A 112,628-nucleotide genomic window follows, 5' to 3' on the forward strand; every position below is an offset into this window, starting at 1 on the left:
CGAAGCCGATGCGGCGGTTGCGCAGTGCCGCCAGCCGGTCCGCCGAGGCCGCACCGACCTCCTCCCCCTCGAAGCGGAGCCGCCCGGAATCCGGACGGTCCAACAGTCCCATCAGCGAGAGCAGCGTCGATTTTCCCGATCCCGAAGCCCCGACGATGGCGCAGACCTCGCCCTTCCGGATGTCCAGCGACACGTCGCGCAGCACCTGCACCGCGCCTGCCGCGCGGCCATGGCTCTTATGCACGCCGTCGAGAGCGAGGATGGTCATGCGGCGCCTCACGGACCGGCGGTGGGCGTGTTGGAGGGCGACACCAGCCGGAGGGAGACTCCCGCCTCGCCTGTGGGACGGGCGTAGGCCGCCAGCGGCAGGCCGTCAGCCGCCATGTCCGGCGCCGCGATGTCCGGCGCTGTGACGGGGGGAAGCGCTATCTCGGGCGGCGCGCAGCAGCCGGCCGCCAGCGTGCACAGCAGCGCCGGGAGCAGCGCCGGCCTGGGCCGGAGGGTGGGGATGGGGGAGCGCATCATGGTGGCGGATCGTTCAGCTGGATGCCCCAGGTGTCGATGGTGGTGCCGACCTGAAGGTCCAGCAGGACGAGCGCATCGAGATAGGCCACCAGCGCCGCCAGCTCGCCGCTTTCGGCGGAGCGCAGCTGGTCCTGGAACGACACGACCTGGAAATTGCTCGACCGTCCAGCGCGCAGCTTGGCCATCTCGCCGGCCAGCGTCCGTTCGCCCAGTTCCCGCACCTGCCGGCTGAGCGTGTATTGACGCCACATGGCGTCGACCGTCCGCACCCCGTCGCGCACCTGCTGATCGACCTGGGCGCGCAGCTGTTCCAGCACAACCTCGTTCTGCCGCAGGCCGACGCTGGCCTGGACCTCCTGCTGTTTCAGGGACAGGTCGTTGATGGGGATGTTGAGCTGAAGCCCGGCCCGCAGGTCGGTCTTGGTGGCGGGCAGCTTTTCCGACGCCCGCCAGCCGCTGCGCCCGGACCCCGGCACGCTCACCCCGGCGACCACCGAAACATCCCACAGCCGTTGATTGCGGGCGACATCCAGTCCGATGCGCGCGCTTTCGATGGCGATCAGCTGCGACAGGTAATCCGGCCGGTTGTCGAAGGCCAGCGCCCTCACCTCGTTCACGTCGATCCGCACCGGCTTCGCCGCCAGCCGGTCGGCGGGAACGACCCGCGTGTCGAGATCGAGCGCCAGCAGCGCCAGCAGTGCGAGCCGCGCGGCATCGAACGCGCTTTGCGCCTGCAACAGCGCCAGTTCCTGGGCCGCCGTCGTCGCCTGGGCCTGGAACAGTTCGACCGCGGCCATCCGTCCGGCGGCGATCAGGGCCCGGTTGGTCGCCTCCAGATCGCGGGCTCGTTGCAGGGCGCCGTCGGCGAGGGCGATCTGCTGGCGGGTTTGAACGAACTGGTGATAGGTGCGGGCGATGTCGGTCACGGTGTTGGCGACCGCGGTCTTCAGGCGAAGCTGGTTGTAGCGCTCCTGCAACCGCGCGATGCGCACCGGAGCCATTGTGGTGTCGTAGCCGGCCCCCTTCAGCAGCGGTTGGATGACCGACAGGGTGAGCGCCGACTCCCCCCGCGACAGTCCGCCGTCCAGTTGCCGCCGGCTGCTCTGCCGCAGATCCCAGCCGAACGCGATGATGGTGCCCAGCGGCGTCAGCGTTTGCACCGTCGGCGACAGGTCAATGGCGGTCCCCGGTTGCCGCCGGTGCGGTCGGCATCGACGGTGGACAGCAGATTTCCGCGGGGGGTGAAGGCGGATTCCGCGACATGCAGGTTGTAGGCGTCGAGAACCCGCTGCAGATAAGCTCCGCGGACTCCGCTATTCCGCCGCAGCCCGAGATAGACCGCTTCGGGCAGGGTCAGACGCAGTTCGGGACCGGTTGCCGGCGGCGTCGGCCCGGATCCCTCATGGGCATAGCGGGGGTGCGGAGCCATCTGTGCGTGCGAGATTTCCGCACCGCCAACGGCGGTTCCCAGAGCCAGGGCAACCGCCATGCAGCGTATGATCGCAGGACATGCGTTCAGAGCGCTCGGAACCGCCACGGAGACACCTTTGACACAACCATAACTGTCAATACCATACGCAATGCGCCATGGACAGGAAAAGACCGGACGGCACGGACGATGTTGCCGGTCCTCGCCCCCTGTGTCCGGTCTCGGATGCGGACAGTCGTCCGGCCGGCCGGCTTCTTCCCTCCGGGGGCAGCGTTCAGGTCTTCAGATCGACAGGCTTGTAGGAAGGCGGAGGCGACGCTTTGTCTGCGGTCTGGGCGGAGGACTTGTCGGCGGCGGGATCGGTGAGGGAGGAAGCCAGCCAGTGCGCAGTGCCGTTCGCCCCTGACTGGTCGCGCCCGGTCACGCCCTTCAGCAGCCGCTCGGCAAGCCGCGCCGCGTCCTCGCTCTGCGCCTTCATCCGGTCATGCCGCGTGCCGTCGCCAGACGCCGGAGAGGACGCATCGCCTTTCTCCCCCCGAAGCTCCCTTTGCTGGGCTTCGTAGGCCGCTTTGGATTCCTTTATGCCTTGAACAACCTTTTCATACTGATCTGGCGGAAAATTCTCTTTAACATATTGAAGCTCCTCCTCTTCCGTCATATTTGACGATTCTGTGCCAATGAGATCATTTGTTTCAGAAACTGCCGAAACAAATTCGTCAACATCCTTACTATCACCTGTTACGCCAATTATGCCTTGACTGCCAGCTACATGGACACCTTGATCATTTGTATCCAATCTATAAATCAAGCCGTATCCTGAGCGTCCATTGCCATCAACAATAGGCTTAGATGAAATATTTAAAGATATCTCGCCATTTGCAGATGTAAATCCCGCTTTGAATCCTTCGACGCTTCCGGTCTCTTCAATTTTCTTTTTGGCGGCAGCAGCGGCGACTTCCATAAATTTTTTTAAGGCCAAACCACCCGCAAGCGTGACGTTGGGACCGTTGTAATCCGTGATTGCTCCAGCCATTTTTCACGCTCCGTCATCGGGATGATCGACGTACATCACCATGTGAGGTGAGACCGATGTCTGTTGTCGAGGGGTAGAGGAAGAGCGTGGATGCGTTCAGGATCCAGATGCCGAACGCATCAGGCCGTTCCACAGTCAGGTCTTCAAATCGACGGGCTTGTAGGAGGGCGGGGGCAACGCTTCGTCCGAGGTCTGGGGGGAAGACTTGTCGGTGGTGGTATCGGTGAGGGAGGAAGCCAGCCAGTGCGCAGTGCCGTTCGCCCCTGACTGGTCTCGCCCGGTCACGCCCTTCAGCAACCGCTCGGCAAGCTGCGCTGCGTCCTCGCTTCGCGCCTTCATCCGGTCAAGCCGCGTACCGCCGCCGGATGCCGGAGAGGACGCATCACTTTTCTCCCCTCGCAACTCCCTCTGCTGAGCTTCGTAGGTCGCTTTGGATTCCTTTATGCCCTGAACGAATCTTTCGTATTGTTCTGGCGGAAAATTTTCTTTTACATATTTAAGCTCTTCTTCTTCTGTCATTTTCCCAGATTTTGTGCCAACTGAGTCATTCATCTTACCTACGGTCGATACAAATTCATCGATATCATCTCCACTGTCGGCGACGTTACTGCCACCTTCGCCGCCACCAACTTGAACGCCTTTGTCTGTTGTCTCCAGGCGATAGGATAAGGCATAGCCAGATTTTCCATTCAAGTCAGTTCCAAAGTCTGACGTGATATTCACGGAAATCTCGCCATCGGCAGATTTGAAATCTGCCTTGAATCCCGCGACGCTTCCGGTCTCTTCAATTTTCTTTTTGGCGGCAGCAGCGGTGCTTTCCATGAATTTCTTCAAGGCCGAACCACCCGCATGCGTGACGTTGGGGCCGTTATAATCCGTGATCGCTCCAGCCATTTTTCACGCTCCGTCATCGGGATGATCGACGTACATCACCATGTGAGGTGCGACCGATGCCTGTTGTGTCGAGGAGTAGGGGAAGAGCGTGGATGCGTTCAGGATCCAGATGTCGAACGCATCAGGCCGTCCCACAATCAGGTCTTCAGATCGACGGGCTTGTAGGAAGGCGGAGGCGACGCTTTGTCTGCGGTCTGGGCGGAGACTTTGTCGGTGGCGGGATCGGTGAGGGAGGAAGCCAGCCAGTGCGCAGTGCCGTTCGTCCCCGACTGGTCGCGCCCGGTCACGCCCTTCAGCAGCCTTTCGGCCAGTTGCGCCGCATCCTCGCTCTGCGCCTCCATCCGGTCAAGCCGCGTGCCGCCGCCAGACGCCGGAGAGGACGCATCGCCCTTCTCCCCCCGAAGCTCCCTCTGCTGAGCTTCGTAGGCCGCTTTGGATTCCTTTATGCCCTGAACTACCTTTTCGTATTGATCCGGTGTAAAATTCTCTTTCACAAAATTCAAATGTTCTTCTTCTGTCATTTTAACCGATTGTGCGGCCGATGCGTCATTCATATCAGCCATCATCGAATGGAATCGCTCTATATCTTCGTTACTGGCTGTAACTCCGGTTACTCCTTCTCCGTGAGCAATCCGAGTGCCATTTTCACTTGTATCCATTTCGTAAGATAGGCCATACCCTGATTGCCCATCAGACCCTACCATCAACTTCGACGTGATCTTGACCGATATATCCCCAGTTGCCGATGTAAAGCCTGCCTTGAATCCCTCAAGATTTCCATCGACAGCTATTTTTTTCTTTGCCTCAGAAACTGACTTCTCTATAAAGTTCTTAAGATCTTTCCCGCCAATCATAGTAAAATTGGGAGCATTGAAGTTTCCGATTCCAACCATTTTCAGCACTCCCTTATGTCAGGCGGTTGAGGGCGCTAATAAATGCTCATCAGTGCAACTTGTCTCAACAGATCATAGTAATTTATGATCTTGAACTTCGAGTATACACAATGAACGAGATTTATTAGCGCCGGGTGTTTTAGCGGATGCTGAACACAATCGCACCCGTGCAGGTCGGAGAAGGTTGCTGGCTGACACTCGGGGTCGGACATTGAGCGGTCACGCCAAGCGGTGTGGCGAAAGCCGTCAATGTCCCGCAGAGCGGGCCGTTCTTAACCTGCTGTCCCGGTCGCGACCACGAGAAGCTGCAAGTCTTGCCGCCCCCCGACACGGTCAAGACGCCGCTGTCCGGCTGGCCGGAGGAAAAGCTGGACGTGCCCGTTCCCGAGCTGCCGTTGTTGATCGAGCTCGGCAGGCCGATGCTGGTCCCCGACACCGTGACAGTTTGGCCGGACAGGTTCTGTACGACGACGCTGGTGGTTCCCGCCAGAACCGGCATGGCGAACAGCAGGGAGGCCGCAAAGCCCATCGCTCCGGCAAATTTGACCGACATTAAAAGTCCTCCAGTTTTTTGGTCTCAACGCCCGAGACCTCCCGGCATGGTGGTCTCATTGGCGGATGACAACACCTATATAGCGCAATTCTATCTCGGAAGACAATGAATGAAGGTGGAAAAATAGAATCCAATAAATCCTTAGATAGCAAATTTAGTGTTTCCACTCCTGTCTTTCACAGGCTCTGTTGCAAGGTTTGCCGACAGGCACGGGATGATGGCTACGGGCATCCCGTGAGGTCCGCCACCGATTGGCTTCCTTCAGCGTCCAGCCATTCCGCCGCCTGCCGGCAGACCTTGCAACAGAGCCGGAACGCGTCCCCGGACGTCGGTGTGGTGCTTGCGGGACGAAGGACGCTGCCCTCCCGGCACGGGCCCGGACGCCTCCGGCACGAACATGGTCTGACCGTTTCGTCGCCATGTCGCTTTGGGCCGCCATTGCCTATGCAGACTGCGACGCCGAATCCGGATAATGTCCGCCCAGCGTCTCCGACAGGCGGCTGCCGGCGGCCAGCAGCAGGGGCGCCATCACCGCCACCCGCTCCCCGGTGAAGCGGGTCAGCGGTCCCGACAGGGTCAATGCGCCGACCAGCCCGTCCCGTTGTGAAAAGACCGGCACGGCGGCGGCCCCGGTCTCGGACTTGCGCTCGCCGAAGGAGAGCAGAGGCAAGGCGGCGAAGTCAGCCGCCGATCCCTGCCCGGCGAAGCGGGTGAGCACATGGCCGGCGGCACCCCGGTCCAGAGGCAGGCGGTCGCCTTCATGAACGTGATCGCGGATCGCCTGCGTCGAATCCTCGCGGAAGGCGCAGATGCGCCACGCCCCTTCGCGCCGGAAGAAGGAGGCGCTTTCCCCGCTCTCCCGCATCAGCTGGCGCAGCACCGGCCGGACATGGTCCTCCAGCCGCAGGGAGCGCTGGTAGAGCCCCCCCAGCCGCATCAGCTCCGGGCCGAGCCGGTAGGACTTGTCCTGGTGGCGGACGAGATAGCCGGCCCTTTCCAGCGACACGGTCAGCCGCAGGATGGTGCTCTTGTAGAGCCCGGTGCGCACGGCGATCTCGGTCAGGCTCAACGCATGATCGCCCGCCTGAAAGCAGCCGACGATGCTCAATGCCCGGTCGACGGACTCAACTCCCCCGGCGGATGCGGCGGTCGTGGTCGGCTTCGCATCGGTCATGTCGCACCCTTCATTGGCAGCTTCGGCGTGCATTCTTCCTCGACACCGCCATCGGCCGTCAAGGACAGCCCGAACAAGTCCCAGCCGTGAGAAAAGTGCGGGGGCAAATGGTTCAGGCTTGACGCAATTTGCCTTCATATGTTCTCTTAGATGAAACACGGTTCTATCTAACAGAACTTTTGCGAGGCGAAGGGTGGAACGCTACAAGCTGTTCATCGATGGTGACTGGTGCGATCCGGTTTCCAACGAGTGGTTCGAGACGACGGAGCCCTTTTCGGGGCGGGCCTGGGTGGAATTCCGCGCGGCACGCAGGCCGATGCGGACCTTGCGGTGGAAGCGGCGCACCGCGCCTTCCTGTCGCCGGACTGGGCCGGGCTGACGGCGACCCAGCGCGGCGCGCTGCTGCGCCGGCTGGCCGGACTGATCGAGGACAATGTCGACCGGCTGGGCGCCATCGAGCAGCGCGACAACGGCAAGCTGATGGCCGAGGTCAGCGGGCAGGTGCGGAATGTCGCCCAATGGTTCCATTACTATGCCGGGCTGGCCGACAAGGTTCAGGGCGCGGTCGTGCCGATCAACAAGGCCGACGTCTTCAACTATGTGAAGTACGAGCCGCTCGGCGTCGTCGTCGCCATCACGCCGTGGAATTCGCCGCTGGCTCTGACCACCTGGAAGATGGCTCCGGCGCTGGCGGCCGGGAACACCCTCGTCATCAAGCCGTCGGAATACACCTCCGCCTCCATCCTGGAACTGGCGAAGCTGGCGCATGAGGCGGGTTTCCCGCGCGGCGTCGTCAACGTCGTCACCGGCTTCGGCGGGGAAGTGGGCGAGCCGCTGGTGCGCCATCCCCTGACCGCCAAGATCGCCTTCACCGGCGGCGACATCGGCGGTCAGCGCGTCAACGAGGCCGCGGCGCCCGGCCTGAAGAAGGTGACGCTGGAACTCGGCGGCAAGTCGCCGAACATCGTCTTCGACGACGCCGACCTCGACCAGGCGGTGAAGGGCGCCATATCCGGCGTGTTCGGCGCCTCGGGACAGACCTGCATGGCCGGTTCGCGCCTGCTGGTCCAGAAGACCATCCACGACGCCTTCGTCGCGAAGCTGGTCGCGGCGGCGGGCGAGGCGCGCATCGGCGACCCGTCCAGCATGGACACGCAGATCGGCCCCATCGCCACCCGTCCGCAATGGGAGAAGATCCTGCGGATGATCGACATGGCGAAGCAGGAGGGCGCGGTCTGCGCGCTCGGCGGCCATGCCCTGTCGGGACCGGAATACGGCCAGGGGCAGTTCGTGGCGCCGACAATCTTCACCCAGGTGCGCAACGACATGCGCATCGCCCAGGAGGAGGTGTTCGGCCCGGTCCTCTGCGTCATCCCCTTCGAGGACGAGGACGATGCGCTGCACATCGCCAACGACGTCGAGTTCGGCTTGGCGGCCGGCGTGTGGACCCGCGACCTGCACCGCGCGATGTACTGCGTCGACCGGCTGCGCGCGGGGACGGTGTGGGTGAACAATTACCGCTCGACCAGCTTCACCACGCCCTTCGGCGGCTACAAGCGCTCCGGCCTCGGCCGCGAAGGGGGCGTGGAGGCGATCAAGGAATATCTCCAGACCAAGTCTGTCTGGATCACCACGAAACCCAACCGCGCCAACCCCTTCGTGCTCGGCTGAGGCCGGGCCGGCGCGGCTTGTCCTCCGGGAGCATTCCCATGCCCGAAATTCCCTTCTCCGAAATTCCCATGTCCGAAGGGACCATCGACAGCGCCGCCGGCTGGTGGCGGACGTCGATCATCGACATCCATCCGGGTTCGATCCGGGTGCGCGGCTATGCCATAGAGGAGCTGATCGGCACGATCGGCTTCCCCGACATGGTCTGGCTGATGCTGCGCGGCGAATTGCCGACACCGGCGCAGGGCCGGTTGCTGGGGGCCGCGCTGGTGGCGGCGGTGGATCACGGGCCGCAGGCGCCATCCATCGCCACCGCCCGCATGGCCGCCACCTGCGGCGTCGGGCTGAACAACGCCATGGCGTCCGGCATCAACGCGCTGGGCGACGTCCATGGCGGTGCCGGCCAGCAATGCATGGACCTCTACGCCGCCGTTGCCGCCCGCATGACCGAAGGCATGTCCATGGCCGGGGCGGCAGAGAATGAAATCGCCGCCCGGCTGGAGCGGCGCGAGCATATCCCCGGCTTCGGCCACCGCTTCCATCCCGTCGATCCGCGCGCCGGCCGGCTGCTGGCCCTGGTGGAGGCGGCGAAGGGGGAGGGCGCCGTGACGGGAGAGGCCGCCGCCATCGGCCGCGCGGTGGAGGATGCGCTGACCGCGCGCAAGGGCAAGCGGCTTCCGATGAACATCGACGGCGCCACCGCCGTGGTGTTCGCCGAACTTGGCTTCCCGTCCGGGCTCGGGCGCGGGCTGTTCGTGCTGTCGCGCTCGGTCGGCATCATGGCGCACGCCTGGGAGCAGTCGCAGCAGGGCGGCCGCATCAAGGGGCCGATGCCGCCATCCATCCCCTACCGTTATGACGGGGCGTCGCCGCGTCCGGTTCCAGCAGAGTTTCCGGGAGACGGAGCATGATCGACCGATCCCCCGCCGACTCCCCGCCGAATTTTTTGCCAAGCCGCTCCCCCTGGCCGGCGTCAAGGTCGTCGATTTCGGCCATACGGTGATGGGGCCATCCTGCGCCATGATCCTCGCCGACCTCGGCGCCGACGTGGTGAAGGTCGAACCGGTGCCCAACGGCGAGCCGACCCGCCATCTGAAGGGCTTCGGCACCGGCTATTTCGGCTATTTCAACCGCAACAAACGCTCCATCGCCGTCGACCTGAAGACGCCGGAGGGCCGGGACATCGCGCATCGTCTCGTTGCCGAGGCCGACGTGCTGGTGGAGAATTTCGCCCCCGGCACGATGGAGCGGCTGGGGCTGGGCGCCGACGCGCTGGCCCGCGTCAATCCGCGCCTGATTTACGCCAGCCTGAAGGGGTTCCTCGACGGCCCCTATGCCGGCCGCCTCGCGCTCGACGAGGTGGTGCAGATGATGACCGGGCTCGCCTACATGACCGGGCCGAGCGGCCGGCCGCTGCGCGCCGGCACCTCGGTCGTGGACATCACCGGCGGCATGTTCGCCGTCATCGCCATCCTGGTGGCGCTGCGCGAGCGGGAACGGATCGGCAAGGGCCAGACCGTCGAGACCGCCCTGTTCGAAACCACGGTGTTCCTGATGGGGCAGCATCTTTGCTACGCCGCCCAGGCGGACGGGCCGATCCCGCCGATGCCGGAGCGCGTGTCGGCCTGGGCGGTTTACGAGACCTTCCGCACCGCCGACGGGCGGCCGATCTTCGTCGGCATCACCACCGACAGCCATTGGGAGCGGTTCTGCGCCGTCATCGACCGGCCGGACCTCCGCGACGATCCTACGTTCCGCACCAACAACGACCGCATCGCCGCCCGGCCGCGTCTGCTGCCGCTGCTGACGGCGCTGTTCGGCAGCCTGTCGATGGAGGAGGCGGTGTCGGTGTGCGAGCGCGCCCGCATTCCCTTCGCACCCATCGCCCGGCCGGAGGACCTGTTTGAGGATCCGCACCTGCGGGCCACCGGCGGGTTGATGCCGACCACCCTGCCGAACGGGGTCCGGACCGCCCTGCCGCGGCTGCCGATCCATGTGGCGGACACCGATCTCACGATCCGCCGCGACCCGCCGCGCGTCGGACAGGACACGCGCGCGGTGCTGGCCGAACTCGGCTACGGTCCGGCGGTGATCCAGCAGCTGGCGGGGGCCGGAATTGTCGTGGCCGATCACGAACCCGACGGCAACCGGCAGCGCCTTACGGGATGATGTGGGCGGGATGATGCGGGACAGGTCTGGAGACGAAAGAAATGACGGAGGAAACACGGATGTCTGAGCACCCCATCAGCGATCTGGTCATCGTCGGCTGCGGCATCGCCGGGCTTTCGGCGGCGGTGACGGCGCTGCAGGCCGGCCTGTCGGTCACCCTGCTGGAGCGGGCGCCCGAGGAGGATTTCGGCGGCAATTCGCGCTGGACCGAAGCCTATATGCGGATGAAGAACGATTCGGAGATCTCCGACGATTTCGAGGAGCATTTCGCCGCCAATGCGGGGCTGAACATCGACCCCAACGTGCTGGCCGCCGCCGCCGAACCGTACGAGCATTGGCCGGACTATGTGAAGGCCCACCCCTTCCCCGATCCGGAAGTGATCTCCCGCTTCGCCGAGCGGGTGCCGCCGACCATCGCCTGGCTGAAGGGCTTCGGCCTGCGGTTCGAGCCGCAGCCGATCTATCTGCTGACCCAGAACACCCAGCGCATCGCGGCGCAGGGCGGCGGTCTCGCCCTGATCGAACGCCTGATGGCGGAGGCGAAGGCGCTGGGCGCCCGCGTGCTCTACCGCACCACGGCGCTCGACCTGCTGCGCGACGACCGGGGCCGCATCGGCGGCGTTTATGCCACCGGGACGGACGGGCTGCGCGTCGCCATCCGCGGCCGGTCGACGATCCTGGCGTCGGGCGGCTATCAGGGCAACCCGGAGATGATGACCCGCTACATGGGCCAGCGCGCCAAACATGTGCGGCCGGTGGCGCGCGGCAGCTACTACAATCGTGGCGAGGGCATCCGCATGGCGCTCGACGCCGGGGCGGCGGCGGCCGGCGATTTCGGATCCTATCATGCCGAACCGGTCGACCCGCGGTCCCGCCAGCCGGAAGCGGTGATCTTCATCTGGCCCTATGGCGTGCTGGTCAACAAGCGCGGCGAACGCTTCCTCGACGAGGCTCCGGGCACCGCCGACGCCACCTACGACCACATCACCCGCATCGTCGCCGATCAGCCCGACGGGATCGCCTATGTGCTGTTCGACGATCAGGTGGAGGACATTCCGCGCTGGCGTACCAGCATCCGCAGCGACGTGCCGGCCATCGAGGCGCCGACGCTCGAAGCGCTGGTCGAAAAGCTGGGCCTGCCGCTGGACGCCGCGCTGGCGACGGTCGCCGCCTACAACGCCGCCTGCCCCGCCGACGCGACCCGTTTCGACCCGACGCGGGTGGACGGTCTGGCGACCACGGGCCTGTCCCCGGCCAAGACCAACTGGGCGCGCCCGCTGACCAAGGGTCCGTTCCGCGCCTTCCCCATCGTCTCGGCCAATTGCTTCACCTTCGGCGGATTGAAGGTGGATGCCGATGCCCGCGTGCTGGACGGCAACGGCCGGCCGATGCCGGGACTCTATGCGGCGGGCGAGACGGTCGGCCTCTATCACCAGGTCTATACCGGCTCGACCTCGGTCCTGCGCGGCGCGGTGTTCGGCCGTCTGGCCGCCCAGCATGCGGCGGCATCCGGGAACGCCGGCTGACCATCCACAAAGCCGACCATCGATAAAAAGCCCTAGGGAGGAACTGATGAACCGTTACGCCGTAACGGCGGCTGTCGCCGCCTGCCTGTTCGCCCACAGCCTGTCGCAGCCGGCGCTCGCGCAAAGTTCCGCCTACAGTGACGGCAAGATCAAGATCGGCATCCTGACCGATCTGTCGGGCCAGCTGTCCGACAGCACCGGGCAGGGGTCGATCACCGCGGCCCAGATGGCGGTGGAGGATTTCGGCGGCGCCGTCAACGGCACGCCCGTCGAGCTGATCTTCGCCGACCACCAGAACAAGGCCGACGTCGGCGCCTCGACGGCGCGGCGCTGGTACGACGTCGATCAGGTCGACGCCATCATGGACGTGCCGAACTCCGCCGTGGCGCTGGCGGTGCAGCAGATCACCAGGGAGAAGAACCGCGTCGCCATCTTCTCCTCGCCGGCCAGCTCCGACCTGACCGGCAAGGCCTGCACGCCGAATGGCATCCACTGGACCTACGACACCTATGCGCTGGCCCATGTGACCGGCGAAGCGGTGGTGGCCTCAGGTTTCGACAGCTGGTACTTCCTGACCTCCGACTATGCCTTCGGCCACGCGCTGGAGCGTGACACCGGCGCCGTCGTCGAAAGCCAGAAGGGCAAGGTGGTGGGAAGTGTCAGGATGCCGGCGAACAATGCCGACTTCTCCTCCTTCCTGCTCCAGGCCCAGGCGTCGCCGGCCAAGGTCGTGGCGCTCGCCACCGCCGGGGCCGACACCCAGAACGCCATCAAGCAGGCGGCGGAATTCGGGCTCGGCCAGTCGGGCAAGAACATCGTGGCGCTGCTGCTCGCCATCAGCGAGGTCCACGCGCTGGGCCTGCCGGCGACCCAGGGCATCATGCTGACGACGCCCTTCTACTGGGACATGGACGACGGGACGCGCGCCTTCTCCAAACGCTTCTTCGAGAAGCGCAAGGCGATGCCAACCTTCTACCAGGCCGGCGTCTACGGCGCGGTCAGCCATTACCTGAAGGCGATCAAGGCCGCCGGAACCGACGCCGCTCCCACCGTCATGAAGACGATGAAGGAAACGCCGGTGAACGACTTCATGACGAAGAACGGCACGGTGCGCGAGGACGGCCGGGTGCTGCGCGACATGTATCTCTTCCAGGTCAAGACCCTGGCCGAGTCCAAGTCGCCCTGGGACTATTACAAGCTGGTCCGCAGCGTTCCCGCCGACCGTGCCTTCCGGCCGCTGTCGGAAAGCGACTGCCCTCTGGTCAAGAAGATGTAGGCGTCGCCCACAGGGCTTCGCACCGGACGATGCATAACCGATGGTAATGCCCCGCTTACATATATGAAGTTGAGCCGGAGGGCTGATTGCTTAGGATTCGCACCGAGTTCGCCGCATCACTCCCGGCAGCGGCGCCTTCCACCCCTTACCGGACAGCATGACGATGGAGCGGATATCGGCCGCCGAAACCAGCCTGAGCGGGGGCGACCCGGCGACGGGTGAGATGGTGATGCGTGGGCATCGACTGCCCGATCTGATCGCCCGCTCCTATGAAGAGGTCGTGGCGATCCTGTGGGATGCGGAGATCCCGGCACGGATGAGCCTGGATGCTCTGGCTGTGGCGAGATGCGACGCCTTTGCGCGGTTCTCTCCCCGCTTCGCGGCGATGCCGTCCGATCTCACCGTAATCGAGTGTCAGCGCTTCCTGCTGGCCTCGCTGCCTGGGGCCGCGATGACGCCGCCGATGCTGGTGGCGGGCGCCGCCGTTGCCGCCGCTTCGGCCATCCGGCTGGTTCGTAGACAGGCCCCGGTGGCGCCGGATCGCTCCTTGCCGCATGCCGCCGATCTGCTGCGCATGATCCATGATGCCGCCGCCGGCGAGGCTGAGACGCGGGCGCTGGACCGTTATCTGGTCGCGATGGTCGATCATGGCGTGAACGCCTCGACCTTCACCGCCCGCGTGGTCGCCTCGACCGGGGGCGGTCTGTCGGCTGCCGCGCTGGCGGCGCTGGGCGCGCTGGAAGGGCCGCTGCATGGCGGTGCGCCGGGGTTGGTCCTCGACATGCTGGACGCCATCGGCGAGGCGGATCACGCGGAAGGCTGGGTGTCGGCGGCGCTCGACCGGGGGGAGCGGCTGATGGGCTTCGGATCGCGGGCCTACCACATCCGCGATCCTCGCGCCGACATCATGAAGGACAGCCTCCTGGCGCTCCAGCGGTCCGGCGCGGGCCGGGCACCGGAGGGGCGGCTTGCCTTTGCCGAAGCCGTCGAGCGGACGGTTCTTTCGGTGATGGCGGCGCGCCGTCCCGAGCGGACCCTGCACACCAATGTGGAATTTTACGCCGCCCTGCTGCTGGAAGCGCTCGGTGTGCCGCGCGCCGGCTTCACACCCCTCTTTGCCGCCAGCCGCGCGGCCGGATGGGCGGCGCATGTGCGTGAACAGGAACGGACCGGACGCATGTTGCGACCGGCGTCACGCTATGTCGGTCCGCTGCCGGACGGCCGACCCAAGACCGGAAGAGGACAGGAATGACCACCGGACCCACCGACGACATCATCCTGGAAGCGCGCGGACTGACGAAGGAGTTCAAGGGGTTCGTGGCGGTTCGGGATGTGAATCTTCAGGTTCGCCGCGGCACCATCCACGCGCTGATCGGCCCGAACGGCGCCGGCAAGAGCACGGTGTTCAACCTGCTGACCAAGTTCCTCACCCCCACGCGCGGCCAGATCCTCTACAAGGGCCGCGACATCACCCGCACCAAGCCGGCCGACATCGCATGCAAGGGGCTGGTCCGCTCCTTCCGAATCTCGGCCGTCTTCCCGCATCTGAGCGTGCTGGAGAATGTCCGCGTGGCGCTGCAACGGCCGCTCGGCACCAGCTTCCATTTCTGGAAATCCGAATCGTCGCTCCACGACCTGCACGACCGGGCGCTGGAACTGATCGAGGCGGTCAACCTCACCCCCTGGGCCAGCCATCTGGCGGCCGAGCTGCCCTATGGCCGCAAGCGCGCGCTGGAGATCGCCACCACCCTGGCGCTCGACCCGGAGGTGATGCTGCTCGACGAGCCGCTGGCCGGCATGGGCCATGAGGACATCGAGGGCACCGCGGCGCTGATCAAGCGCGTCGCCGCCGACCGCACCGTGCTGATGGTGGAGCACAATCTGTCGGTCGTCGCCCACCTGTCGGACACCATCACCGTGCTCCGCCGCGGCGAGATCCTGGCGGAGGGACCCTACGAGGTCGTCTCCAAGAACCCGCAGGTGATGGAAGCATATATGGGCACGGGGGGGACCGGACATGCCTGACGGGATGAACACCAAGACGGCCATGCTGGAGATCGCCGACCTGCACGGCTTCTATGGCGAGAGCCATGTGCTGCACGGTGTCAGCCTGGAGGTGCGGCAGGGCGAGGTGGTGACGCTGCTGGGCCGCAACGGCGCCGGCAAGACCTCCACCATGCGCGCCATCATGGGCATCATGGGCAAGCGCACCGGCTCGATCCGCTTCCAGGGCACCGAGCTGATCGGCATGGCCCAGCACAAAATCCCGCGGCTTGGCATCGGCTATGTGCCGGAGGAACGCGGCATCTTCTCGAGCCTCAGCGTGGACGAGAACCTGACGCTGCCGCCGGTGGTCAAGGAGGGCGGGATGACGGTCCCGCAGATCCACGACCTGTTCCCCAACCTGAAGGGCCGCGGCTCGACGCAGGGCACGCGTCTGTCGGGCGGCGAGCAGCAGATGCTGGCCATCGCCCGCATCCTGCGCACCGGCGCCACCCTGATCCTGCTGGACGAGCCGACCGAGGGTCTCGCCCCGGTCATCATCGAGCAGATCGGCGTCGCGGTGCGCGCCCTGAAACAGCGCGGCTTCACCATCGTGCTGGTGGAGCAGAACTTCCGCTTCGCCGCCACCATCGCCGACCGTCATTACGTGATGGAGGAAGGCCATGTGGTGGACATGATCCCCAACGACCGGCTCCACGCCAACATGGACAAGCTGCACACCTATCTCGGCGTGTGAGCGGGAGAGGACCGTCCGATGTCGCACCTGTTCGGCATTCCGCCGCAAGCCCTGTTCGGCCAGCTTCTGCTCGGCCTGATCAACGGCTCCTTCTATGCGCTGCTCAGCCTGGGGCTGGCGGTGATCTTCGGGATGCTCAATGTCGTTAACATGGCGCATGGCGCCTTGTACATGGTCGGCGCCTTCGTGGCGTGGCTGCTGCTGACCTACCTCGGCGTCGGTTATTGGGGGGCGCTGGTGCTGGCGCCGCTGGCGGTCGGGGGGGTCGGGCTGGTGCTGGAGCGCACCATGCTGCGCCGGCTCTACAAGGTCGACCATCTCTATGGGCTGCTGCTGACCTTCGGGCTGGCGCTGATCTTCGAGGGCGCCTTCCGCCACCAGTATGGCGTGTCGGGGCAGCCCTATCCGATCCCCGAGCTGCTGAAGGGTGGCACCAACCTGGGCTTCATGTATCTGCCGACCTACCGGGGCTGGGTGGTGGTGGCGTCGCTGCTGGTGTGCCTGGGCACCTGGTTCGCCATCGAGCGGACGAAGCTTGGCGCCTATCTGCGGGCGGCGACGGAGAACCCGACGCTGGTGCAGGCCTTCGGCATCAACGTGCCGGTGATGGTGTCGCTGACCTACGGTTTCGGCGTGGCGCTGGCCGGTCTGGCCGGGGTGCTGGCGGCGCCGATCTATCAGGTGTCGCCGCTGATGGGGTCGAACCTGATCATCGTGGTGTTCGCGGTGGTGGTGATCGGCGGCATGGGCTCGATCCTCGGCGCCATCGTCACCGGGCTCGGGCTGGGGCTGCTGGAGGGGCTGGCCAAGGTCTTCTACCCGGAGGCCTCCAACATCGTCGTGTTCGTGATCATGGCCGTGGTGCTGATGGTGAAGCCGGCCGGCCTGTTCGGACGGGAGAGATAAGCCATGACCATGCAAACCAGGGACACACTGCACGAAGGTATCGTCATGTATGGGGGCTCGCCGAAGATCCTGCTGGCCGGAGCCGGGCTGCTGCTGGCAGTCCTGGCGCCCTATGCGCTCTATCCCGTCTTTCTGATGAAGGTGCTGTGCTTTGCGCTGTTCGCCTGCGCCTTCAACCTGCTGATCGGCTTCGCCGGCCTCTTGAGCTTCGGCCATGCCGCCTTCTTCGGCGGGGCCGCCTACATCGCCGCGCATGTGGTGAAGGAATGGGGCTGGGCGCCGGAGTTCGGGCTGATCGCCGCCACCGCGGTCGCCGGCCTGATGGGTCTGGTCTTCGGGCTGATCGCCATCCGCCGTCAGGGCATCTATTTCGCCATGATCACCCTGGCGCTGAGCCAGATGGTGTTCTTCCTGGCGTTGCAGCTGCCCTTCACCCACGGCGAGGACGGCATCCAGGGCGTGCCGCGCGGCACCCTGTTCGGGCTGTTCGACCTCAACCAGCCGCTGACCATGTACTACACCGTACTGGCGATCTTCGTCGCCGGCTTCGCCCTGATCTGGCGCACGGTGCATTCGCCCTTCGGTCAGGTGCTGAAGGCGATCCGCGAGAACGAGCCGCGCGCGGTGTCGCTCGGCTACCGCACCGACCGCTACAAGCTGGTGGCCTTCGTGCTGTCGGCCTCTCTGGCAGGGCTTGCCGGTGGTACCAAGGCGCTGGTGTTCCAACTCGCCAGCCTGACCGACGTGACGTGGCAGATGTCGGGCGAGGTGGTGCTGATGACGCTCTTGGGCGGCATGGGCACTTTGTTCGGGCCGGTGGTCGGCGCCGCATTGGTGGTGACGCTGGAAAGCTACCTCGCCGCGACCAGCCTGCCGGTGCCGGTCGTCATCGGCTGCATCTTCGTCGTCTGCGTCCTGCTCTTCCGTCGCGGCATCGTCGGCGAGTTGCTGCACCGTCTGCCCGGAAAGGGGAATCGCTGATGTTCCTCCATCGGGAGATCGACCGCTTCCTCGCCGACATCAGAGCCGCATAAGGATACGATCCATGAAAATCCTCGTCCCCGTAAAGCGGGTCGTCGACTACAACGTGAAGATCCGCGTCAAGGCGGATGGCAGCGGCGTCGAGACCGCCAACGTGAAGATGAGCATGAACCCCTTCGACGAGATCGCCGTCGAAGAAGCCGTGCGGTGCAAGGAAGCCGGCAAGGCGACCGAGATCGTGGTGGTGTCCGTCGGCCCGACCCAGGCCCAGGAGACGCTGCGCACGGCGCTGGCCATGGGCGCCGACCGCGCCATCCTGGTGCAGACCGACGTGACGACCGAACCGCTGGCCGTCGCCAAGGTCCTCAAGGCGCTGGTCGGGAAGGAGGACCCCGGCCTCGTCATCCTCGGCAAGCAGGCCATCGACGACGACTGCAACCAGACCGGCCAGATGCTGGCCGCCCTGCTCGGCTGGGGCCAGGGCACCTTCGCCTCGAAGATCGCCGCCGGTGACGGCACGGTCGCGGTGACCCGCGAGATCGACGGCGGGCTGGAGACGGTGAATCTCAAGCTGCCGGCGGTGGTCACCGCCGATTTGCGCCTGAACGAGCCGCGCTATGCCTCGCTGCCCAACATCATGAAGGCGAAGAAGAAGCCGCTGGAGACCATCACGCCGGACAGCCTCGGCGTCGACGTCACGCCGCGTCTGAAGACGGTGAAGGTCGCCGAGCCGCCGAAGCGTCAGGCCGGCATCAAGGTGCCGGACGTCGCCACCCTGGTCGACAAGCTCAAGACCGAAGCCCGCGTGATCTGAGGGGAATGAACTGACCATGGCCAACATTCTCGTCATCGCCGACCACGACGGCGCCTCGCTGAAGCCCGCCACGCTGAACGCCGTCACCGCCGCCAGCAAGATCGCCAACGGAATTGGGGGCGATGTCCATATCCTGGTCGCCGGCAAGGGCGCGCAGGCTGCTGCCGATGCAGCATCGAAGGTGGCCGGCGTCGCCAAGGTGCTGCTGGCCGACGATGCCGCCTACGAGCATCAGCTGCCGGAAGACGTCGCCCCGCTGGTGGTGTCCATCACCAAAGGCGGCTACGGCCATGTCCTGGCCGGCGCCACCTCGGTCGGCAAGAACCTCCTGCCGCGCGTCGCAGCATTGCTGGACGTCGCCGCCATCTCCGACATCACCGCCGTGGTCTCCGCCGACACGTTCGAGCGGCCGATCTACGCCGGCAACGCGATTGCCACCGTGCAGTCGGCCGATGCGGTCAAGGTGATCACCGTCCGCACCACCGCCTTCGAGACCGCAGCATCCGAAGGCGGTTCGGCCGCCGTCGAGAGCGTGTCGGGCGCCGGCGCCGCCGGGCTGTCGAGCTTCGTCTCGGCCGAGCTGACCAAGTCGGAGCGTCCGGAACTCACATCCGCCCGCGTGGTGGTGTCGGGCGGGCGCGGCATGCAGTCGGGCGAGAATTTCCCGCTGCTGGAGGCCCTGGCCGACAAGCTGGGCGCCGCGGTCGGTGCGTCGCGCGCCGCCGTGGACGCGGGGTTCGTGCCGAACGACTATCAGGTCGGGCAAACCGGCAAGATCGTGGCGCCGGAGCTGTACATCGCCGTCGGCATCTCGGGTGCGATCCAGCATCTGGCCGGCATGAAGGACAGCAAGGTCATCGTCGCGATCAACAAGGATGAGGAAGCGCCCATCTTCCAGGTCGCCGATTACGGCCTCGTCGCGGACCTCTTCAAGGCCGTGCCGGAGCTGCAGCAGGCGCTCTGATCGCGCAGCAACCGTTCAAAGCATAAGGGCGGCCTCCATCGGAAGGCCGCCCTTTCGCTTGGGGGAAATGCCCCTCACACCCGTTCCAGCAGCATAGCGATGCCCTGGCCGACGCCGATGCACATGGTGCACAGGGCGTATCGGCCGCCGCGCAGCTCCAGTTCGATCAGTGCGGTGGTGGCCAGCCGGGCACCGGACATCCCCAGCGGATGGCCAAGCGCGATGGCGCCGCCGTTGGGGTTGACCCGCGGATCGTCATCCGCCAGTCCAAGCTCCCGTAGACAGGCAAGGCCCTGTGCGGCGAACGCTTCGTTCAACTCGATCACGTCGATGCGGTCGAGCGGCACGCCTGTGCGGTCGAGCAGGCGGCGAACCGCCGGGACCGGTCCGATCCCCATCGCGCGCGGCTCGACGCCGGCCACCGCCGCGCCGACGATGCGGGCACGCGGCGTCAGGCCGTGACGCCGGGCCGCCGCCTCTCCGGCGACGATCAGCGCCGCCGCGCCGTCGTTGATGCCGGACGCGTTGCCGGCGGTCACGGTGCCGCCGGGTCGCACCACCGGCTTCAGCGCCGCAAGCTGGTCGAGCGTGGTGTCGGACCGCGGATGCTCGTCGGCCGTCACCTCGGTGATCGCCTCCTTGCGGCCGGCGACCGGCACGGCGACGATCTCCCGGGCGAAGCGTCCGCTGCGCTGGGCGGCGCCGGCCCGCTGTTGCGAGCGCAGGGCGAAGGCGTCCTGGTCCTCGCGGGCGATGCCATACCGCTCCGCCACCGTCTCGGCGGTTTCCGGCATGGTGTCCACGCCGTGTGACGCCTTCAGGCGCGGGTTGACGAAGCGCCAGCCCATCGTGGTGTCCTCCAGCCGCATCGCGCGGGAGAAGGCGCCGTCGGCCTTGCCCATCACGAAGGGCGCGCGCGACATGCTCTCCGCCCCGCCGGCCAGGAGCAGGGATTGTTCGCCCGCGCGCACGCCGCGCGCCGCGAGCGCGATGGCGTCGAGCCCCGACCCGCACAGGCGGTTCACCGTGGTGCCGGGCACCGTTTCGGGCAGACCGGCCAGCAGGACCGCCATGCGTGCGATGTTGCGGTTGTCCTCTCCCGCCTGGTTCGCGCAGCCCAGGATCACGTCGTCGATTGCCGACGGATCGAGCGACGGGTTGCGGTCGAGCAAGGCCCGCAGGGGAATGGCGGCGAGATCGTCGACGCGCACCGGCGCCAGCGCGCCGGCGTAACGCCCAATCGGCGTGCGCACGGCGTCGCACAGGAATGCTTCGGTCATGGAGTTGGCCTTCCGCTACCCGCCGCCGATGGAGCAGGACGGGCACATTGTTGGGCAGGAGGATGGGTTGGGCAGGAGGATGGTGGCCGGTCGCGGCAGCGATGGATGGGCCGGCCGTGTCCCCGACTATCGGAAGTCCATTGGAAAGCGGCAACTGACATAAACTTGCCGGCGCATAACCTGTGGTAATGGACCGTTGCCGCGCCTCAGCCGGCCGCCACCTGCTCCAGCAGCCAGTTGCGCACCTTCGCGATGCGGGCGCGGTCCTGGTGGTTGGGCGGCACCACGAAATAATAGCCGAGGTCGCGGCGCAGGGGCCGGTCGATCGGACAGACCAGGCTGCCGCTGCGCAGTTCGGTTTCCAGCATGGCGGGTTGGCCCATGGCGATGCCCAGCCCGTCCAGGGCGGCCTGATAGGTCAGCAGCGAACTGGGGAACATCAGCGGCTCCTGCGTCTCCGCCATCGTCACGCCGGCCGCCTCCAGCCAGTCGGACCAGTCCCGCCGCCGGTAGTGGGAATGCAGCAGCGGGTAGCGCAGAAGATCGGCCGGCGCTTTCACCGGCGGGCCGCCGGCCAGCAGGGTGGGGCTGCACACCGGCAGGATTTCGTCGGAAAACAGGAAGACCGAGTCCATGCCCTGCCAGTCGCCGGTGCCGAGCTGGATCGCCGCGTCGACGTTGTCGCGGGCGAAATCGACCGGCGCCACCGCCGTCCGGGTGCGCAGCCGCAGATCGGGGTGGTTGGTCTGCAACTGCGGAAGGCGCCGCATCAGCCATTTCGCCATGAAGGTCGCATAGACCTGCAGCTTCAGGGGAGCGGCGGCACGGGCGGACACCAGTTCGGACGTCGCCTCCGCGATGCAGCGGAAGGCCGGTGCGATCTGCGCCGCGTAGCGCTTGCCCTCGCTGGTCAGGGTCAGGCCGCGGGTCTCGCGGTGGAACAGCCGGACCCCCAGGTAATCCTCCAGCAGGGCGACCTGCCGGCTGACCGCCGGCTGGGTGACGCTCAACTCCTCCGCCGCCTTTGTGAAGCTGCCGTGCCGTGCCGCGCATTCGAAGACGTGGAGCGGATTGAGCGGGGGAACCTGGCGCAACTCTCGTTCCATTACATAAGGTTATATGTGCCCAACAACTAGGAATTTGCCGCTTGTCCGTCAATGAGATTGATTGTCCGTAACGCAAATCGATAGCCCCGTCGGAGCCATGGACTTTCAACTCAACCAGGAACAGCGCGCCTTCGCCGACTCCGTGCGCCGCTTTGCCCGCGCCGAGCTGGCCGCCGACGCGCTGAAGCGCGCCCATTCCCCGGCCTTTCCCTGGGACGTGGCCGCGAAGCTATCGGAGATGGGCCTGCTGGGCATCACCATCCGCGAGGAGGATGGCGGCGTCGGCGGCACGCTGATGGACGCGGTGATCGCCATCCAGGAGTTGGCGCTGGTCTGCCCCAAGAGCGCCGACGTCGTCCAGGCGGGCAATTTCGGGCCGATCCGCACCTTCGCCGAATATGCCAGCCCCGAGCAGAAGGAGCGCTGGCTGGGCGACCTGCTCGGCGGGCGCACGCTGCTGGCGCTGGGCATGAGCGAACCGGACGCCGGATCGGCCGTCACCGATCTGAAGACCAGCGCCCGCGAGGACGGCGACCATTACGTCATCAACGGGTCGAAGGTCTTTTCCACCCACAGCCCGGAAGCGACGCTGTTCCTGATCTATGTCCGCTTCGCCCCCGGCGTCGGCGGCATCGGTTCGGTGCTGATCGAACGCGGCACCCCCGGCTTCGCCGTCGGCCAGCCCTCCGCCTTCATGAGCGGAGAGGAATGGTGCCAGCTCTATTTCGAGGACTGCCGAATTCCCAAGGCGAATGTCCTGCTGGGGCCGGGCGGTTTCAAGAAGCAGATTGCCGGCTTCAACGTGGAGCGCATCGGCAACGCATCGCGGGCGCTGGCGCTTGGTCGCCATGCCTTCAACCTTGCCAAGGCGCATGCGGAGACGCGGATCCAGTTCGGCCGCCCCTTGTGCGAATTCCAGGGGCTGCAATGGAAATTCGCCGACATGGCGCTGAAGCTGGAGGGTGCGCAGCTGCTGCTCTACCGTGCCGCCACCAATGCCGACAACGGCCTGCCGTCGGCCTATGAGACCTCCATCGCCAAGCTGGCCTGCAACCTCGCCGGCTTCGAGGTCGCCAACGAGGCCCTGCAGATCATGGGCGGCACCGGCTACAGCCAGGAGGCCCTGGTCGAATATTGCGTGAAGCGGACGCGCGGCTGGATGATCGCCGGCGGCTCCATCGAGATCCTGAAGAACCGCATCGCCGAAGAGCTGTTCGAGCGCCGCTTCGACCAGCGCCCGCCGCGGGAGAGCCGGTCGTGAGCGGCACCGCCCTCAAAGGCTGCACCGGCTCTGCCCTGGCCGAGGCCCTGCTGCGGCCGCGGACGGTGGCGCTGGTCGGGGTGTCGGACGACATCGCCAAGACCGCCGCGCGTCCGCTGCGCTTCCTGCGCCGCGCCGGCTATGGCGGCGCGGTCTACAGCGTCAACCCGACCCGCGCCACCGTGCAGGGCGAGCCGGCCTTCGCGTCGCTGTCGGCCCTGCCGGAACGGCCGGACCACGCCTTCATCCTGACCGGCACCGACGCGGCCATCGCAGCGCTGGAGGAGTGCGGGCGGCTGGGCGTCCCGGTCGCGACCATCCTGGCCGGCGGTTTCTCCGAAGCGGGCGGCGCCGGCATCGAACGCGAAAAGCGGCTGGCCGAGATCGGCCGGTCCTATGGCGTGCGTGTGCTCGGCCCGTCCAGCATCGGCGTTGTCAATGTGCATGAGCGGCTGGTGCTGACCGCCAACGCCGCCTTCGCCGAACCCGACCTGCCGGAAGGCGGGGTGTTCGTCGCCTCGCACAGCGGAAGCCTGATCGGTGCGATGCTGTCGCGCGGCAAGGCGCGCGGCGTCGGTTTCGCCGGGCTGGTGTCGGTCGGCGGCGAAGTGGATTTGTCGGTCGGCGAGATCTGCGAGGCGACGCTCGATGATCCGAAGATCGGCGGTTATCTGCTGTTTCTGGAATCGATGCGCAACGCCGACGCGCTCCGCCGCTTCGCTTTGGCGGCGGCGGAGCGCGGCAAGCCGGTGGCGGCCTACAAGCTGGGCCGTTCGGCGGAGGCGGCGGAACTGGCGGTCTCCCACACCGGCGCGCTGGCCGGGGAGGATGATGTCGCCGACACCTTCCTGCGCGATTGCGGAATCGCGCGGGTGGAATCCTTCGACGGGCTGCTGGAGATCATGCCGCTGCTCAACCGGATGCCGGTGAAATCGGTGCGGCATCCTGCTGTCGGCGTCGTCACCACCACCGGCGGCGGTGCCGCCATGGCCATCGACCAGCTTGCCATCCGCGGCGTGCGGGTCGCCGCCCCCAGCCCGGACACCGTACGCCGCCTTGCCGAGGTCGGGATCGTGGCAGGGGAGGGGCGCCTGGTCGATCTGACGCTGGCGGGCACCCGTTACGACGTGATGAAGGCCGCGCTGGGGGTGATGCAGACCGCGCCGGAATTCGATCTGGTGCTGGCGACGGTCGGTTCCTCCGCCCGCTTCCAGCCCGATCTGGCGGTGGCGCCGGTGATCGACAGCGCCCGCGAGCATGACAAGCCGCTGGCCGCCTTCATCGTGCCGGAGGCGCCGGAAGCGCTGCTGCGCCTGAGCGCCGCCGGGGTCCCCTGCTTCCGCGCACCGGAATCCGGCGCCGACGTGATCGCCGCCGCGTTCAACCGACGGGTTCCCCGTCCCGAACTGGCGACCCCGCCGCCGGCGGTTCCGCCGGATGCCGGATCGGGTGCCGGGCGGCCCATCGACGAGGCCGAGGCCTACCGTCTCTTCGCCCGCGTCGGCGTCCCCCATGCGCCGGTCGCGGTGCTGACGGTCGGCGAACCGGTGCCGGAGCTTCCCTTCGCCTATCCGGTGGTCGCCAAGGTCCTGCACCCGGACATCGCCCACAAGACCGACGTCGGCGGCGTGGTGCTGAACGTCGCCGATGCCGGCGCGCTGTCGGCCGCCATGGCGGCGATCCGCGACCGTGTCGAAGCCGCGCGGCCGGGGGTGGGCGTGCGCAGGATCCTGGTCCAGCCGATGACCCGAGGCGTGGGCGAGGTGCTGGTCGGTCTGCGCCGCGACCCCCAGGTCGGGCCGGTGGTGATGCTGGCCGCCGGTGGCGTGCTGACCGAGATCTACCGCGACCGTGCCCTGCGGCTGGCTCCGGTGGACCGGGCCACCGCGCTGGAGATGATCGGCGAGGTGAAGGCGCTCCAGGCCCTGGCCGGCTATCGTGGCCGGACCGCGGGCGACCTCGGCGCCGTCGCCGATGCGCTGGTCGCCGTCTCCCGTCTTGCCCTGCTGGACGACGTGACCGTGCTGGAGGCGGAGATCAACCCGCTGATGGTGATGGCTGACGGGCAGGGGGCGGTGGCGGTCGACGCGCTGGTCCAACTCGCAACGGCGGATGCGCCCGCGCATCCCCAAGAAGACGACACCGAAACCCGTTCCGGGAGGAACCGATGATGTCCAGGCCGGATGTGCTCTCACTGCCGGAGCTTGTGAACGCCAATGAACGGCTCGTCCATCGCGGCCGTTTCCTGACCGCGGTGATGCGGCTGGACATCGGCGCCGACGCCTATCTGATCTCCATCGACCGCGGGCGGATCGCCGAGGTTCGCAAGGGTCCGTTCGTCATGCCGTCCTGGACCTTCGGCCTGTCCTGCCCCGCCGATGCGCTGGCGCGCTTCTGGCAGCCGCTGCCGCCGCCGGGCTTCCACGACCTGTTCGCCCTGCTGCGGCGGGGCGACCTGACCCTGTCCGGCAACCTGCAACCCTTCATGGCCAACCTGCTCTACATCAAGGACGTGATGGCCAGCCTGCGCAGCCCGAAGGAAACCGCCTGATGCGTGCGACGATCGAATCCATCACCGGGCGTTACATGCGGCTGGATTACAAGGGCCGCGAGCACCGGATCTATTTCGAAGAGGCGGGGCAGGGCATTCCGCTGGTCTGCCTGCACACCGCCGGTTCGGACGGCCGCCAGTTCCGCGGCATCCTGAACGACCCGCGCATCACCCGCGATTTCCGCGTCATCGCCTTCGACCTGCCCTGGCACGGCAAATCCTCGCCGCCCGCCGGCTGGCAGGACGGCGACTACCAGCTGACCAGCGCCGACTACACCGACATCATCCTGACCGTCTGCCGGGCGCTGGAGCTGGACCGTCCGGTGGCGATGGGCTGTTCCATCGGCGGGCGCATCGCGCTGCATCTGGCGATGGAGCATGCCGAGGAGTTCCGCGCCATCATCGGGCTGCAATCCTCGGCCCACGTCCATCCCTATTACGACACGACCTGGCTGCATCATCCGGACGTGCATGGCGGGGAGGTCTGTGCCGCCATCGCCGCCGGGCTGGTCGGGCCGAACGCGCCCGACGCCCACCGCTGGGAAACGGTGTGGCACTACATGCAGGGCGGTCCGGGCATCTTCAAAGGCGACCTCTATTTCTACAAGGTGGACGGCGACATCCGCCATCGGCTGAGCGAGATCGACACCAGCCGCTGCCCGCTCTATCTGCTCACCGGCGAATACGACTACTCCTGCTCTCCGGCCGACACATTGGAGACCGCCGCCTGCATCCCCGGCGCCACCGTATCGATCATGCCGGGGCTGGGCCATTTCCCGATGAGCGAGGACCCGGAAGGCTTCGTCGTCCATCTGCTGCCGGTCCTGAGCGAGATCGCCCACCGCTGAGCCCCGTTCCGACGGCAGGCATTCCAACGGCAAGCGCTTCGACAACAACCGGCCGCCGCCCGCAACGAAGGCGGCGGCCACCAATTCCCTGGGGAGGGACCAATCATGCGTGCCATCACTGTTCGGGTGCCCGGTCTGCGGGCGCTGACCGCCACGGCCGTCGCGGCACTGACCATCGGTCTGGCCGGCAGCGCGGCGGCCGAGATTTCCGGCAAGACGGTGAAGATCGGCGTTCTGACCGACATGTCCGGTCCCTATTCCGACAATGTCGGCGCCGGAGCCGTGCTGGCCGCCCAGATGGCGGCGGAGGATTTCGGCGGCAAGGTCAATGGCGCCGCGATCGAGATCGTCTCGGCCGACCACCAGAACAAGGCGGACGTGGGCTCCGGCATCGCACGGCGCTGGTATGACGTCGAGGGGGTCGACGCGATCACCGAGGTGGTGTCGTCCGCCGTGGCCCTGTCGGTGCAGGGGCTCTCGCGCGAGAAGAACCGCATGTTCCTGGCGACCGGCCCCGGTACGCCGGACCTGACGGGCAAGGCCTGTTCGCCCGTCGGCGTGCATTGGGCCTACGACAACTATGCCCTGCCGACCGTCGCCACCACCGCGCTGGTCAAGCGCGGCCTGAAGGACTGGTATTTCCTGACCGCCGACTACAGCTTCGGCCACGCGCTGGAAGGCGAGGCGACCCGTGTGGTCAAGGCCAACGGCGGCACGGTCGTCGGGGCGGTGCGGGCGCCGCTCAACACCGCGGACTTCTCCTCCTACCTGCTGCAGGCGCAGGCATCGACGGCCACCGTGATCGGGCTGGCGAACGCCGGGGCCGACATGATCAATGCCGTCAAGCAGGCGAACGAGTTCGGCATCACCGCCGGCGGCAAGACGATGGCGGCGCTGCTGGTCAATTTGCCCGACATCCATGCCCTGGGGCTGGAGAGCGCACAGGGCCTGACCTTCGCCGAAAGCTTCTATTGGGACATGAACGACGAGACGCGGGCCTGGAGCAAGCGGTTCATGGACCGTTTCAACGGCCGGGCGCCCGGCGGTTTGCAGGCGGCGGTCTATGGCGCCGTCACCCATTATCTGAAGGCGATCCAGGCCATCGACAGCGACGACGCCACCAAGGTGGCCGAACAGATGCGCAAGACTCCGATCGACGACTTCTACACCAAAAACGGCTCCATCCGTCCCGACGGGCGGGTTATCCGCGACATGTACCTGATGCAGGTGAAGAAGCCGTCGGAGTCCAAGGGGCCGTGGGACTATTACAAGGTCCTGGAAACGGTGCCCGGCGACAAGGCCTTCCGCCCGATGGACCAGGGCGGCTGCCCGCTGGTGGCGAAGTGACCGGCAGGCAGGCCGAAGTGCTCGGCGACCGGGCCGGCGGAACGGTCCGGCTGGAGCGCGACGGCGGGGTGGCGGTGATCGTCATCGACAACCCGCCGGTCAATGCCGGGTCCGCCGCCGTGCGCCGCGGGCTGCTCGACGCCGTCGCGACGGTCGCGGCGGATCCCGATCTGGAAGCGGCGGTGCTGATCGGCGCCGGCAGGACCTTCATCGCCGGCTCCGATCTGCGCGAGTTCGGCCAGCCGCTGGAGGAGCCGCAGCTTCCCGCCGTCATCGCCGCCATCGAGGCCTGCGCGAAGCCGGTGGTCGCCGCCCTGCACGGGGCGGCGCTGGGCGGCGGGTTCGAGCTGGCGCTGGGCTGCGACGCCCGCGTCGCGGCCCCCGGCACGCGGGTGGGGCTGCCGGAGGTGACGCTGGGCATGATCCCCGGCGCCGGAGGCACGCAGCGCCTGCCGCGTCTGGTCGGCGTTTCCACCGCCATCGGCCTGATCTGCGAAGGCCGTCGGGTATCCGCCGCCGATGCGCTGGCGCTCGGGCTGGTCGATGCGGTGGCGGAGGGGGATGGAGCGCAGTCCTTGCGGGCATCCGCCGTCGCCCATGCGCGGGGTCTCGCCGGGGCCAAGAACCGGGTGGCCAACCGCGCCGTCCCGACAGAGCCGGCCGAGCGCATCGAGGCCGCGGCCAGCGCCGCCCTGCGCGCCGGTCGCGGGCGTCCTCCGGTGGTGGAGGCGATCCGTGCCGTCCGTGCCGCGGCCGGGCGGCCGCTGGACGAAGCGCTGGCGGATGAGCGTGCGGTTTTCCAACGGCTGCGCCTGGAGACGGAAGCCTTCGCCCGCCGCCACCTGTTCTTCGCCGAGCGGGATTCGGCCCGCCTTCCCGGGTTGGATGGCGTGGCGGCGCGGCGGCTGGAGCGGATCGGCGTGATCGGCGCCGGCACGATGGGGACAGGCATCGTCATCGACGCGCTGGACGCCGGTCTGCCGGTGACGCTGCTGGAACGCGACGCGCAAGCGCTGGAGTCCGGGATGGCCCGGCTGCGCGACCACTACGCCCGCCGGGTGGATGGCGGGAAGATGAGCGCCGGGGAGGCTGGGAAGCGGCTCGCGGCGCTCGATCCGACCACCGACATGGTGGCGCTCGCCACCGCCGATCTGGTGATCGAGGCGGTGTTCGAGGATATCCCGGTCAAGCAGGACCTGTTCCGCCGCCTGGATGCCGTGCTGGCGCCGGGGACGGTGCTGGCGTCGAACACCTCCTATCTGGATCTCGACGCCATCGCGGCGGCCACCGGACGGCCGCAGGATGTGGTGGGTCTGCATTTTTTCAGCCCGGCCAACGTCATGCGCCTGCTGGAGGTGGTCCGCGGGGCGAAAACCGCGCCCGACGCTCTGGCGACCGGACTCGCGCTGGCGAAGCGGCTCGGCAAGCTCCCGGTGGTGGCGGGCAACGCCTTCGGCTTCATCGGCAACCGCATCTATGCCGCCTACCGCCGCCAATGCGAATTCCTGATCGAGGAAGGGGCGCTTCCGGCGGATGTCGACGCGGCGCTGGAGCGGTTCGGTTTCGCCATGGGGCCGTTCGCGGTGGCCGACCTGTCCGGACTGGACATCGCCTGGCGGATGCGCCGGCAACAGGCCGCGACCCGTGATCCTGCGGCCCGCTACGTCGAGATTCCCGACCGGCTGTGCGAGGTTGGACGGTTCGGCCGCAAGACCGGCGCTGGCTATTACCGCTATCCGTCCGGCGCGAAGCGGGGCGAACCGGACCCGGAGGTCACCGCGCTGATCGAAGCGGCGTCGGCGGCCAAGGGCATCGCCCGCGCTGCGGTTTCCGACGAGGAGATCGTCACCCGTGTGCTGCTGACCATGGTCAACGAAGCCGCCTGCCTGCTGTCGGAGGGGGTTGCCGCCCGCGCGTCGGACATCGACCTCGTGCTGGTCAACGGCTATGGCTTTCCGGCCTGGGAGGGCGGGCCGCTGTTCTGGGCCGGCCGCCAGGACCCGGCATGGCTGGAAGCCGGGCTGGCGCGGCTGCGAGAGCTCAGCGGACCGGGTTTCCGGCTCTGCGATCCGGGCGTGCTTCGCGCCGCCTTGGGTCCATCGAACTTGGCTGTATAGAGGCGACGATGACGAACACCGCCTATCCTGACCTTTGCCTGTGGATCGGTGGGCGCTGGATCGAGGCCGGAGGCCGGACCGGCGAACCGGTGATCGACCCCGCGACCGGCGCGACGCTCGGACTGCTGCCCCACGCCGGTGCCGACGACGTGGATGCGGCGGTGGCGGCGGCAGCCGATGGCTTCCGGCTCTGGCGGCGGACCAGCGCGGTCGAGCGGTCGGCGCTGTTGCGCCGCACGGCCGACCTGATGCGGGCGGATGCCGGCAGCCTCGCCGCCCTGATCGCCCTGGAACTGGGCAAGCCGGTCGTCGAGGCCGTGCGCGAGGTCGAGACGGCGGCCGGCATGTTCGACTGGGCCGCGGAGGAATGCCGCCGGTCCTATGGCCGCATCATCCCGCCCCGCACGCCGGGCCATCGGCTGATGGCGCTGCGCGAGCCCGTCGGGCCGGTGGCGGCCTTCAGCGGCTGGAACGCCCCGGCGATCACGCCAGCGCGCAAGATCGCGGGCGCGCTGGGGGCGGGCTGCTCCATCGTCATCAAGCCATCGGAAGGGACGCCGGCGTCCGCCCTCTTCATCGCCCGGGCGCTGGCCGAAAGCGGTCTGCCCGCCGGTGTCGCCAACATGCTGTTCGGCAACCCCGGTGCGGTGGCCGAGCGGCTTCTGGAGGCGGAAGCCATCCGCATGGTGTCCTTCACCGGCTCGATCCCCGTCGGCAAGCATCTGGCCGCCCTGGCGACGCGGACGATGAAGCGCGGCGTCTTCGAGCTGGGCGGCCACGCCCCGGTGCTGGTCTTTCCCGACGTGGACGTCGACGCGGTGGCCCGCGGTGCGGCTGCCGCCAAGTTCCGCAGTTCCGGGCAAATCTGCACGTCGCCGACCCGCTTCTATGTGCATCACTCGATCCATGACCGTTTCGCCGCCGCTTTCGCCGAAGCGGCAACGGCCATCCGTGTCGGCGATCCCTTCGACAGCGCGACGCAGATGGGTCCGGTGCAGAACGCCCGCCGGCTGGCAGCGGTCGAAGCGCTGGTGGAGGATGCCCGGCGGAACGGCGCGACGGTGGCGGCCGGCGGCGCCCGCATCGACCGGCCCGGCTTCTTCTATCGGCCGACGGTGCTGACCGGCGTCACCGACGCCTGCCGGGCGGCCAGCGAAGAGCCGTTCGGGCCGCTGGCGCTGGTTGCCTCCTTCCGCGACGCGGACGAAGCGGTGGGATTGGCGAACCGCCTGTCGCTCGGGCTGGCGTCCTACGTCTTCACACGGGACCTCGCGCTCGCCGACCGGCTCTCGGCGGAGATCGAATGCGGCAATGTCGTGGTGAACCATTGGGTGGTGTCGCACCCGGAAACGCCCTTCGGCGGCATCAAGGACAGCGGCATCGGACTGGAAGGCGGCACCGAGGGGTTCCAGGCGTTCGAACAGGTGAAGTTCGTCAGCCAGGCCCCCCTTTGATCGGCCTGGAAACCCTGCATCGATCAACGGATCTTAGGCGAGGGGCTTTCCTCATCGCTTTTGGGGGCGTGCAAGGGTATCGGCCTTGTGCCTCCCCAGGTCCACGACGTCGCCGGGCTGATCTTGCAGCAGATGGCGCTGCACCTTCTGTGTGGCCGTCTTCGGGATTTCCGTCCGCATCTCGACGAAGCGCGGAATCATGAAGGCCGGGATGCGGCCGGTCAGGAAAGCCGGCAGGTCCCGTGGGTCGAAGCCGGGACGGGGAACGATCACCGCCTTGATCTCCTCGCCGAGGATGTCGTCGGCAACGCCGACGACGGCGCAGTCCTGAACGGCCGGATGCTTCAGCAGGGCTGTCTCGATCTCGACGGGGGCGATCATCTCCCCGGCGCGCCGGATCAATTCCTTCATCCGGCCATCGAAATGCAGGAAGCCGTCGGCGTCGATCATGCCGCGGTCGCCGGTGTGCAGCCACAGGTTCCGCGTTGCCGCCACCGTCGCTTCGGGCTTCTTCCAGTAGCCGTCGAACATCAGGCCGGGGCGGCGGGCACGGACGACGATCTCGCCCTTCGCGCCGGGAGGGAGCGGGGTGTCGTCGGCATCGACCACGCACAGTTCGGTGTCCGGCCGGGGCGCGCCGACGCTGCCGAACTTCGCGGCCCGGGCGGTGTTCATCGACACCCAGCCGCCGGTCTCGGTCATGCCGTACAGCTCGCGCACCGCAAGGCCCAGCCGCTCCTCGATCTCGCGCCAGACCCCGGGGGGCGCGCCGCCGCCGACCGCCCAGCGCAGGGAGTGGCCGCGCTCCGGCCCGGTCAGCCGCTTGGCGAGGATGCTCAGCACCGTGCCGACATAGGTGAAGCCGGTGGCGCCGTACCGCCGCGCATCCTCCAGCAGCCGCGAGGCCGAAAAGCGCGGCAGCAGCGCCAGCGCCGCCCCGGACCGCAGGCAGGACATCACGCCATACATCTGCGGATTGGCGTGAAACAGCGGCAGGAACAGCAGGATCCGATCCTCCTCCGTCAGCTCCAGCGCCGCCGCCATATGCTCGCCCGCCAACTCGTAGCAGGCGTTCGGAATGACCGCCCCCTTCGGCAGGCCGGTGGTGCCGGAGGTGTAGAGGATGGCGTTGGCCGTGCCGCCGGGCAGGGCGAGGCGGCGGCGCGGCGCCCGTCCGGGGCCGGCGGCCGTCTCGAAACGGTCGTCCATCGGCAGCAGCGCCGGGGCGGCGGCGGGCAGGGCGGGGAGGAACTCCTCCTCGGCGATCAGCACGGAGGCTTCGCTCTGCTTCAGCAGATAGCGCAGCCCCTCGCCGACCAGGGCGGTGTTGAGCGGAACCGTGATGGCGCCCAGCTCCGACAGCGCGAACCATGCGACGAGGAAGCCCGGCCGGTTGCCGACCATCATCGCCACGGTGCTGCCGGCCGTCACACCCTGCGCGGCCAGACGCTCGACGGCGTCGTCCACCAGCGCCGCCATGGCGCCATAGGTGATGCTGCGGTCGCCGAACAGCAGGAAGGGACGGCCGGGCGTGGCGGCGGCGCGGGCATAGAGCGGATCGGCGATCACGACAGCGCCTCCCGCCGCAGGGCCACATGCTGTTGCAGCCGTTTGGCGATGGTGTTCTTGAGGATTTCCGACGATCCGCCGGCGATCTCGTAAGCCTTGGCGTCGCGCAGGTATCGCCCGAAGCGCGCCGATTCCATGACGCCATAGGCGCCGAATCTGCACGGCGCGGGCGGCGGTGTCGGTGGCGACCCGGCTGGCCAGCAGCTTGGCCTCGCTGCCGAAACGGGCGATGTCGTCATGCGCGTCCAGCTTGCGCGCGGCTTCGTAGGTCAGCAGCCGGGCGGCGTCGATGTCCGCCAGCATGTCGGCGAAGTACCATTGGATTCCCTGGAAATCCAGGATCCTGCGGTCGAAGGCGCTGCGTCCGGCGGCGAAGTCCAGCGCACCGTCGAAGGCGGCCCGTGCGATGCCGAGGCTGATGGCGGCGGCCATGGTCCGCGAATAGTCCAGCGTCGTCACCGCCTGCCGGACGCCCTTGCCCTCCACCCCGATCAGGTGATCGGCGGGCAGCGCCACCCGGTCCAGCACCAGATCGACGTGCGGACCGTTGCGCAGGCCGAAGGTGGCGGCGTTCGGCCCTTCCTCCGTCGACACGCCATCCATGCCTTGGCGGACGAAGAAGGCCGACACGCCGACCGGCGTTTCCGCCAGGATCACATAGGCCTCCGCGGCCGAGCCGGAGGTGATGAAGGATTTGCGGCCGCTCAGAATCCAGCGGTCGCCGTCTCGCACCGCCTTGGTGTCGAGGCTGCGGATGTCGCTGCCGTGGTTGGCCTCGGTCAAGGCGTAGGAGGTGATCAGCCCGCGGCCGAACTCCGGCAGAACCGTGCTTTTCAGGCTGTCCGCGCCGAACAGGCGTATGATGGTCTGGGCCTGCAGGATGGTGATCAGGCTGATGCCGACGGCGGCGCTGGCATAGGAGGCCTCCTCGAACAGCGCCGCACAATGGGCGAAGCCGAGGCCACGTCCGCCGAACTCCTCCGGCAGCGTCAGGCTGGTATAGCCCTGGCGGGCCAGTTCCTTGATCGCGGCGACCGGATAGACGTCCTCCCGGTCGATGGCGTCGGCGTCAGGCTCCACATGGTCGGCGACTGCACGCCTCAGGGGCGCCAGAAATTCCGGTTCGACCGGGTCGGTCCACAACCCTATCGGCATTTGCATCGGCCGCATCCTCCCTTGGGATCCTGTCGGTATCGGCACCGGTCGCCGGCTTGACGCAGCCGGATGATCCGCTCTTTCCCCGGGCGATTTGTTCGATGGGCGGATCGTTGACGTTTTCCATTGAATCCGTTCGCATACGATAATAACCTACCGATATATCGGCTGTACATCAATCATATCTTCAAAGCGGAACCGAGGGAGGGTGCCATGAGACTGACCGACGCGCAGGTGGCCGAGTATGAGGAACGCGGCTATCTGGTGTTTCCCGGCCTCGTGTCGCGCGAGGAGGTGGAAATCCTGCGCCGCGATCTGCATCGCGTGACGGGGATCAAGGCCGAAGGTGTCATCCGTGAGAAAAGCGGTGCGGTCCGGTCGGTCTTCCGTGTGCATGACGGGACCAGCCCGACCGCATCGCCGCCGTTCCAGGCGCTGGCGACCCTGCCGCGGGTGATCGACCCGGCGCGTCAGGTGCTGGGCGACGAACCGGCCTACGTCTATCATACGAAGTGCAACCTGAAGGACGCCATCGACGGCGCCATCTGGCAGTGGCACCAGGATTACGGCTACTGGAAGACCGACGGCGTCGACCGGCCGGACATGACGACCTCGCTGCTGATGCTGGACGAGGCGACCGAGATCGGTGGCTGCCTCTACTTCATTCCCGGCAGCCACAAGCTGGGCCGGCTCGATCCGGAAATGGACGAGACCACGACATCCTACAAACTGTGGACGGTGCCCAAGGATCAGGTCATCGAGATCATGACGCGGTTCGGCGATCCGGTGCCGATCACCGGCAAGCCGGGCACCGTGGTCCTGTTCCATCCGAACATCGTTCACGGCTCCGGCCACAACATGTCGCGCCATGCGCGCTGGCACATCTACACCGTCTACAATCAGGTTTCGAACAGGCCGCATGGCATTGAGAATCCTCGGCCGGAATGGGTGGTGGCGCGGCGCTGCGACGCTTTGGAGACCGGCAGCGACGACGGCATCCTGCGTCTGGCCGATGCCGATGCAGATGCCGAGACCCGGCGGCCGGCGGCGGAGTAGGGGGATGGCGGGATCGACCTTCCAGGCGGCGGTGCTTCGCGAGACGGGAGCACCGCTGTCCATCGAACCGCTCACCCTGGCGCCGCTTGAGCCGGGCGATGTTCTGATCCGCATGCATGCGGCCGGCCTGTGCCACACCGACCGCGAGGCGATGACCGGCGCCTTCGCTGTGCCGCTGCCGGTCGTGCTCGGGCATGAGGGCGCCGGCGTGGTCGAGGCGGTCGGGTCGGCGGTTCAGCGGGTGAAGCCGGGCCAGCATGTGGTCTGCACCATCTATGCAGCCTGCGGCCAGTGCTATTACTGCCGCCACGACCAGCCGATGCTGTGCGACATGGTGGTGCCCAACCATCGCGCGGCGACCCTGTCGGCGGGACGCAGGCGGCTGCGCGACGCTTCCGGGGCGGAGGTCGGCCATTTCCTCAGCGTGTCGTCCTTCGCCGAATACGCGGTGGTTCCGGAGGCCGCGGCCATTCCGGTGCCGGACGAGATGCCCTTCGACCGCGCCTGCCTGCTGGGCTGCAGCGTCATCACCGGCGTCGGAGCGGCGCTGCGCGTCGCCCGTGTCGGGCTGGGCGACAGCGTGGTGGTGATCGGCTGCGGCCCGGTGGGGCTGAACGTGGTGCAGGGCGCAAGGCTGGCCGGGGCCGGGGCGATCGTCGCCGTCGACCGCCGCGCCGACAAGCTGGAGCGCGCCAGTGCCTTCGGCGCCACCCACACCATGTTCGGCGGCGAGGAATTGGGCAGCGAGGAATTGGGCAGCGAGGATCTGGCGGCCCGGGTGCGCGCGATCACCGGCGGCCGCGGAGCCGACCACGCCTTCGAGGCGGCGGGCGTCATCGGCTCGCTCCAGGAGTCGGTGGACTGTACCCGGCCGGGCGGCAGCGTCACCATCCTGGGCAAGACCGATCCCAACCGGCTGGTCGAACTGCGCTTCGGCTCGATCAGCGGCGAGCGGCGCATCCTGCGCTCCAGCCTGGGCGGAGCGAAGGCGGCCGACGATTTCCCGGCCTATGCGCAGGCCTATCTCGACGGCCGGCTGCGCCTGGATGAGATGATCGACCGGCGTTTGCCGCTGGCCGCCATCAACGATGCTTTCGAGGATGTGGAGCGCGGCGATGTCATCCGCGCCGTGGTGGTGATGCATGAGTGACGACACTGTCGAGAATACCGGCACCGCCCGGCTGGAGCGCCGGGGCGCCGTCGCCATCCTGACGCTGGACGCGCCGAAGACCCGCAACGCCGTCACCGATCCGCCGGTGTTGAACCCGCTTGTCGCGGCGCTGGAGGAGGTGCGGGACGACCGCTCGGTGCGGGTGCTGGTGGTGACCGGCGCCGGCAAGGCCTTCAGCGCCGGCGGCAACATCCACGACATCCGCGACCGGCGCGGCATGTTCGGCGGCCCGGCCGATCAGGTGCGCAACGCCTACCGCGCCGGGGTCCAGCGCATCCCCCGCGCCATGGCCGATCTCGAAATCCCGGTGATCGCGGCGGTGAACGGCCCTGCCTATGGCGCAGGCTGCGATCTGGTTTTCATGTGCGACCTGCGCATCGCCGGGGAGTCGGCGCGGATCAGTTCAAATTTCGTGAAGCTGGGGCTGATTTCCGGCGATGGCGGGCTGTGGTTCCTCACGCGCGTCGCCGGTCCGGCGGTGGCCGCTGAAATGGCTTTCACCGGACGGGCGGTCGGCGGCGCGGAAGCGGCGGCCCTGGGCCTGGTGTCCCGCGTGGTGCCGGACGCCGACCTGATGCCGACGGCTCTGGCCCTGGCGGAGGAGATCGCCGCCAATCCGCCGGAAGCGGTGCGCATGACCAAGCGCATGCTGCAGCAGGCGGGCCGGGTCGATCTGTCCACCATGCTCGACATGGCGGCGGCGTTGCAGGGCATCTGCCACGCGGGAGAGGAATCCCGCCTCGCCATCGCGGCGGCGACGAAGCCCGTCTCCTGATCCGCCGAGTTTCCAGCCGCTATAAGGGCCGGCGCCGAACGACCGGCCCATCATGACGGCTCCAGCCAACCAGACAATCATCTGAACAGGGAGGGACGACCCATGATGAAACTCATGTCGCACGGAATGCTGGCCGCCACGGCCGCAGGCATCGCGCTGACGTTCGGCACGCTGCCCTGGTCGGCCGCAGCCCAGACGACCACCGCTCAATCCGCGCCTGCCCAGAAGGCGACCGGCCCGATCCGCATCGGCGTTCTGACCGACCTGTCCGGGTCGCTTGCCGACCTCAGCGGCAGCGGCAGTGTCGAGGCGGTGAAAATGGCCGTGGAGGATTTCGGCGCCTCCGTGCTCGGCCGTCCGGTGGAGGTGTTGTCCGCCGACCACCAGAACAAGGCCGACATCGGCGTGCAGATCGCCGCCGACTGGTACGACAACAAGAATGTCGAGGTGGTGATCGACCTGCCCAACTCGGCGGTGATGCTGGCGATCCAGGAGCTGACCCGGCGCAAGAACAAGATCGTCTTCGGCACCGCCGGCGGCTCGTCGGACTTCACCGGCAAGAGCTGCTCGCCCAACGGCGTCCACTGGGTCTACGACACCTATGCGCTGGCCGCCGGCACCGGGCGGACCATGGTGAAGCAGGGCGGCGACAGCTGGTACTTCATCACGCTGGATTACTCCTTCGGCCTGTCGCTGGAGCGCGACACCGCCGCCTTCGTCACCGGTGCCGGCGGCAAGGTGCTGGGTTCGGCCCGCCATCCGCTGAACAGCGCCGACTTCTCCTCCTACCTTCTGCAGGCGCAGGCGAGCGGGGCCAAGGTCATCGGGCTTGCCAACGCGGGTGGCGACCTGATCAACACCGTCAAGCAGGCGGCGGAGTTCGGCATAACGAAGCAGGGCCAGAAGCTGGCCGGGCTTCTGATGTTCCTGTCGGACATCCATGCGCTCGGTCTGGAGACGGCGCAGGGACTGGTGTTGACCGAATCCTTCTACTGGGATCAGAACGAGGAGACCCGGGCCTTTTCCAAGCGGTTCTTCGAGCGGACCGGCCGCATGCCGACCATGGTGCAGGCCGGCGATTACGGCGCGATCACGCATTACCTGAAGGCCGTGAAGGCGGCCGGCAGCATCGAAGCGCCGACCGTCATGAAGACGATGCGCGACACGCCGATCGACGACTTCATGACCAGGAACGGCCGCATTCGCGAGGATGGCCGGGTGTTGCGCGACATGTACCTGTTCGAGGTGAAGACCCCGGCGGACTCCAAGGGCAAATGGGACTATTACAAGCAGCTCGGCGTCATCGCCGCCGCCGATGCCGCCCGCCCGCTGGCCGAGAGCGACTGCCCGCTGGTCCGCAAATCCGCCGATGCCGGCAAGCCGTAACCGGCGGATCGGTTTCGGGCGCCTCCGCCCGCTTGCGTCTCCGGTCCCGGCGCGCTAAAGCCAGGATAGGAAACGCGGGCGGGCGTTGGATCGGGCCGGGCTCGAACCGGTGCCAGGAGACGGGGGCGACAGGGTGACAGAGCCGGCCAGTCAGCAGATGGGACAGCAGGCGGGAGCCCAGATCGAAACCGGATCGATGGCCGATCAGGCCTATGCTGCCATCGAGGAACTGATCGTGTCGGGCACGCTGCCGCCGCGCAGCTTCGTGTCGGAGAAGCAGATCAGCGCGCAGCTCGGCATCGGCCGCACCCCGGTGCGCGAGGCGTTGAAGCGGCTGGAGATGGACGGCCTGGTGACCATCGTCCCGTCACGCGGGATCATGGTCACCGAAGTGGACGTGAAGCTTCAGCTCTACGTGCTGGACGTGAGGCGCGAGCTGGAACGCCTCATCGCCCGGCGCGCCGCCCGTTACGCGCTTGCCCCCGAACGGGAGCGGTGCCGTGCCATCGCCGGCGAGATGCTGGAGGCGGCCCGCAACGGCGACGGCATGCGTTTCATGCATCTCGACCAGGAGGTGAACCAGCTGCTGGACCAGAGCGCCCGCAACCCGGTGGCGGCCCAGACCATCCGGCCGCTGCGGTCGCTGTCCCGCCGATTCTGGTTCCAGAATTACCATGCCCATATCGGCAGCCTGGAGGATGGGGCCAAGACCCATGCCGACCTGATGCTGGCGATCCACCGCGGCGACGCGGAGGAAGCGGCCGCCGCCTCGGACCGGCTGATGGCGTATGTCGAGGCCTACGCGCGCGAAACCCTGCGTTACCCCTTCGACGGTCCCGCGCCTCAATAAGGCGGGACGGGGCGGGGACAATGCCCGCCCCGTCCCGCCATGCCGTCAGGAGGCGGGCGCCAGCGCCTTGGTGAACTGGGCCAGATTGTGGCGCATCATGTCGACGTAGGTCGCCGCCGGGCCGTCCGCCGCCGACAGCGCATCGGAATAGACCCGCCCGCCGATGCGCGCACCGGTCTCCCGCGTGATCTGCTCCAGCAGGCGCGGATCGGCGATGTTCTCGACGAAGACCGCCTTGATCTTCTCCGTCTTGATCTGGCGGATCAGCTTGGCGATGTCGCCGGCCGCCGCCTCGGATTCGGTGGACATGCCGACAGGGGCGAGGAAGGTGACGCCGTATGCCTTGCCGTAATAGCCGAAGGCATCGTGCGAAGTGACGATCTTGCGGTCCTTGCGCGGGATCGGCTTCAGCGCGGCCTTGATCTCCGACTCCACCGCGTCGAGCTTCGCTTTGAACGCGGCGTGGTTGGCGCGCAGGGTGGCGGCCTTGTCGGGAGCGGCGGCGACAAGGCCCTTGAGGATGTTGTCGGCATAGATCTTGGCGTTGGCGACCGACTGCCAGGCGTGCGGGTCGTGGGCGCCGTGATCGTGGCCGTGATCGTGGCCGTGGTCCTCATGGCCGGCTTCGTCATGCTCCACCTCGCCGGCAATGGGCTTGACGCCGGTGCTGGTGACGGTGACCGGGCCCTTGTAGCCGGACGCCTTGACCAGCCTGTCGATCCAGCCCTCCATGCCCAGGCCGTTGACGACGACAAGCTTGGCGGCGCCGAGTGCACGCGCATCGGCGGGGGTCGGTTCATAGACATGGGCGTCGCCGTCTGGGCCGACCAGCGTCGTCACCGCGACCTCGTCGCCGCCGATCTGGCGGACCATGTCGCCGAGAATGGTGAAGGTGGCGACCACCTTCACCGGTTCGGCCATGGCGGGAAGCGCGAAAAGCGCCATCGCCATCGCCAGGGAAGCGGCGAATGAACGTTTCATCGGGAAGTCTCCTTGGAAGGAAGCACGGACATCAGGCCTCCAGATGCCGGCCGGGAAACCAGCGCGTCCGCAGGCTGCCGACCGGCCCCAGCGCCAGCGACAGCAGGTAGCCGGCCCCGGCGACCAGGACGATGGACGGCCCGGACGGCAGATTGAGGTGGAAGGACAGCAGCAGGCCGCCGATGCCGGACGCGAAGGCGAGCGCCATGGCGGTCAGCGCCAGCGTGGCGATGCCCTCGGCCCAGAAGCGCGCCGAGGCGGCCGGCAGCATCATCAGCCCCACCGCCATCAGCGTGCCCAGCGCCTGGAAGCCGCCGACGAGGTTGAGGACCACCAGCACCAGGAAGACGAGGTGGCACAGCGCGCCCAGCCGCCCTCCCGTGCCGCCGGCCGCGCGCAGGAAGCCGGGATCGAAGCATTCCACGACGAGCGGGCGGTAGAGCAGGGCCAGCGTCAGCAGCGTGACGGTGGCGATGCCGGCGACCAGCAGCAGACCGGCATCGTCCACTGCCAGGATGGTGCCGAACAGCACATGCATCAGGTCGACGTTGCTGCCGCGCAGCGAGACGATCAGCACCCCGCCGGCCAGCGAGATCAGGTAGAAGGCGGCGAAGCTGGCATCCTCGCGCGAGGCGGTCACCCGCGACACCAGCCCGGCGAGCAGCGCCACCGCCAGCCCGGCGAGAAAGCCGCCGATGCTCATCGCCCACAAGGACAGGCCGGCGGCGAGAAAGCCGATGGCGGCGCCGGGCAGCACGGCATGGGACATGGCGTCGCCCATCAGGCTCATCCGCCGCAGCACCAGCAGAACCCCCACCGGGCCGCATCCGAGCGACAGCGCCAGACAGGCGGCGAGCGCCCGCCTCATGAAGCCGAACTCCAGGAAGGGGGCGGCGGCGACGTCATAGAGGGTCATGGCGCTGACCTCCGGCAAAGCGCGGCCTTGTCGTCCCAGGATTCCGCCATCGCACGGGCGCGGACGAGGTTGGCGGGAGCCAGTGCGTCGGCGGTTCGGCCCCAGGCGATCGGCTCGCGCGCCAGCAGAAGCGTGTCGGGGAAATGGCTGCGGACCTGCTCCAGATCGTGCAGCACGGCGACCACGGTGCGCCGTTCGCCATGCCAGCGCCGCACGACCCCGAGCAGATCGGCTGTCGTCCTGGCGTCGATGGCGGTGAAGGGCTCGTCGAGCAGGATCAGGCGGGCATCCTGCAGCAGCAGGCGGGCGAACAGCACGCGCTGGAACTGGCCGGCCGACAGGGCGGCGATGGGACGCCGCTCGAAGCCGGACAGGCCGACGGCGGCCAGCGCCTCCCCGGCCTGCCGCGTCAGGGCAGGCCCTATGGAGCGGAACAGACCGACCCGCCGCCAATGTCCGAGCAGGACGGTGTCGAGCACATCGATGGGAAAATCGCGTTCGATCTCGGCCTGCTGCGGCAGATAGGCAATGTCGGCGGCGGTCAGTCCGTGCAGCGTCACCCGGCCGTCGAGGGGGCGCAGCGCGCCGACGATCGCCTTGAGCAGGGTGCTCTTGCCGGCACCGTTGGGGCCGACCACGGCGGTGAGCGAACCCTCCCGGAAGCCGCCGGACAGATGGTGGACCGCCGGATGCCGCCGGTATCCCAGAGTGAGGTCGGTCAGGCGGATGAGCGGATTAGCCAGTGCGTCAGCGGTGGTCGATGCCATGTCAGATCGTCCGGTCCAGTGGTCAATCCAGCGCCCAATCCAGCGCCCAATCCAGCGCCCAGGCGACCGTCAGCCACAGGAGGGCACACAAAAGAGCGGCGGCGGCGATCCGGCTCAGCGCGGAGGCGGCCAACGGCGAGCGGGAGCGGTCAGTGATCATTATGGTCCAGGCAGAGCAGCAGGCGGCGCGCACCGGACGGGTCGGCCGGCGGCGAGCGATGGACGAGACCGCGCCCGCGGTTGCCGGGCCATGCCTCTCCCTTCAGCAGGGCGACATGGCCGGCACGGAGCATCTGGATGCGGCGCGGATCGGACAGCACGGCATCGTTGTCGCCACGGCCCAGTGCCGGGCGGGTGACCGCCCCGTCGGGCAGCCACTGCGTGCCGGCACCCCGGTAGGTGCAGAGCAGGCGGAGGCCGACATGATCGACATGGAAAAACCGGCAGCCGTCACCGGACATGCTGTCCAGGCGAAGCCGGATCGCAGTGCATCCGAGGATGCCCGCATACACCGTCACCAGATGGACGATGTCGTCGAACAGCGGCCCCGCGTTCCAGCGCGACGGCAGGGCGGCGGCCAGATCGGCGGTCACCTCATCCGGTGTCGTCGCGAGTTGGAAGGACGGCCAGTCCTGTTCCGCGAGCTGGGCGCACTGTCCGGAGATCCCGGCCGGCAACCGGCGGCGCCAGACAGCCAAGTTAACGTCGAAGCGCCGGATGACCGATAAGGCGTTGGCAGTACGGCACCGGGCTGGCTGGCCATGTCCCTTCGGACCGGCGGACGGCCGCATGGTGACGGGGGCCGGAGAATTGGGAAGGCTTTGCATGCGGCCTCGGCGGAAAACGGCAATGCCGCAGTAATGTTATATCATAACATATATTGCAAGCGCGTTCTTGCTCCGCCCGGCCCTGCTGACCGCGCTGCTGGTGGCGCGGCGCCTCCGGGGCTTTCGGTTACTTCGCCAACCTGTCGGTCCAGCACGAGGTTGCAGGGCCGACGTCACTGGAGAATCTGGTGCAGGAAGCTGCGCGTCCGTTCGTGACGCGGGGAGGCGAAGAACTCGTCGGGCCCGGCGCATTCGACGATCCGTCCCGCATCCATGAAGACCACCCGGTCGGCGACGCGGCGGGCGAAGCCCATCTCGTGCGTCACCACGATCATGGTCATGCCGTCCTCGGCCAACGACACCATGGTCTCCAGAACCTCCTTCACCATCTCCGGATCGAGCGCCGAGGTCGGCTCGTCGAACAGCATCACCTGCGGCTCCATGCACAGGGCGCGGGCAATGGCCACCCGCTGCTGCTGCCCGCCGGAAAGCTGGCCGGGGAATTTCGTCGCCTGCTCGGCGATGCGGACGCGCCGCAGCAGCTGCATCGCCCGGTCCTCGGCCTCCCGGCGCGGGGTGCCGCGCGCCAGCATCTGCGGCAGGGCGCAGTTGTCGAGGATCGACAAATGGGGGAACAGGTTGAAGTGCTGGAACACCATGCCGACGCCGCGGCGGACGGCATCGATGTTGCGCACGCTGTCGGTCAGTTCCACCCCGTTGACGGCGATGCGGCCGGCCTGATGCTCCTCCAGCCGGTTGATGCAGCGGATCAGCGTCGATTTGCCGGACCCCGACGGGCCGCAGACGACGATGCGTTCTCCCGCCGCCACGGTCAGGTCGACCTTCGAGAGCACCTGGAAGGTGCCGTACCATTTGTCGACCGCCTCAATCAGGATGGCGGGGCTCGCGGCAGCGGGGGCAAGGGAGGGTACAGGCATGGGGGAGGTCATCAGCGCAGATCCTTTTCCTGGACGCGGCCTTCCAGCCAGCGGGCGTAAAGCGAGATGGCGAAGCAGATGAGGAAATAGACCGCCCCCACGAACAGGTAGCTTTCCGCATAGGGGGCCGGCCAGACGGGGTCGGAGGCGGCGGTGCGCGCGGCGCTCAGCATGTCGAAGACGCCGACGATCAGCACCAGGCTGGTGTTCTTGACCATGACGATGGCGGTGTTGGTCAGCGGCGGGATGACCTTCTGGATCGCCTGGGGCAGCACGACATGCCACACCGCCTTCCACACCGGGATGCCGAGCGCGCGGGCGGCCTCCATCTGTCCGCCGGGGACGCCCTGCAGGCCGCCGCGGATCACCTCCGCCAGATAAGCCGCGGCGAAGATGGTCAGGGCGGCGAGCGTGCGGCCCAGCTTGTCGACCGACCAGCCGGCGGGCAGCAGCAGCGGCATCATGATCGAGGAGATGAAGAGCAGCCCGACCAGCGGCATGCCACGGATGGTCTCGATCACCAGCACCGACAGGAAGCGCGGGACCGGCACCTTGGAGCGGCGGCCGAGCGCCAGCGTGACGGCGACCGGAAACCCCAGCCCCAGCGAGAGGATCGCCAGCAGCAGCGTGACCGGCAGGCCGCCCCAGTTGGCGGTGGAGACGAAGGGCAGGCCGGTGAAACCGCCCCACATCAGCGCCAGCATCGCGCCGATTGCCACCCCCCAGGCCATCAGCAGGCGGCGCCCCCAATGGCGGGGCGGCAGCGACACCAGAACCATTGCCAGAACCAGCCCGATCACGGCCAGCGGCCGCCACTGCTCGTCGGCCGGATAGACGCCGAACAGGATGAAGCGGATCTTGGCGGCGACCAAGGCCCAGCAGGCACCGCCGGCACCACAGCGGCCGGGATCGGCCGTGCTCCACACGGCATCCAGCACGCCCCAGCGCAGCGCCGGCAAAAGCGCCAGGACGAGGGCGCCGGTCATCACGGTCAAGCCGGCCGCGAGCAGGTCGCCGAACAGGATTTGCAGGATCGGGGTGCGGCGGCGCTTCGGCGGTCCGTCCGCTGCCGCGGCGGGAATGGCGGTGGTCATGGTCATGATCGGAAACTCTCCCATCGGCCGGCTCATCGCGTGACACTCATCGCGTGACCAGTGCGGTTCTGGCGTTGCACCAGTTCATCAGCAGCGAGACCGCGGCGCCGATGGTCAGATAGACGGCGAGCAGGATGGCGATGCTTTCCAGCGCCTGGCCCGTCTGGTTGATGACGGTGCCGATCACCAGCCCCAGTTCCGGGAAGCCGACGGCAAGCGCCAGGGTGGAATTCTTGACCGTCGAGAGATATTGCGTGGTCAGCGGCGGGATGATGACCCGCAGGGCCTGCGGCATGACGATCCGCATCAGCGTCTGCCGCTCGCTGAGGCCGAGCGCCCGCCCGGCCTCCCACTGGCCGCGGCCGACGGCGTCGATGCCGCCGCAGATGATCTCGCCGATGAAGGCCGCGGTGTAGAGCACCAGCCCGACCATCAGCGCCGCGAATTCCGGCGACAGCCGCATCCCGCCGCTGAAGTTGAAGCCGCGCAGTTCCGGCAGGCTCGCCGCGGCGCCGATGCCGGTGGCCCAGGCGAGGGCCAGGACAGCCGCCGCCGCTCCGATGGCGGGCAGGGCAGGGGCCGTCCGGCCTTGCCGGCGCAGCCGCCGGGCCAGCACCGCCGCGGCCACGAGGATGGCCGCCGTCCCCGCCGCGAAGCCCCAGCCGTTGCCGCTCCACTCGATGCCCGGCAGATAGAGACCACGCTGCGACAGATAGACGTAGGGCAGGGGGTGCAACGCGTTGCGCGGGGCCGGCAGGGCCGTGGTGGCGAGCGCGTACCAGAACAGCAACTGCACGATCAGCGGCGTGTTGCGGACCGCCGTGACGAAGACGCCGGCCACTCCCGACAGCATCGGGTGCCTGGCCCGCCGGGCCAGTCCGACGAACAGGCCGAGCAGGGTGGCGGACAGGATCGCCATCGCCGAGATCAACAGGGTGTTGCCGATCCCGACCACATAGGCCCAGGCGAAGCTGTCCATCGGACTGTAGGGAACCACGCTTTCCGAGATCGGAAAGTTGGCCGGGCGGGCGAGGAAGTCGAAACCGACGCGGATGCTGCGGACGGCCAGATTCTCCACCGTGTTGGCGGCGAGCCAGACCAGGGTCCCGACGAAGAGGAGCAGCAGAAGCGCCTGACCGGCCCAGGCCCGGAGGCGCGGGCTGTCCCAAAGGGCAGTGAGCTGGGTGGCGATCTGGGCGGCGAGCATGGGCCAATCTCCCGGTTGCCGTGCGGATGCGGGGGGCTTACTGGAAGGCCAGCGGGAACATCAGCCCGCCGTCGCGGAACAGGCGGTTGTAGCCGCGGTCGATCTTCAGCGGGCTGCCGGCGCCGAGATTGCGGTCGAAGACCTCGCCATAGTTCCCGAGCTGCCTGACGATGTTGTAGGCGAATTTGTCGTCCAGCCCGATCGCCGTGCCGTTGCCGGGCTCCACCCCCAGGAAGCGGCGGATGCGCGGATCGCCGGAGCCGAGCTTCTGGTCTATGTTGGCCTGGGTGATGCCGAACATCTCCGCCGCGGTCAGAGCCTGGAACGACCAGGTGACGATGTCCATCCACTGGTCGTCGCCATGCCGCACCGCCGGGGTCAGCGCATCCATGTAGGGGGAAGCCGGGAAGATGACGTAGTCGGCCGGGTTCTTCGCCTGGGTGGCGCGGATGGAGGCGAGTGCCGCCGCGTCGGTGATCAGCGCGTCGCAGCGGCCGGAGAAGAAGGCCTGCCGCAGCGCCGACACGCTGTCGAAGACCACGGTCGTCAGCCCGAGCTGATGCTCGCGCGACACGTCGTTCACCACCACTTCTGTGGTCGAGCCGGTCTGGACGCACACCGACGCGCCCTTCATGTCCTGAACCTTGGTGACGCCGAGGTTTTTCGGCATCAGGAATCCGGTGAACTCGTAATAGTTGGGGGTGGTGAAGTTGATGCCGTTGCCGTCGCGCTGAATGGTCCAGGTCAGGGTGCGGGGCAGGATGTCGATCTCGCCGCTCTGCAGGGCCGGGATCCGCTGCTGGCCGCTGAGCGGCACGAATTCCGCCTTGTCCTTGTCGTTGAACACGGCGACCGCCACCGCGCGGCAGGTCTCGACGTCCAGACCGCGCCAATAGCCCTTGTCGTCCGGCGCGCTGAAGCCGATGGTGCCGGAGCTGGCGGCGCAGATCACCTTGCCGCGCGCCTTCACGGCGTCGAGCGTGGTGCCGGCCTTCGCCGGAAGCGTCGCCGCGGCGAAGGCCAGGATTGCCGTGGTTGTTGCAATGGCAAGGCGGGCGGCGCGGCGCCGGCCGGATGTCTGTTCGGTCATGCGGGAAACCCCTGTTCGTCGTCTTGCTTGTTGTCCGCCCGCCCTCCGGCGGCCTTTACAATCCGGCCGCCTTCAGGCGGCCTGCGCCCCGGCCGTCCGTGCGGCGATGTCGTCGAGGAAGGCGGTGAGGTCGTCGTGCAGGTCGGACGAATCTTCCAGCCCGACGCTGATGCGCAGAATCAGATCCTCGCCGGCCCATGGCCGTGCAGTGCGGTTGCGCCTGACCGGCATCGGCGCCATCAGGCTGCGGGTGCCGCCCCAGGAGGCGCCGATGGCAAAGGTCCGTAGCACGTCGAGCGCCGGCGAGACGTGGGGAGTCGCCGCGGGCGTGAACACGACGCTGAAGACGCCGCTGGCTCCCAGGAAGTCGCGCTTCCACACGGCATGGCCGGGAGAGGCGGGGAGGGGGGGATACAGCACCTCCGCCACCAGCGGATGACCGGCCAGCCGTTCGGCCAGAGCCGTCGCCCCGTCGGACGCCTGCCGCATCCGCACACCCAGCGTCTCCATCCCCCGCAGCACCAGCGAGGCATCGTCGGGCGAAACGCCGATCCCGTAGCGGCCGAGAGCGCTGCGGATCGGCGCGATCAGGGCCTCGTTCCGTACGGTGAGGGACCCCATCAGCAGGTCGGAATGGCCGCCGATATACTTGGTCAGCGCTTCCGTCACCAGATCGGCGCCATGGTCCAGCGGCTTGAAGTTCAGCGGGGTGGCCCAGGTGTTGTCGCAGCCGACCAGCGCGCCATGGCGGTGCGCCACCGCCGCGATGGCCGGCAGGTCCTGGACCTCCATCGTGGTGGAGCCGGGCGATTCGCACCACACGACCTTGGTTCGTCCGTCGATCCGCCGTTCCAGATCGGCGACGGAGGTCGGGTCGTAATAGTCGACCGCGATGCCGAACCTGACCAAATCCCGGTTGGCGAAGTCGCGCACCGGGGGATAGGAGGTGTCGGCGATCAGCATCCTGTCGCCCGCCTGCAGGAAGGGCAGGACGGCAAAACTGTTGGCGGCCTGTCCCGACGGGAGAAGAAAAGTCCAGGCGCCATTCTCAAGCGCCGTCATCTTGGCTTCCAGCGTTCTTGTGGTAGGCGTGCCGTAGAGGCCATAGGTATATCCGGTGTGCCCGCGGTCCCCGCGTGTCGCATAGCCTTCGGCATTGGCGAAGACGATTGTCGATCCACGGTGAACGGGCACGCTGAGGCTATCGAATCCTTCGGTGGCGACCGAAGGATTCACCACGCATTGGGTGAGATCTTTCATGGGAGGCGTCCTTTGACTGACACCCCCGATTTGATGCCACCGGCCCTATTTCGTCCAATATTGATTTCCAGCTAGTCTATTCTCCTGGGTTATAGGGGGGATGCCATGAATCTGCGGCAGGTCGAGGTGTTCCACGCGGTGATGACCAACGGCACCGCGTCGCGTGCGGCCGAGGTGCTGCGCATTTCGCAGCCGGCCGTCAGCAAGGCGATCCAGGAGTTGGAGCGGGAGATCGGCTTCCCGCTGTTCCACCGCGCGAAGGGGCGCATGATTGCGACGGAGGAGGCGCGCCTGTTCTTCCAGGAGGTGTCCTCGTCCTTCTCGGGCCTGATCCATCTGCGCGCCGCCGCCGCCCGCATCCGCGATTTCGGCTCGGGCGAAATCCGGGTCGCCTGCCAGTCGGCGATCAGCACCACCGTCCTTCCGAAGGCACTGCGCGCTTTCCAACTGCGGCATCCCGATGTGTCGATCACCGTGCAGGCGCGCATGTCGTCGGTGGTGAAGGACCTGATCGCCTCCGGCCAGTTCGACGTCGGGCTGGCGGCCGACGAGATCGACGTGACGGGGGTGGATGCGACGCTGTTCATGCAGCAGCGCCTGGTGATCGCGGTCCCGGCCGGCCATCCGCTGGCAGAGCGCAAGGTCCTGCATCCCGCCGACCTTCACGGCACGCCCTTCATTGCCCTCGCTCCGGAGGACACCGCGCGCCGCCGGCTCGACGGGGTGCTGGCCGCCCATGGCGTGATGCCGAAGATCGTGCTGGAGACTCCTTATTCGACGACGGTCTGCGCCATGGTGCAGGCCGGCATCGGCTGCGGTCTGGTCAGTCCGCTGACCACCGAACCCTATCTCGGCCGTGGTCTGGTCGCCTGCGCGTTCGAGCCGGTGATCCGGTCGCGCACCCTGCTCCTGCTGCCGCCGAACCGCCGTCCATCCCGCATCGTCGCCGACTGCATCGAGGAATTGATGGCCTTCTCGTCCACCGGGGCGGATGCCTTCGAGTGAAGGCAGGACGGCTTGTGCAGCGCACATGCTCGATATATTCTCACGCTCGATATATTCTTTTGAATATAACGTATCCCTCATCCGGGAACCGGGGCGTGGAGAGCGAGCGATGAAGCCACCCATCGTCATAGTTGGCAACGGAACGCCATGGCTACGGCTGGGCCGCGTCCAGCTGACCGCTGGGCAATGCGGCCTGATCACCGGCCCCACCGGCACCGGCAAGACCAGCGTGCTGCGGGCGCTTGCCGGGTTGCCGGGACATGACGGACGGGTGATGGCGGTCGAAGGCGGCATCGCCGTGCCGAGGGGGATCGTCTGTCCGGTCGCCTTCGTGCCGCAAATCCCCGACGTTCCCCTGCGCTCCGGCCCGGTGGAGGCCGCACTGACGGCCGGCCTCCGCACCCACCTCCCGCCGAGCGGGGAAAGCGCGGCACGGATCGCCGATGCCCTGCGCGAGGTCGGGTTGGAGGGTGCAGCCGGCCGCCGGATCGAGACGCTGTCGATGGGAGAACGCCACCGCCTCGCCATTGCCGCCGCCCTGGCAGCCGATCCGGCGGTGCTGCTGCTCGACGAGCCCTTCGCCCTGCTGGACGATGCCGGGGTGCAGATGCTGCGTTCCGTCATCCGCCGGCGGCTCGCCATCGGGCGCATCCTGCTGGTCAGCGAACACCGGCCGGACCGGCTGACCGGCCTGCCCGCCGTCCATCTGCACATGCCGGCCCCGGCCGGACGCGTGGCGCCGCCCGTTCCCGGCGAGACTGTTCCGGGCGGGGACGTTCCAGGCGAGGAGGGCAGGAGCACGGCGGAGGCGCCGGTCCTGCATGCCGAAGGGCTGCGGGTTCCACGCGGCGACGGCACGCCCTTGTTCGACCGGCTTGCGATGATGGTGCCGGCGGGGCGGCGTTTCCATCTCAGCGGCGTCAACGGGGCAGGGAAGAGCAGGCTGCTGCGCTGCCTGATCGGTGCGGAACCGCTGGAGGACGGCACCGTCACCGTTACCGACCTGCGCAACCCCAGCCCGCGCGACCTGCCGGGCCGCGTCGGTTTCTTGCCGCAGTATCCGCCGCGTCATTTCTTCGCCGAGACGGTGCGGACGGAGATCGGCTTCGCCCTGACCCGCGCCGGCCTGCGCCCACCCGACCGGGCCGAACGGGTGGGCCGGGCGATTGCGCAGTTCGGTCTCGCCCCGCTGGCGGACCGCGCGCCGCAGAGCCTCAGCGTCGGAGAGCGCCAGCTCGTGGCGTTGGCCGGTCTGGTGGCGGGACGGCCCCGCCTGTTTCTGCTCGACGAGCCGCTGAGCGGACTGGACCTGGGGCGTGCCGCCCATGCCTTGGCTGTGCTGGCGGCTGCCGCCCGAAACGATGGCTCCGCTGTTCTTCTGGCGAGCCACGGCGCGCTACCGCTCTCCGGCTGGGCCGACCGCAGCCTGCGCCTGGAAAACGGCCGCCTGCACGCACTGGCCTGAGGCTACCGAGCTTATGCGACGCCGCATAACGCAAGAAGCCGATGCGCGTCGGCTGTCGGCCGCGGGCTCAGATGACGGGGAAGCTGCACTTCAGGATAGAACCTACCCCCAGCCCTTACAAAAACGCATAATGTATATTATGTAAATTCAGCCCATTCGTCTTAAACCGCTTAATGGTTCCGTCAGCCCCCGCGCCGGAACTGGAGAACTGGCGCGAGAACCGACAGCGGCGGATGAAGCGCTTCACGTCAGCCCGGCGGCAAGGCGGCAAGGCGATGCATCGCCTCGGCCTGTTTCTCAGGCAAGCCCCAGCAGGCGGCGGGCGTTGCCGCCGAGGATCTTCGCGCAGTCTGTGTCGGTCAGGTCGGATGCCAGGATCTCCAGCAGGGGGAAAGGAACACTGAACAGTTTGGGCGAGGAGTAGAAATCCGTGCCCAGCAGCAGCCTGTGCGCTCCGGCCTCGCGCACGAAACGCTCGATCATGTGGGAAACCGTAACCATCACCCCGGTGTCGAACAGGATGTTCGGATGACGCCGCGCGATGTGCGGCATCCAATGCGCGAAATCGGGGGACGAGAAGGCGTCCAGTGCCACGAACTGCACGTCGCGGAAGCGTTCGGCCAGCACCTCCAGCTTCCATGGCGATTCCAGTTTCGAATCGCCGATAATGTGGATGAAGGCCGGCACGCCGTGATGGCGCACGCGCTCCAGCAGCGCGTCCATGCGCGGATGGTCGATGGCGCAGCCCTGGAAGCGATGGTGCCAGACGATGCCCTTCATCCCGAGGACCTGGATGCAACGGTCGATCTCGTCCAGCGCCGCATCCCCTTCGAGCGGCGATACGGTGGCGAGCGCCGCCGGAAAACGGTCGCTCCAGCGATCGCGGTATTCGGCGATGGAATCGTTGACCCGGCAGGTGTCGGCGATGCCGTTCGGCGCCTGATAGCCGTTCGACGGCATCAGCAGGGCCTGGGCGATGCCGTGGCGGTCCATGAAGGCGATCCGCTGTTCGGCATCCGCCGCCATCCCCTCGCCTGCCCCGCCCCCATTTGCGCCGACAATGTCGAGCGAGCCGACATGGTGATGCAGGTCGAAGACCTGGAAGGATTTGGCGTCACGCATCCGATGTCCTCCAGAATTCGCTGTAATCGGGTCGCCGCCGGTCGCGGAACGCCCCCAGCCCCTCCGCCCATTCGCCGGGAGGCAGCTCGGCCAGCATCGTGCGCACCGCCGTCCAGTCGAGGGGGGCTGCGCGGCGCACCGCGCGCTTGACCGTGGCGATGGCCCCCGCGGCGTCCCGTCGGTGATTGCGCGCGCCAGTTCCACCGCGCTGTCCACGGCGTTTCCGGGCGGGACGACGCGGGAGACCAGCCCCAGCGCCGCGGCCTCCTCCGCCCCGATGCGGCGGCGGGTCAGGATCAGGTCCAGGGCGTGGCGCGGGCCGGCGATCTGCGCCAGCCGCGCCAGCCCGGTGTTGGGCACCACCCCCAGCCCCAGTTCGGGCAGCGCGAAGACGGCATCCGCCGCTGCGACGACCAGATCGCAGCACAACGACAGCTCGAACCCGCCGCCGAGCGCCCGGCCATGGACGGCGGCGACGGTCGGGCGGGGATGGCCGTCCAGCCGCTCGAACACATCCATCGGCGTCGGCCCAATCGGCGTCGTCCCACTGGGCGCCGGCGTCATCCAGCCGGCGTCCAGCAGGTCGCCGATGTCGGCCCCGGCGCAGAAGGACGGGCCGTCGCCGGCAATGACCAGGGCTGCGGCCTGACACGCCTCGGGCCGGTCGAGCGTGGCGAGAAGGTCGGCCACCAGATCGGCGGCCAGCGCGTTGTGGCGGTCGGGCTTCGCCAGGGTGATCAGCCCGACCGTTCCGCGCCGTTCGAAGCGGACCGTCATCTCACGGCGCCGGATAGACGAGCTTGCCGCTCGCCTTGGCCGCCGGATAGACGATCTCCTCGCCCTCCTTGCGGTGCTGGACGATGACCATCGTCTCGTCCGACAGAAGCTGGTGCAGCCCGCCGCCCTCCGATGGCCGGTAGCCGATCTTGCCGTAGGGGGTGTCGAAGGTGGCGGTGGAGAGCGCCTGGCGCACCTTGTCCTGGTCCAGCGTGCCGGCGCTTTCGATGGACCTGGCCAAGGTCATCATGCCGACATAGCCCTGGGGAAAGACGGGAGCGATGGTCTGGCCCTTGGCCTCCACCTTGCGGATCAGCTCGGCGGCGGCCGGGGTGCGGTCGGCGGTGGACCATTCGGTGATCATGGTCAGCCCCTCGCTCATGTCGCCGTAGTCGGCGCGGCGGTCGCCGGCCGACACCACCATGGTCAGCTTCGGCTTGATCCCCAGGCTCTTCATCTGGCGGACGAGCTGGAGGTTGTCGCCCGAATAGCCGACGGAGAAGAAGGCGTCGGGGTTCAGCGACTTGACGCGGGTCAGAACCGGCGAGAAGTCGGGCGAGCCGGATTTGAACGGCTCCTTCATCACCAGCTTGATCCCGGCCTTGGTCAGATATTCCTCGGCATATTTGGCGGCGTCGGCGCCGTAGAGCCCGTCCTCATAGGCCAGAGCCACCGTCTTGACCTTGGGATCGATGGAGGCGAGGAAACTCGAAGCCGCCTTCTGGCGGTGATAATCCCAGATGTAGACATGATGGTACCAGTCCTCCGTGCCGAAGGTCTTTTCCAGCCGGACGGACGAGGAACCGGTGTGGATGAACAGCGGCTTGTAGCGCTTGACGCTGGAGAGCAGGGCGAAATCGGCCGTGCTGCCGTAGCCGCCGACGAAGGCGTAGACCTTGTCCTCGGTCACCATCTTCGAGGCGATGGTGGCGGCGGTGTTGGGTTCGCTCTTGGTGTCTTCGATCAGCAGGGAGACCGGCCGGCCCAGCAGGCCGCCGGCCGCGTTGATCTCGTCCGCCGCGAACTGGACGCCGGCCAGGATGGTCTGGCCGCCCACCGCCAGCACGCCGGTCAGCGGCAGCGGCACGCCGATCCGGATCGGCTCCGCCGTCTGCGCGGCGGCCGGGGTTGGCCCGGTCATCGCCAGCGCGGCGATGCCCAATGCTGCGGCGCCGGCCGCCAGCCGTTTCACGAAGCGCATGGTTTCCTCCTGTTTTTATGGTCGTTGTCCGCGGGTGGTCTCCGCCGGTTCAGCCGGCGGCGGCGCGTTCGAAGAAGGGGTATCGGCGCTCGCCGATCCGGGGGAAGACGACGGACACGGCATCGCCGCTCCGCACGGCCGCAGCATCGCCGCCGATCAGCCGGCTGACCATCCGCGGGCCTTCGGCCAGATCGACCAGCACCACCGTGTAGGGAAGCTGGCTGTCCCACGCCCCGCCCTGGAAGGCGACATGGACATGGCTGTGCGAGAAGACGGTGCCCCGGCCCGACATCCGCTGCCAGCCGAGGCCCGGGTCGCCGCAGAGCGGGCAATGCCGGCGCGGGTAATAGAAGAGATGGCCGCAGCGTCCGCATCTGGGGAACAGCAGCTCTCCCCGGTCGCAGGCGTCCCAGAAGGGAGCGCTGGCCCCGGTCGGGTTCGGCGGGGTGGCGAGCATATCCAGCATCAGGGCTTCTCCAGAATCATGGCGCCGCAGACCGAGAAGATGCCGCCGTTGCCGCTGACCAGCGCCCGGCGCGCGCCCTCCACCTGCCGCCGCCCGGCCTCGCCGCGCAGCTGGCGCACCGCCTCGGTGATGTGGAGCATCCCGCCGATGTGGGCCTGGGACAGCAGGCCGCCATGCGGGTTCAGCGGCCAGCGGCCGCCGAGATATGGCGCCCGACCGGACCAGCGCCCCGCCTTCGCCCGGCCGGGCGAAGCCCAGCGCTTCCAGCGACACCAGGACCGAGATGGTGAAGGCGTCGTGCAGGTTGGCGAGCTGGATGTCCTCCGGCCCCATCCCCGCCGCCTCATAGGCGTCGGCACCGGCGGCAGCCATCCCGAGGTCCGGAATGTCCGGCATCAGGGTCACCGAGTTGTGGGTGGTCTTCATGCCGATGGCGCGGATGGCGACGCTGCGGCCGCGGCCCTGCGGCGTCCGTCCGGCCCGCGTCAGAACCAGCGCGCCGCCGCCGTCCGACACCAGCGAGCAGTCGAACAGGCGCAGCGGGCTGCTGATGAGGCGGCTGGCCCGGTAATCCTCCAGCGTCATCGGCTTGCGCATCTGCGCGTTGTCGTTCAGCAGGGCGTGGCGGCGCGTGACCAGGGCGACCGCCGCCAGATCCGCGTCGGTGGCGCCGTAGAGGTCGAGATAGCGCTGGGCGAGCAGGGCGTAGGGGATGACCATGCCGTGCAGGCCGAACGGCTCCTCCCACTCCTCCCCGCCCAGCAGATTGTGCATGTGCAGGCCCTGGGCGCCGGCGGGGCGGCCGGTCAGGGCGTTCTCGCCATAAACGCAGGCGGCCACGTCGCAATAGCCGCTTTCGATGGCCCAGACCGCCTGCTGCAGCATGGTCATGCCGGTGACGGTGCCGCCGACATCGACCGTGCAGGCGAAGCGGGGGGCCACGCCCAGATGCTCGGCCAGCGTGGACGAGAACATGCTGTTGGGGGTGGCGTAGGGATCGAGGTTGATCAGCCCGTCGAGATCGGACAGGGCGAAGCCCGCGTCGCGCAGCGCCGCGAGAACCGCCGCCGCCTGGATTTCGACCGGCGACCAGCCGGGCAGGCGACCGACGGGGGTTTCGCCGATGCCCGCGATGACGACGTCGGAACCGACTGCCGGCATGGGGTGTGCTCCGTTTCCGCTGCGTCAGATGCCCAGATAGGCGCTGCGCAGCTTCTGATGGTTGACGACCTCGGCCATCGGTCCGGAGAGGGCGGTCCGCCCCTCCTCCAGCACGACGCAATGGTCGGCGATGTGGGTGGCGTAGCCGACGTTCTGTTCGGCCATGACGATGGCGCAGCCGGTCTCGCGCTTGATCTTGGCAAGCGTCACGAACAGCTCCTCGACGATGATCGGGGCCAGCCCGGCCGACGGTTCGTCCAGGATCAGGGCCGACGGCTCGGCCATCAGGGCGCGGCCGATCGCCAGCATCTGGCGCTGGCCGCCGCTCATGGTTCCGGCGATCTGGCGGCTGCGGTCGCGCAAGATCGGGAAATAGCCGCACACCATGTCGCGCAGCTGCCCGTAAGGTGCCTGCCGCCGCCGGCCCGCCGCGGCGCCATGGGCACCCAGCAGATTGTCCTCGACGCTCAGGTTCGGGAAGCAGCGCGCCCCGTCCGGCACCAGCACCACGCCATGGGCCGGAAGCTGCCACGGCGCGCAGCCGCTCAGGTCCTCGCCGTCCAGCGCCAGATGGCGGCCGCTGGTGGCGACGGTGCCGGCGAGCGCCCGCAGCGCCGTGGTCTTGCCGGCGCCGTTGGAGCCGAGGATGACGAGCATGTGCCCGCTCTCCACCGCGATGTCGAGCTGGTGGAGGACGCGCAGGCGGTCGTAGGAGGCGCCGCCGATCCGTCCGACGAAGCGGCTCATGCGGCGAACCCCTTGCCGAGATAGGCTTCCCGCACCGCCTGGTCGGCCAGCACCGTGGCCGGCGCCCCTTCGGCCAGCAGGCGGCCGTTGTTCAGCACCACGACGCGGTGGCACAGGGTGGTGATGACGCGCATCAGATGCTCGATGATCACGATGCTGATCCCCTGTTCGTGGACATTGCGGATGAGGCCCATCACCTCCACCGAATCCTCGTGCGACAGGCCGGCCATCGCCTCGTCCAGCAGCAGGAGGTCGGGCGCACAGGCGAGCGCGCGGGCAATCTCCAGCCGCCTGAGGTCGGTCACCGACAGGTCGCCGCAGAAGCGGCGGAACAGCGGCCCCAGCCCGCAGAAGGCGGCGATGGCGGCGGCGTCGCCCAGCCCCGGCAGCCGGTGGCGGTCGCGCCCGGCATAGAGCAGCGGAACCGACAGCACCTCCTCGACGGTCAGGGTTGGGGGGACACGCGGGATCTGGTAGGTGCGGGCCATCCCGGCGCGGACGATCCGGTCGGGGCGCCGCCCGGTCACGTCGCCGCCATGCAGGCGGATGCGTCCGCCGCGGACGGGAAGCTGGCCCGACACGGTGTTGACCAGCGTGCTCTTGCCCGAGCCGTTGGGGCCGATCAGGCCGGTGATCTCGCCCGCCGCGATGGACAGCGACACCCCGTCGAGCGCCTTCAGGCCGCCGAAGGCCACGGTCAAATCCTCGACCGTCAGGATCGCGCCGCCGGATTGCGGTGCAGACCGCCGGGTGGGATCGGGAGAGGCTGTGTCAGGCATGGCGTTCCCGCTCCTTCTTCTTCTCGCCGGCCGCGGTGCGGCGCCCGGCCAGCGTTCCGGCCTTGCGCAGCAGGCCGACGATCCCCTGCGGCATGCCGATGACGAACAGGATGATCACGGCGCCGTAGACCACCTGATAGCCGGTGCCGCCGATGACCGAGCGGGCCACCTCCTCCAGCGCCTTCAGCGCGATGGCGCCCAGCAGCGGGCCGATGGTGGTGTCCATGCCGCCCAGCGTGGCGATGGCCAGCGGCAGCACGCTCCAGTTGGTGGTGAAGACGTCGGTCGGCACGACATAGCCGTAGAGCCCGCCGTAGCAGGCGCCGGCCAGACCGATCAGCACGCCCGACACGATGAAGGCGAAGATTTTCATGCGCACCACCGGCACGCCGCTGGCCGCGGCCAGTTCCGGCTTGGTGCGGATCATGAAGAAGGCCGGGCGGAAGCGCAGGCCGAGCAGCGCGTCCGACAGGGCCACCGCCGCCAGCAGCAGAAGCCCGATCAGCGCGAGCTGCCAGCGCGGATCGCCGTCCGCCAGCACCGGCGGGGCGATGCCGCCCGAGCCGCCGGTCCAGTCGGGGAAGACCACGACCAGCACCTGCATCGACAGGGCGAAGCCCAGCGTGGCGATGGCGAAATACATCCGGCGCAGCCGCAGGGTCAGCAGGCCGAGCAGCGTCGCCGCCAGCGCGCAGACCACAACGACCGCGATCCAGGCCAGCGCCAGCCCGATCAGCGGCTCGAAGATCGCCAGCGTGTAGGACCCGATGCCGAAGAAGGCCGCCGACCCCAGCGACACTTGGCCGGTGCGCGACAGGATGTCCCAGGCCAGCGCCGTGATCGCGGTGATGGCGACGCCGATGGCGAGCTGGATCGAGAAGGGCTTGTCGATCCAGACCAGCGCCAGCGTGGCCAGCAGGATGAGGGATAGGGAAGGAGCCGCGTGAGTTTGGTCTTCATGCGCGCCGCTCCGATCCGAACAGGCCGGTGGGCCGCACGACCAGCACCAGGACGATGATGACGAAGGCGACGCCGTAGCCCCAGCTTCCCCCGCCCGGCACGAAGGTGGCGGTCAGGTTCTCCGCCGCCGACAGCAGCACCGCGCCGATCAGCGCGCCGCCGATGCTGCCCAGCCCGCCCAGCGCCACGATGGCGAAGGCGCGCATCACCAGATCGACGCCGACCAGCGGCTGCACATAGAGGATCAGCGCCACCAGCCCGCCGCTGATGCCGGCCGTCAGCCCGCCGATCAGGAAGGACAGGCGGAACATCCGCGCGACGTCCACCCCGGCCAGAACCGCCAGCTGCGGGTCGTCGGCGGCCAGACGCAGCAGCAGCCCCTGGCGGGTGTGCCGCATGAACCAGATCATCCCGGCATAAAGCGCGATGCCGACCAGCAGCACGACCAGATTGTTGCCGGGAACGATGATGTCGCCGAGCTGCAACGCCGGCAGCAGGGGCGGGGCGTGCATCACCCGGGCGTCCGGCGTCCAGGCGATCATTGCCAGATTGATCAGCAGGATCGACAGCCCGATGGTGGCGAGGATCTGGTTGTGCTCGTCCTGTTTCAGCACCCGCGACAGGAAGCCGTCGAAGACCAGCCAGGACAGCGCCGTCATCGCCAGACCGGCGAGCAGCATGCCGGCCAGCGGCGGCACGCCCGCCGTCTCGTACAGGAAATAGGTCAGGAAGGCGCCCAGCATGACGAACTCGCCATGGGCGAAGTTGATTATGCCGGTGACGCCGAATTCCAGGGTGAGGCCGGAGGCGATGGCGGCGTAGAGCCCGGCGGTGGTCAGGGCCAGCAGCAGGGATTGGGCCAGAAGCGTGGTTTCCATCCGCGATTGTCCTCACATCCGGTCGATCAGGCTGCGCGCGATCTGGAGCCGCTGCATCTCCGAGGTGCCCTCGCCGATGCGGAAGCCGCGCGCGTCGCGATAGATGCGCTCCACCGGCAGATCGGCCATGAAGCCGGCCCCGCCGAAGATTCGGAGGACGCGGTCGGCTACCCGCCCGACCATCTCGGTGCAGTAGAGCTTGGCGCGCGAGGCGGCGATGCGGGCGTCGGGATGTCCCTGGTCCGACAGGCGCGCCGCCTTGGCGCAGAGCAGCCGGCCGGCGTCGATCTCCACGTCGCAGTCCGCCAGCATGAAGGCGATGGCCTGATGGTCGGCCAGCCGCCGCCCGAAGGTGGTGCGGTCGCGGGCATAGGGCACCGCCAGATCGATCAGCCGCTGGGCCATGCCGACGCAGCGGCAGGACACGAACAGCCGGTCGTTGTTGATGGTCGCCATCATCACGCCGAAACCGGCACCGGGCGCGCCCAGCACATGGTCGTCCGGCACGAAACAGTCGTCGAAGCCGAGCGCCGAGAGGTGGTAGCCGTGCCAGCCCAGCTTGCGGAAGCGGCGCTCGATGGTGAAGCCCTGTGCCCCGCGCGGCACGATGAAAGTGGTCAGCCGCCCCTTCAGCGGCGCGTCGCGGTCGGTCACCGCCAGCACGATGGTGTGGTCGGCGGTCTCCGCATGCGAGATGAAGGTCTTGGCCCCCGACAGCAGCCAGCCGCCGTCGGTCCGCCGCGCCCGTGTCCTGAGCGCGTTCAGGTCGGAACCGGCGTCCGGCTCGGTCAGGGCATAGGCGACGGTGCGTTCGCCGCGCATCAGCGGCCCGACGAACCAGTCGTGCTGGGCCGCGTCGGCGAACAGCAGCGATCCAGGCAGATGGCCGCAGGCTTCGGCCAGCGGCATGCTGGTGTGGCCAGTCGCCTCGTCGATGGCCGAGATGGCGACCCGGCTCAACCCCGGCCCGCCGATGTTCTCCGGCATGTTGTAGCCGTAGATGCCGAGATCGGCGGCCGACCGACGCAGGTCGCGCATCAGGCCGGGATCGACGTCGTCGGCGCGGTCCACCGCCTCCTCGTGCGGCCGCAGGGAGGCCTGGACGAAGCCGCTCACGGTGCGGACCAGCGCGTCGATTTCGGCGGCATCGTCGCCGGTGGCGGCGGCGGCATATGTGGACAGGCAGTCGCTCATGATGGCTCCACCGTCTGGCTATCGACCCAACTCTCGACCCAGCTTTCGATGACGCCGCGCTGCACCTTGCCGGTGGTGGAGCGGACGATGCGCTCGGGCGGCACGAAGTGGATCGCCTTGGGCTGCTTGAATCCGGCCAGTTCCCGCCGGCACAGGGCGGACAGTTCGGCGGCCTCCAGGCGGGGGTTGGCGGACACCACCACCGCCACCGGGATTTCGCCCCAGCGGGCGTCCTTCCGGCGCACGACCACGGCGTCGCGCACGTCGGGGTGGCCGACCAGCACGCGCTCGATCTCCGCGGGATAGATGTTCTCGCCGCCCGACTTGATCAGGTACTTGGCACGGTCGACGAAATCGTAGAGGCCGTCCGGCCGGCGGCGGAGCAGGTCGCCCATGTGGAACCAGCCGTTGCGGAAGTCCTGCCGGGTCGCCGCCTCGTTGTTCCAATAGCCGCTGAACAGCGTCGGGCCGCGCATGGCGAGTTCGCCGATGCCGCCGTCGGGAACGTCGTTGTCGTCCGGGTCGACCAGCCGGATTTCCGCCCCGACGCTCGGCGCCTTGCCGAGATCGCCGGTGGCGCCGCGGGGAAGCTGGCGGCCGGACAGCGGCGGGGTGCCGGTCTCGGTCGATCCGAAGCAGTTGAGGAAGTCGGCGCCCAGCAGTTCGCTCAGCCGCGCCACCTCGGCGGGCGGCGACAGATCGGCCATCACGCCGCAGGTGCGCAGGCCGAGCGGCCTGACGCCGCGCCGCTCCAGCACCTCGATCATCCGGCCCAGCGTGCCCGGCATGATCGACACCCATTCGAACCGCTCGGTCTCGATCTTGTCGGCGATCCGGTCGGGATCGAAGGCGTCGAGCACGATCACCCGTCCGCCGGTCAGCAGGGCGTAGTGCGCCGGCTCGGTGCCGCCCATGTGGTAGAGCGGCGGCCAGCACAGGTTGGTGTTGCCCGGCCGCACCCCCAGGTCGAACGGCGCCGCCGTCATGCGGGCCAGCTGGCTGCGATGGGTCAGCACCGCCCCCTTGGGCAGGCCGGTGGTGCCGCTCGTATAGAGGATCAGCAGGGGATCCTCCGGCTCGGCGACGTCCGGCGGCGTGTCGGCAGAGGCGGCGGCAAGGCGGCGCTCCCACTCCGCGCCGAATTCTATCACCGGAATCCCGGCGGCGGCGGTGTCCGACAGGATACCCGTATGGCGGGGCGAGACCAGGATCGCCGTCGGCGCGACGAGGCCGATGCAGTGCTCCAGCTCGCGCGGGCTGAGGCGCCAGTTCTGGCAGGCGGTGATCGCTCCCAGCAAAGCGCAGGCAAGCTGCGTCTCGATGTATTCGAGCCGGTTCTCGGACAGCACGGCGACACGGGCGCCGCGTGTCACCCCCAGCGCCGCCAGCGCCGAGGCGCTGCGGTTCACCCGTTCGGCCAGCTGGGCGAAGGTCAGGATGCGGGCCTCGTCCTGGCCGTCATCCTCGATGGCGATGCGGTGCGGATAAAGCCGCGCGGTGGAAAGGAACAGGCTTCCCACGTTGGAGGCGGCGGCCCGCGCCACCAGTGCGGCGGCCGGTCGGTCCATGCCGGTTGTCAAACTCATGACCAAGCTCCTCCCTGCTTTTCATTGGATCGTTGAGGACTTTATTCCCTTTTGTGTTTTAATAATTGGCAGGCCAAATCATGGCGAATATTCCGATATGCACTCAACGGGGATCTCCGGAGGCCTGCGCGTGGCTGCGTCTCAGCCAGGGCATGGCCCGCCCGCCGAGAGGCCGGCCCAGCAGGCCTCCGGCGACATCGACCGCGTCGATCAGGGCGGGCAGATCGACGCCGGTGGCGAGGCCCGATTTCTCGGCCAGCAGCACGATATCCTCGGTGGCAAGATTGCCGGCGGCGCCGGGGGCGAAGGGGCAGCCGCCGATCCCGCCGGCGCTGGCGTCGAGCCGGCGGATGCCCGTCTCGATGGCGGCATGGGCGTTGGCGATGCCGAAGCCGCGCGTGTCGTGGAAATGCATGCCGATCCGCTCCGCCGGCAGGCTGGGAAGCAGCGCCCGCAGCAGGGCTGTCACTTGGCCGGGAGCGGCGGCGCCGATGGTGTCGGCGATCACCACCTCGCCGGCGCCGATGGCGGCGAAGCGCTCCGCCAGCCGGACGACGGCGGCCGGCTCCACCGCCCCCTCGAACGGGCATTCAAAGGCGACGGCGACATAGGCGCGCACGGCGATGCCTGCCTCCAGCGCGCGGCCGATCACCTCCTCGGCGGCGGCGGTCGCTTGGTCCAGCGTCATGTTGATGTTGCGCCGGTTCATCTCCTCCGTCGCCGCCACCACGGTGGCGATCTGCGGCGTTCCGCAGGCCAGCGCCCGGTCCAGCCCGCGGCCGTTCATGGCAAGGGCGGAAACCTCGACCCCCGGCAGGGAGCGGGTCCCGGCGACGATCTCCTCGGCATCGGCCATCTGCGGCACCGCCTTGGGCGAGGCGAAGCTGGCGGCTTCGATCCGCGTCAGCCCGGCCTCGGCCAGCCGCCGGATCAGCTCAAGCTTGCCGGCGGTGGGAACGAAGGTCGGCTGGTTCTGCAATCCGTCGCGCGGGGCGACCTCGGTCAACAGCAGGCGGTCCACGGCTCACCCCACCCGTCCGGCGCGGCGCAGCTCGCCGATGCGCTCGGGCCCATAGCCCAGCAGCGTTTCCAGAACCTCGTCGGTGTCGTGGCCCAGCTCCGGCGGGGCGGTGAAACGGTCGGGCTTGCGGCCGGACTGTTTGCCGCCTGACAACTTGATCGGGTTGCCCGGCATCCGCACCGTGCCGCCCTGGGACAGCGGCACCTCGACCACCATGTCGCGGGCGACCACCTGCGGATCCGACATCGCCTGGGCGAAGTCGTTGACCGGGCCGCAGGGTACCCGCGCCTCGCGCAGCCGGTCGAGCCAACTGGCGGAGCTGTCCTTGACCAGCTCCTCCCCGACGATCCGCTCGATCCGCACCTTGTCGGCATAGCGGCCGGGTTGCAGGCGGTAGTCCGGCGTCTCCAGCTCCGGCCGCCCGATGACCGGCAGCAGCCGCTCGAAGAAGGCGTCGCCGATGCAGGCGATGATGATGTGGCCGTCGGCGGTCCTGAAGGTGTTGTAGGGGACATGGACGAAATGGCCGTTGCCCAGCCGTTCCGGCACATGCCCGGACATCAGATGCATCGTGCCCATGTAGTTGAGCAGCGAGATCTGCACGTCCAGCATCGACACGTCGACATGGCGGCCGACGCCGGTCCGCTCCCGCTCCTGCAACGCGGCGAGCACGCCCAGCGCGCCGAACAGCCCGCCGCCCAGGTCGCCGATGGGGATGCCGGACCGCAGCGGCGGCCCGTCGGGCAGGCCGGTGATGCTCATGCCGCCGCCCATCGCCTGCACCACCTGATCGAAGGCGGGCCGGTTCGGATCGGGACCGTCGCCGCCGAAGCCGGTGACCGAGCAGGTGACGATGCGCGGATTGACCGCCGACAGCGACGCGAAGTCGATGCCCAGCCGCTCTGTCACGCCGGCGCTGAAATTGTCGAACACCACGTCGCTCTTGCGGACCAGATCGAGGAAGACAGCGCGTCCCTCCTCGCTTTTCAGGTCGATGCAGACGCTGCGCTTGCCCCGGTTGAGCGTGAGGAAATAGGCCCCCATGCCATGCCGGGAATAATCGGGATCGCCGGCCAGCAGCTGCCGCGTCCCTTCGCCCCGGCCCGGCGGTTCGACCTTGATCGTCTCGGCCCCCAGATCGGTCAGCAGCATGGTGCCGTAGGGACCGGACAACATGTGCGTCAGGTCGATCAGCCGGATGCCGTTCAATGGTGCCATGCCCGTCGCCCCAGATGCTTTGTTTGCGGAATGTTTGTTCGCTTATCAAACAGCAAACGGTGTGCCAGTCCGGCGCCAATTGTCCTTATTGTTGATTATCAATGTGTTGGCTAATTTTGGTGTTGGGACGGCCGTTTCATGAAACGGCTGGTCTGTTGCGATGAAACGTGTCATGAAACGTTGGTTTGCAACGCGGATGAAACATGGCGGTCCCGGCGCGATGCCGCTGGCCCCTTCGGGGGGCGATGGCCGGAAGGAAGGAACCATACCGATGGCACTGGGCTATCCGAACACCGGGCGGTTGCGACTGTGCTTCCTCAGCTACCGCCACCTCACCCGACTGGCGCGTGCGGTGCTGGACGAATACGCCCAGCGTGCCGAGATCGAGGTGATCGACCAGGCCTATGAGGCGGCGTTGGCGGTGGCGCGGGAGCGCGAGGCGTCGGGCGCGGTGGATGCCTTCGTCAGCGCCGGCGCCAATGCCAGCTACCTGCGCAGCACCGTGAAGTCGCCGGTCGCCACCATCAAGGTCGGCGGCTACGACATCCTGCTGGCGCTGCTGAAGGCGCGGGAGCGGTCGAACCGGGTCGGCATCGTCATGCACCGCCGCATCATTCCGGAACTGGACGCCATCAAGGGGCTGCTGCGGACCGAGGTGGAACAGGGCTGCTACGAGACCCCGGACGAGGCCGTCGCCTGCGTCAAGGACATGGCGGAGCGCGGCTTTCCCGTCATCATCGGCTCGAGCGTGGTGGTCGAGGCGACCGAACGGCTGGGGATGGAGGGCATCCTGGCCTATTCGGTGGCGGGCGTGCGCCAGGGGCTGGACGACGCGCTGGAAATGGCCCGCATCGCCCGGCTGGAAAACGCCCGCTACAGCCAGTTGAACGGCGTCCTCCGAAATGTCCAGGAGGCGGTGCTGGCCGTCGATCCGGCCGACCGGGTGACGGCGGTCAATCCGGCGATGGAGGCCCTGCTGGGCTTTCCCCCGAACGCCATTCTGGGCCGGGTGGCGGCGGAGGTGGCGCCGGAACTGTCCCTGCGCGGGGTGCTGGGCAGCGGCGAGGCGGAAAAGGGCAGTGTCCTGACATTCCGCCGCCGCGACTGGATCGCCAACCGCATCCCGATCCGCGAGCATGGGCAGGTCACCGGCGCCATGATCACGGTCTATGATGCCCGCGCCATCAGCGAGGCGGACGTCAGCCTGCGGTCCCAGACCCGGCGCCGTTCCAACCGGACGACCCGCTATACGCTCGATGACATCCGTGGCGACAGTCCGGCCATCGAGCAGGCACGCGCCACCGCGCGGCGGTTCGCGGCGAGCGACCTGACGGTGCTGATTTCCGGCGACAGCGGGACGGGGAAGGAACTGTTCGCCCAGGCCATCCACAATCTCGGCCCGCGCGCCGGCCGCCCCTTCGTGGCGATCAACTGCTCGGCCTTCCCGGATTCCCTGCTGGAATCGGAGCTGTTCGGCCATGAGGAGGGCGCCTTCACCGGGGCGCGCAAGGGCGGCAAGGTCGGCTTGTTCGAGGCGGCGCACACCGGCACGCTGTTCCTCGACGAGATCGGCGACATGCCGCTGGCCCTGCAGACCCGGCTGCTGCGCGTGCTCCAGGAACGCGAGATCGTGCGTCTGGGCAGCGTCGTGCCGGTGCCGGTCGACCTTAGGGTGATCGCGGCCACCCATCAGCCGCTGGAGGAGCTGGTGCCGCAGCGCGCGTTCCGGGCCGACCTGCTTTACCGTCTGAACACGCTGCGCCTACGCCTGCCGCCGCTGTGCGACCGGGTGGAGGATGTGCCGGTCCTGGCCGAGGGCTTCGTCGCCGCCTGCCTGGAGCGGACCGGGCTCCGGCTGGCGCCGTCGGTCGTCGTCGATCCTTTGAAATCCCGTCTCGCCAGCTACCGTTGGCCGGGCAACGTCCGCGAGTTGGAGAACATCTGCGAGCGTCTGACCATGCTCGTGCTGCAATTCGGCACCGTCGAGGACATTCCCGCCGGCATCCTGCGCCATGACTGCCCGGAGCTGTTTCTCGAACCGCCCGCACAGGACAGGCCGACCGGTCGGACGGGCACGGGGCAGCCGGCTGGGACGGGAACGACGCACGGGATGTCATCGAAAACGCCCTGTCCCGCAACCACGGCAATCGGGCGGACGCGGCGCGCCAACTGGGCATCAGCCGCGCGACACTGTGGCGACGCATGCGCCAGCTTGGTCTCGGTGCCTCCCTTGGCGCCTCCACCGATGGCAATGACGCCGCGCGGGACTAGCACTTGCGCGGGACGAGCCGGCACGGACGACAGGAAGCAGTCAAATAATCGAAAAGCCCTGGAGTCCGTCCGATGCTTAACCGAAGCATCGGACGGACTCCAGGGCCGGCCACGCTTGCGGGCCGCCCGCCTTAAGCGCCGGTGAAGTTCGGCGGACGCTTGCCCAGCAGCGCGGCGATGGCTTCCTTGTGGTCGGCGGTCGCATGCGCGAGCGCCTGCATGGCGGCGGACATCTCCAGCAGCGTGTCGAGCTTGACCGTCCAGCCTTCGCGCAGCAGGCGCCTCGTCATGCGCACCACATGGGGCGGATTGACGGCGATCCGCGCGGCCATCGCACGCGCCTGGGGCAGCAGCTCCGCATCGGGAACGACGCGCGACACCAGACCGCAGGCGAGCGCCTCCGCCGCGTCGATGACGTCGCCGGTCAGCGCCATCTCGCAGGCCTTGGAAAAGCCGACGACCCGCGGCAGCAGCCACGCGCCGCCGTCGCCGGGGACGATCCCGACCTTGACGAAGCTTTCGGCGAACCGTGCGCTCTCGCCGGCGATGCGGATGTCGCACATGCAGGCGAGGTCGCAGCCGGCACCGATGGCCGGACCGTTCACCGCCGCGATCACCGGAACCTCCATCGCCTCGAGCAGCAGCGGAATGCGCTGGATGCCCAGTTTGTAATTCCGGCGCGTCTGGGCTGCGACCTTGTCGTTGAGGCCGCCGCTTTCCCCCATCTTCTTCACGTTCCCGCCGGACGAAAAGGCGCCGCCGGCCCCCGTCACGATGATCACCCGGGTCGCCATGTCCGCGTCGAGACCGCTCAGCGTCTCCACCAGCGCCTCGATCATCTCCGGATCGGAGATCGGGTTGCGCTGCTCCGGCAAGTTCAGGGTGAGCGTGACGATTCCGTTGTCGTTGTCCACCAGCACGAGATTCGTCATCGCGCCTTCCTTTCGTTTTTCGATGTCGGTGAGCGGGTTCCGGCCGCCGGTCAGCGGAGGCCGAGGCCGCGGGCGATGATGCCCCGCAGGATCTCGCGGGTTCCCCCGCGCAGGGAGAAGGACGGGACGTTGAGGATCGTGTGGGCCAGCACCGCGGAGAAATCCCGCGTGGACTGCTGCGACGGCTCCGCATCGACCAGCTGGCGGGCGATGTCCGGGATATCCTGTTCGAAGATCGCGCCCAGATCCTTGACCAGGGACGCCTGCAATGCCGGATTCTCCCCCATCTGCAACATGCCGGCGACCGAGCGCGACAGGCGCCGCAACACCAGAAGATGGGCGGTCAGGCGGCCGACCGCCGCCGCCGCATGGTCCGACGGGCTGGGGCCGAGCGCCCGCACCAGTTCGACCAGCAGCGTGAAGGAGGACAGGAAGCGCTCCGGCCCGCTGCGCTCGAACGCCAGCTCCCCGACCACCTGGTTCCAGCCGTCTCCGAGCTGGCCGAGAAGGGATGTCGCGGGCAGGAAGACGTCCTCGAACACCACCTCGTTGAAATGATGCTCGCCGGCCAGATCGGCGATGGGGCGGATGGTGATGCCCGGCGTCTTCAGATCGACCAGGAACTGGCTGGTGCCGCCATGCCGGTCGTCGGCGCTGCCGGTCCGGCAGAACAGGATCATGTAATGGGCATGGTGGGCATAGGTCGTCCACAGCTTGGTGCCGTTGACGACGAAGCCTCCGTCCACCGGCACCGCGCGCGTCCGCACCGCGGCGAGGTCGGAGCCGGAATCCGGTTCGCTCATGCCGATGCAGAAGAAGCACTCGCCGGCTGTGATGCGCGGCAGAATCGACCGGCGCTGTTCCCCGGTGCCGACCTTCAGCAGCAGCGGTCCGCTCTGGCGGTCGGCAAACCAGTGGGCCGCCACCGGCGCCCCGGCGGCCAGCATCTCCTCCAGCACGACATAGCGTTCCAGCGCGCTGCGCTCATGCCCGCCATAGCGCTTCGGCCATGTCATGCCGATCCAGCCGCGCTGGCCGACCCTGCGGCTGAATTCGGCGTCGAAACCGCTCCAGGAGCGCGAGCGGTCCTGCGGGCGGCGGGTGGCCAGTTCCTCCGCCAGGAAGGCGCGGACCTCGGCGCGCAAATCCTCGACATCCGTGTCGGGAGGGGGCGGAAAGGCGATCGAATCCATGGTCAATTCCTCGATGGCACCGGTGGGATCAGGCGGCGGTGACGAGCGGCCAGAGCCCGTCCGCTCCGGCGCGCGCCACCTCCCGCCCGATCAGGCGGCCCCACTCCCCTTCCCCGCCGAACTCGTCGCGCCAGGACCACAGGCGCTTGGTGAAGAAATGCAGGCTGTGCTCATGGGTGAAGCCCATGGCGCCATGCACCTGATGCGCGATGGCCGCCGCGACGCCGGCCGCCTCGCCGCAGCGGAGTTTGGCCGCCGCAATCGGCAGCAGGGCCCCGCCCTGCGCCACGGCCTCGGCGGCGATGTCGCCGGCCGCGCGGGCGGCGGCGGCCTGCCCGGCCAGCACGGCGAGGTGCTGCTGGATGGCCTGGAACTTGCCGATCGGCCGGCCGAACTGGCTGCGCTCGTTGGCATAGGCGGTGGTCATCGCCAGGACGCGGCCCAGCGCCCCGGCCATCGCGATGCTGCGGACCGCGGCGCCCAGCGCGTGCAGTTCCGCCGGCGCGATGTCCGGCGCGGGGGCGACGCTCTCCGTCGGCAGCAGCGTCTCGAAGTGCAGGCTGTCTCGCGGCTCGTTCGCCAGATTGACGTCCGGCGCGGTGTCGGCCTGCCCGGCGGGCACCAGAGCCGCGAAGCTCTGTCCATCCTGGCCGGCATCGTCGCAGGGATCGTCGCAGCGGGCCAGCACGACGGTGGCGGCGACGCGGCCCCAGGGCACCCGGTGTGCCGTTCCCGACAAAAGCCAGCCGCCGTCCCGCCGCGCCAGGGTCAGCCGGTCGTCCGGACGCACCGGCGCCAGGGTCAGCGGCCCGCCGGGAAGCTCCAGTCCGGCATTCGCCAGGATGCGGTTCGCCAGCATGGTTTCGGCCAGCGGCAGCGGCACCGCGAAGGCGCCGGCAAGGCGGATCGAATCCAGCGCCTCGACCACCGGCAGGCCGAAGCCGCCGGCCTCCTCCGGCACCAGGGCGAGCGGAAGCCCCATATCCTCGACCGCCTGCCACTGCGCGTCGAGCCGCTGGCCGGATTCGGCCGCCACGCGCTGCCTGGCCGTGAACTGTTCTTCGAAAAGCCTGGTCGCCGTATCGACCAGGATCTGGCTGATGTCGCTCACCATATGTCTCCCTGTTGCCGGCCCCGAATGCCCAGCCCCCGATGCCCAGCTGCGGGTTTTGCGGAAGTCAGAGGTCGAGCCGGTAGCGGCGGAGGATGTCCGGGTCCGGATCGGCGCCCAGGCCGGGGCCGTCGGGAATGGCGATGGAGCCGTCGGGGCGCGGGAGGCCGACCTCGCCGAACACCGGGGCGTCCAGATCGATGTAGAGCCGCTCGATGGCCCCGATTCCGCCGAAGACCGCGGTCATGTGCAGGGTCGCCAGGAAGCCGGGACCGGAATAGGGCGAGTGCGGGGCGAGCGTCCGGCCGTTCAGTTCGGCAAGCATGCCGACGCGCAGGAACTCGGTGATGCCGCCGACCTTGGTGACGCTGGGCTGGAGATAGTCGATCCCCTCGCAGGCGGCGAGCGGCTTGAACGCCCAGGCGTTCGGCGTGTTCTCGCCGGTGGCGATCGGGACCGGTGCGGCACGGCGCGTCCTGACCAGCCCGTCCAGATCCTCGGGCGGCCAGACCGGCTCCTCCAGCCATTTCAGGCGGTGGGGGGCCAACCCCTGCGCCATCTCGACAGCCGTCCCGACATCCCAGGCGCAGTTGACGTCCAGCATCAGCTCGATGCCGTCACCGACGGTACGGCGGGCGGCGGCGACCGCCTCGACGGTCTTCTCGTGCAGCTTGATCTCGCGATAGCCGCGTTCCAGCGCCTGGGTGCAGGAGGCGGCGACGATGTCCGGCTCGGTCAGCCGCATCAGGCTGGCATAGACCGGCACCTGCCCCCGCGCATGGCCGCCGGCCAGCTTCCACACAGGCTGCCCGGCCCGCTTGCCGGCAGAATCCCAGAGCGCGATGTCGAGACCGCTCAGCGCATACTGGGTGACGCCGCCGCGTCCGAAGATGTGGAGGGTCTTCTTCGAATCCTCCATCAGCCCGGCGATGTCCGTCGCGTCGCGGCCGATGGCGAGCGGCGCCAGGGTCCGTTCGATGAAGGTCCTGGTCACCGGGATGACGTTGTAGCCGAAGGCCTCGCCGTAGCCGGTCAGCCCTTCGTCGGTCTCGACGCGGAGGATCAGGTAGTTGGCGGTGGTCCACAGCGCGCCGCCGAAGCCGGTGACCGGGCCGTTGTGCCGGTAGGGGATGGCGATCGGAATTGCCTCGATGGCGGTGATCTTCATGATGGTCTCTCGCTGGCAAGGGGGCGGCGTCTCAGGAACGGGGATGGCGGCGGTGCCGGTCGCTGGGCGCGCTCCCCGGATCAGTGCGCGCCGCCGAGATAGACGCGCTGCAACAGGTCGCTGCTCTGGATTTCGGACGGCGTGCCCGCTCCGACGATCCGCCCGGTCTCGGTGAGGTAGCAGTAATCGGCGTGGCGCAACGCCTTCTCCACCAGCTGTTCGACCAGCAGGATCGCCATGCCGCCCTTGCAGAGGTCGCTGGCGACGTCGAGGATGCGGTCGATGACGATGGGCGCCAGCCCGCCCGACGGCTCGTCCAGGATCAGCAGCCTGGGATCGCCGATCACCCCCTGCCCGACCGCCAGGATCTGCTGCTGGCCGCCGCTGAGGCGCGACGCCTGCTGGGTCCGGCGCTCCGCCAGTTCCGGGAACAGGCCGTAGATGCGGTCGAGCTTGGAGCGGTCGCCGCGCGATGCCCGCGCATAGGTGCCGAGGAGCAGGTTGTCCTCCACCGACAGGCCGCCGAACACCCGGTGCCCCTCCAGCACCTGGACGACGCCGGAGCGCACGATGTCGCGCGGCGTCGCCGCACCGATCTCCGCGCCCGCCATGGTGACGCGTCCGGCCTTCTTCGGGATCAGGCCGGAGATCGCGTGCAGCATCGTGCTCTTGCCGGCGCCGTTGCGGCCGAGCAGGACGACGAACTCGCCGCCATGCACCCGGAAGGAGGCGCCGTGCACCACCTCGGCCTTGCCGTAGGCGACATGCAGGTCGGCCACGTCGAGCAGGATCTGATTGGGTCGATTGACTGTGCCCATATGCATCTCACGCTCCCAGATAGACGCGGATGACTTCGGGATCGCTGCGCACCTCGGCCGGCGTGGCGTGCTTGATCATGCGCCCCAGATTCAGCGTCGTGACGCGGTCGCACACGCTGAACACGAAGTCGGTGTGGTGCTCGACGAGCAGGACGCCGATCCCGGCGTCGCGGAGCGCGGTGACGATGCTGGCGAGATGCTCGATCTCCCCCTCCGTCAGCCCGCCGGCCGGCTCGTCGAGCAGGATGAAGCGGGCGCGCATGACCAGCCCGCGGGCGATCTCCAGGAAACGCTGCTCGGCATGGTCGAGCAGGCTCGCCCGGCGATGGATGGCATAGCCGAGCCCGACGCCGTGCAGCAGCTCCTCCGCCCGGTCGCGCAGCGCGCGCTCCTCCCGGCGGGCGCGCGGCAGTGCCAGGGTGGTCTCCAGAAAGCCGGCGCGGGTCTCGCACCAGCCGCCCAGCATCGCGTTGTCCAGCACGCTGAGGCTGCCGAGCAGGCGGGGCTTCTGGAAGGTGCGGGCGACGCCGACGCGCGGGCGCTGCTGCACCGGCGAGCGGGCCAGCGACTCCCCGTCCAGCCGGATGTCGCCCTCGTCGACCTGATAGTAGCCGGTCAGCAGGTTGAGCAGGGTCGTCTTGCCGCTGCCGTTCGGGCCGATCAGTCCGTGGATTTCGCCTTCCCGCAATTCGAGCGACACGTTGCTGAGCGCCGTCACGCCGCCGAAGCGCTTGCTCACTGTGTCGGCAACCAGCGTGCTCATGATGCGTGCCCCCGTTGGATGTCCTGTCGCATGCCCCGCCGGACGGCGGCGGCGAGGCGGCCGATGTCGGGCTGGAGGCCCTTCGGTTCCGGACCTTTCTTCTGCAAACGGGCCACGACCGACTTGATGACGTGGCCGATGCCCTCCGGCACCACCAGCACCACCGCCAGCAGCAGCAGCCCGTAGAAGAAGTTGCCGAGCTTGGCGAGCGGCGCCACCATCTCCGGCAGGGCGGTCAGGACCACCGTCCCGACGAAGGGGCCGAGAATGCTGCCGCGGCCGCCGATGATGATGCAGACGAAGAAGAACAGCCCCAGTTCGAAGACGAAGGTCTCCGGCGTGATGTAGCTCTGCAGCGAGGCGAACAGCGCGCCGCCGATCCCGGCGGTGACCCCGCTGAAGGTGAAGACGGTGAGCTTCAGCCGGAAGATCGGCACCCCCACCGCGGCGGCGGCCACCTCGCTGTCGCGCAGCGCGATCAGCCCCCTGCCCCACATCAGCCGGGCGACGTTCCACGTCATCCAGGTGATCAGCGCCGCGACCAGCAGCACCAGCCAGTAGAAGCCGGTCGGCGTGTCGAAGGGCGCCTCGAAGCCCGGCACAGGAAGCCCGGCGCCGCCGCCGGTCAGGCCGCCCTGGGCCAGCGACAGCTCCGCCATGATCAGGGCGAAGGCCATCGTCGCCATGGCGAAGTAGAAGCCGGGAAGGCGCAGCGACGGCAGGCCCAGCAGGAAGCCGCAGAGCCCGCCCAAGCCGCCGGCCAGCGCCAGCGTCAGCAGCGGGTCGACGCCGTAGCGCCCGACGACGATGGCGAAGGCGTAGGAGCCGATGGACAGCAGCCCGACATGGCCGATGGACAGCTGGCCGGTATAGCCGACCACCAGATTGAGGCCGGCGATCAGCACCCAGTAGACGCCGATCAGCGCCGCGAGGTGGAGCTGGTAGAAGTCGCCGACCCAGAATGGCAGGGTCACCGCCAGGAGGCCGCCGACGGCGAGCGTCCCCAGGCGCGGAAGGGAGGATGTCGTCATACCGGGCGGACCTTCTTGGAGCCGAAGAGACCTTCGGGTTTGACCAGGAGCACGACCATCAGCAGGCCGACCGCGATCGTCTGCTGGTATTCGCCGCCGAACAGGTAGGTCGCGAGCGTCTGGAACAGGCCCAGCGCGACGCCGCCGACGAGCGCGCCGACATTGCTGCCCAGCCCGCCGACCGCCAGCGCGATGAAGCCGTAGAGCGTGAGGGTGAGGCCGAGCGCGAAGAAGGCGAAGGTCAGCTGCCCCGCCGCGAAGCCGGCCAGTCCGCCGAGCGCGCCGGCGATGGCGAAGGACAGGGCGCGGGTGCGGTCGGTGGCGATGCCGCGGGCGCGGGCGGCGAAGGCGTCCTCCGACACGGCCTGGAACACCTTGCCGTACATCGTCCGCCGGTAGAAGAATTCGAGCCCGAGCGCCATGGCGACCACCGCCGCGATCGGCAGCCAGTATTTCTGGTCCAGCACGCCGGCCGTGAAATCCTGGTCGGCCAGCCGCGGGAACGGGCGGGGCTCGGTGCCCCACCACAGGCCGACCGCCTGCTGCACCATGGTCGCCAGCGCCAGCGTGCTGAGCAGCCAGAGATGCTCGTCGGAGCGGGCGAGGACGCGGCGGATGGCGATGACCTCGGTCAGAAGGCCGAAGGCCGCCCCGACCAGCCCCGCGCCGACCAGCGCCACCGGCGCCGGAAGCCCGAGGTCGAGCATGAAGTAGGCGCCGAAGACACCGCCAAGCATGCAGATGTGGCCGGTCGTCACGCTCAGGACCTTGGAGGTCGAGAACATGATGTTGTAGGCGAGGCCCGTCGCCGCATAGAGCGCGCCGATCGCCAGCCCCGACACCAGAACGGTAAGCATGCTGCCCATCCGTTTGTGAATTGCTGCGGAATTGCAAGACGGCACGAAGGCAGACCTTGCGGCCCGATGCGGGCCGCCGGTCGCCGGCCCGCATCGGGGCCGTGGAGCCTTTAGTCCTGGCCGGCGACCCGGCCCGGCCGGCTCAGTGCGGGGCGGCCTCGAAGCTGCCGTCCTTGAAGGTGTTGGCCTTGTTGATCACGATGCCGGAGTCGGGGAAGCCGTTGCGCTGCTTCGGGCCCCAGCTGTAATCGGCATAGGTGCCCTTGAGGCTCTGGGTGTTCTCCAGCGCCTTCTGGACGGCGGCCTTGTCGGTCGAGCCCGCCGTCTTCACCGCATGCTCGATGATCTTGACGGTGTCGTAGCCCAGCGTGACCCACCAGAAGGTGAAGTTGATGGTGCCGCCGAACTCCGGCCGCATCTTGTCCATCAGCACGGTCGTCGGGCCGGGCAGCTTGCCGTCCGCACCGTAGGTCGTGCTGCTGTAGCCGGCGGCATAGGTCTGCTCCCAATATTCCGGCTTGTTCAGCAAATCCTTGATCGGAAGGCCCATGATGGCCGGATGGCCGACGACCGGCACGTCCCACTGCATGTTGCCCCGCGCGTTCAGCACGCGGGCGAGCAGGCCGGTGGCGGCCGACCACGGCATGACGACGTCGGCCCCTGCGGCCCGCGCCTTGGTCATCTCGTCGGTCAGGTCGGTCTTGTTGGCGTCGATCAGCACGCTGTAGACCGGCTTGATCCCGGCATCGGCCAGCAGCGCCTCGGCCTTCTTGGCGCTGGAGGTGCCGTAGCCGGTGGTGTCGCCGATGATCGCGACCTTGCTGCGCTTCAGCGTCTTGATGGCATAGTCGTTGGCGCTGCCGATCCACTGCTCGTTGGTGGCGATGGCGCGGAAGGCGCGCGGGTATTTCTGCGGGTCGGTCAGTTCGTCCACCGTGCCGATGATGATGTTCGGCACGCCGGCACGGGCGAGAATCGGAACGGTGGCGAGCGATTCGCCGGAATTCACCGGACCGATGACGAAGTCCACCTTCTCGCTGAGCACGAGCTGCTGCGCGAAGTTGACCGCCTTGGTCGGATCGCCGGCGGTGTCGCGCGTGATCAGCTCGATCTTCCGCCCATCGATGCCGCCGGCCTTGTTGATCTCGTCCACGGCGAACTTGACGCCCTGGTTCTCGGCGACGGCCGCCGACGACAGCGGGCCGGTCAGCGAGGACAGCCAGCCGATCTTCACCGGCGTCGTGTCGGCCCCGGCGGTGCCGGCGAACAGGCCGACCGCCAGGGCGAGGCCCGCGGCGCTCAAGGTTGCGGGGCCGAGGTGCATCCTGGCGGGAATCCGGTCGGTGGTCATGGTTCCTCCCTTCTTATGTATCGTGCTTTGGACTGATCATCTCTGAGCCGAACATTATTTCGCAAGACATTTTTCACTCCGCGCTATTTTTTTGTCGGAAGATGTCGGAATGGCGGGCGAGCCCATTTCCGGTTGTGGTCAGGTTTCAAGCGCCGCCTTTTTGTGGGTTGAACAGAGATCCGTGCGGACTTTTGCTGACCCCAGCCGTGGAAAAGTCGATCCAACGCGTCGAACGGCAACAGTTGGGGAACGGTTCCCATCGATGAGGAAACCGGATTGAACGAGGTGAGTCGCGTATTTTGATATGAATTATGCATTGAATGAAAAAACTGTTGCAACAAACACCATCCGGCGCGACGATGCGCGCCAAGAACAATCACCATCGTGAACTGTCCGCGCCCTTCCCATGGACGGGCGGGCCGCGGCAGCCGGGAGGCAGGGCTTTGCGCATCTCCGACATCGAACTGGCCGCGGTCGATCTGCAACTGGACCGGCCGCTGCGCACCGCGATCCACGAGATCAGCACGGTGTCGTGCCTGCTGCTGACCGTCAGGACCGACGAAGGGGTGTCGGGCGAAGGATATGGCTTCTGCTTCGGCATCGACCGCCTGCGCTCCATCGCCCAGCTGGCGGCCAGCCTGAAGCCGAAGCTGATCGGCCGCGACCCCTTCCAGGTCGAAGCCCTGTGGTCCGACCTGTTCCGCCATCTGAATTTCTGCGGGCAGGCGGGGCTCGCCCTGCATGCGATGACGCCCATCGACGTCGCCTGCTGGGACATCATCGGCAAGGTGGCGAACCAGCCGCTCTACCGGCTGTTCGGCGCCCACCGCGACCGCGTGCCGGTCTATGCCAGCGGCGGCCTGTGGCTGTCCTCCGGCCTGGACGAACTCCGGCAGGAGGCGCGGGCCTTCGTCGACCAGGGCTTCAAGGCGATGAAGCTGCGCCTCGGCTCGCCGCGCTGGCAGGACGACATCGCCCGCATCGAGGCGGTGCGCGACGCCATCGGGCCCGACATCGCCCTGATGGTGGACGCCAACCAGGGCCTCACCCCGGCCCATGCCCTGCGGCTCGGCCGCGCGCTGGAGGCGTTCGAACTGGTGTGGTTCGAGGAACCCGTCCCGACCTGGAACGACGAGGGAAGCGCCGCCCTGGCCGCGGCGCTGGACACCCCGATTGCCAGCGGCGAGACCGAATACACGCGCTACGGTCTGAAACGGCAAATCCAGGCCCGTGCCGCCGACATCCTGATGCCCGACCTGCAACGCATGGGCGGCTACACCGAGTTCCGCAAGGCAATCGGGCTGATGGCGGCGCACGATGTGCCCTTCTCGCCCCACATCTTCACCGAACACAGCCTGCATCTGGTGGCGTCGTCGGCCGGCGCCATCCATGCCGAGCACATGCCGTGGTTCGGTCCTCTGTTCCGCGAGGCGATGGCCATCGAGGCGGACGGCACCATCCTGGTGCCGGATCGTCCCGGCGTCGGTTTCACCTTCGATTGGGACCGCCTGGACCCGATGCGCGCCGCGCTCTGAGAGCACTCCCGGGGCAGCGCAACCGGGCCGCGGCAGGCCACGGCCACAGACGATTATGGATCGAAGAAATGACAGTGTTCGATGGCGGCGCGGCGCCGGATGCGGCCCGCTCCCTGGGTCCCCTCCACGGCGGTCCCCTCCACGGCATCCGCGTCCTCGACCTCTCCCGTGTCCTGGCCGGCCCCTGGTGCACCCAGTGCCTGGCCGACCTGGGTGCGCAGGTCCTGAAGATCGAAAGCCCCGGCGACGGCGACGAGACCCGGAGCTGGGGGCCGCCCTACATGGGCGATCTGGCCGCCTACTACACCTGCGCCAACCGGTCGAAGCACAGCCTCACCGTCGACCTCAAGAGTGCCGAGGGCCAGCGCCTCGTCCGCGATCTGGCCGCCGAGGCCGACATCCTGATCGAGAACTTCAAGCTCGGCACCCTCGACCGCTTCGGGCTCGGCTATGAAGACCTGAAGCCGGTCAATCCGGCCCTGATCTATTGCTCGGTCTCCGGCTATGGCCGGACGGGGCCGGAAGCGGCCCGCGCCGGCTATGACTTCGTCATCCAGGGCGAGACTGGCCTGATGTCGGTGACCGGATTTCCCGACGGGCCGCCGACCAAGGTCGGCGTCGCCGTCTCCGATCTCTTCTCGGGCCTCTATGCCTCGCAGGCGATCCTGGCCGCCCTGCTCGGCCGCCAGCAAACCGGGCGCGGGCAGTTCCTCGACGTCGCGCTGTTCGACTGCCAGCTGGCGGCGATGGCCAATGTCGCCGCCGGAGCCCTCGCCACCGGGGCGGAGTCCCGGCGCTACGGCAATGCCCATCCCAACGTCGTGCCCTACGAGGTGTTCGAGACGTCCGACGGGCCGTTCGTGCTCGCCATCGGCAACGACCGGCAGTTCCGCACCCTGTGCGAGTCCGTGCTGGAGGACATCGCGATGCGCGACGATCCGGCCTTCCGCACCAATGCCGACCGCGTCGCCAACCGCGTCCTGCTCAGCCAGCGGCTCGCCGCCCGGTTCCGCGAGCGGCCCCGCGCCCACTGGATGGAGCGGCTCGCCGCCCGCAGCCTGCCCGCCGGCGCGGTGCGCTCCGTCGTCCAGGCGCTCGCCTCCGATCAGGTCGCGGGACGCAACCTGCTCCACAGCTTCGAGACCGCGGGCGGAGGACCGATTCGCGTCGTCGGCTATCCGGTGAAGTTCGAAGACGGCCTGCCGCCGCCCGGCCGTCCCCCCGCCCAGGGTGAAGGCGGCGGGGAAATCGCAAAGCAGTGGCTGGAGAGCCGATCCGGAGCCGGCCGGACCCCATGACACGCAAAAACCTTGACACATCTTCCGGGAGAGCACAGGTCCGACGGCTGGGCCGGCCTGCCGCCCAGTCTCCCGGCAGGACAACGACACAGGGCACAGCCATGGTGAAAAGCGCGGACGAGGAACGGACCAAGGCCGGCAACGACGGCGAGCGCGAAGGACCGGCCGGCACGCTCGCCCGCGGGCTGGCGATCCTCGACGCCATCGTCGATGCCCCGCAGCCGCTGATGCTCGGCGAGGTCGCGGCGCTGACCCGTCTGGACCAGAGCACGACGCTGCGCCTGCTGCGCACGCTGGAGGACAGCGGCTACGTCGTCCGTCTGGCCGATTCCAAGCGCTATGCGCCGTCGCCCAAGGGCCTGCTGCCCCTGCCGCTGATGCATCCCATCAACCAGCTTCGGCGGGAATCGCACTCCGTGCTGATCGAGCTGGCGCGCAACCTGCGGGAAACCGTGGTGCTCGTCCTCTATCTCAGCACCGAGCGGATGGTGACCGACATCGCCCAGGCGCCGGGATCGCTGTCGCCCTACTACAACACGTGGCTCCAGGGGCCGCTGCACGGCTCCGGCTCCGGCAAGGCGCTGCTGCTCAGCCTCGATCCGGAGCAGCGTGCCGCCGTCCTCGGGCCGGAGCCCTACAAGGTCTACACCCCGCAGACCATCGTCAACCGCGCCGGGCTGGACGAGGATCTGCGCGTCTCCGCCCTGCGGGGCTATGTGGTGGCGCATGACGAACACCATGTCGGCCTGACCGCCATCGCGGCCAACATCCCCACCTGGAACAACGGCCATGTCGGCTGTCTGGTGGTGACCGGGCATTCCCGCGACATGGACGAGGCCAGGATTGCCGGCATCGGCGAGGAGCTGGTCCGGGTGGCGAAGCTGATGCCCTACCAGCTCGGCAGCCTCCGCTCCGTCGCGCATGTCGTGGGGAAATGACCGTCTCGACACTGACAATCGATCCGAAGGGAGAGGACCCATGCCTATCGTCAACATCACCCTGATCAAGGGCCGGTCGCAGGAAAAGAAGGCCGCCATGTACCGCGAGGTCACGGAGGCGATCCACCGCACCCTCGGCGCGCCGCGCGAAAGCGTGCGCATCATGGTGAACGAGATCGAGCCCGAGCATTTCGCCGTCGCCGGAGAGGCCAAGGCCGGCCCGTCGTCGTAACGCGCCGGCCTTAAACAACTGCACATCGCTGACGTGAAGCGACGCTTCGGCAGACCGCCGGAGCGACGGGAGTCGTGCGTCCGCAAGGCAAGGCGACGGACCGCTGCCTTGCCGACGCACCGGAAAGGATGATCTCGATGAACAACGGATCCGCCCCGGCCACCGGTGGGCGCCTTCTGGTCGACATGCTGCGCCTGAACGGGGTCGACCGGGTTTTCTGCGTGCCGGGCGAAAGCTACCTCGCCGTGCTCGATGCGCTGGTCGATGCCCCGGAGATCGCGGTCACCATCTGCCGGCACGAGGGCGGAGCGGCGATGATGGCCGAGGCCTACGGCAAATGCACCGGCCGCCCCGGCATCTGCTTCGTCACCCGCGGACCGGGCGCCACCAACGCCAGCCACGGCGTCCACATCGCGCACCAGGATTCCACGCCGATGATCCTCTTCATCGGCCAGATCGAACGAAGCGCGCAGGAGCGCGAGGCCTTCCAGGAGGTCGATTACCGACGCATGTACGGCCCGCTCAGCAAATGGGTGGCGCAGATCGACGAGGCCGGCCGCATCCCCGAGATGGTCGGCCGCGCCTTCTATACGGCGACGTCCGGCCGTCCGGGACCGGTGGTGCTCGCCCTTCCTGAGGACATGCTGGCCGAGGACATGCCGGTCGAACGGGCGGCCCCCCGCCCGGCCGCACCCTACCGCCCGGTCGAGCCCGGCCTGCGGCCGGAGGATTTGGCGGAGCTGGAGCGGCTGCTCAGCGCGGCCGAAAGTCCGCTCCTGCTGGTCGGCGGCGGCGGCTGGACCGCGGAGGCCTGCGACGACATCCGCCGCTTCGCCGAAGCGTGGGACCTGCCGGTCGGCGTGTCCTTCCGCTCGCAGGACCTGTTCGACAACGCCCATCCCAACTATGCCGGCGATCTCGGCCTTGGCGTCAACCCCGCCCTGGCCAGGACCGTCCAGGAGGCCGACCTGCTGCTCGTCGTCGGCCCGCGGCTGGGAGAGGCGACGACCGGCGGCTACACGCTGCTCGACATCCCGTGTCCGCGCCAGACCCTGGTGCATGTCCATGCCGGGGTCGAGGAGCTGGGCCGCGTCTACCAGCCGGCGCTCGCCATCAATGCCGGCATGCGCACGACCGCCAGGGCGCTCGCCGCGCTGGCGCCGCCGGCCTCCCGCCGGAACCCGGAACGGCTCCGGGAACGCACCAAAGCCATCCACGACGCCTATCTCGCCTGGACCGATCCGCCGTCCATCCCCGGCCCGCTGCAGATGGGCGAGATCATGGGCTGGCTGCGCGAGACCCTGCCGCCGGACACCATCGTCACCAACGGGGCCGGCAATTTCGCCATCTGGCCGAACCGCTTCCACCGCTACCGCCGGTTCCGCACCATGCTGGCGCCGACCTCCGGCTCGATGGGCTATGGCATTCCGGCGGCAATCGCGGCGAAGCTGCTGCATCCGGAGCGGCCGGTAGTGGCCTTCGCCGGCGACGGCTGCTTCATGATGAGCGTGCAGGAACTCGCGACCGCCGCGCAGTACGAGGCGGCAATCGTGGTGGTGCTGGTCAACAACGGCATGTTCGGCACCATCCGCATGCACCAGGAGCGCGAGTATCCCCGGCGCGTCAGCGGCACCGAGCTGAAGAATCCCGACTTCGTCACCCTGGCGCAGAGCTTCGGCGCCCATGCCGAACGCATCACCCGGACCGAGGAGTTCATGCCGGCCTTCGAGCGCGCCATGGCGGCAGGACGCCTCGCCCTGCTGGAACTGGTCATCGATCCGGAAGCCATCAGCCCGACGCACACGGTGACGAGCCTGCGCGAACAGGCGGACCGGGCCCGCGGCGCCTGACCGCCGGCCGGCACGGAAAACCAGCCCGATGAATCAGGCCCGATGAAAGGCCTGATGAACCGGAGTTGTCCCGCCCTCCTACGGACCAGGAACCTCACGACATGCTGACCTTCGACGATTGCCTCGCGCTCACCGACCTTCCCGCGGACAGGCTGCCGCTGGTGGACGGCATGGGGACCGTATCCGCCTTCCTGCTGATGTCCGACAGCGCCACCGCGGATGCCGGATGCTCACAGGATTGCCGTCCGGACGGCCGCCGGGACACCGGTGATGAGACGCAGCCATGAAACACAACCACATCGCCGGCCGCTGGGTGGCCGGCGGCGACGGCATCGACAACGTCAATCCGTCCGACACCACCGACATCGTCGGCAGCTATGCCGTCGCCGACGGCGGCATGGTGGCGGAGGCGGCCCAGGCCGCAAGGGCCGCCTTTCCGGCCTGGGCGCGCAGCACACCCCAGCAGCGCGCCGATATCCTCGATGCCGTCGGCAGCGAGCTGCTCGCACGCAGGGAGGAGCTTGGAACTTTGCTGTCGCGGGAAGAAGGGAAGATCCTGGCGGACGGCATCGCCGAAGTGGTCCGCGCCGCCCAGGTCTTCAAATTCTTTGCCGGCGAGGCCCTGCGCATCCCCGGCGAGAAGGTCGCGTCCACGCGCCCTGGGGTCGAGGTCGACATCCTGCGCGAGCCCGTGGGGGTCATCGGCATCATCACGCCGTGGAACTTCCCGATGGCCATCCCGGCCTGGAAGATCGCCCCGGCGCTCGCCTACGGCAACTGCGTGGTTTTCAAGCCCGCCGAACTCGTTCCCGGATCGGCCTGGGCGCTGGCCGAGATCGTCACGCGCGCCGGCGTGCCGGCCGGCGTGTTCAATCTCGTCATGGGGCCGGGGTCGCTGATCGGGGACGCCCTAGTCGACGGGGTAGATGCCGTGACCTTCACCGGCTCGGTCGCCACCGGACGCCGGGTGGCGCAGCGGGCCGTCGGCCGCATGATCCGATGCCAGCTCGAGATGGGCGGCAAGAACCCGATGGTCGTGCTGGATGATGCCGACCTCGACATTGCCGTCGATGCAGCGGTGAACGGGTCCTTCCTCCAGACCGGGCAGCGCTGCACCGCCTCGTCGCGCCTTGTCGTCACCGAAGGCATCCATGACCGGTTCGCCGCCGCGGTGACGGAACGGCTGGAACGGCTCGCCGTCGGTCATGCGCTGAAGCCGGGAACCGAGATCGGACCGGTGGTGGACGGCCGGCAGCTGGAGCAGGATTTGTCCTACATCGCCATTGCCGAGCAGGAGGGGGCGCGGCGGCAGTGCGGCGGGCAGCGGCTGACCAGGGAAACGCCCGGCTTCTATCTTTCGCCCTGCCTGTTCACCGAAACCACCAACGCAATGCGCATCAACCGCGAGGAGGTGTTCGGGCCGGTCGCCAGCGTCATTCGCGTCAGGGATTACGACGAGGCGCTCAGCGTGGCGAACGACACCCCCTTCGGCCTGTCGTCGGGCATCTGCACCAGCTCGCTGAAACACGCGACCCATTTCCGCGCCAACTCTGCGGCGGGGCTGGTCATGGTCAATCTGCCGACCGCCGGCTTGGACTTCCATGTTCCGTTCGGCGGACGCAAGGGCTCCAGCCATGGCCCGCGCGAACAGGGCCGTTATGCGGTGGAGTTCTACACCTCCGTCAAGACCGCCTATGTGCAGGCCGGGTGAAAAAGCAGCGGGCGCCTTTTCAGGATTTATTTCCTTTTTATTGACAACATACCTGCTGGTCGGCAGTGTCGTCGTCGCCAGCGGGCCAGCTGCGCCCGCAAATTCCCCGACCCCTCCCCTTCCCGCCCCAGGAGTTCGTGTGCCATGAGCCTTGCCGCCATGGGCGACGCCGCGTGCATTGCCGTCGCCGCCATCACCGTGCCCGACAGCCATGCCCGCCGCCGCATCGACGACGACGGGCTGGATTCGCTCGCCCGATCCATCGAAGAGGTCGGGCTGTTGCAGCCCATCATGGTCCGTCCGCTGGGAAATGGACGGTACGAGCTGCTGGCCGGCGCAAGGCGGCTGCGCGCGATGCAGGCGCTGGGCCGGGCCGGCGTGCCGGCGGTGCCGGTGACCAACGAAAGCGCCGCGGTGCTGTCGCTGGTGGAGAACATGCAGCGCCAGGGGCTGGACGCGCTGGAACTGGCCGAAGCGCTCCAGCGGCTGGTGGAGCGGGGCTGGGGACGCGAAGCGCTGGCCCGGCTGGTCGGGCGCAGCACGAGCTGGATCGGCGACATGCTGGGCCTGAACCGGCTGCCGGACTGGATCAAAGCGGAATACCCGCAGGCGCGGCGGGTGGTATCGCGCTCGCTGCTGGTGGAGATCGCGCGGGTGCGCGACGCGTCCGCGCAGGCGGAGCTGTGGCGGCAGGCGGCGGGCGGAGCGCTCACCGTGCGGCAGGCACGGCGGATGCGGCGCGAGGCGCTGCCGGCAGTCCCGCGCGCCCTGTCGGCGGTGCGGCGCTGCGTTCGCCAGCTGGACCGGATCGACACGGCGCCGGATTTGGCGGAGAAGGACCGGTCGGCGCTGCTGGCCCTGCGCGACAGGATCGACATGCTGCTCGGAGGCGGAGGCGGGAGCGAGGGAGGGGGCAAGAGCGGTGATGAGGCCCGCGGCTCTCCCGTTGACCGTCTCCAGGCAGGGGATGGTTTGGCGGCCGCGGATGCCCGGTGAAAGGCCCGACCGCCGCTGCGGACAGGCCTTTCGGTCCGGCCGAGGCTCCGTTCAGCGCACGGCCTCGCCCAGGCTCAGCATCAGGCGGTTGGCCCAGGCGAAGATCGCGACCGCCAGGACGATATTCAGGATTTCGCCGTCCTCCACCCCGGCCCGGCGAAGCGCTGCGACATCCTCCGCCGTCAGGGCGGCCGGCGTGGCGGTCAGGCGGGCGGCGGCCTGGGCGATGGCCTGCCGGCGCGGATCGTCCTGGCCGGAAATCCCCCCCGCAAACAGCAGATCGACAGCGTCCCTGCCCCCGGTCAGCTCGACGAAGCGGCGGGCGTGGACGGAGGCGCAATAGACACAGCCGTTCAGCACCGATTCCACGGCGGTCGCGAACTCCCGCTCGGCCCGGGGCAGGCCGCGCGGGGCGTACATGATGCCGTTGAACAGCGGCGTGCGGTGCAGAAGCGATTCCGGCTCATGCGCCAGCACCAGCGAATAGGCGCCGATGGCGACGTTGGACGGCGTCACCGCCAGAGCGAGCCGCTGCTCCTCCGTCGCATCCTCCAGCACCACGGGGGGCAGCCAGGGCTTCCAGTCCAGCACGTCGGTGGTGAAGCCGATGTCCGCATCGACCGGCACCGGTGCCCCGGCGGGCAGCGGCCCGGACGGCGGTTCCGCCCCACCCCCCGCCAGCGCCCGCAGTCCGGCGAGCAGGCGGACCTGATAGTTCACCAGTGCGATCAGCTGCGACAGCGCGACGATGCCGTGCGCATCCAGCCCCGCCGCTTCCAGCGCGCCCAGATGCTCCGGCCGGGACTGACGCGGGGACCGGGTGACCCGTTCCGCATGGGCGACCAGGGCCGGGCGCGCATCGGCACCGGCGGCGAGCCCGCGGTAATGGGCGGCGAGCGCGTCGTTGCCGGCCAGCGCCGCGATGCGTTCGGCCACCGCGGCGCGCTCGGCGGCGGAAAACAGGCCGGGCCGCCGCGGCGCCAGCAGGGCGTCGTGCGCCGCCTGGGTGCGGCTGCGGATCTCCGCCCGGCGGGCGCGCAGGGCCAGCAGCGGGGAAGCGTCGGACAGGCCGGCCAGCCGGTCGATCAGGTCGGGGGCGACCTGGGCGACGCCGTCACCGGTGCCGATGGCGGCGGTATCGCTGGCGGTGGCGCTGCTGGTGGCGGTCATCGGAAATCCTCCGCTTCGGTCCATTCGTCGCCCAGCAGTTCCGGCGTCTCGAACCCGATCAGCCGCTGCCAGTGGTAATCGTAATCCTCGGTGAACAGCGCAGCGGTGATGCTGTCGGCCAGACGCTCCGCCCCGGCGCTGATGCCGGGGATGTCGCCGGTCACCTTGCCGTGGCTCAGCACCGCGGCGTAGTTGAAGGCATGGATGCGGTTCAGCCAGGGCGCCTCGCCGGGGGTGCGCTCAAGGAACTCGAAATCGGCGCCGAGATAGGGATGCTGGGCGAACTCGCCGGCCTCATGGCCGGGAAGGACATAGCGGTCGCGCCACAGCAGGGTGTGGCGGGCGATTTCCGCCAGTTCCGGCCGCTGCTCCCAATTGAGCGCGAAGCCGGTGGCGAGGATGACGTGGTCGACCGTCACCGTGCCGCGTCCGGTGCGCAGGACCAGACGGCCGCCCTCGGCCTCCGCCGCCTCGACGGCGCAGCCGGTCAGCAGCGAGAAGTTGGGATGGCGCGAGCAGCGCAGCATGGAATTGTGCGGCGCCGGCACGCCGGTGTCGGCGATGTACTGGTTGTAGGCCCAGCGCCGCTCGTCCGACAGGGTGTGGAAGCCGAGAACGATGCCGGGATGGCCGGCGCCCAGGCTCTTGTTGATGCGCGGCAGCTCCGCCCGGCGGATCAGCATGTAGACCTTGGCGGCACCCCGCTCCAGCGCCTCCGCCGCATTGTCCACCGCCCCGGCGCCGGCACCGAGCACCGCGACCGTCCTGCCCTTCAGGCCGTCGAAGTCGATGGGCTCATGGGCATGGCTCCAGAACCGCTTGTCCACCGCCTTCCAGAAGGCCGGGACGAAGGGGCCGCCCAGACCATCGCGCCCGTTCGCCAGGATCACCCGGCGCGCCCGCACCCGCTGCCGCCCCTCCGGACCGTCGAGGTCGAGGGTCACGCCGTCGGCGTCACCGGCGATCGCCGTCAAGGCGGTGTCGTTCCGCACCGGCGCGCCGGTGACGCGGCGGTACCAGGTCAGGTAGTCCAGCCATTGCAGGCGCGGGATGCGGAACAGCGCATCCCAGGCGGCGCGGCCGAACTGCGCCTCGAACCAGGCGCGGAAGGTCAGGTTGGCGAAACCCAGCGCCGGACCGGTCAGCGTCTTGGGCGACCGCAGGGTCTCCATGCGGGCATAGGTCCCCCACGGCCCCTCGCGGCCGGCAGGGGCGCGGTCGAACAGCCGGATGTTGGAGATGCCGACCTTGCGCAGGGCGAAGGCGGCCGTCAGCCCGGCCATGCCGGCGCCGACGATGGCGACATCGAGAACGCCCCCGGGGACGCCGTCCCGCGCCGGCACCCAGTCGGCCGGCGGCAGGGTGAGCAGGTCGAGATCGCGGGCGAGCCGCGCCTCCAGCTCCTCCAGCGAGCTGGGGCCGGGGTCTGCAACGGTGGAAGGCACGGCGGAGTTGTCCTTGGTCATCGGAAGAGGGTCCTGTCGGAAATGCTGCGTCAGGCGGGCGGCGTCAAGCGGCCTGGGCACCGCCCAGATAGGCGTCGCGAATCTGCGGGTCGCGGGCGAGGTCGGCGGCCGGACCGGACAGCACGATGCGTCCGGTTTGCAGCACATAGCCGCGATGGGCGATCTGCAGGGCGAGGCTGGCGTTCTGTTCCACCATGAAGATGCTCACGCCCTGCCGGTTGATGGTCTGGATCATCTCCAGCACGCGGTCGACATGCAAGGGCGACAGGCCCATCGTCGGCTCGTCCATCACGATCAGCCGCGGACGGCCCATCAGGGCGCGGGCCATCGCCACCATCTGCTGCTCCCCGCCCGACAGGGTGCCGGCCTGCTGGGCATGGCGTTCGCGCAGCTTGGGGAACAGGTCGAGGACGCCGTCGTAATCCTCCGCCACCGACTTGGCGTCCCTGCGGGTGTAGGCGCCCATCAGCACATTCTCGCGCACCGTCATGGTGCCGAACAGGCGGCGGGATTCGGGCACGGAGCCGATGCCGCGCCGGACGATCTGCGGCGTGGTGAGGCCGGTCAGCGGCTGCCCGTCGAAGACCACCTGCCCGGAGCGCGGCTTCAGCAGCCCCAGGATGATCTTCATCGAGGTGGATTTGCCGCTGGCATTGCCGCCCAGCAGGCAAACGATCTGCCCGCGCGGCACCTCCAGCGACAGGTCGAAATGGACCTGCACCGGCCCGTAGAAGCTGTTCACGCGGTCGAGCCGCAGCAAGGCGTCGGTCATTCCGCCGGTCCCCCTCAATGCGCGATCCGGACCGGGACGGTGGCGTCCCCGTCCTGGCCCGTATCCTGGCCCGTATCCTGGTTCGCGGCGCCCACCGCCTTATGGCCGAGATAGGCCTCGATCACCGCCGGATCGCCGGCGACGGCGGCCGGCGCCCCCTCGGCGATGCGGGCGCCATGGTCCATCACCACCACCCGGTCGGACAGCTGCATCACCAGATCCAGCTTGTGCTCGATCAGCAGGATGGTCAGTCCGCGCGCCTTCAGGCCGCGGATGATCTCCAGCATCTCCGCCGTCTCGGTCGGGTTCATGCCGGCGGTCGGCTCGTCCAGCAGCAGCAGGCGGGGATGCAGGGCCAGCGCGCGGGCGATCTCCACCCGGCGGCGGTTGGCGTAGGACAGGCTGTGCGCCGGCTTGTCGAGGCGCGGGGTCAACCGCTCGCCGAACATCCGGACGATCTCCCTCGCCTCGGCGCGCAGACGCTCCTCCTCCGCCCGGACGGAGGCGGGACGGATCAGCGCCAGCGCCAGTTCCACCAGCGGCCCCACCAGCGGAATCCGCGGCTTCACCGCCCGCAGGCGGGTGTGGGCGCCGACCAGCACATTGTCGAGAACGCTGAGGTTGCCGAACACCCGGCCGTGCTGGAAGCTGCGGGCCAGCCCGAGGGCGGCCAGCCGTTCGGCGGAGAGGCCGGTGACGTCGCGGCCCTCGAAAGTGACCGACCCCGCATCCGGCGCGTCGAGCCCGGAGATCAGGTTGAACAGGGTGGTCTTGCCGGCGCCGTTCGGGCCGATGATGCTGACCAGCTCGCCCTGCCCCACCGTCAACGACAGGCCATTGACCGCGGTCAGCCCGCCGAAACGGCGGGTCAGGCCGGCGATCTTAAGAAGGGGTTTCTTCGGCTCGTTCGCCATGGCGTCCTCACACCGTTCCCAGAAGGCCCTGCGGGCGGAAGCGGATCAGCAGCAGCAGGACGACGCCGTAGATCAGCATGCGGTATTCGGCCGCCGCGCGGAACAGCTCCGGCAGCCCGACCAGCACCGCCGCCCCCAGCACGGCCCCGGCGACATTGCCGAGCCCGCCGAGGATGACCATGGTCAGCGCCAGCATCGACACCGGCGCCGGGAAGGTCTCGTGGTTGATGTAGGAGTAGAAATGCGCCATCAGCGCGCCGCCTACCCCCGCGATGAATCCCGCCACCGCGAAGGCCAGCCCCTTGTAGCGGTTGAGGTCGACGCCGTAGGAGCGCGCCGCCACGTCGTCCTCGCGGATCGCCCGCAGCGTGCGGCCGAGATGGGAGTTCAGCAGGCGCGATTGCAGGGCGGCGAAGGCCAGCAGGACGGCCAGCGGCACCCAATAGACCCATTGCCCGCTGACCAGAGGCTTGCCCGCCACCGACAGCGGCGGGATGCCGGTGACGCCGATCGGGCCGCGGGTCAGGCTTTCCCAGTTGAGGATGACCAGCGTCACGATCTCGCCCACCGCCAGCGTGGCGATGGAGACGTAATGGCCGCGCAGCCGGAAGGCGGGATAGACCAGCGCCGTGCCCAGCGCCGCCGCCACCAGCCCGGCCAGCGGCACCGCCAGCAGCACCGGCACCCCGGCATCGAGCGCCAGCAGCGAGGAGGCATAGGCGCCGATGGCGAGCAGCCCGGCATGGCCGAGCGACACCTGCCCGACCGTGCCGGCGACCAGCGTCAGGCTGAGCGCCAGCAGGGCGTAGAGCCAGGCATTGCCCAGCGTCTGCAACAGATAGGGCTGCTGCACGACCAGCGGCAGGGCGAGTGCGGCGGCGGCCAGCGCCCACACCGCCCAATTCGGCAGGACCAGCGGCCGGCTGGGGGCGATGAAGGTGCCGGTCAATGGCTCCGGCGGCAGGCGGCGGGCGCGGGCGAACAGACCGTTGGGCCGCAGCACCAGGATCAGGATCAACGCCACGAAGGCGAACAGGTTGCGGTAGCTGGTGCCGAACAGCGCGATGCCGTAACTCTCGATCAGCCCCAGCAGCAGGCTGCCGGCGATGGCGCCCGGCACGTTGCCGACGCCGCCGATCAGTTGGGCGACGATGCCCTTCAATCCGGCCTGGAAGCCCATGTTGGGATCGATGGTGTTGTAATACATGCCGACCAACAGGCCGCTGACCCCGCCCAGCGCCGAGGCGATGGCGAACACCGTGCGGTTCACCTTGTCGACGTCGACGCCGCACTGCTGCGCCGCGTCGCGGTCGAGCGCCGTCGCCCGCACCGCCCAGCCCAGCTTGGTGAAGCGCAGGAAGCCGTAGAGCAGGGCGGCGCTGCCGATGCCAACCCCGGCGATCAGCAGATCGAGCGCGCCGATGCTGCCGCCGCCGATGGCGATGCGCCAGCTCGGCAGCTGGGTCGGCAGCGCGCGCGGGTCGGGGCTGAACAGCAGCTGCGCCGACTGGTCGAGCACCACCGACAGGCCGATGGTGGCGAGCAGCGGGGCGATGCGCGGGGCGTTGCGCAGCGGGCGCAGGCCGACCCGCTCGATCACCGCCCCCAGCAGCCCGCAGCCGGCGGCCACCGTGACGAAGGTCACCGGCAGCGGCAGGGCGAGCTTCGTCACGCACAGCCAGCCGATATAGGCGCCGACCATGTAGACTGAGCCATGGGCGAAGTTGATCAGGTGCGAGACGCCGAAGATCAGCGCCAGACCGACGGCCAGCAGCGCATAGATGTTGCCGATGACCAGCCCGTTGATGGTGTAGTCGAGCCACGGGCCGAGAGTGGTGGGAAACACGATGGTCGGTCCTTCCGGCGTCAGTTCGAAGCCTTGACGGCCGGCTGTTCCCGCCCCGCCTGCTCCCACAGGGCGAAGGCACCATTCTTCACAACGAGCCGCGTGCTCAGCGGCTTGTCGACGCGGCGGGTCTGCGGATCGAAGCGGACGGTGCCGTAGACGACGCTCGGCGCATCCTTGACGGTGGCGAGCCCGTCGCGCACGGCGGTGCGGTCGGTGCCGCTCTGCCGGATCACCGTCGCCAGCAGCAGAAGCGCGTCATAGGCGCGGCTGGAATAGGCATCCGGCTCGACACCGTATTTGCCGGTGTAGGCCTTGACGAAGGTCTGCACTTCCGGCCGCGGGTCGCCGGGGAAGAAGGGGGTGGTGGTGTGGACGCCTTCGACCGCCGCCCCGCCCAGCTCCAGGAACTTGGGCGAATAGACCGACCCGGCGGCGACCACCGGCTGGGTCAATCCGGCCTCGCGCAACTGGCGGGTGATCTGGGCGCCGTCGGCATAGTAGGAGACCAGCACGATGCCGTCCGGCTTGGTGTCGCGCACCCGCACCAGGGCGGAGCGGAAATCCTTCTCGTCGGCCAGATAGCCCTCGGCACCGACCACCTCCGCCCCGCGCTCCCTGGCCGCCCTGGCGAACAGGTCCTTGCTGGTGCGGCCCCAGTCGTTGTTGATGAACAGCAGGGCGACGCGCTTCAGACCCAGCGCCGTCACCGCGTAATCGGCCAGGACCGGCATCTCCTCCGCCTGATTGAGCGCGTTGCTCCAGACGAAATCGCCACCCTTGGTGAAATCCGGGTGCGAGTTGGTGAAGCCGAACTGCACCAGCCCGCCATTCTGGTAGATCGGCGAGGCCGCCATCGATGCGGCGCTGGTGAAGTCGCCCAACTCGGCGACGATGCGGCTGTCGGCGACGAATTTACGGGCGATGGCGACGGTCTGCTTGGGATCGCTCTGGCTGTCCTCGAACTGGACGCGCAGCGGACGGCCCTGGATGCCGCCGCCGGCATTCACCTGCTCCAGCGCCAGATCGAAGCCGCGCTGCCATTGCGCGCCATATTGCGCGTACTGGCCGGTCAACGGCCCGCTGACGCCGAGCACAACCGGTTCCTTCGCCGGATCGGCGGGCTGCGAGAAGGCCGGCTGGACGACGCCGAGCGCGGTCAGCAGCGACAGGGTGCCGGCAACCAGCGCGGTGGACCGGAGAAACAGATCGAGCATCGGGCCTACTTTCAAAGAACTGGCTTTCAAAAGACTGACTTTCAAACTTTAGAATCCGGATCAGTTGGTGGCGGCGGGGACGCTGCCGTCCCACAGGGCGAAGGCGCCGTCCCTGACCACCAGCTTGACGTTGCGCACGCCGGACACGCGGCGCGTCTCGGGATCGAAGGTCGCCTTGCCGAAGATGACGCTGGGGATGTCCTTCACGCGGGGGAAGGCGTCGCGGATCGCGGTGCGGTCGGTGCCGCCCTCCTCGATCACCCGCTGCGCCACCAGCACCGCGTCATAGGCGTAAGCGGAAAAAGCGTCCGGCTCTTCCTGGTACTTCGCACGGTAGGCGGCGACGAAGCCCTGCACCTCCGGACGAGGTTCCGCTGGAAAGAAGTTGGCGCGGGTGTGGACGCCGTTGACCGCCTCGCCACCCAGTTCGAGAAACTTGGGCGAATAGACCGACCCCACCGCGACCACCGGCTGGGTGAGGCCGACAGGCTTCAGCTGCCGGGCGATGGCCGCCCCGTCGGCATAGTAGGAAATCAGGACGATGCCGTCGGGATTGGCCTCGCGCACCCGCACCAGGGTGGAGCGGAAGTCCTTCTCGTCGGGCAGGTAACCCTCTGTGGCGACGACCTCCGCCCCGCGCTCCTTCGCCGCCTTGACGAAGATGTCCTTGCTGGTGCGGCCCCAGTCGGTGTTGAGGTGCAGCACCGCCAGCCGCTTGAGCTTCAGCGAGGTGACCGCGAAATCGGCGACGTTCGGCTGCTCCTCCGCCTGGCTGATGGAATTGCTCCAGATGAAGTCGCCGCCCCTGGTGAAGTCGGGGTGCGAGTTGGTGAAGCCGAACTGCACCAGCCCGGCCCGCTGGTAGATCGGCGAGGCCGCCATCGACGCCGGGCTGGAGAAGTCGCCCAGCTCGATCAGGATCTTGGGATCGGAGACGAATTTCTGGGCGATGGCGATGGACTGGCGCGGATCGTTCTGGCTGTCCTCGAACACGTAGCGCAGCGGACGGCCCTTCACCCCGCCGGCGGCATTGATCTGGTCGAGCGCCAGGTCGAAGCCCTTCTTCCACTGCGCGCCATACTGCGCGCTGGGACCGGTCAGCGGCCCGCTGACGCCGAACCACAGCGGCTCGCCCGCCGCCTCCGCCGCATTGGCCGAGCCGCCGGACATCGTCATGCAGGCGAGCGCCAAACCTCCGGCCAGGGTGTGGAAAAGCACTGAACGTCGGGAAAGCGCGGGCTGGGGCATGGCGTCGTCTCCAAAAGGCTTTCGGCACGAATTCGAAAAAGGACCGCCGCCCGGAACCGGGGCGTGGACCCGCTGACGGGCGGCGGCTTCAGGCACGGGAGGACGGGACGCCGACGGGGCGGAGCGCCGGAAGGACAAGGGTCGCAGCGCCCGCCGGCACCCGGACGGTCGCGATCAGAAATCGTAACCGCCGCCGGCCCCGGCCGGTGCAGCCGGGGACTTCGGTTCCGGACGCTCAACGATCAGCGCCTCGGTGGTGATCAGCAGGCCGGCGACCGACGCCGCGTCCTGCAAGGCGATGCGCACGACCTTGGCCGGATCGATGATGCCGGCCTTCAGCAGGTCGGTGAACTCGCCGGTCTGCGCGTCGTAGCCGAAGGCGGTGTCGCCCCCCTCCAGCAGCTTGCCGACGATGACCGACCCGTCGGCCCCGGCATTCTCGGCGATCTGTCGCACCGGCGCCTGAAGCGCGCGCCGCACGATGTCGATGCCGACGCGCTCGTCGTCGTTGACCGGCACCACCGCATCGATGGCGCGGGTGGCATAGAGCAGGGTGACGCCACCGCCGGGCACGATGCCCTCGGCGATGGCGGCGCGGGTGGCATGGACGGCGTCGTCCACGCGGTCCTTGCGCTCCTTCACCTCGACCTCGGTCGAGCCGCCGACGCGGATCACCGCGACGCCGCCCGACAGCTTGGCCAGCCGCTCCTGCAACTTCTCGCGGTCGTAGTCCGAGGTGGTTTCCTCGATCTGGGCGCGGATCTGAGCGATGCGGGCGTCGATGGCCTCGCGGCCGCCGGCGCCGTCGATCACCGTCGTTTCCTCCTTGGCGATCACCACCCGCTTGGCGGTGCCGAGATCGGCCAGCGAGACGGTCTCCAGCTTGAGGCCGATGTCCTCGCTGATCACCTGCCCGTTGGTGAGGATGGCGATGTCCTCCAGGATCGCCTTGCGGCGGTCGCCGAAGCCCGGCGCCTTCACCGCGGCGATCTTCAGCCCGCCGCGCAGCTTGTTGACCACCAGCGTCGCCAGCGCCTCGCCCTCGACATCCTCGGCGACGATCAGCAGCGGGCGGGAGGACTGCACCACCGCCTCCAGCACCGGCAGCAGCGGTTGCAGGCTGGACAGCTTCTTGTCGTGGATCAGGATGTAGGGGTTGTCGAAATCGACGACCAGCTTCTCGGCGTTGGTGACGAAGTAGGGCGAGAGATAGCCGCGGTCGAACTGCAACCCTTCGACCACGTTCAACTCGGTCTCCAGGCTCTTGGCCTCCTCCACCGTGATGACGCCGTCGTTGCCGACCTTGGACACCGCCTCGGCGATGATGGCGCCGATGGCGCGCTCGCCGTTGGCGGAGATGGTGCCGACCTGCGCCACCTCGTCGTTGGTGGAGATGGTCTTGGCCCGCGCCTTCACGTCGGCGATCACCGCGGCGACGGCGCGGTCGATGCCGCGCTTGAGGTCCAGCGGGTTCAGCCCGGCGGCGACGGCCTTGGCGCCCTCGCGGACGATGGCCTGGGCCAGCACCGTGGCGGTGGTGGTGCCGTCGCCGGCCAGATCGGCGGTCTTGGAGGCCACCTCGCGCACCAGCTGGGCGCCGAGATTCTCGAACCGGTCGGCCAGCTCGATCTCCTTGGCGACAGACACGCCGTCCTTGGTGATGCGGGGGGCGCCGAAGGATTTCTCGATCACGACGTTGCGGCCCTTCGGACCCAGCGTGACCTTCACGGCATTGGCGAGGGTATCGACGCCGCGCAGGATGCGGTCGCGGGCATCGGCGGAGAATTTGACGTCCTTGGCGGCCATGGCGATGTCCTTTTTATCGAAGTCTTTTTTGGGTGGGTTCCAGCGGAAACGGGCAGGTCTGCCTCAGGCGGGCTCGACCACGCCGACGATGTCGGATTCCTTGATGACCAGCAGATCCTCGCCCTGCACCTTGATCTCGGTGCCCGACCATTTGCCGAAGACCACACGGTCGCCGACCTTCACGTCGAGCGGATGGATGCGGCCCTGGTCGTCGCGCACGCCGGGACCGACGGCGATCACCTCGGCCTCCTGCGGCTTCTCCTTGGCGGTGTCGGGGATGATGATCCCGCCCTTCGACTTTTCCTCCTGCGCCACACGGCGGACGACGACGCGGTCGTGCAACGGACGGAACGGCATGCCTGATGTCTCCTGGTTCGGGCCCCGTTCGGGCCTCGCTGGGGGTCATGTGCGGCGCCCCGCATTCACCGTAGGGACAGAGCTTAATCACTGCTTATTCCTACTGTAAAGATAGTGATTTGTGTTTTGTTTATACATTTTTCCTATGTTATTTATGAGGCCGCTGGGACCGACGGCATCCGAATCATTTGAAAAACTCAACGGAATCATGAGCATTCCGAAATTGACGGAGTGCCGCCGCAGTATTGTAAGAAACAACACACAGATGCATCGAAGCGGCGGAGTTTCACAGTAATGCCGAACATCCGGGTATCGACCGCTCCGCCGGCCTCAGGGTTGCCCACCGCAGAGTTGCCGCCCATCGCCGCCGATGTGCTGGTGATCGGCGGCGGCCTGTCTGGAACCTGGGCGGCGCTGGCGGCGGCACAGGCCGGGGCCAGGGTGGTGCTGGCCGACAAGGGCTATTGCGGGGCCAGCGGGGTCGCCGCCACCTCGGGTCCCGGCCACTGGTGGGTGCCCCCCGACGCCGACGCGCGGGCCGAGGCGATCCGCCAGCGCATGGCGATTGCCGGCGGCATCGCCGACCCGGCCTGGATGGAGCGGATCCTCGACATCACCTGGACCACCCTGCCGACCATCGCCGATGTCTACGACTTCTCCACCGACGAGACCGGAACGGTGCAGTACCGCGGCCTGCGCGGGCCGGAATATCTGCGGGCGATGCGCCGGAAGATCCACAGGCTCGGCGTCCGCATCCTCGACCAGAGCCCGGCGCTGGAACTGCTGGCCGACACTGACGGGACCATCGTCGGCGCGCGGGGCCTGCGCCGCCAGCGGGGCGAGGCCTGGACCGTGCGCGCGGCGGCGGTGATCCTGGCGACCGGCGGCTGCGCCTTCAAATCGCGGCTTCTCGGCAGCCACACCAACACCGGCGACGGCCATCTGATGGCGGCGGAGGCCGGGGTGGATTTCTCCGGCATGGAGTTCTCCACCTACCACACGGTGGCTCCGGCCAACTCGACCATGACCCGGTCGATGTCCTTCGCCTTCGCCTCCTATTACGACGGCGAGGGGCGCGAGATCGCCGTGCCGCCCGGCGACACCACCCGGACGCTGGCCCGCGCCATGCTGGAAGGGCCGGTGCTGTGCAGCCTGCACCGCATGCCGGCGGACATCCGCGAGCGGCTGCGCCGGGTGCAGCCCAACATGATGCTGCCCTTCGACCGCGGCGGTGCAGGGGGCGGCGCAGGGGGCGGCCTCGATCCCTTCACCCAACGCTTTCCCGTGCTGCTGCGGCCGGAGGGCACCATCCGCGGGTCCGGCGGCATCCGGCTGGCCGACGACGACTGCGGCACCGCCGCCGACGGGCTGTTCGTCGTCGGCGATGCCGCGACGCGCGAACCGGTGGCGGGGGCGGTGTCGGGCGGCGGCGCCATCCTGGCCGCCTGGGCACTGTCGTCGGGCGTGATCGCCGGACGCGCCGCCGCGGCGCGGGCGGCCCGCCCTGGCCGGCGCACCGACAGTCCCGCCCGTCCGCTGGGACAGGCCGGACTGCGCCCGGCGCGCCATGCCGCCGCGGTCGATCCGCGCGCCGTCACCGCCGCGGTCCAGGCCGAGATGCTGCCCTACGACAAGACCATCTTCCGCCGCGGCCCGGCGCTGGCCCGCTCGCTGTCGCTGCTGGACGGGGTGTGGCGCGACCTGCGCGACCATCTGCATGGCGAAGGGGCCGCCACGGCGGGGGAAACGGTACAGGCGCGCGAGAGCGCCGCCCTGACCGCCGTCGCCCGCTGGTGCACCCGCGCCGCGCTCGACCGGGCGGAAAGCCGCGGCATGCATCTGCGCGTCGATGCCCCGGCCGGCGACCCGGCGCTGGCCCGGCGCCTGATCGTCGGCGGGCTGGACCGGCTCCGGTCCCGCTTCGACGGCCCGTCCCCCCAGCCTCTCGAACATCCCGCCACCACCCAGGCAGGCGCCGCATGATCAGTCTCGTCATCGCCGAACGCTGCACCGGATGCCAGGTCTGCGTCCGCGTCTGTCCGACCAACGTCTTCGACGCCGTCCGCGGCAGGCCGCCGGTGATCGCCCGGCAGCAGGACTGCCAGACCTGCTTCCTGTGCGAACTCTACTGCCAGCCCGACGCGCTCTATGTCGATCCCGACTGCGAAACGCCGGCCGCGGTGAGCGCCGAAGAGGTCGAGCGGTCCGGCCAGCGCGGCCGCTACCGCCGCGAATCCGGCTGGGACGAATGGGCCGGCGACCCGCGCTATGCCAACGAACATTGGCGGATGGACCAGATTTTCGCCCGCGCCCGGGCCCTGTCCTGATTCCGCCGCTGCCTTCCCCGAACTGGATTTTCAAAGATGACCGAGCACCGTCCGCCCACCCTGTCGCGCCGCCGCCTGCTGAGCGGAGCCGGCAAAGCCGCCGCCGCCGGACTGCTGGCCCCCGCCCTGGCGGCCCCGCTGCTGTCCCGCCCGGCCTTCGCCGCCACCGGCGCCACCGCCGGCGGCATCCTCAAGGTCGGCGACCAGCGGTCCACCATCCGCTCGCTGCTGGAGGCCTCCGGCCAGTTGAAGGACATCCCCTGCACGCTGGAGTTCGCCGATTTCCCGGCGGCGCCGCCCATGCCTTCGCCCTGCCCAACGGCCTGCCGGCCAGGATCATCTCCGCCGCCCGCTCCGATCCGGTGGATCCCGATACCGACGGCAGCCTCGACGCCCACGGCAATCCCAACATGGTGACGCCCGACACCGGCACCTCGGCCCTTGCCCAGGGCTGTTCGGCCCAGAGCGCCCTGGTGGAGGTCGAGCGCTTCACCGGCCCACTGCCGCCGATCCGCGCCTTCCAGCCGCCGCGCTTCGTCGGCCGGCCGTGAGATGCACCCTCACGACGCCGCCAGAGCCTCCGCCACCGCCAGCGCATGCGGGACGATCTCCGATGCGCCGATCACCTCGCCCAGGCTGCCGCGGGTCGGTGGGCCGACGACGAACAGGTTGGATGCCGGCCGGCCATCGGCGTCCAGCGCCCGGTGCCGCCCGTCGACCTCCACCCCCATGCCGAGCGGATCGGGCCGGATCAGCCCTTGGCCGGCGAGGGCGGCCAGCACCGGATTGCGCCTGAACATGGCGCCATGGCCGGCGCCCGTGCAGTTCACCAGCGCATCGTAAGCGCGCCCGACCAGGGTTTCGCCGCCGCGCGGCCGGTGGACGACCCACAGACCGCCACCTCCATCGCCGCCGCCGCCGCCGCCGCCGGACGGATGATCATCGGCACTCGCCGAGACCAGCCGTCCGGCCAGCACCGCGAGACGTCCGTCCGCCTGCGCGGACGCCACCAGCCGGGCGACCTGCGGGGCCGCCTGGAAGCGGTGGGCGTCCCACCAGGGCCGCAGATGGCGCTGAAACCGCCGCCGCTCGTCAGCGGAAAGGGCCGCCCACAGGGCAGCGTTCTGAAGACGCAGGCTTTCGAGCACGTCGGTCCAGGGCCGCCCCTGCCTGCCGGCGTCCGCGACAGCGGCTCGCACCCGGCACAGCAGGTCCCGGACTCCGGCAGGCGGATCGGCGGCGAAATCGGTCCAGGAATCGGCATGCCCGGCAGGGCGGGGCCGCGGCACCAGCCCGTGGCGCGACAGCGCGGTCAGCGGCCCGCGATGGCCGCGGCCGATCAGCGTCGACACCGCATCCCCCATGGTCAGGCCGGTGCCGACGATCAGCACCCGGTCGGTCCGGCCGATGGGATCGAGCGCGCCCGGCGCCCATGGATCGGCGACGACCCGCCGGTGCCCCGCCAGCCCGGCCAGCACACCCGGCAGTTCGGGCCTCGGGTTTCCGGTGCACAGCACCAGCGCATCGGCCTCCAGCACCCTGCCGCCGGCGAGTTCCACGACGAACCCGCTTCCCTCCGGCGATGCCAGCCGGCGGGCGGCGACGGCACGGTCGCGCCGGTGGGTCACCCGCACCGGCCCGGCCGCGGCGAACAGCGGGCGCAGCCTCTCGTCGAGATAACGCCCGAACACCGACCGCGCCGGATAATGCAGCCCGTCCGCCCAGCCGGCCGGATCGGCCTCCAGCACGCCGCGCTCCAGGCACCAGCGATGGAAATCCTCCTCGCCCCCCTCCCCGGCCTCCCCGGCCTCCCGGCCGGTCACCGCCGCCATGCGGATGGAGGGAACATTCACCCGGTGGCGCGGGTCGCCGCCAGCCGCGTAGGTCAGCCCGGCCCCGGGCGACGGCCGCGGGTCCACAAGCTCCACCTCGGCGGAGAAGCCGCCCGCGGCACCGGCGCGCACCAGCCCGGCCGCGACGCCGCTGCCCGACACGCCGGCACCGACGATGACGATCCGCAACGGCCGCGGCACGGTCACAGCCCCTCGCGATGGACGATCCGTCCGCCGACCAGCGTCAGGCGGCAGCGCAGGTCGCGCAGCCGGTCCGGGTCGATGGCGGTGGGATCCTCCGACAGCACCGCGAGGTCGGCGGCGAAGCCGGGACGCAGCGGCCCTTTCCATCCCTCGTCGAAGGTCAGGGCGGCGCCGGCCACGGTGAACAGCCGCAGCGCCGTTTCGGCATCCAGCCGCTGGTCGGGTCCGATGACCCGGCCGCTGGTCCGTTCCAGCCGGTTGCAGACCGACCACAGGGTGAAGAAGGGATCGTGCGGGATGTTGTCGGTGGCGATGGCGGTCGGAATGCCCAGCCGCAGCAGATGGGCGTGCGGCACCACCAGATCGCCGCCATCCGGCTCCTCCAGATAGGCGGCCCCACCCTTCCACAGGAAGTAGGTCGGGATCGTCGTCACCAGCACGTCCAGCCGCTTCAGCGCCTCCAGATCCGACAGCCGGGCGCGGCCGATATGCTCGATCACCCAGCGGCGGCCGGACAGCGGATGGCGTTCGTTGACCGCCTCCAGCACCGGCACCACCTCGTGCAGCCTGTCGCTGACGATGGTGTGCAGGCGCAGATCGTGCTCGGCGGCCAGGAAGCAGGCCTCGCGGAAGTCGGCCGGGGTCAGCGCCTGCTCGACGAAGCCGGACCAGCCGGTGTCCGGCAGATTGTCGCGGGCGCAGCAGGCGACCGCCGGGTCGCCGCCATAGGCGATGTGGACGCCCGACAGCCTCAGCCAGGGATCGCCCAGCCCGGCGCCGCGCGCATGGGCTAGCCAGTCGCGCATGGCGCGGCGCGCCTCGGCGATGTCGGCCCAGCTCGGGCTGACCACCAGCCCGACCCGCACCGTCAGTTCCCCCAGCTCCCACAGCCGGCGGTAGACCGAGATGGTCTGCGGCGCGGAGCCGTGCCCCTCGTAGATGCTGGTGGTGCCCTGGGCGTTGTAGAGCCGCTGGGACAGACGCACGCCTTCCAGCCGTTCGGCGAAACCGAAGCGGGGAACCGCCGGCAGCAGGTCGAACTCGACGGTCGGGCGGCTGTTGTGCTCGACGATCACGCCGGTCGGCTCGCCGCGCACATCCTTCAGGATCTCCACGCCGGCACAGGTCGGCACGGTCGCCGCGGTGATGCCGTTCAGCGCCAGAGCCCGGCTGTTCAGCGCGCTGTGCCCCGGCGGCTTGCCCCAGTTGCCGAACAGGCCGGGGATGTAGACCGGATGGTCCGGTGCTGCGCGGTCCAGCTCGTGCCGGTCCGGCGGCCTCCCCTCGGCCAGCGTCGCGGCACCGTCGAAGAAGAAGGGCGGCGTGCCGATCGGCATGGTGACGATCCACTGGCCGGGCGGCGTCTGTGCCGCCACCGCCCGCACCCGCTCCAGGATGTCGCCCACGCTGCGCGCACCGGCCAGCGAGGGGCGCAGGCGCTTCAGCCCTTCGCGCTCCATATGGGCGTGGGCGTCGTTGAAGCCTGGGATCAGCGTCGCGCCGCCCAGGTCGATGGCCTCGGTGGCGGCGGTGGCGAGCGCCGCCACCTCCTCCCCGCCGACCGCGAGGATGCGGTCGCCGGCCAGCGCCACCGCGCTTGCGCGCGGCCGGGCCGGATCGAAGGTGAGGATGTTGGCGTTGCGCAGGATCAGGGTGGGGGAAGAACTCGGTCCGCTCATCCGGCGATCCTCACGAGGCGGTGGTGTACCAGGGGAACAGGCGGCGGATCAGCGCCACGAACAGGCGGTCGGCGATGAAGCCGAAGGTGCCGAGCAGCACCAGCCCGATCAGCATGATGTCGACCCGGAACATCTGGTGGCCGGTGGACATCATGTAGGCGACCCCCTCCCGCGCACCGGACAGCTCGGCGGCGACCAGCAGGATCAGCGAGACGGCGATGCCCTGGCGCAAGCCCGCCAGGATCATCGGCAGGGCGGCCGGCAGCACCACCAGAAGCAGCGTCGCCAGCCGCCCGGCGCCCAGGCAGGCGGCGGAGCGCAGATAGGCGGCCGGCACGTCGCGCACACCGATGAAGGTGGTGATCCAGATCGGGAAGAAGCTGCCCCAGGCGACCAGCGCCACCTTCGACCCTTCGCCGATGCCGAACCACAGGACCGACAGCGGCACCAGCGCGATGGAGGGCACGGAGCGGAAACCATGCAGGATCGGCTCGCTGACATGGTGCAGCAGGCCGATGCGCGCGGTCAGCAGCCCGGCCGTCACGCCGGTCGCCGTCGCGATGGCGAAGCCCAGCGCCGCCCGGCGCAGGCTGGCCAGGATGTTGGCCGCGATCTCGCCGGACAGCAGCATCGGGACGAAGCTGTCGAACACCGCCGACGGCGGCGGCAGCAGCACCGGATTGACCCAGGTGCCCAGCCGCGGCACCGCCTCCCAGACCGCCAGGAACAGCAGGATGCCGGTCACGTTCAGCAGGGCGCGCAGCCAGGCCGCCCGCCGCAGGCCGCGGCGATGGGCGCGGCGGAACTCTTCGGCGAAGGCGTCCCTGTCGGACGCCGCCTCCGCCGCCGGGCGCCGGGGGGTGGAGAGGCCGGTGCCGGCCGCGTCATCCGTCGCCGCCGTCACGCCGCCCTCCGTTCGCCATCGGTCCGGTCGGCATTCTGGCTGCCGCGGGCCAGCGCCGCGGCGATGCGGGCATATTCCCGGCCGAACTCAGCCGAACCACGGTCGCGCGGATAGGGCAGATCGACCGCCAGATCCTCGCGGATCACCCCCGGCCCGGCCCCCATCACCACCACGCGCTGGGCGAGGAACACCGCCTCGTCGATGTTGTGGGTGACGAACAGCACCGACACCCCGGTCTCCCGCCACAGCCGCAGCAGGTCCTCCTGCAAGGTGGTGCGGGTCATGGCGTCGACGGCGGCGAAGGGCTCGTCCATCAGCACCACCTCCGGCTCCACCACCAGGGCGCGGGCGACGGCGACGCGCTGGCGCATGCCGCCGGACAGCTCGTGCGGGTAGCGGTCGGCGGCATGGCGCAGCCCGACCCGGTCGAGCGCCTCCAGCGCCCGGCGGCGCCGGACGGGGGCGGAGACCCGCTGCATGCGCAGGCCGAACTCGACGTTCTGCCGCGCGGTCATCCAGGCGAACAGCGCATATTCCTGGAAGACCACGCCGCGATCCGGCCCCGGCCCGTCCAGCGGCCGGCCGCGGAAGCGCACGGCGCCGGACGTCGGCTTGAGGAAGCCGGCCAGCAGATGGATCAGCGTGGACTTGCCGCAGCCGGACGGGCCGATCAGGCAGACGAACTCGCCGGCCTCCACCCGCAGCGACACGTCGCTGAGCGCCCAGACCGGCGACCCGTCGCGCGCCGCATAGATCTGCGACACGCGGTCGAAATCGATCAGCGGCCCGCCCGTGCCCCCGCCCGTGACCCCGCTCATGACAGGGTGACCCGGTCGGGTGCCACCGCCTTCAGCGGGGACTCGACGATCAGGCCGCGGAACAGAGCGCGCAAATCCCCCGCCGGTCGCTTGGCGAGGCCGGCGGCGATGGCCCATTCCGCCTCCGCCACCAGATCGTCGACAAAGCGGTCGTCGAAGGCGATCTTGAAGGTGAACTCGGAGGTCGCCTCCAGAATCTCCTTCGGCGGCGTGTGGATGCGGCGCGAGATCAGGTCGGCCCAGCCGCCGTCGGCCAGGATGCGGCGTTCCGCCCCCTGCAACGCCCGGATGGCGCCGGCCACCAGTTCGGGCTTCTCCTTCACCACCTTCTCGGTGGTCAGCAGCAGCTGATGGCTCTGGAAGAATTTCTCCAGCCCGTCCTGGGTCATCACCGCGGTCTTGCCACCGGACTGGCGCTCGGCCACCGCGGCGGACTGGCTGCTCCAGGCGAAGCCGTCGATGTCGCCGCGCACCAGGGCGGAGGTCATGTTGTTCGGGGTGAGGTCGACCACCTCGACGTCGCCCGGCGCCAGCCCGGCGAATTCCAGATATTTCGCCAGCATATATTGCCCGGAGGTGCCGACGCGGGTGGCGATCCTGCGCCCCTTCAGGCTGGCCGGCTTCGCCGGATCGATGCCGCCATCCTTGCGGACGACGATCTTCATGTCGCGCGAATAGCGGCTGTAATTCACCAGGATCAGCGGCCGCAGCCCCTGCAGCACCGCGAACACCACCGGCGTATCGGTCGAGGCGGAGAAGTCGGCCGAGCCGGCGAGCAGCGCCTGCATCGAATCGCGCCCGCTCTCGAACTCCATGGTGCTCAGGTCGAAGCCGGCCTCGGCCCAGGTGCCGGCGGCCTCGGCGACGAAGGGCACCGCCCAGGTGTAGCCGGTGCTGCCATAGGCGAGCGTCGCCTTGGCCGCGGCGGCCTGCGCGCGGCCGGCCCACAGCGGCCCGGCGGCCAGCATACCGGCGGTGACAGCGGCACCGGTCAGCAGGCGACGGCGGTTCAGGCGAATGCCGGAGGGGTCGAACACGGTCATGATCGAAAGGCTCCTGTCGGATGCGGCCGGGCGCTCAATGGGGCGCCAGCAGCCGGAAGGTCTGGTCGGCGGAACGGTTCTCGCGATGGGCGGCAGTCCAGCCGATGGCGCGGCGGTAGCTGCCGAACAGGCCGGCGGCGGCAACCGCGTCCTCGGCGATCCCCGTCACCGTTTCGGCATCGGGAGCGACATAGAGGGCGTCGTCCGGACAATGGGCTTCGCAGAGGAAGCAGGTCTGGCAGTCGGACTGCCGGGCGATGACGGGAGCGGCCCCGTCGGCCCGGCCGCCGCCGGTCGGCTGGAACACGTCCATCGGGCAGACGGAGACGCAGATGTTGCAGCCGGTGCAGCGGGTCGGGCTGATCAGTTCGATCATGCGGCCAACTCCCGGCCGGCCTCGGTCGGATCCGCGCGGACCGGCGCCGGGCGGGTCGAGACATGCACCTCGTCCAGGCCGCCGACCGTCAGCAGATGGCGCTGGGCCGGGTCGAGGGCCGCATGGTCGATTCGGCGGTGCATGCCGCGCGATTCCGTGCGGGCCAGCGCCGCACGGTACATCCAGCGGGCGGTCGCCAGCATCGCCGCCGCCTCGCGCACACGCAGGACGGTGTCGGCGGAAGCCGGCATGGCCGCGGCGGCATCGGCCCACAGCCGGTCCAGCTGGCCGAGGGAGCCGGTCAGCCCCTCCTCCGTGCGGAAGTAGTTGATGTCGTAGGGGAACACCTCGGCCTGGACGGCGCGGGTCAGACCGCCGGCATCGACCGCCGCGCCGCCCCGTGGCCCGTCCTGCAATCCGGCACCGCCCGCCCGCCGCAGGGTGCGGGTTCCATTTCCCAAAGCACGGGCCCCCAAGGCACGGGCATGGTCGGCGGCCCCGAGCCCCGCCCAATGGCCGGTCGACATCGCCCAGGCGGCGTTGTGGCTGCCGCCACCGGTGAAGCCGCCGCAGATCGGTTCGCGCGTCGCGGCGTCTCCGGCGGCGAACAGGCCGGGGACGGCGGTGGCACAGGTCCCGTCCACCAGCCGCAGGCCGCCGGTGCCGCGCACGGTGCCCTCCAGCCGCAGGGTCACCGGGAAGCGCTGGGTGAAGGGGTCGATGCCGGCGCGGTCGAAAGGCAGGAAGAAGTTCGGCTGGGCCTGACGCATCGCCGCCCACAATTCCGGTTCGGCGCGGTCGAGGCGGGCATAGACCGGTTCGGTCGTCAGCACCCGCGCGATGACGGAGCGGCCGCCCTTGGAAGCCGCCCCCGGAATGGGGTCGCCGTCGGCACGGGTGAAGCTGGCCCACTGGTAGAGCAGCGTCTTGGTCACCGAGCCGAAGGCCGGGGCGATGGCGTAGGCGTTGGAGAACTCCATCCCCGACAGATCGGCCCCGGCCTCCGCCGCCATCAGCAGGCCGTCGCCGGTCAGCACGTTGCAGCCCAGCGCCTTGCTGAGGAAGGCGCAGCCGCCGGTGGCGATGACCACCGCCTTCGCCCGCACGGTCCAGCGCCCGCCCTTCTGCCGCTGCAAGCCGACGGCGCCGGCCACGGCGCCGTCGTCATCGACCAGCAGTTCCAGCGCCGGGCAATGGTCGAGGATCGTCACGCCGGCCTGTTTCACCCGGCGGCGCATCAGCCGCATATATTCCGGCCCCTGCACCGACACGCGGCGCTCACGCCCGTCCGCATCGCGTGGAAAGGGATAGCCCCAGTCGGCGAGCTGGCCGACCGCCACATGGGTGCGGTCGAGCACGCGGTCCATCCAGCCATGGTCGGCCAGATGGCCGCCCAGCCCCTCGCGCGACGCCTTGGCCGCCGCGCGCTTGGCCGGATCGGGATCGACATACCACAGCGTGGTTCCCGACGCCGCGGTGGCGCCGGACGTGCCGCAGAATCCCTTGTCGGCCAGAATGGTGCGGGCACCGCCGGTTGCAGCGGCAATGGCGGCCCAGGTGCCGGCGGGACCGCCCCCCAGTATCAGGACATCGGTCTCAAGGTCGAGGGACGCGGCGGATGAACTGACAGGAGCGCCGGGCACGTTGGCCATCGGAAAAACCCTCCGGGACTGTCGATCATGCGGATTGAGCGAAGCGGCGATTCCGGAACAGCTTTCTATTACTGCTTTGGGTCGCTCTTTCTTCCTGAAATCATACTTACACAGTAGAGATACTGCGCATACCAAAATATGCACATCTGTGAAAAATTTCGGCCGGCACCTCCCGCCGAGGGGATGGTGCCGGCCGCGCAGTGTGATTCTGGGCCGAGAGAGACCGCTACCGCCGGGCGATGGGCGTTATGCCTCGGCCAGCGCCTGCTCCAGGTCGGCGACGATGTCGTCGGGATGCTCGATGCCGACCGACAGGCGGACATAGCCGGGGGTGACGCCGGTGGCGAGCTGGTCTTCCGGCGACAGCTGGGAATGGGTCGTGGTGGCCGGATGGATCGCCAGCGACCGGGCGTCGCCGATGTTGGCGACGTGGTAGAACAGCTTCAGCGCGTCGATGAAGCGCCGCCCCGCCTCCGCCCCGCCGGCCAGTTCGAAGCCGACCAGCCCGCCATAGCCGCCCTTCAGGTAGGTGTCGGCGCGCCGCCGCGCCTCGCCCTCCTGCAGGCCGGGGAAGATGACCGACGTCACCTTGGCATGCGTCTTCAGATAGTTCGCGACGATGCCGGCGTTGGCGTTGTGCTGGCGGATGCGCAACGGCAGCGTCTCCAGCCCCTGGATCAGCTGGAAGGCCGATTGCGGGCTGAGGGCGGCGCCGATGTCGCGCAGCAGGGTGACGCGGGCGCGCAGCGCATAGGCGATGGGGCCGAGCGGCTTCGCCGCCTCGGTCCAGATCGCACCGTGATAGCTGGGGTCGGGCTGGGTCAGCAGCGGGAAGCGGGCGGCATGCGCCTCCCACGGGAAGGTGCCGCCGTCGATCAGCACGCCGCCGATGGTGGTGCCGTGGCCGCCGATGTATTTGGTCGCCGAATAGATCGTCACCGCCGCGCCATGGTCGAAGGGCCGCACGGTCAGCGGTGCCGCGGTGTTGTCGACGATCAGCGGCACGCCCAGCTCCAGGCCGATGTCGGCGACCTCGCGGATCGGGAAGACGTTCAGCTTCGGGTTCGGCAGCGTCTCCGCATAATAGGCGCGGGTGCGCTCGTCGGTGGCGCGGCGGAAATTCTCCGGGTCGGCCGGATCGACGAAGCGCGCCTCGATGCCGATCTGCTTCAGCGTGTTGGCGAACAGGTTCCAGGTTCCGCCATAGAGGTCGGTGGAGGTGACGATGTTGTCGCCGGCCTGCGCCAGATTCAGCACCGAATAGAAGGACGCCGCCTGTCCGGACGCGACCGCCACCGCCGCCGCACCACCCTCCAGCACGGCGAGCCGCTGTTCCAGAACCTCGACCGTCGGGTTGGTGACGCGGGTGTAGATGTGGCCCAGCTCCTGAAGCGCGAAGAGGCGCTCGGCATGGGCGGTGTCCTGGAACTGGTAGGAGGTCGTCTGGTGGATCGGCACGGCGACGGATCCGGTGACGGGATCGGCGCGGAAGGCGCCGCCATGGACGGCCAGGGTTTCGAAATGCGGCTTGCGGTCGGTCATCGGGCGGTTCCTCTTTCTCGGTTCTTGCTGTCGGTGCCGGTCAGGCGGAGGCGCCGACCAGATCGGCGTAATGGCGGCTTGCCACGTCGGGGTGGGAGCGCAGACGGCTCTTCAGCGTGTTTTCCCCGACCGAGCTGTAGAGCGGGTTCAGCGGGTCGCGCTCCGGCCCGCGCGCTTCGGCGGCGAGATCGTCCGGCAGCGGCAGCACCGGCACCCGGACATCCAGTCCGGCCCCCAGGAAGAAGGCGGTCGACAGCCGGTCCACCCCCGCCGGCGGCGTCACCACCCGGTGCACCGCGGCGCGGAAATAGCCGTCGGTCGCCAGTTCCAGCAATTCGCCGGCATTGACGACGAAGGTGCCGGGGACCGGCGGCACGTCGGCCCAGCCCCCGTCGGTTTCGACCTGCAAACCGCTCTGGCGGTGCTGGAGAACCAGCGTCAGCAGGCCGCTGTCCTTGTGCGGCCCGACGCCCTGCCCTCCGGCATCATCGGCGGGGACATCGTCGGCGGGAACCGCGTCCTGGCCCGGATAGCGGATCAGCTTGACGAGCTGCGTCGGCTGCTCGGTCAGGATCGGATCGAAGGCATCCTCCGGCAGGCGCAGGGCCACCGCCACCGTCGACAGGATGCGCCGCGACACCGCGGTCAGCTGATCCTGCAGGCGCAGCACCGCCGGGCGCAGCTCCGGCAGGGCCTCCGGCCACTGGTTGGGGCCCTGCAGGCGGACCCAGGGCGGCTGGTCCGGACCTTGGGGCAAGGCCGGCCGCTCCGCACCGACGTCCAGTTGCTCGCGCCAGTCGGCCAGACCGCGCGTGCGCTCCCAGCCGGCGCGGGTATAGCCGCGGAAATGGGGCGAGTTGACCATCTCGATGGACAGCTTGTCCTGCTCCGGCAGGGCGAAGAAGCCGCGCGACAGGTCGAAGACTGTGTCGATGAAGGCCGGATCGACCCCGTGGCCGGTCACATAGAAGGCGCCGAAGCGGCGGATCGCCGCCCGCAGCTCCGACAGGAACAGGGCGCGGTCCGCCGCAGCGCCGTCCAGGCGGGCGAGATCGAGAAACGGCAGCGGCGGCCGCTCGGCCGAGGAGGGAAGCGCGGTCACAGGACTCTCCTTTGCGGACATGCGTTCGGGAACGCCCGCTTGCGTGCGGCGACGTGTGAAATCGGATTTTGTGGAAGGTGGCGCGGCCGCTCAGTCGGTGCGGCTGCGCGCCTTCAGCCAGGTGCCGCGCATCTGCGCCCAGAGCCGGCTGACCGGCGCCTGTGGCGTCGGCCCATCATTCACGGCACAGATCCCCATGGCTTCCGGAAGCGGGATCCAGACCATGGTCTGGTCGGACGCTGCGGAGGCGGAGGCCCGGCGGGCCGTCTGGGGATTGGCCATGATAGCGTTCCAGTGCAATGACTTGGGAGGTTAGGGCTTGAGGCTGGACACGGCCGCCGGGGTGACGGAGCTCCGGTCGGCCTCTCGGTTTCACATCTGATCATTACGCGGGAGACTCGTATTGTCTATCATAATTGTGGATTTATAGGCCTGAAAAATTCATGCTTAACTATTTCAATTTGTTGTTTTGGAAATTTTCACGAAACCGTTGACAGGGCAATTTCCCTATCCGCTAATTAGGGAATAAGCGCTGCCCCTTCGCGGCTGCCCTGACAATCGCCGGTCCACGACCGGACCCGGCAGGTCGGGCGCCCTTTCACTGCGGCGCTCCGCGTCTTTCACAAAACAACAAACTCATTGCGGGAAACCACCATGCGCACTCCTTCGCAGGCTACTTCGCGTCCGGCCCCCCGAAGCGGCCTGTCGCCGCGCGTCCTGATCGCCGGCGCCCTCAGCCTCGCCATCGGCCTCGCCCTGACCGGCGCCGCCAAAGCCGGCCCTACGCTGGACGCGATCAAGGCGCGCGGCAGCATCAAGGTCGGCGTCGGCACCCAGCCGGGCTTTTTCTCCCCCGACAGCAACGGCCGCTGGCAGGGCTTTTTCGTCGATTTCGGACGGGCTTTGTCCATCGCCGTGTTCAACGACCCGGACAAGGTGCAGTTCGTCGCCTCCTCGCCGCAGCAGCGCCTGCCGGCCCTGCAATCGGGCGAGTTCGACATCCTGCTCTCCGGCGTGACCCAGACCTTCACCCGCGCCACCAAGCTGGGCTTCCATTTCGGCCCGGTGGTCTTCTATGACGGCCAGGGACTGCTGGTGCCGAAGAAGCTGGGGGTGAGCAAGGGCAAGGAGCTGAACGGCGCCACCGTCTGCGTCCAGACCGGCACCACCGGAGAGTTGAACATCACCGACTTCTTCCGGCAGAACAAGATCGCCTTCAAGCCGGTGGTGATCGAGGAAACCGCCGAGAACCAGAAGGCCTTCGCCAGCGGCCGCTGCGACGTGCTGACCCAGGATTCCTCCGATCTGGCGATCACCCGCACTCAGCTGCCCAAGCCCGACGACTACGTCCTGCTGCCCGAACGCATCTCGAAGGAGCCGCTGGCCCCGGCCATCCGCTATGGCGACGACCAGTGGCTGGAGATCGTCAACTGGGCGGTCTACGCCACCATCCAGGCGGAGGAGCTGGGCATCACCCAGGCCAACATCGACAGCTTCCTGACCAGCGCCGATCCGACGGTCCGCCGGTTCCTGGGCGTCGATCCCAGCCTGGGCGAGGCGGCCAAGCTCGACCCGAAATTCGCCTACACCATCGTCAAGACCGTCGGCAATTACGGCGAGATCTTCGAACGCAACGTCGGGCCGGCGACCAAGGTCGGGCTGGACCGCGGCTTCAACAAGCTGTGGACCCAGGGCGGCCTGCTCTACGCCCCGCCCTTCCGGTGAGCAATCCCGTGCCGCCCGGCACCCTGCGCTCCGGTCCGGTTGCCGCGGTCGCCCTCTGGTGGGGTGGCCGCAGCGGCCTTCAGGCGGCGATCCTGGCGCTCGTGCTGCTGGGCGGCTTCCTGCTCGGCTCCAACACGCTGGCGAACATGGAGCGCTTCGGCATCACGCCGGGCTTCGCCTTCCTCGTCCGCCCGGCGGGATTCGAGATCGGCGAGGCACTGCTCGATTACCGGCCGCAGGACAGCTACGCGCTGGCCCTGCTGGTCGGGCTGCTGAACACCGTCAAGGTCGCGGTGGCCGGCTGCCTGATCGCCACCGTCCTCGGCGTGCTGCTGGGGGTGGCGCGGCTGTCCGGCAACGCACTGCTGTCGGGGCTGGTGCAGGGCTATGTCGAACTGGTCCGCAGCACGCCGCTGCTGCTGCAACTCTTCTTCTGGAGCGCCACCTTCCAGGCGCTGCCTTCCCCACGCCAGGCGCTGAACCCGCTGCCGGGCGTGTTCCTGTGCAACCGCGGCATCCAGCTGCCCGCCTTCGCCGACGGACGGGCGGGCGGATGGCTGCTCGCGGCCATCGCGCTGGCGCTGGCGCTCACCCTTGCCGGGAGCGTTCTGCGCCGGCGCCTCGGGCGGCGGGATGCGCTGTCGGGGGTGGTACTCGCCACGGCCGCATGCGGCCTGCCCGTCGCGCTGCTGCTGGCGTCGGGCGCACCGTTGCAGGTCGAGGTTCCTGAACTGGCCGGCTTCAATTTCAGCGGCGGGACGACGGTGTCGCCGGAATTCTCCGCCCTGCTGGTCGGGCTGGTCGTCAACGCCGCGGCGATGATCGCGGAGATCGTGCGCAGCGGCATCCAGGCGGTGCCGGCCGGACAATGGGAGGCCGCCCGCGCGCTGGGCCTGCCGCGCCGCCGGATCATGCGGCTGGTGGTGCTGCCCCAGGCCATGCGGGTGATCGTGCCGCTGCTGACCTCCAGCTATCTCAACCTGACCAAGAATTCGAGCCTCGCCGTCGCGATCGGCTTCCCGGATCTGGTCAGCGTCATCAACACCAGCGCCAACCAGACGGGTCAGGTGCTGGAAACCATGGCGATCATGATGGGCGCCTATCTGACGGTGAACCTCGCAGTCTCGGCGGCGATGAACCTGTACAACCGCCGGCTGGCGGCAAGGGGGGCGCGATGACCGACGGCGTTCTGCAAAGCGCCCCGCCCCTCACCTCGCCGCAGCCGCGCTGGCAGCGCCTGTGGGCCGGCCTGTTCGGCACGCCGCTGAATGCCGCGGTGACGCTCTGCTGCCTCGCCCTTCTCGGCTGGGCCGTGCCGCCGCTGCTGCGCTGGACCCTGCTGGATGCCGTGTGGGTGGGGCCCGCCGACCGCTGCGCCGACGCGGCCGGCGCCTGCTGGGCCTTCATCGGCGAGAAGCTGCGCTACATCCTGTTCGGCTTCTACGACCAGGACCGGCAGTGGCGCCCGGCGGCGGCCGGCGCCATCCTGCTGGCGCTGGCCGGGATCAGCGGCATGCCGCTGTTCTGGCGGCGGACGACGCTGTGGCTGTGGCTCTTCGGGCTGGCCGCCGCGCTTGTGCTGCTGACCGGCGGACCCGGCGGGCCGGCGGTGCCGACCGAGCGCTGGAGCGGCCTGCCGGTCAGCCTGCTGCTCGCCGTTGTCGGACTGGTCGGCGCCTTCCCGCTGGCGGTGCTGCTGGCGCTCGCCCGGCGCAGTTCCATGGGCGGGGTGCGGACGCTGGCCGTCCTGTTCATCGAGGTGACGCGCGGCGTGCCGCTGATCGCGGTGCTTTACGTCGCGACCCTGCTGCTGCCGCTGATGTTGCCCGCCGGTGCCGCCATCGACAAGCTGCTGCGGGCGCAGATCGCGATCATCCTGTTCGTCTCCGCCTATCTGGCCGAGATCATCCGCGCCGGGCTTCAAGCCATCCCGGCGGGTCAGTATGAAGCCGCCCAGGCGCTGGGGCTCGGCTACTGGCAGTCGATGCGGCTGGTGATCCTGCCGCAGGCGCTGCGGACGGTGATCCCCTCCATCGTGACCCTGGCGATCGGCCTGTTCCAGGACACCACGCTGATCATCGTCATCGGCCTGTTCGACCTGCTGAACACCGCGCGCACCGCCGCCAAGGACCCGGCCTGGCTGGGATTCTACGACGAGGCGTTCGGCTTCGCGGCGCTGATCTACCTGACGGTCTGCGTGATCGCGTCGCGCTACAGCCTGTGGCTGGAGCGCCGGCTGCGACGGTGAGCTGCGAAGGGTTCCGGGCGCAGTTGGAGCCGCTCGACCCGCGCATCCCCATCGACCGGGTCCCGGCGCGGCATCTTCGGCCGTCAAACACCCGGACCGCACCAGAACATCCTTTCACGGGCGTGATCGCGGGGAGTCTTCGGAAGAACCCTTCGAGGGGCACGCGCTAACCTCGGCCGGCACTCCTGCACGAT

103 protein-coding genes and 4 pseudogenes (1 of these 107 running past the window's edge) are annotated in these 112,628 nt (G+C 68.8%); 44 read left to right on the forward strand and 63 right to left on the reverse strand.

The genetic code is table 11. The features are described from left to right. From ABNQ40_RS33450 to ABNQ40_RS33490, 9 genes are all read right to left on the reverse strand, one after another. Positions 1–268: the beginning of an ABC transporter ATP-binding protein gene (locus ABNQ40_RS33450; RefSeq protein WP_109047769.1), read on the reverse strand. The gene continues 425 nt to the left of window position 1, outside the view; only the first 268 of its 693 coding nucleotides appear in the window; its start codon is at positions 266–268; the stop codon falls past the left edge of the window. A gap of 8 nt (positions 269–276) precedes the next feature. Further along, on the reverse strand, positions 277–525 hold the full coding sequence (locus tag ABNQ40_RS33455; RefSeq protein ID WP_109047768.1) for a hypothetical protein: 249 nt from the start codon (positions 523–525) through the stop codon (positions 277–279). Continuing rightward, on the reverse strand, positions 522–1,685 hold the full coding sequence (locus tag ABNQ40_RS33460; protein ID WP_391349301.1) for a TolC family protein: 1,164 nt from the start codon (positions 1,683–1,685) through the stop codon (positions 522–524). The genes ABNQ40_RS33455 and ABNQ40_RS33460 overlap by 4 nt, the downstream gene beginning before the upstream one ends. Next, positions 1,673–1,954 (reverse strand): hypothetical protein, encoded by a 282-nt coding sequence (locus tag ABNQ40_RS33465; RefSeq protein WP_391349302.1) that lies wholly within the window; start codon positions 1,952–1,954, stop codon positions 1,673–1,675. Before ABNQ40_RS33465 ends, ABNQ40_RS33460 begins: the two co-directional genes overlap by 13 nt. 274 nt (positions 1,955–2,228) lie before the next feature. Continuing rightward, positions 2,229–2,987 (reverse strand): hypothetical protein, encoded by a 759-nt coding sequence (locus ABNQ40_RS33470; RefSeq protein ID WP_391349303.1) that lies wholly within the window; start codon positions 2,985–2,987, stop codon positions 2,229–2,231. 135 nt (positions 2,988–3,122) lie between these two features. After that, entirely contained in the window at positions 3,123–3,881 is a 759-nt protein-coding gene (locus tag ABNQ40_RS33475; protein WP_391349304.1) for a hypothetical protein, read from the reverse strand. Positions 3,882–4,018: 137 nt separating this feature from the next. Continuing rightward, the gene (locus ABNQ40_RS33480) at positions 4,019–4,774 is read right to left on the reverse strand and encodes a hypothetical protein (protein WP_109047114.1); all 756 of its coding nucleotides are present in this window, start codon (positions 4,772–4,774) and stop codon (positions 4,019–4,021) included. 139 nt (positions 4,775–4,913) lie between these two features. Continuing rightward, positions 4,914–5,327, reverse strand: coding sequence for a hypothetical protein (locus ABNQ40_RS33485; RefSeq protein ID WP_109047115.1), 414 nt, complete (start codon positions 5,325–5,327; stop codon positions 4,914–4,916). Between the two features lie 442 nt (positions 5,328–5,769). Beyond that, the gene (locus ABNQ40_RS33490; RefSeq protein WP_391349305.1) at positions 5,770–6,501 is read right to left on the reverse strand and encodes an IclR family transcriptional regulator; all 732 of its coding nucleotides are present in this window, start codon (positions 6,499–6,501) and stop codon (positions 5,770–5,772) included. A gap of 193 nt (positions 6,502–6,694) precedes the next feature. Between ABNQ40_RS33490 and ABNQ40_RS33495 the strand changes: the two are divergent. From ABNQ40_RS33495 to ABNQ40_RS33550, 12 genes and pseudogenes are all read left to right on the forward strand, one after another. After that, positions 6,695–8,172: pseudogene (locus tag ABNQ40_RS33495) on the forward strand (aldehyde dehydrogenase). 68 nt (positions 8,173–8,240) lie between these two features. Further along, entirely contained in the window at positions 8,241–9,080 is an 840-nt protein-coding gene (locus tag ABNQ40_RS33500) for a citryl-CoA lyase (RefSeq protein ID WP_109047122.1), read from the forward strand. Between the two features lie 91 nt (positions 9,081–9,171). Continuing rightward, the gene (locus ABNQ40_RS33505; protein ID WP_391349439.1) at positions 9,172–10,338 is read left to right on the forward strand and encodes a CaiB/BaiF CoA transferase family protein; all 1,167 of its coding nucleotides are present in this window, start codon (positions 9,172–9,174) and stop codon (positions 10,336–10,338) included. 59 nt (positions 10,339–10,397) lie between these two features. Further along, on the forward strand, positions 10,398–11,864 hold the full coding sequence (locus ABNQ40_RS33510; RefSeq protein ID WP_391349306.1) for an FAD-dependent oxidoreductase: 1,467 nt from the start codon (positions 10,398–10,400) through the stop codon (positions 11,862–11,864). A 46-nt stretch (positions 11,865–11,910) separates the two neighbouring features. Beyond that, positions 11,911–13,140, forward strand: coding sequence for an ABC transporter substrate-binding protein (locus tag ABNQ40_RS33515; RefSeq protein WP_109047120.1), 1,230 nt, complete (start codon positions 11,911–11,913; stop codon positions 13,138–13,140). 163 nt (positions 13,141–13,303) lie between these two features. Further along, positions 13,304–14,392 carry a citrate synthase gene (locus tag ABNQ40_RS33520; protein WP_199235193.1) on the forward strand — a complete coding sequence of 363 codons (1,089 nt, stop codon included), beginning with the start codon at positions 13,304–13,306 and terminating at the stop codon, positions 14,390–14,392. Continuing rightward, positions 14,389–15,165: an ABC transporter ATP-binding protein gene (locus ABNQ40_RS33525; protein WP_391349308.1), complete on the forward strand. Its 777-nt coding sequence runs from the start codon at positions 14,389–14,391 to the stop codon at positions 15,163–15,165. The genes ABNQ40_RS33520 and ABNQ40_RS33525 overlap by 4 nt, the downstream gene beginning before the upstream one ends. Beyond that, on the forward strand, positions 15,158–15,880 hold the full coding sequence (locus ABNQ40_RS33530; protein WP_391349310.1) for an ABC transporter ATP-binding protein: 723 nt from the start codon (positions 15,158–15,160) through the stop codon (positions 15,878–15,880). Before ABNQ40_RS33525 ends, ABNQ40_RS33530 begins: the two co-directional genes overlap by 8 nt. Before the next feature lie 18 nt (positions 15,881–15,898). Next, positions 15,899–16,786 (forward strand): branched-chain amino acid ABC transporter permease, encoded by an 888-nt coding sequence (locus ABNQ40_RS33535; protein ID WP_391349313.1) that lies wholly within the window; start codon positions 15,899–15,901, stop codon positions 16,784–16,786. Between the two features lie 9 nt (positions 16,787–16,795). After that, positions 16,796–17,767 carry a branched-chain amino acid ABC transporter permease gene (locus ABNQ40_RS33540; protein ID WP_391349441.1) on the forward strand — a complete coding sequence of 324 codons (972 nt, stop codon included), beginning with the start codon at positions 16,796–16,798 and terminating at the stop codon, positions 17,765–17,767. Positions 17,768–17,831: 64 nt separating this feature from the next. Then, positions 17,832–18,581, forward strand: a complete 750-nt coding sequence (locus ABNQ40_RS33545) for an electron transfer flavoprotein subunit beta/FixA family protein (protein ID WP_391349314.1) — start codon at positions 17,832–17,834, stop codon at positions 18,579–18,581. Positions 18,582–18,597: 16 nt separating this feature from the next. After that, positions 18,598–19,545, forward strand: coding sequence for an electron transfer flavoprotein subunit alpha/FixB family protein (locus tag ABNQ40_RS33550; protein ID WP_391349315.1), 948 nt, complete (start codon positions 18,598–18,600; stop codon positions 19,543–19,545). 74 nt (positions 19,546–19,619) lie between these two features. Here the strand turns inward: ABNQ40_RS33550 and pcaF are convergent, their stop codons facing one another. Both pcaF and gcvA read right to left on the reverse strand, forming a co-directional pair. After that, positions 19,620–20,825, reverse strand: a complete 1,206-nt coding sequence (pcaF, locus tag ABNQ40_RS33555; protein WP_109049256.1) for a 3-oxoadipyl-CoA thiolase — start codon at positions 20,823–20,825, stop codon at positions 19,620–19,622. 206 nt (positions 20,826–21,031) lie between these two features. Continuing rightward, positions 21,032–21,919 (reverse strand): transcriptional regulator GcvA, encoded by an 888-nt coding sequence (gene gcvA, locus ABNQ40_RS33560; protein WP_158285562.1) that lies wholly within the window; start codon positions 21,917–21,919, stop codon positions 21,032–21,034. 109 nt (positions 21,920–22,028) lie between these two features. Between gcvA and ABNQ40_RS33565 the strand changes: the two genes are divergently transcribed. The 7 genes from ABNQ40_RS33565 to ABNQ40_RS33595 all read left to right on the forward strand — a co-directional run bounded on the left by ABNQ40_RS33565 (position 22,029) and on the right by ABNQ40_RS33595 (position 31,509). Further along, a complete protein-coding gene (locus ABNQ40_RS33565) occupies positions 22,029–23,192 on the forward strand; it encodes an acyl-CoA dehydrogenase family protein (RefSeq protein WP_109049254.1) in 1,164 nt (387 codons plus the stop codon). After that, positions 23,189–25,363, forward strand: coding sequence for an acetate--CoA ligase family protein (locus tag ABNQ40_RS33570; RefSeq protein WP_109049253.1), 2,175 nt, complete (start codon positions 23,189–23,191; stop codon positions 25,361–25,363). The genes ABNQ40_RS33565 and ABNQ40_RS33570 overlap by 4 nt, the downstream gene beginning before the upstream one ends. Then, a complete protein-coding gene (locus ABNQ40_RS33575; protein ID WP_109049252.1) occupies positions 25,360–25,743 on the forward strand; it encodes a hypothetical protein in 384 nt (127 codons plus the stop codon). Before ABNQ40_RS33570 ends, ABNQ40_RS33575 begins: the two co-directional genes overlap by 4 nt. After that, positions 25,743–26,591: an alpha/beta fold hydrolase gene (locus tag ABNQ40_RS33580; protein ID WP_109049251.1), complete on the forward strand. Its 849-nt coding sequence runs from the start codon at positions 25,743–25,745 to the stop codon at positions 26,589–26,591. The genes ABNQ40_RS33575 and ABNQ40_RS33580 overlap by 1 nt, the downstream gene beginning before the upstream one ends. A 105-nt stretch (positions 26,592–26,696) precedes the next feature. Further along, the gene (locus ABNQ40_RS33585) at positions 26,697–27,938 is read left to right on the forward strand and encodes an ABC transporter substrate-binding protein (RefSeq protein WP_109049250.1); all 1,242 of its coding nucleotides are present in this window, start codon (positions 26,697–26,699) and stop codon (positions 27,936–27,938) included. Then, complete coding sequence (locus ABNQ40_RS33590; protein ID WP_391349319.1) at positions 27,935–30,055, forward strand: 3-hydroxyacyl-CoA dehydrogenase NAD-binding domain-containing protein; 2,121 nt, start codon at positions 27,935–27,937, stop codon at positions 30,053–30,055. Before ABNQ40_RS33585 ends, ABNQ40_RS33590 begins: the two co-directional genes overlap by 4 nt. Before the next feature lie 8 nt (positions 30,056–30,063). Then, positions 30,064–31,509 carry an NAD-dependent succinate-semialdehyde dehydrogenase gene (locus tag ABNQ40_RS33595; protein ID WP_109049249.1) on the forward strand — a complete coding sequence of 482 codons (1,446 nt, stop codon included), beginning with the start codon at positions 30,064–30,066 and terminating at the stop codon, positions 31,507–31,509. A gap of 51 nt (positions 31,510–31,560) precedes the next feature. On the opposite strand, the gene ABNQ40_RS33600 is transcribed toward ABNQ40_RS33595, so the two are convergent. Together ABNQ40_RS33600 and ABNQ40_RS33605 are read right to left on the reverse strand one after the other, a co-directional pair. After that, positions 31,561–33,078, reverse strand: coding sequence for a class I adenylate-forming enzyme family protein (locus tag ABNQ40_RS33600; RefSeq protein WP_109049248.1), 1,518 nt, complete (start codon positions 33,076–33,078; stop codon positions 31,561–31,563). Continuing rightward, positions 33,075–34,248 (reverse strand): annotated as a pseudogene (locus ABNQ40_RS33605) (acyl-CoA dehydrogenase family protein). The gene ABNQ40_RS33600 and the pseudogene ABNQ40_RS33605 overlap by 4 nt, the downstream one beginning before the upstream one ends. 198 nt (positions 34,249–34,446) lie before the next feature. Between ABNQ40_RS33605 and ABNQ40_RS33610 the strand changes: the two are divergent. The 5 genes from ABNQ40_RS33610 (at position 34,447) to ABNQ40_RS33630 (ending at position 39,471) form a co-directional block, all read left to right on the forward strand. Then, positions 34,447–35,289 (forward strand): phytanoyl-CoA dioxygenase family protein, encoded by an 843-nt coding sequence (locus ABNQ40_RS33610; protein ID WP_391349322.1) that lies wholly within the window; start codon positions 34,447–34,449, stop codon positions 35,287–35,289. 4 nt (positions 35,290–35,293) lie between these two features. After that, the gene (locus ABNQ40_RS33615) at positions 35,294–36,439 is read left to right on the forward strand and encodes an alcohol dehydrogenase catalytic domain-containing protein (protein ID WP_158285561.1); all 1,146 of its coding nucleotides are present in this window, start codon (positions 35,294–35,296) and stop codon (positions 36,437–36,439) included. Then, positions 36,432–37,235, forward strand: coding sequence for an enoyl-CoA hydratase-related protein (locus tag ABNQ40_RS33620; RefSeq protein WP_109049244.1), 804 nt, complete (start codon positions 36,432–36,434; stop codon positions 37,233–37,235). Before ABNQ40_RS33615 ends, ABNQ40_RS33620 begins: the two co-directional genes overlap by 8 nt. Positions 37,236–37,340: 105 nt before the next feature. Continuing rightward, positions 37,341–38,621, forward strand: a complete 1,281-nt coding sequence (locus ABNQ40_RS33625; RefSeq protein WP_109490869.1) for an ABC transporter substrate-binding protein — start codon at positions 37,341–37,343, stop codon at positions 38,619–38,621. Positions 38,622–38,754: 133 nt separating this feature from the next. Next, on the forward strand, positions 38,755–39,471 hold the full coding sequence (locus ABNQ40_RS33630) for a GntR family transcriptional regulator (protein WP_391349324.1): 717 nt from the start codon (positions 38,755–38,757) through the stop codon (positions 39,469–39,471). Between the two features lie 45 nt (positions 39,472–39,516). On the opposite strand, the gene ABNQ40_RS33635 is transcribed toward ABNQ40_RS33630, so the two are convergent. The 10 genes from ABNQ40_RS33635 to ABNQ40_RS33680 all read right to left on the reverse strand — a co-directional run bounded on the left by ABNQ40_RS33635 (position 39,517) and on the right by ABNQ40_RS33680 (position 48,551). Beyond that, entirely contained in the window at positions 39,517–40,452 is a 936-nt protein-coding gene (locus tag ABNQ40_RS33635; RefSeq protein ID WP_391349326.1) for a metal ABC transporter substrate-binding protein, read from the reverse strand. 31 nt (positions 40,453–40,483) lie between these two features. Then, a complete protein-coding gene (locus tag ABNQ40_RS33640) occupies positions 40,484–41,368 on the reverse strand; it encodes a metal ABC transporter permease (protein ID WP_109490868.1) in 885 nt (294 codons plus the stop codon). Next, positions 41,365–42,135 carry a metal ABC transporter ATP-binding protein gene (locus tag ABNQ40_RS33645; RefSeq protein WP_109049241.1) on the reverse strand — a complete coding sequence of 257 codons (771 nt, stop codon included), beginning with the start codon at positions 42,133–42,135 and terminating at the stop codon, positions 41,365–41,367. Before ABNQ40_RS33645 ends, ABNQ40_RS33640 begins: the two co-directional genes overlap by 4 nt. Before the next feature lie 22 nt (positions 42,136–42,157). Next, a complete protein-coding gene (locus tag ABNQ40_RS33650) occupies positions 42,158–42,295 on the reverse strand; it encodes a hypothetical protein (RefSeq protein WP_158285559.1) in 138 nt (45 codons plus the stop codon). Beyond that, positions 42,285–42,833 (reverse strand): DUF1826 domain-containing protein, encoded by a 549-nt coding sequence (locus ABNQ40_RS33655; protein WP_247879715.1) that lies wholly within the window; start codon positions 42,831–42,833, stop codon positions 42,285–42,287. Before ABNQ40_RS33655 ends, ABNQ40_RS33650 begins: the two co-directional genes overlap by 11 nt. 302 nt (positions 42,834–43,135) lie before the next feature. Further along, entirely contained in the window at positions 43,136–43,912 is a 777-nt protein-coding gene (locus ABNQ40_RS33660) for an amino acid ABC transporter ATP-binding protein (protein WP_109049239.1), read from the reverse strand. Continuing rightward, complete coding sequence (locus ABNQ40_RS33665; RefSeq protein ID WP_109490867.1) at positions 43,912–45,000, reverse strand: amino acid ABC transporter permease; 1,089 nt, start codon at positions 44,998–45,000, stop codon at positions 43,912–43,914. The genes ABNQ40_RS33660 and ABNQ40_RS33665 overlap by 1 nt, the downstream gene beginning before the upstream one ends. A gap of 40 nt (positions 45,001–45,040) precedes the next feature. Beyond that, positions 45,041–46,201, reverse strand: coding sequence for an amino acid ABC transporter permease (locus tag ABNQ40_RS33670; RefSeq protein WP_109049238.1), 1,161 nt, complete (start codon positions 46,199–46,201; stop codon positions 45,041–45,043). 37 nt (positions 46,202–46,238) lie between these two features. Continuing rightward, complete coding sequence (locus tag ABNQ40_RS33675) at positions 46,239–47,291, reverse strand: amino acid ABC transporter substrate-binding protein (RefSeq protein WP_109049237.1); 1,053 nt, start codon at positions 47,289–47,291, stop codon at positions 46,239–46,241. 72 nt (positions 47,292–47,363) lie between these two features. Beyond that, on the reverse strand, positions 47,364–48,551 hold the full coding sequence (locus tag ABNQ40_RS33680; RefSeq protein WP_391349331.1) for a trans-sulfuration enzyme family protein: 1,188 nt from the start codon (positions 48,549–48,551) through the stop codon (positions 47,364–47,366). Positions 48,552–48,656: 105 nt separating this feature from the next. Between ABNQ40_RS33680 and ABNQ40_RS33685 the strand changes: the two genes are divergently transcribed. Continuing rightward, positions 48,657–49,556 carry a LysR substrate-binding domain-containing protein gene (locus ABNQ40_RS33685; protein WP_109049235.1) on the forward strand — a complete coding sequence of 300 codons (900 nt, stop codon included), beginning with the start codon at positions 48,657–48,659 and terminating at the stop codon, positions 49,554–49,556. A 109-nt stretch (positions 49,557–49,665) separates the two neighbouring features. Further along, the gene (locus tag ABNQ40_RS33690; protein WP_247879714.1) at positions 49,666–51,021 is read left to right on the forward strand and encodes an ABC transporter ATP-binding protein; all 1,356 of its coding nucleotides are present in this window, start codon (positions 49,666–49,668) and stop codon (positions 51,019–51,021) included. Between the two features lie 297 nt (positions 51,022–51,318). On the opposite strand, the gene ABNQ40_RS33695 is transcribed toward ABNQ40_RS33690, so the two are convergent. The 7 genes and pseudogenes from ABNQ40_RS33695 to ABNQ40_RS33725 form a co-directional block, all read right to left on the reverse strand. After that, positions 51,319–52,920, reverse strand: a complete 1,602-nt coding sequence (locus tag ABNQ40_RS33695; RefSeq protein ID WP_391349333.1) for an enoyl-CoA hydratase-related protein — start codon at positions 52,918–52,920, stop codon at positions 51,319–51,321. 1 nt (position 52,921) lies between these two features. Further along, the gene (locus ABNQ40_RS33700) at positions 52,922–54,121 is read right to left on the reverse strand and encodes an amino acid ABC transporter substrate-binding protein (RefSeq protein ID WP_109049232.1); all 1,200 of its coding nucleotides are present in this window, start codon (positions 54,119–54,121) and stop codon (positions 52,922–52,924) included. A 49-nt stretch (positions 54,122–54,170) separates the two neighbouring features. After that, complete coding sequence (locus tag ABNQ40_RS33705; protein WP_391349335.1) at positions 54,171–54,587, reverse strand: Zn-ribbon domain-containing OB-fold protein; 417 nt, start codon at positions 54,585–54,587, stop codon at positions 54,171–54,173. After that, positions 54,587–55,748: pseudogene (locus ABNQ40_RS33710) on the reverse strand (thiolase family protein). The gene ABNQ40_RS33705 and the pseudogene ABNQ40_RS33710 overlap by 1 nt, the downstream one beginning before the upstream one ends. 24 nt (positions 55,749–55,772) lie before the next feature. Further along, complete coding sequence (locus tag ABNQ40_RS33715) at positions 55,773–56,495, reverse strand: ABC transporter ATP-binding protein (protein WP_109049229.1); 723 nt, start codon at positions 56,493–56,495, stop codon at positions 55,773–55,775. Beyond that, complete coding sequence (locus ABNQ40_RS33720) at positions 56,492–57,274, reverse strand: ABC transporter ATP-binding protein (RefSeq protein WP_109049228.1); 783 nt, start codon at positions 57,272–57,274, stop codon at positions 56,492–56,494. The genes ABNQ40_RS33715 and ABNQ40_RS33720 overlap by 4 nt, the downstream gene beginning before the upstream one ends. Continuing rightward, the gene (locus tag ABNQ40_RS33725) at positions 57,267–58,148 is read right to left on the reverse strand and encodes a branched-chain amino acid ABC transporter permease (RefSeq protein ID WP_391349443.1); all 882 of its coding nucleotides are present in this window, start codon (positions 58,146–58,148) and stop codon (positions 57,267–57,269) included. The genes ABNQ40_RS33720 and ABNQ40_RS33725 overlap by 8 nt, the downstream gene beginning before the upstream one ends. Here ABNQ40_RS33725 and ABNQ40_RS33730 point away from each other — a divergent pair. Continuing rightward, the gene (locus tag ABNQ40_RS33730; protein WP_391349337.1) at positions 58,093–58,221 is read left to right on the forward strand and encodes a hypothetical protein; all 129 of its coding nucleotides are present in this window, start codon (positions 58,093–58,095) and stop codon (positions 58,219–58,221) included. The two genes, ABNQ40_RS33725 and ABNQ40_RS33730, sit on opposite strands and share 56 nt — an antisense overlap. Positions 58,222–58,230: 9 nt before the next feature. Here ABNQ40_RS33730 and ABNQ40_RS33735 read toward each other — a convergent pair whose 3' ends face one another. From ABNQ40_RS33735 to ABNQ40_RS33755, 5 genes are all read right to left on the reverse strand, one after another. Beyond that, positions 58,231–59,112: a branched-chain amino acid ABC transporter permease gene (locus tag ABNQ40_RS33735; RefSeq protein ID WP_391349339.1), complete on the reverse strand. Its 882-nt coding sequence runs from the start codon at positions 59,110–59,112 to the stop codon at positions 58,231–58,233. Between the two features lie 12 nt (positions 59,113–59,124). Beyond that, the gene (locus ABNQ40_RS33740) at positions 59,125–60,306 is read right to left on the reverse strand and encodes an acyl-CoA dehydrogenase family protein (RefSeq protein ID WP_391349341.1); all 1,182 of its coding nucleotides are present in this window, start codon (positions 60,304–60,306) and stop codon (positions 59,125–59,127) included. Continuing rightward, positions 60,303–61,892 (reverse strand): class I adenylate-forming enzyme family protein, encoded by a 1,590-nt coding sequence (locus ABNQ40_RS33745; protein ID WP_199235295.1) that lies wholly within the window; start codon positions 61,890–61,892, stop codon positions 60,303–60,305. The genes ABNQ40_RS33740 and ABNQ40_RS33745 overlap by 4 nt, the downstream gene beginning before the upstream one ends. 103 nt (positions 61,893–61,995) lie before the next feature. Continuing rightward, on the reverse strand, positions 61,996–62,913 hold the full coding sequence (locus tag ABNQ40_RS33750) for a hydroxymethylglutaryl-CoA lyase (RefSeq protein WP_109049223.1): 918 nt from the start codon (positions 62,911–62,913) through the stop codon (positions 61,996–61,998). A 3-nt stretch (positions 62,914–62,916) separates the two neighbouring features. Next, complete coding sequence (locus tag ABNQ40_RS33755; RefSeq protein ID WP_109049222.1) at positions 62,917–64,131, reverse strand: CaiB/BaiF CoA-transferase family protein; 1,215 nt, start codon at positions 64,129–64,131, stop codon at positions 62,917–62,919. A 271-nt stretch (positions 64,132–64,402) separates the two neighbouring features. Between ABNQ40_RS33755 and ABNQ40_RS33760 the strand changes: the two are divergent. Further along, positions 64,403–65,851 (forward strand): annotated as a pseudogene (locus ABNQ40_RS33760) (sigma 54-interacting transcriptional regulator); the annotation flags it as partial. Positions 65,852–66,258: 407 nt separating this feature from the next. After that, entirely contained in the window at positions 66,259–66,402 is a 144-nt protein-coding gene (locus ABNQ40_RS33765) for a helix-turn-helix domain-containing protein (protein WP_391349445.1), read from the forward strand. Positions 66,403–66,533: 131 nt separating this feature from the next. Here ABNQ40_RS33765 and ABNQ40_RS33770 read toward each other — a convergent pair whose 3' ends face one another. The 9 genes from ABNQ40_RS33770 to ABNQ40_RS33810 form a co-directional block, all read right to left on the reverse strand. After that, positions 66,534–67,334 (reverse strand): crotonase/enoyl-CoA hydratase family protein, encoded by an 801-nt coding sequence (locus tag ABNQ40_RS33770; RefSeq protein ID WP_109049220.1) that lies wholly within the window; start codon positions 67,332–67,334, stop codon positions 66,534–66,536. A gap of 50 nt (positions 67,335–67,384) precedes the next feature. After that, positions 67,385–68,527, reverse strand: a complete 1,143-nt coding sequence (locus tag ABNQ40_RS33775) for an acyl-CoA dehydrogenase family protein (RefSeq protein ID WP_391349344.1) — start codon at positions 68,525–68,527, stop codon at positions 67,385–67,387. Between the two features lie 28 nt (positions 68,528–68,555). Beyond that, a complete protein-coding gene (locus ABNQ40_RS33780; protein ID WP_391349346.1) occupies positions 68,556–69,641 on the reverse strand; it encodes an acyl-CoA dehydrogenase family protein in 1,086 nt (361 codons plus the stop codon). Between the two features lie 64 nt (positions 69,642–69,705). Next, complete coding sequence (locus ABNQ40_RS33785) at positions 69,706–70,806, reverse strand: mandelate racemase/muconate lactonizing enzyme family protein (protein ID WP_391349347.1); 1,101 nt, start codon at positions 70,804–70,806, stop codon at positions 69,706–69,708. A gap of 80 nt (positions 70,807–70,886) precedes the next feature. Beyond that, complete coding sequence (locus tag ABNQ40_RS33790; RefSeq protein ID WP_391349349.1) at positions 70,887–71,624, reverse strand: ABC transporter ATP-binding protein; 738 nt, start codon at positions 71,622–71,624, stop codon at positions 70,887–70,889. Between the two features lie 7 nt (positions 71,625–71,631). Then, positions 71,632–72,387, reverse strand: coding sequence for an ABC transporter ATP-binding protein (locus tag ABNQ40_RS33795; protein ID WP_109049216.1), 756 nt, complete (start codon positions 72,385–72,387; stop codon positions 71,632–71,634). Continuing rightward, positions 72,384–73,418, reverse strand: a complete 1,035-nt coding sequence (locus ABNQ40_RS33800) for a branched-chain amino acid ABC transporter permease (RefSeq protein ID WP_109049215.1) — start codon at positions 73,416–73,418, stop codon at positions 72,384–72,386. The genes ABNQ40_RS33795 and ABNQ40_RS33800 overlap by 4 nt, the downstream gene beginning before the upstream one ends. Continuing rightward, a complete protein-coding gene (locus ABNQ40_RS33805; RefSeq protein WP_109490865.1) occupies positions 73,415–74,275 on the reverse strand; it encodes a branched-chain amino acid ABC transporter permease in 861 nt (286 codons plus the stop codon). Before ABNQ40_RS33805 ends, ABNQ40_RS33800 begins: the two co-directional genes overlap by 4 nt. A gap of 142 nt (positions 74,276–74,417) precedes the next feature. Beyond that, positions 74,418–75,626 (reverse strand): ABC transporter substrate-binding protein, encoded by a 1,209-nt coding sequence (locus ABNQ40_RS33810; protein ID WP_199235294.1) that lies wholly within the window; start codon positions 75,624–75,626, stop codon positions 74,418–74,420. Positions 75,627–76,069: 443 nt separating this feature from the next. Between ABNQ40_RS33810 and ABNQ40_RS33815 the strand changes: the two genes are divergently transcribed. The 8 genes from ABNQ40_RS33815 (at position 76,070) to ABNQ40_RS33850 (ending at position 84,186) form a co-directional block, all read left to right on the forward strand. Further along, entirely contained in the window at positions 76,070–77,161 is a 1,092-nt protein-coding gene (locus ABNQ40_RS33815) for a mandelate racemase/muconate lactonizing enzyme family protein (protein ID WP_199235293.1), read from the forward strand. Positions 77,162–77,229: 68 nt separating this feature from the next. Then, the gene (locus ABNQ40_RS33820; RefSeq protein WP_109049213.1) at positions 77,230–78,459 is read left to right on the forward strand and encodes a CaiB/BaiF CoA-transferase family protein; all 1,230 of its coding nucleotides are present in this window, start codon (positions 77,230–77,232) and stop codon (positions 78,457–78,459) included. 101 nt (positions 78,460–78,560) lie between these two features. Continuing rightward, on the forward strand, positions 78,561–79,397 hold the full coding sequence (locus ABNQ40_RS33825; protein WP_158285558.1) for an IclR family transcriptional regulator: 837 nt from the start codon (positions 78,561–78,563) through the stop codon (positions 79,395–79,397). 40 nt (positions 79,398–79,437) lie between these two features. After that, positions 79,438–79,629 carry a 2-hydroxymuconate tautomerase gene (locus ABNQ40_RS33830; RefSeq protein ID WP_109049211.1) on the forward strand — a complete coding sequence of 64 codons (192 nt, stop codon included), beginning with the start codon at positions 79,438–79,440 and terminating at the stop codon, positions 79,627–79,629. A 137-nt stretch (positions 79,630–79,766) separates the two neighbouring features. Next, complete coding sequence (locus ABNQ40_RS33835) at positions 79,767–81,479, forward strand: thiamine pyrophosphate-binding protein (protein WP_109490863.1); 1,713 nt, start codon at positions 79,767–79,769, stop codon at positions 81,477–81,479. A 101-nt stretch (positions 81,480–81,580) separates the two neighbouring features. Then, positions 81,581–81,766, forward strand: a complete 186-nt coding sequence (locus ABNQ40_RS33840; protein WP_109049210.1) for a hypothetical protein — start codon at positions 81,581–81,583, stop codon at positions 81,764–81,766. Further along, positions 81,763–83,190 (forward strand): aldehyde dehydrogenase family protein, encoded by a 1,428-nt coding sequence (locus tag ABNQ40_RS33845; RefSeq protein ID WP_109049209.1) that lies wholly within the window; start codon positions 81,763–81,765, stop codon positions 83,188–83,190. The genes ABNQ40_RS33840 and ABNQ40_RS33845 overlap by 4 nt, the downstream gene beginning before the upstream one ends. A 144-nt stretch (positions 83,191–83,334) precedes the next feature. After that, positions 83,335–84,186: a ParB/RepB/Spo0J family partition protein gene (locus ABNQ40_RS33850; RefSeq protein ID WP_109049208.1), complete on the forward strand. Its 852-nt coding sequence runs from the start codon at positions 83,335–83,337 to the stop codon at positions 84,184–84,186. Positions 84,187–84,237: 51 nt separating this feature from the next. On the opposite strand, the gene ABNQ40_RS33855 is transcribed toward ABNQ40_RS33850, so the two are convergent. From ABNQ40_RS33855 to ABNQ40_RS33895, 9 genes are all read right to left on the reverse strand, one after another. Beyond that, positions 84,238–85,356 (reverse strand): CMD domain-containing protein, encoded by a 1,119-nt coding sequence (locus tag ABNQ40_RS33855; RefSeq protein ID WP_391349355.1) that lies wholly within the window; start codon positions 85,354–85,356, stop codon positions 84,238–84,240. Then, positions 85,353–86,822: an FAD/NAD(P)-binding protein gene (locus ABNQ40_RS33860; RefSeq protein ID WP_109049206.1), complete on the reverse strand. Its 1,470-nt coding sequence runs from the start codon at positions 86,820–86,822 to the stop codon at positions 85,353–85,355. The genes ABNQ40_RS33855 and ABNQ40_RS33860 overlap by 4 nt, the downstream gene beginning before the upstream one ends. Positions 86,823–86,865: 43 nt before the next feature. Continuing rightward, complete coding sequence (locus tag ABNQ40_RS33865; protein WP_109049205.1) at positions 86,866–87,594, reverse strand: ABC transporter ATP-binding protein; 729 nt, start codon at positions 87,592–87,594, stop codon at positions 86,866–86,868. 14 nt (positions 87,595–87,608) lie between these two features. Further along, positions 87,609–88,508 (reverse strand): ABC transporter ATP-binding protein, encoded by a 900-nt coding sequence (locus ABNQ40_RS33870; protein WP_109049204.1) that lies wholly within the window; start codon positions 88,506–88,508, stop codon positions 87,609–87,611. A 7-nt stretch (positions 88,509–88,515) separates the two neighbouring features. Further along, positions 88,516–90,354, reverse strand: coding sequence for an ABC transporter permease (locus ABNQ40_RS33875; RefSeq protein WP_109049203.1), 1,839 nt, complete (start codon positions 90,352–90,354; stop codon positions 88,516–88,518). A 20-nt stretch (positions 90,355–90,374) separates the two neighbouring features. After that, a complete protein-coding gene (locus tag ABNQ40_RS33880) occupies positions 90,375–91,571 on the reverse strand; it encodes an ABC transporter substrate-binding protein (protein ID WP_109049202.1) in 1,197 nt (398 codons plus the stop codon). 60 nt (positions 91,572–91,631) lie between these two features. Beyond that, positions 91,632–92,747, reverse strand: coding sequence for an ABC transporter substrate-binding protein (locus ABNQ40_RS33885; RefSeq protein ID WP_211100350.1), 1,116 nt, complete (start codon positions 92,745–92,747; stop codon positions 91,632–91,634). 246 nt (positions 92,748–92,993) lie between these two features. Further along, entirely contained in the window at positions 92,994–94,625 is a 1,632-nt protein-coding gene (gene groL / locus ABNQ40_RS33890; RefSeq protein ID WP_109049200.1) for a chaperonin GroEL, read from the reverse strand. A 63-nt stretch (positions 94,626–94,688) separates the two neighbouring features. Beyond that, entirely contained in the window at positions 94,689–94,982 is a 294-nt protein-coding gene (locus ABNQ40_RS33895) for a co-chaperone GroES (protein WP_109049199.1), read from the reverse strand. Between the two features lie 294 nt (positions 94,983–95,276). Between ABNQ40_RS33895 and ABNQ40_RS33900 the strand changes: the two genes are divergently transcribed. Genes ABNQ40_RS33900 through ABNQ40_RS33915 form a run of 4 tightly spaced genes read left to right on the forward strand, consistent with a single transcriptional unit; the run spans position 95,277 to position 97,860 of the window. Beyond that, complete coding sequence (locus ABNQ40_RS33900) at positions 95,277–96,965, forward strand: FAD-binding protein (protein ID WP_109049198.1); 1,689 nt, start codon at positions 95,277–95,279, stop codon at positions 96,963–96,965. Further along, positions 96,962–97,309, forward strand: a complete 348-nt coding sequence (locus ABNQ40_RS33905) for a ferredoxin family protein (RefSeq protein WP_109049197.1) — start codon at positions 96,962–96,964, stop codon at positions 97,307–97,309. Before ABNQ40_RS33900 ends, ABNQ40_RS33905 begins: the two co-directional genes overlap by 4 nt. A 36-nt stretch (positions 97,310–97,345) precedes the next feature. Beyond that, complete coding sequence (locus ABNQ40_RS33910; protein ID WP_199235292.1) at positions 97,346–97,726, forward strand: hypothetical protein; 381 nt, start codon at positions 97,346–97,348, stop codon at positions 97,724–97,726. Then, on the forward strand, positions 97,720–97,860 hold the full coding sequence (locus ABNQ40_RS33915) for a hypothetical protein (protein ID WP_199235291.1): 141 nt from the start codon (positions 97,720–97,722) through the stop codon (positions 97,858–97,860). Before ABNQ40_RS33910 ends, ABNQ40_RS33915 begins: the two co-directional genes overlap by 7 nt. Before the next feature lie 9 nt (positions 97,861–97,869). On the opposite strand, the gene ABNQ40_RS33920 is transcribed toward ABNQ40_RS33915, so the two are convergent. From ABNQ40_RS33920 to ABNQ40_RS33965, 10 genes are all read right to left on the reverse strand, one after another. Then, a complete protein-coding gene (locus ABNQ40_RS33920; protein ID WP_158285557.1) occupies positions 97,870–99,342 on the reverse strand; it encodes an FAD/NAD(P)-binding protein in 1,473 nt (490 codons plus the stop codon). Between the two features lie 2 nt (positions 99,343–99,344). Beyond that, positions 99,345–101,024, reverse strand: a complete 1,680-nt coding sequence (locus ABNQ40_RS33925; RefSeq protein WP_199235290.1) for an amidohydrolase — start codon at positions 101,022–101,024, stop codon at positions 99,345–99,347. A gap of 10 nt (positions 101,025–101,034) precedes the next feature. After that, positions 101,035–101,928, reverse strand: coding sequence for an ABC transporter permease (locus ABNQ40_RS33930; protein WP_109049195.1), 894 nt, complete (start codon positions 101,926–101,928; stop codon positions 101,035–101,037). After that, positions 101,925–102,746 carry an ABC transporter ATP-binding protein gene (locus ABNQ40_RS33935; RefSeq protein ID WP_109049194.1) on the reverse strand — a complete coding sequence of 274 codons (822 nt, stop codon included), beginning with the start codon at positions 102,744–102,746 and terminating at the stop codon, positions 101,925–101,927. Before ABNQ40_RS33935 ends, ABNQ40_RS33930 begins: the two co-directional genes overlap by 4 nt. Further along, positions 102,743–103,789, reverse strand: coding sequence for an ABC transporter substrate-binding protein (locus tag ABNQ40_RS33940; RefSeq protein ID WP_109049193.1), 1,047 nt, complete (start codon positions 103,787–103,789; stop codon positions 102,743–102,745). The genes ABNQ40_RS33935 and ABNQ40_RS33940 overlap by 4 nt, the downstream gene beginning before the upstream one ends. 34 nt (positions 103,790–103,823) lie before the next feature. Next, the gene (locus ABNQ40_RS33945) at positions 103,824–104,165 is read right to left on the reverse strand and encodes a ferredoxin family protein (RefSeq protein WP_109049192.1); all 342 of its coding nucleotides are present in this window, start codon (positions 104,163–104,165) and stop codon (positions 103,824–103,826) included. Next, positions 104,162–105,817: an FAD-binding protein gene (locus tag ABNQ40_RS33950; protein ID WP_109049191.1), complete on the reverse strand. Its 1,656-nt coding sequence runs from the start codon at positions 105,815–105,817 to the stop codon at positions 104,162–104,164. Before ABNQ40_RS33950 ends, ABNQ40_RS33945 begins: the two co-directional genes overlap by 4 nt. Positions 105,818–106,063: 246 nt before the next feature. Beyond that, positions 106,064–107,359, reverse strand: coding sequence for an O-acetylhomoserine aminocarboxypropyltransferase/cysteine synthase family protein (locus ABNQ40_RS33955; RefSeq protein WP_109049190.1), 1,296 nt, complete (start codon positions 107,357–107,359; stop codon positions 106,064–106,066). Between the two features lie 40 nt (positions 107,360–107,399). Next, positions 107,400–108,482, reverse strand: coding sequence for an isopenicillin N synthase family oxygenase (locus ABNQ40_RS33960; protein ID WP_109049189.1), 1,083 nt, complete (start codon positions 108,480–108,482; stop codon positions 107,400–107,402). A 69-nt stretch (positions 108,483–108,551) separates the two neighbouring features. Next, positions 108,552–108,743: a hypothetical protein gene (locus ABNQ40_RS33965; RefSeq protein WP_109049188.1), complete on the reverse strand. Its 192-nt coding sequence runs from the start codon at positions 108,741–108,743 to the stop codon at positions 108,552–108,554. 372 nt (positions 108,744–109,115) lie between these two features. On the opposite strand from ABNQ40_RS33965, the gene ABNQ40_RS33970 reads away from it, so the two are divergent. Genes ABNQ40_RS33970 through ABNQ40_RS33980 form a run of 3 tightly spaced genes read left to right on the forward strand, consistent with a single transcriptional unit; the run spans position 109,116 to position 112,434 of the window. Then, complete coding sequence (locus ABNQ40_RS33970; protein ID WP_199235289.1) at positions 109,116–110,186, forward strand: amino acid ABC transporter substrate-binding protein; 1,071 nt, start codon at positions 109,116–109,118, stop codon at positions 110,184–110,186. An 8-nt stretch (positions 110,187–110,194) separates the two neighbouring features. Next, complete coding sequence (locus ABNQ40_RS33975) at positions 110,195–111,364, forward strand: amino acid ABC transporter permease (RefSeq protein WP_247879712.1); 1,170 nt, start codon at positions 110,195–110,197, stop codon at positions 111,362–111,364. After that, complete coding sequence (locus ABNQ40_RS33980) at positions 111,361–112,434, forward strand: amino acid ABC transporter permease (RefSeq protein WP_109049186.1); 1,074 nt, start codon at positions 111,361–111,363, stop codon at positions 112,432–112,434. The genes ABNQ40_RS33975 and ABNQ40_RS33980 overlap by 4 nt, the downstream gene beginning before the upstream one ends. Positions 112,435–112,628: the final 194 nt, after the last annotated feature.

It is taken from the genome of Azospirillum sp. A23 (assembly GCF_042938965.1).
GTDB classification, from domain to species: domain Bacteria; phylum Pseudomonadota; class Alphaproteobacteria; order Azospirillales; family Azospirillaceae; genus Azospirillum; species Azospirillum melinis.

What these genes read in the sequence shown, in the direction of transcription:
- ABNQ40_RS33530 (WP_391349310.1), top strand. Translation starts at nt 15,158, where the DNA reads ATGCCTGACGGGATGAACACCAAGACGGCCATGCTGGAGATCGCCGAC.
- groL (WP_109049200.1), bottom strand. Translation starts at nt 94,625, where the DNA reads ATGGCCGCCAAGGACGTCAAATTCTCCGCCGATGCCCGCGACCGCATC.
- ABNQ40_RS33785 (WP_391349347.1), bottom strand. Translation starts at nt 70,806, where the DNA reads ATGAAGATCACCGCCATCGAGGCAATTCCGATCGCCATCCCCTACCGG.
- ABNQ40_RS33840 (WP_109049210.1), top strand. Translation starts at nt 81,581, where the DNA reads ATGCTGACCTTCGACGATTGCCTCGCGCTCACCGACCTTCCCGCGGAC.
- ABNQ40_RS33805 (WP_109490865.1), bottom strand. Translation starts at nt 74,275, where the DNA reads ATGCTTACCGTTCTGGTGTCGGGGCTGGCGATCGGCGCGCTCTATGCG.
- ABNQ40_RS33755 (WP_109049222.1), bottom strand. Translation starts at nt 64,131, where the DNA reads ATGGCACCATTGAACGGCATCCGGCTGATCGACCTGACGCACATGTTG.
- ABNQ40_RS33900 (WP_109049198.1), top strand. Translation starts at nt 95,277, where the DNA reads ATGCCGAACATCCGGGTATCGACCGCTCCGCCGGCCTCAGGGTTGCCC.
- ABNQ40_RS33870 (WP_109049204.1), bottom strand. Translation starts at nt 88,508, where the DNA reads ATGGCGAACGAGCCGAAGAAACCCCTTCTTAAGATCGCCGGCCTGACC.
- ABNQ40_RS33505 (WP_391349439.1), top strand. Translation starts at nt 9,172, where the DNA reads ATGGGGCCATCCTGCGCCATGATCCTCGCCGACCTCGGCGCCGACGTG.
- ABNQ40_RS33960 (WP_109049189.1), bottom strand. Translation starts at nt 108,482, where the DNA reads ATGTCCGCAAAGGAGAGTCCTGTGACCGCGCTTCCCTCCTCGGCCGAG.
- ABNQ40_RS33825 (WP_158285558.1), top strand. Translation starts at nt 78,561, where the DNA reads ATGGTGAAAAGCGCGGACGAGGAACGGACCAAGGCCGGCAACGACGGC.
- ABNQ40_RS33695 (WP_391349333.1), bottom strand. Translation starts at nt 52,920, where the DNA reads ATGACGGTCCGCTTCGAACGGCGCGGAACGGTCGGGCTGATCACCCTG.
- ABNQ40_RS33855 (WP_391349355.1), bottom strand. Translation starts at nt 85,356, where the DNA reads ATGACCGCCACCAGCAGCGCCACCGCCAGCGATACCGCCGCCATCGGC.
- ABNQ40_RS33955 (WP_109049190.1), bottom strand. Translation starts at nt 107,359, where the DNA reads ATGACCGACCGCAAGCCGCATTTCGAAACCCTGGCCGTCCATGGCGGC.
- ABNQ40_RS33650 (WP_158285559.1), bottom strand. Translation starts at nt 42,295, where the DNA reads ATGATCACTGACCGCTCCCGCTCGCCGTTGGCCGCCTCCGCGCTGAGC.
- ABNQ40_RS33640 (WP_109490868.1), bottom strand. Translation starts at nt 41,368, where the DNA reads ATGACCCTCTATGACGTCGCCGCCGCCCCCTTCCTGGAGTTCGGCTTC.
- ABNQ40_RS33860 (WP_109049206.1), bottom strand. Translation starts at nt 86,822, where the DNA reads ATGACCAAGGACAACTCCGCCGTGCCTTCCACCGTTGCAGACCCCGGC.
- ABNQ40_RS33865 (WP_109049205.1), bottom strand. Translation starts at nt 87,594, where the DNA reads ATGACCGACGCCTTGCTGCGGCTCGACCGCGTGAACAGCTTCTACGGG.
- ABNQ40_RS33660 (WP_109049239.1), bottom strand. Translation starts at nt 43,912, where the DNA reads ATGACCTCCCCCATGCCTGTACCCTCCCTTGCCCCCGCTGCCGCGAGC.
- ABNQ40_RS33795 (WP_109049216.1), bottom strand. Translation starts at nt 72,387, where the DNA reads ATGAGCACGCTGGTTGCCGACACAGTGAGCAAGCGCTTCGGCGGCGTG.
- ABNQ40_RS33675 (WP_109049237.1), bottom strand. Translation starts at nt 47,291, where the DNA reads ATGACCGAACAGACATCCGGCCGGCGCCGCGCCGCCCGCCTTGCCATT.
- ABNQ40_RS33670 (WP_109049238.1), bottom strand. Translation starts at nt 46,201, where the DNA reads ATGCTCGCCGCCCAGATCGCCACCCAGCTCACTGCCCTTTGGGACAGC.
- ABNQ40_RS33575 (WP_109049252.1), top strand. Translation starts at nt 25,360, where the DNA reads ATGATGTCCAGGCCGGATGTGCTCTCACTGCCGGAGCTTGTGAACGCC.
- ABNQ40_RS33970 (WP_199235289.1), top strand. Translation starts at nt 109,116, where the DNA reads ATGCGCACTCCTTCGCAGGCTACTTCGCGTCCGGCCCCCCGAAGCGGC.
- ABNQ40_RS33835 (WP_109490863.1), top strand. Translation starts at nt 79,767, where the DNA reads ATGAACAACGGATCCGCCCCGGCCACCGGTGGGCGCCTTCTGGTCGAC.
- ABNQ40_RS33980 (WP_109049186.1), top strand. Translation starts at nt 111,361, where the DNA reads ATGACCGACGGCGTTCTGCAAAGCGCCCCGCCCCTCACCTCGCCGCAG.
- ABNQ40_RS33715 (WP_109049229.1), bottom strand. Translation starts at nt 56,495, where the DNA reads ATGAGCCGCTTCGTCGGACGGATCGGCGGCGCCTCCTACGACCGCCTG.
- ABNQ40_RS33800 (WP_109049215.1), bottom strand. Translation starts at nt 73,418, where the DNA reads ATGACGACATCCTCCCTTCCGCGCCTGGGGACGCTCGCCGTCGGCGGC.
- ABNQ40_RS33680 (WP_391349331.1), bottom strand. Translation starts at nt 48,551, where the DNA reads ATGAAAGATCTCACCCAATGCGTGGTGAATCCTTCGGTCGCCACCGAA.
- ABNQ40_RS33535 (WP_391349313.1), top strand. Translation starts at nt 15,899, where the DNA reads ATGTCGCACCTGTTCGGCATTCCGCCGCAAGCCCTGTTCGGCCAGCTT.
- ABNQ40_RS33845 (WP_109049209.1), top strand. Translation starts at nt 81,763, where the DNA reads ATGAAACACAACCACATCGCCGGCCGCTGGGTGGCCGGCGGCGACGGC.
- ABNQ40_RS33490 (WP_391349305.1), bottom strand. Translation starts at nt 6,501, where the DNA reads ATGACCGATGCGAAGCCGACCACGACCGCCGCATCCGCCGGGGGAGTT.
- ABNQ40_RS33465 (WP_391349302.1), bottom strand. Translation starts at nt 1,954, where the DNA reads ATGGCTCCGCACCCCCGCTATGCCCATGAGGGATCCGGGCCGACGCCG.
- ABNQ40_RS33595 (WP_109049249.1), top strand. Translation starts at nt 30,064, where the DNA reads ATGACGAACACCGCCTATCCTGACCTTTGCCTGTGGATCGGTGGGCGC.
- ABNQ40_RS33610 (WP_391349322.1), top strand. Translation starts at nt 34,447, where the DNA reads ATGAGACTGACCGACGCGCAGGTGGCCGAGTATGAGGAACGCGGCTAT.
- ABNQ40_RS33525 (WP_391349308.1), top strand. Translation starts at nt 14,389, where the DNA reads ATGACCACCGGACCCACCGACGACATCATCCTGGAAGCGCGCGGACTG.
- ABNQ40_RS33965 (WP_109049188.1), bottom strand. Translation starts at nt 108,743, where the DNA reads ATGGCCAATCCCCAGACGGCCCGCCGGGCCTCCGCCTCCGCAGCGTCC.
- ABNQ40_RS33580 (WP_109049251.1), top strand. Translation starts at nt 25,743, where the DNA reads ATGCGTGCGACGATCGAATCCATCACCGGGCGTTACATGCGGCTGGAT.
- ABNQ40_RS33500 (WP_109047122.1), top strand. Translation starts at nt 8,241, where the DNA reads ATGTCCGAAGGGACCATCGACAGCGCCGCCGGCTGGTGGCGGACGTCG.
- ABNQ40_RS33480 (WP_109047114.1), bottom strand. Translation starts at nt 4,774, where the DNA reads ATGGTTGGAATCGGAAACTTCAATGCTCCCAATTTTACTATGATTGGC.
- ABNQ40_RS33910 (WP_199235292.1), top strand. Translation starts at nt 97,346, where the DNA reads ATGACCGAGCACCGTCCGCCCACCCTGTCGCGCCGCCGCCTGCTGAGC.
- ABNQ40_RS33485 (WP_109047115.1), bottom strand. Translation starts at nt 5,327, where the DNA reads ATGTCGGTCAAATTTGCCGGAGCGATGGGCTTTGCGGCCTCCCTGCTG.
- ABNQ40_RS33510 (WP_391349306.1), top strand. Translation starts at nt 10,398, where the DNA reads ATGTCTGAGCACCCCATCAGCGATCTGGTCATCGTCGGCTGCGGCATC.
- ABNQ40_RS33780 (WP_391349346.1), bottom strand. Translation starts at nt 69,641, where the DNA reads ATGGTGAGCGACATCAGCCAGATCCTGGTCGATACGGCGACCAGGCTT.
- ABNQ40_RS33690 (WP_247879714.1), top strand. Translation starts at nt 49,666, where the DNA reads ATGAAGCCACCCATCGTCATAGTTGGCAACGGAACGCCATGGCTACGG.
- ABNQ40_RS33520 (WP_199235193.1), top strand. Translation starts at nt 13,304, where the DNA reads ATGGAGCGGATATCGGCCGCCGAAACCAGCCTGAGCGGGGGCGACCCG.
- ABNQ40_RS33540 (WP_391349441.1), top strand. Translation starts at nt 16,796, where the DNA reads ATGCAAACCAGGGACACACTGCACGAAGGTATCGTCATGTATGGGGGC.
- ABNQ40_RS33745 (WP_199235295.1), bottom strand. Translation starts at nt 61,892, where the DNA reads ATGAGTTTGACAACCGGCATGGACCGACCGGCCGCCGCACTGGTGGCG.
- ABNQ40_RS33625 (WP_109490869.1), top strand. Translation starts at nt 37,341, where the DNA reads ATGAAACTCATGTCGCACGGAATGCTGGCCGCCACGGCCGCAGGCATC.
- ABNQ40_RS33945 (WP_109049192.1), bottom strand. Translation starts at nt 104,165, where the DNA reads ATGATCGAACTGATCAGCCCGACCCGCTGCACCGGCTGCAACATCTGC.
- ABNQ40_RS33645 (WP_109049241.1), bottom strand. Translation starts at nt 42,135, where the DNA reads ATGGCATCGACCACCGCTGACGCACTGGCTAATCCGCTCATCCGCCTG.
- ABNQ40_RS33820 (WP_109049213.1), top strand. Translation starts at nt 77,230, where the DNA reads ATGACAGTGTTCGATGGCGGCGCGGCGCCGGATGCGGCCCGCTCCCTG.
- ABNQ40_RS33740 (WP_391349341.1), bottom strand. Translation starts at nt 60,306, where the DNA reads ATGAGCGACTGCCTGTCCACATATGCCGCCGCCGCCACCGGCGACGAT.
- pcaF (WP_109049256.1), bottom strand. Translation starts at nt 20,825, where the DNA reads ATGACCGAAGCATTCCTGTGCGACGCCGTGCGCACGCCGATTGGGCGT.
- ABNQ40_RS33790 (WP_391349349.1), bottom strand. Translation starts at nt 71,624, where the DNA reads ATGGGCACAGTCAATCGACCCAATCAGATCCTGCTCGACGTGGCCGAC.
- ABNQ40_RS33905 (WP_109049197.1), top strand. Translation starts at nt 96,962, where the DNA reads ATGATCAGTCTCGTCATCGCCGAACGCTGCACCGGATGCCAGGTCTGC.
- ABNQ40_RS33810 (WP_199235294.1), bottom strand. Translation starts at nt 75,626, where the DNA reads ATGACCACCGACCGGATTCCCGCCAGGATGCACCTCGGCCCCGCAACC.
- ABNQ40_RS33705 (WP_391349335.1), bottom strand. Translation starts at nt 54,587, where the DNA reads ATGCTGGATATGCTCGCCACCCCGCCGAACCCGACCGGGGCCAGCGCT.
- ABNQ40_RS33475 (WP_391349304.1), bottom strand. Translation starts at nt 3,881, where the DNA reads ATGGCTGGAGCGATCACGGATTATAACGGCCCCAACGTCACGCATGCG.
- ABNQ40_RS33545 (WP_391349314.1), top strand. Translation starts at nt 17,832, where the DNA reads ATGAAAATCCTCGTCCCCGTAAAGCGGGTCGTCGACTACAACGTGAAG.
- ABNQ40_RS33700 (WP_109049232.1), bottom strand. Translation starts at nt 54,121, where the DNA reads ATGCGCTTCGTGAAACGGCTGGCGGCCGGCGCCGCAGCATTGGGCATC.
- ABNQ40_RS33515 (WP_109047120.1), top strand. Translation starts at nt 11,911, where the DNA reads ATGAACCGTTACGCCGTAACGGCGGCTGTCGCCGCCTGCCTGTTCGCC.
- ABNQ40_RS33885 (WP_211100350.1), bottom strand. Translation starts at nt 92,747, where the DNA reads ATGACGATGTCCGGCGGCTCGGCCAATGCGGCGGAGGCGGCGGGCGAG.
- ABNQ40_RS33615 (WP_158285561.1), top strand. Translation starts at nt 35,294, where the DNA reads ATGGCGGGATCGACCTTCCAGGCGGCGGTGCTTCGCGAGACGGGAGCA.
- ABNQ40_RS33830 (WP_109049211.1), top strand. Translation starts at nt 79,438, where the DNA reads ATGCCTATCGTCAACATCACCCTGATCAAGGGCCGGTCGCAGGAAAAG.
- ABNQ40_RS33455 (WP_109047768.1), bottom strand. Translation starts at nt 525, where the DNA reads ATGATGCGCTCCCCCATCCCCACCCTCCGGCCCAGGCCGGCGCTGCTC.
- ABNQ40_RS33470 (WP_391349303.1), bottom strand. Translation starts at nt 2,987, where the DNA reads ATGGCTGGAGCAATCACGGATTACAACGGTCCCAACGTCACGCTTGCG.
- ABNQ40_RS33895 (WP_109049199.1), bottom strand. Translation starts at nt 94,982, where the DNA reads ATGCCGTTCCGTCCGTTGCACGACCGCGTCGTCGTCCGCCGTGTGGCG.
- ABNQ40_RS33770 (WP_109049220.1), bottom strand. Translation starts at nt 67,334, where the DNA reads ATGACGAATCTCGTGCTGGTGGACAACGACAACGGAATCGTCACGCTC.
- ABNQ40_RS33635 (WP_391349326.1), bottom strand. Translation starts at nt 40,452, where the DNA reads ATGAAACGTTCATTCGCCGCTTCCCTGGCGATGGCGATGGCGCTTTTC.
- ABNQ40_RS33925 (WP_199235290.1), bottom strand. Translation starts at nt 101,024, where the DNA reads ATGAGCGGACCGAGTTCTTCCCCCACCCTGATCCTGCGCAACGCCAAC.
- ABNQ40_RS33720 (WP_109049228.1), bottom strand. Translation starts at nt 57,274, where the DNA reads ATGCCTGACACAGCCTCTCCCGATCCCACCCGGCGGTCTGCACCGCAA.
- ABNQ40_RS33775 (WP_391349344.1), bottom strand. Translation starts at nt 68,527, where the DNA reads ATGGATTCGATCGCCTTTCCGCCCCCTCCCGACACGGATGTCGAGGAT.
- ABNQ40_RS33915 (WP_199235291.1), top strand. Translation starts at nt 97,720, where the DNA reads ATGGTGACGCCCGACACCGGCACCTCGGCCCTTGCCCAGGGCTGTTCG.
- ABNQ40_RS33850 (WP_109049208.1), top strand. Translation starts at nt 83,335, where the DNA reads ATGAGCCTTGCCGCCATGGGCGACGCCGCGTGCATTGCCGTCGCCGCC.
- ABNQ40_RS33585 (WP_109049250.1), top strand. Translation starts at nt 26,697, where the DNA reads ATGCGTGCCATCACTGTTCGGGTGCCCGGTCTGCGGGCGCTGACCGCC.
- ABNQ40_RS33880 (WP_109049202.1), bottom strand. Translation starts at nt 91,571, where the DNA reads ATGCTCGATCTGTTTCTCCGGTCCACCGCGCTGGTTGCCGGCACCCTG.
- ABNQ40_RS33665 (WP_109490867.1), bottom strand. Translation starts at nt 45,000, where the DNA reads ATGACCATGACCACCGCCATTCCCGCCGCGGCAGCGGACGGACCGCCG.
- ABNQ40_RS33620 (WP_109049244.1), top strand. Translation starts at nt 36,432, where the DNA reads ATGAGTGACGACACTGTCGAGAATACCGGCACCGCCCGGCTGGAGCGC.
- ABNQ40_RS33730 (WP_391349337.1), top strand. Translation starts at nt 58,093, where the DNA reads ATGTCCCAGGCCAGCGCCGTGATCGCGGTGATGGCGACGCCGATGGCG.
- ABNQ40_RS33940 (WP_109049193.1), bottom strand. Translation starts at nt 103,789, where the DNA reads ATGACCGTGTTCGACCCCTCCGGCATTCGCCTGAACCGCCGTCGCCTG.
- ABNQ40_RS33950 (WP_109049191.1), bottom strand. Translation starts at nt 105,817, where the DNA reads ATGGCCAACGTGCCCGGCGCTCCTGTCAGTTCATCCGCCGCGTCCCTC.
- ABNQ40_RS33685 (WP_109049235.1), top strand. Translation starts at nt 48,657, where the DNA reads ATGAATCTGCGGCAGGTCGAGGTGTTCCACGCGGTGATGACCAACGGC.
- ABNQ40_RS33735 (WP_391349339.1), bottom strand. Translation starts at nt 59,112, where the DNA reads ATGGAAACCACGCTTCTGGCCCAATCCCTGCTGCTGGCCCTGACCACC.
- ABNQ40_RS33550 (WP_391349315.1), top strand. Translation starts at nt 18,598, where the DNA reads ATGGCCAACATTCTCGTCATCGCCGACCACGACGGCGCCTCGCTGAAG.
- ABNQ40_RS33565 (WP_109049254.1), top strand. Translation starts at nt 22,029, where the DNA reads ATGGACTTTCAACTCAACCAGGAACAGCGCGCCTTCGCCGACTCCGTG.
- ABNQ40_RS33935 (WP_109049194.1), bottom strand. Translation starts at nt 102,746, where the DNA reads ATGAGCGGGGTCACGGGCGGGGGCACGGGCGGGCCGCTGATCGATTTC.